Genomic DNA, 81,998 nt, shown 5'->3' with positions numbered 1-81,998 from the left:
CCCGCAGCACTCGGCTAGAGCCGAGCGACTGCGGGGTTGGGTATCAACAATTGAATGTTAGACGAATGATGCCAGCGAAAAAGCTGGCATCGGTTGGGCTGAAGTCTATGGATTTGTCTTTTGTATTTTCTTACAGTCACTCGGCAAAGCGAGCGACTGCGAGAAAACCATTCGTGAACGGAGCTTCTGTCAGTGCATTTTTGTCTGAACTATTTGCAGAAAAGCAGAATAAGGAAAGCTAATACTCTATATAATAAAATAATTTAAAAATTATCATTGACTGCTTCGGTCGGTTGCTAAATAATCCGTATCATTCGGGAATGAAACGCATGGTACGTACCCCTATTCTCATGGCAGGTGCCTTTTTTGCACTGGTGTCTTTATCTTCCCTCACGGACCCTAAACCTCTGTATAAGAATGCTTCGTTGCCTACGCATCGGCGGGTACAGGACTTGCTCAAGCGGATGACCACCGAAGAAAAAGTGGGTCAGTTGGCTACGCCGCTGGGCTGGTTTATGTATGACAAGAATGGCTCGCAGGTAACGGTAAGTGAAAAATTCAAAAAAGCGGTAAAAGAACAGCAGATCGGCATGCTCTGGGCCACCCTGCGGGCTGATCCCTGGACGCAAAAGACGTTAAAAACGGGCTTGAGTCCCGAGCAGGCGGCTCAGGCTACCAACGCTTTACAGAAATACGTCATTGAAAATACCCGTTTAGGGATTCCTTTATTATTATCCGAAGAGTGTCCGCACGGGCATATGGCCATTGGCACGACGGTTTTTCCCACGGCTCTGGCTCAGGGAAGTACCTGGGACCCGGCTTTGATTCACGAAATGGCCAAAGCCATTGCTCAGGAGGCTCGGATGCAGGGAGCTCACATTGGATACGGCCCGGTGCTGGATTTAGCTCGTGAACCTCGGTGGTCTCGGGTAGAAGAAACCTATGGCGAAGATCCCGTCCTGAATGGTCAAATGGGTATAGCGATGGTGACTGGTTTTCAGGGGAAAAACCTGAAAAGCGGATCAAATATTATTTCGACGCTGAAGCATTTTACGGCTTATGGAGTTCCTGATGGAGGGCACAATGGTGGTAGTGTTTCGCCAGGAAATCGTGAGTTACATCAGGCCTATTTGCCTCCTTTCCGCGATGCGGTTCAGGCTGGAGCTTTGTCGGTAATGACCGCCTATAACTCCATTGACGGTATTCCCTGTACGGCTAATCCGGTGTTGTTAAAGTCCATTTTACGGAAAGACTGGGGCTTCAAGGGCTTTACCGTTTCAGATTTGAACAGCATTCAGGGATTAACTTTCAATCATAAAGTCGCGGCCAATAACACAGACGCAGCTGCGTTAGCGATTAACGCCGGACTGGATGCGGATTTGAGCGGAACAGGTTTCGATAAATCACTAGTACAAGCCATCAAACAAGGTAAGGTGTCGGGAGCCGTGCTGGATTCTGCCGTTAGCCATGTGTTGCGTTTGAAGTTCGAAATGGGACTTTTTGAAAACCCTTATGTTGATCCTCAGAAAGTTACTAACGTAGCTCGCAGTGTGGAACACCTTCAGTTAGCTCGCCAGGTATCCAGAGAGGCGATTGTCCTTTTGAAGAATACCAACGAATTATTACCTCTCAAAAAAGACCTGAAAAGCATCGCCGTGATTGGACCTAACGCGGACAACGTTTATAACCAGCTTGGCGATTACACGGCACCGCAGGCGGACGGAGCCGTGATTACGGTGCTCAAAGGAATTCAGAACAAGCTGGGTAACGCTACGCAGATCAACTACGCCAAAGGATGTAGTATTCGGGATACGTCGACGGCTCAGATTGCAGCGGCGATTGAGGCAGCCCGGAAGTCCGATGTTGCCGTGGTAGTCATCGGTGGTTCGAGTGCCCGTGATTTCAAAACGGAATACCAGGATACCGGAGCCGCTCACGTAAAGGCATCTGAAACATCGATTAGCGACATGGAAAGTGGGGAAGGATATGACCGCGTGAGTCTGGATTTGATGGGACGTCAGTTACAGTTGCTGGAAGCGATACTCAAAACGGGTAAGCCCGTTGTTGTGGTAATGATCAAAGGCCGTCCGCTGAACATGAATTGGATTTCGGCGAATGCTCCAGCCGTTATTGATGCCTGGTATCCCGGACAAGAAGGTGGGAATGCGATTGCCGATGTATTATTCGGTGATTATAATCCCGCGGGTCGTCTGCCGATATCGATTCCTAAATCCATCGGTCAGATTCCTGTCTATTACAATTACAAAAGTCCTGTTAAGCACGATTACGTAGAAATGGACGCCAAGCCTTTGTATCCGTTTGGATACGGTTTAAGTTATTCAACGTTTGAATACAGCGATTTACACACCCAGGTAACACCTACCAAAAACGACGTAACGGTAAAAGTAACCGTTCAGGTAAAAAACACCAGCAAGCGGGACGGAGACGAGGTAGTTCAGGTATACCTAACTGACAAAGTTTCTTCGGTGGTTGGCCCCGTGAAGCAACTGAAAAAGTTTCAGCGGGTTAATGTGAAAGCGGGAGAGACCAAAACACTGACGTTCGAGTTAAAGGCTAAAGATCTGATGTTGTATAATGCGGAAAACCAATGGGTAGCCGAGAAAGGTGACTTCAACGTACAAGTCGGAGCTTCTTCGGATGATATTCGGGTGAATAAAGATTTCCAGTTAGCATCAGATATTCGGAAATAGTTTTCCGTTTTCAATTAACCACAGAGTTTCACAGAGATTGGCACTGAGTAACTCGGTGTAAAACTCCGTGAAACTCTGTGGTTACCATACTGAAAACTCTAAAGCAATTTGTCTTTGAATTTCTGATAGAGAAATGAAGTTACCAGTAAAAGCACACCGACGCTTAGGAAGATGATGATTTTCCCGCCCGTAGCGACACGGCTTAAGTCGAAAATCAGCAGTTTGATTAATACGACCCCAAATAAAGCGATGCCCGCCAGACGGTATCGCTTTATTTTTTTGCTAAAACCCAGAACAATCAAGGTCAGTGAATAAACGCCCCAAAGTACGCTGAAGCCTGCCTGTGTCGCCATGAGCCGTTGCTCAGCGGCTTCGGCGGGACTATTCAGGATAAAAAGCGTAACCAATTCTTGACTTAATACCCAGAGAATAACACCGTGAATGGCGTACAAAAATAGATTTCGGGTTTGTTTCCAGTTACTAGAATCATCAGGAATCATCCGGTATAGACCATAGGTGATGCCTGCAATGCCAAGATAAAGCAGGTAACGGGCGTTAATCCAGGCCGTTGGGGTTTTAATGGTAAGCAGGGTAACGGCCTGAACGGGATTCTGGAAAAAGATATAAATAAAAATCAGCATACTGAGTACCAGACTCGCTACCTGCCAAAAATACAATCGTCGCGGAGCAATGATTACTAGGGTAGCTCCGATGTATAGGCTGGTATAAATGCTGAAAACGAGATTTTGAATGGCTTGCGGGAATCTCAGATTGCCCTGAGCTGCGAAGTAACGATCCCATTCCATTGAAATCACGTAATAACCCATTACAAACAGTAACAAGCCAAGTAATTTCCTTGAAAAACCGACTTGTTGAGCCTTGATCGACTGGATTAACATAAAGATAACCGCCGCAAGGAATAAGGCATTCGTAAGAAAAGTAAGATTCCAGTAAGGCAGATAATCTAATGAAGGGTTGGGAATAGAGTATCCGTGAATGAGTAGGGCACAGGCTGTCAGATTAATCAAAGCCGTCCCGAAGTGGGTCAGAATTTTCGACGAACGTTGAATGCCCAGCGTGTATAAGGTAGCGGCTCCACCTGCCCAAACCAACGTAATCCAATCGCCTTCCAATTGGATAGGAACCATTAGAATAAGGAATACAAGGGCCATAGACAGCGAAGCATCCGCTAACGAGGTCAGATTTCTCTGCCGTAAAAACCAGGCGATTCCCCCGTGAAATAGGCTGTTGGCAAACGTATAGGCAGTAATAGAAAGGGTTGAATAATGCTGCTCTTTCAGAATGAAATACGTGGGAATGTAAAAAAATAGAGCGTTTAATACAATCTGTAAAATCGTGCGATGATGAGCGTAGGCTTTCTGGAATAAAGGGTAAACCAGTTGATTGGCATACATCTGCAGAAAGAAAATGGTGCCGAATACCAGACTAATCCAGACGTAGCCTGGACGGTCGAAGCCATTGATGATGAAGGCTATAAATATCAGCCAGGTAACGAAAAAAGCGGAGGTGTTCATTAACTGCCAGTCGCGTTGGTAGGCCAGACTCAGCACGCCAGCGTTCAGAATAGTCATGTATACAAAAAGTCCCCAGGGGGCCCCATTGCCACCCACCAGAAAAGGAACCGCATAAGCCCCGACCAGACCGAATAAGCCAATCCATTGCACTTCATAACGCGTAGCCTGCCAGACCGTAAAGAGCGTAACGAGTACCATCAGTGCAAAAGATAGCGGCGAAGGTAAGAACTGATAAAAGTAATAAGCCGCGTACGTAGTGAGATATACGGTAGCCACGCCTCCGCTGAGTAGTACGGCACTGTAGGTCAGGTATTTAGGCTTTAGCCATAGGGCCAGCATAACAAGAGCAGAGCCGATGCTCCAACCCAGAGCCAGTCGCCCCCAGGGGCCAATAAGGTCATTGTCGAAAGCGTATTTAACGAAAATCGCAATCCCGATCACTAGGGCGGCAATCCCAACTTTGCTTAATAAATTCCCTCCGATGTATTCTTCCGTTGGCGTTTTGGCGTAGGTAGGAGCAGGTTTTGTTATTACGGGTGGAGAAACCGCAGAAACTGGAGCTGAGGGAGGAGCAATGGGGGTTTGTGTAACGGTTTTAACAGGAGTAGTGTCGGGGCGTAGTGAACTTAACTCCCGTTGAATCTGAATAAGATTTTTCTGAGCACTGGAAAGCTGCTCCGCCAGTCGCTGGACTTCGGCTTCTAATGCATCGATCCGATTACGTTCATTCATAGGTAATAGATAGAGTAGGTTGGAAGGTAATGAGTTTTCAGTGGTCTGTTTTCTGTTTTTGATTAACCACAGAGTAAATCAGCGTAAAACTTTGTGAGCCTTGGTGTCTTCGAGCCTTTGTGACAAAAAATTGAAAACAGACCTCTGAAAATTAAACTTATTGAATTACAAAGTTAATTCGGTCGATTCCGGTGTTTTTGTTTACCTGATCGTAGGCGTAAATCTGTATTTCGTACATGCCTTTATCTTTAACGGAAAGCATTCCTTCAAAAATATTATCCTGCGAAGCAAAGCTCAACGGAATTTCTCCAAACTTCATGCCATCTTTTTTGATGAGGGCTTTTACTTCGATGTTATCGGACTTCCAGAACCCGTTTTTATTAATCACACAACCGCACATCATAACCAGATTGATCCGAATTTTTACCTGATTATCCTTTAGTGTGGTTGGGTAATCACCTGATGAGATTGAGGTTCTAAAATGTCTACCATTAATCCGGGAATTTGGAGAATAATCCCGTCGCCATCGATGGGTTTTCCCGGGATGAGCCAGAGTTGGGTAGAAGCTTTTACGGCTGAACTTTTACGATTAACGGGAGCGATGGCTTCGACGGTAACGAAGGTAGGAGCATCCAGTTTTAAGTCTGCTTCAAATCGTGCTGTCTGTTCGTCAGTAAGGCGATTGTGGCGTTTGTAGGGCTGGTTCATAAGTAAATCCGTGTTGCCAGAATTTCCGCTGGTCAGACCTTTCGCCAGAATTTCACCCGTCAACTCATTTCGAATAATGACATAAGCCCCACCAATGCCGGTGCCAATAAATTTGGCATCTTTGGCTTGGGCTCGAACGATAACTTTGGTGGTTTGTGCAAAAGTAAAAGTGGACGTTAGGAGTACTAAAGTAGTGGTTAGGATTTTCAGCATATCAGATTTGACCAAGAGAAGAAAGAATAGGAATCTAAGATAGACAAAAAACCTAGAGACGCGATTCATCGCGTCTGGGTAAGAGGCGGTTTTTGCTATCCTGACGTCCATCTTCTGGGTAAGAGGCAGTTTTGGGTTACCCCTACGTTACTTCCATTTCCCGGCCAGACGCGATGAAGTCGCGTCTCTACAGGGTAGAAAACCAAAAGCCCGGATTGTTTATACAATCCGGGCTTTTTAAAGAGATATAATTCAAGGAATTACAGACCAAATTTGGCTTTTACCTGATCCACGTAATCCAGTTTTTCCCAGGTAAATAATTCTACTTCCTGCTCAATTACTTTTCCGTCGGGAGATTTGAATGTTTTCGTTACCACTTTCGATTCGCGACCCATGTGGCCATAGGCAGCCGTTTCGGAATAAATTGGGTTACGAAGTTTCAGACGCTGCTCAATGAAGTAAGGACGCATGTCGAAGATCTCGCCTACTTTCAAGGCAATTTCTCCGTCCGTTAATCCCACCTTCGAAGTTCCATACGTGTTGATATACAGACCGCAAGGCTCTGCTACACCAATGGCGTAAGAAACCTGAACCAATACTTCATCAGCCAGGCCAGCAGCAACCAGGTTTTTCGCAATGTGCCGCGTAGCGTAAGCTGCCGAACGGTCTACTTTCGAAGGATCTTTACCCGAGAACGCACCACCGCCGTGGGCACCTTTTCCGCCGTATGTATCAACAATGATCTTACGACCCGTCAGACCCGTATCGCCATGAGGACCACCAATCACGAATTTACCCGTAGGGTTGATGTGATAGGTAATTTCTCCTTCGAATAACTGGCTTAACTCAGGTTTCAAAGCAGCTTTCACGCGGGGAATAACGATGTTAATGATGTCTTCGCGGATTTTAGTGAGCATCGTTTCGTCATCACCGAAATCATCATGTTGCGTCGAAACAACGATGGTATCAATTCGCTGAGGCGTGTTGTCATCACTATATTCAATCGTTACCTGAGACTTCGCATCGGGGCGTAAGTAAGGCATCAGCGACAGCTCATTATTACGAATGTCGCTCATTTCCTTCAGGATTTTGTGAGCTAAATCCAGAGCTAAAGGCATGTAGTTGTCCGTTTCGCGAGTAGCGTAACCGAACATCATACCTTGGTCACCAGCACCCTGTTCTTCAGGATTTGAGCGATCCACGCCCTGGTTAATATCCGCTGACTGGTCGTGAATAGCAGAAAGAACACCGCAGGAATTGGCTTCAAACATGTATTCAGACTTCGTATATCCAATTTTACGGATTACTTCACGAGCAATGGTCTGAACGTCGAGATAGGTAGTTGATTTAACTTCACCAGCCAAAACGACCTGCCCGGTAGTTACCAGGGTTTCGCAGGCAACTTTAGATTGAGGGTCGAAGGCCAAGAAATGATCAATGAGGGCATCTGAAATTTGATCGGCTACTTTATCAGGATGTCCTTCAGATACAGACTCAGAAGTGAATAGATAAGGCATGTGCTGTTAATTAATTGATTGGGAGTACGAATCGATAAATATGTAATGTTTCGTAAACCTTGGCCAAAGGAAGGAATTGAACGTTTTGAATTTTTCTAAAAAGCTGATTTTCAAGAAAAAAGCCCGTATCGTTAAACCACCGTAGCGTTCTAAACTCGGTTGGTGCCCTAACTGGAGCCTCTGGATACTTTTGCAAAATTGTACATTCCGTGGAAATTCACCAAACAAGATGGCTTAACCTTGTCGGAATTCCTGAATATTTCGTTTAAAAATGTCAATGGCGGCTTTTGTAAAGGGAAGGATGGGTACGGAAACAATGACTTTTAAGTCTTCTGCCAGACTGCTTTCTTCATCCAGAAACCGGAAAATGCGGGGAGCCGGATTTTTTTGGAACAACCCCGTAAATATAGCAGCCGTAGATACCCGCTTTTTTAAAAAGACATTTAGAAAAACCTGATCGTAAAAGTAATTCAGAGCAGGGATTGCTTTGTGGGTTACGGGCGAAACGTCGAAAGATCGTTCCAGGTTATGAACCAATTGTTGTAAACGCTTTTGCGTGCGGGTAAAGGTATAACCCGTGCTGGCCCGCGTATAACCGCCTGCAGTACCCACGCGAATCACGCATGGAGCGGCCTGTTCCTGAGCAGGCTCGTCGCTCATGGGAATAACCCCGAATTCTTCTTCCAGAATTTCATAGTGCTGAATGGAAGTGAATTCCTGAATGTAACTTTTTAAACCTTCATCGTACTCTTTTTTTGAAAGCAGGGCCGGGGTAAAGAGCGTGAATTCAATGAGAGCTTCCGTTTCAGAAAAAGGCATGACGTAGACGAATCGACATTCGTTCTGCTGGTCGATTCGGAAATCCATCATAATCGGTACCTGGGGGTCAAAGGCAGGTTGATTAGTGCGAATGACCCAGCCTTTGAAGTGCTGTAACAGGTTTTGGTAGACAAAGCCACTCGCTGGCAAGGGTTTCATGGCTTGCAAAACGTGCGTACTATCGAAACACCAGCTTGCCCGGTATTCGCCTGCTTCGGTTTGAACAATGGCTTCCTGGTTATCAGACAGAATAGACTGAATGGGGCTGTATAAGAATTCAATGGCAGGGTTTGTCGCCAGTTCGTGATGAATAAACTGGTAGAAATCAATTCCGCGAAGTAACTTATACTGATGCTTGCCTAAGGTCAACTTTCGGGAAAATCCATTAGATCCATGAAACCAGATGGAATTCCATTTTCGGTAGAGGATGGACTCGAATGCACTTTCTCCTTCCTGCCAAAAGGCCCAGGTCCGGTCATTCCGGGTTTTCTTTTCACGATCAATGATCAAAATTTTCTTATCGCGTAAAGCACTACGATTGAGGTAATAGGCCAGACTTAGTCCAGCCATACCTCCTCCTGTTATGATGATGTCGTACTTCAAGCAATCGGGAATCTCGTGAATGAAAATAGAACCTGGAAAATTCGATTTTGTTTGAATGTAGAGAGGCGACTTCATCGCGTCTGGGTAGAGGCAATTTTTGTTACTCCCGCTATGTCTGGTGTCTTCTCCCGCCATTAATAAGCATAATGGTTGGTGAGGACACCAACCATGGCGGAGCTCTGCCTGATTTCCATCTCCCGACTAGACGCGATGAAGTCGGCTCTCTACAAAAAAGGCCTCGCTACTCCTAAGTAACGAGGCCTTTGACTCAAATCAATATAAATTATACGTTTACGTGACGTTCGGCGTGGTAGCTGGAGCGTACCAGTGGGCCCGATTCAACGTATTTGATACCTCGTTTTTCGCCCTCTTCCTTATACATGGCGAAGGTGTCGGGGTGAATCCATTCAATAACTTCGTGGTGCATTTTTGTAGGCTGAAGGTATTGGCCCAGCGTCAGAACGTCCAGTCCATGAGCGACCAGATCATCCATAGCTTTGAATACTTCGTCCTGCGTTTCGCCCAAACCTAGCATAATGCCCGTTTTGGTACGTTTGCCAAAGTCTTTCGTCCGTTTGATTTGCTCCAGACTCCGCGAATATTTCGCCTGAGGACGTACGGGGCGATACAGACGTTCTACCGTCTCCATATTATGGGAGACCACTTCCTGTCCGGCAGCAATCATACGCTCCAGAGCAGCCCAGTTTCCTTTCGTATCAGGAATCAGCGTTTCAATCGTTGTGCTGGGGCTTAATTCTTTCGTCAGGCGAACCGTCTGATACCAGATTTCAGCTCCCCGGTCTTTCAATTCATCCCGGTTCACAGAAGTCAGAACGGCATGCTTCACACCCATGATCTTAATGGCTTCGGCTACGCGACGGGGTTCGTCCGCATCATATTCGTTGGGACGTCCGGTTGCTACTGCACAGAAGGTACAGGAACGCGTACAGACATTACCCAAAATCATAAATGTAGCCGTACCCGCTCCCCAACACTCACCCATATTCGGACAGTTTCCTGACTGACAAATGGTGTGGAGTTTATATTCATCTACAACTTGCCGCACGTTGCGGTATTCCGGACCGGTGGGGAGTTTCACTCGCAACCAGTCGGGTTTGCGGGTAGAGGAACCTGGCTTGTTCTCGCCTTTGGTGCCTGTACCGGGTTTTGTTATTACGGGTAGCTCAATCATCCCAATATCAATTGCTGATTTGATAAACAGTGGGGTCTATCAAAAGATGTACAAAGGTAATGAGCTAACCTGTAATGACGATAAAAAGTTGCGTTTGATAAAAGAATGAAGCTTTTCACTTTAATTGTGAGGGCGATAACCCCGTGAAGAAAGATGAGTTAGAAAGAATAACTTACCTTTAATGGCATTTTTTAGGAAAAGTGAGAGAAAAGCTTTTCGGAAAATACATCTCATTCATTCAATTAAGATAACAGTTACAGGTATGGCAACGGCTACCATTACGTATTTAGGACAACTTCGCACGCAGGCTACACACGTAAGATCTGGCTCAGAAATTATTACGGATGCTCCAGTGGATAATCACGGAAAAGGAGAGGCATTTTCTCCCACTGATTTAGTTGCTTCGGCTTTAGGTTCCTGCATGTTAACCATCATGGGAATCGTTGCCCAGCGGGACCAGGTGGATATTACTGGGACGCAGGTAGAAGTTACGAAGAGTATGGCTGAAAACCCCCGTCGAATCAGTGAGATCGCTGTTAAACTGATTGTTAAGACGAGTCAGCCCCTAACTGAAACTCGTAAAAAGAAGCTGGAAAACGCCGCCTTAACCTGCCCCGTAGCGGAAAGCCTTCATCCCGACCTAGTGAAGGCCGTTACGTTTGAATTTGTTGTGTAGGGTTTGGCGTTTTGAGTTTAAATGTTGTGCCGCTGCCGTCGTGGCGGCTCCACAGGGGCAGTAGTGCTTGGGGATTCTGTCTGTCATCATATCCTATAAGAAAAAAGCCGGAATAATCTGTTTCATTCCGGCTTTTTTCATGCCGCTGCCATCGAAAAAGCTGGCAGCAATCGGTTTAATTCTTTATGGAATGCGTTTAGACCTAAAGTCACTGCTGCCAGCTTTTCCGCTGGCAGCGGCCACGATGCTAGAAGATGCTGTTTAGTATCTACAACTTAAGGAAAAAGCCGAAATGATCACTTCATTCCGGCTTTTTCTTTAAGTAATACTGAAGGTTTTAATAACAAAATCCCAACACTTATTTACGACTTAACACTGATTCTCCCCACCAGGCTTGCTGGATTTTTTTATTTACTTCTACATTAGGGAAAATACCACGGAATAACTCCGCTCCAGGACCATAAGCAAAGACAGGAACAGGATTGGCAGTGTGATTCGACCAGATGAATTTACCTTCTACCTTACCATTTCTCCAGTCACCGCCCGTCAGGCATAAGCCGCCCGTTTCGTGGTCAGCAGTGACAATAACCAGCGTTTCGCCATCTTTCTCGGCAAAGTCGAGGGCAGCTCCTACGGCTTTGTCAAAATCAAGCGTTTCGGTGAGGAGGTAATCCAGATCATTGGCGTGGCCAGCCCAGTCAATTTGGGAACCTTCGGCCATCAGGAAGAAGCCATTGTTATTCTTCGAAAGGATTGATAACGCTTTCTCTACTTCCTGACGAAGCATTTCACCGCGACCTTCTCTAACTTTTTTAGGGTTTTCGCGAGCTGTGAACGCTACCAGTTTTTTACCTTCCAGTTTCGTGAAATCACCAGAAGTATCCGCTACCGAATACCCTTTGTCTTTGAAAGCCGCTAGTAAGTTTTTCTGGTCTTTACGTTCAGTAAAATACCGCATCCCTCCACCAATGACTACATCAAGATCGGACGTAACCATATCCTCGGCGATGGCTTCATGTTTGGACCTTGAAGATTGATGAGCGTAAAAATCTGCTGGTGTAGCATCCGTAATATCGCACGTAGTGACAATACCGGTTGACAGTTTTTTCTTCTTCGCCAGTTCGGCTAACGTTACCTGAGGACGGTTCGAAGAATCCACCGCAATAGCTCCGTTTTTCGTTTTGACACCCGTAGCCAGGGCCGATCCTCCCGCACCCGAATCCGTGATGAAATCCTTAACCGGGTGTGTCGTCGACATTCCCATGTAAGGAAGACGATTCATATGAAGAGAGCCTTTATTGGCAATTTGAGCAGCATAAACGTGATTAGCTCCCATACCGTCGCCAATCAGTAAGATTACATTTTTAGGTCGTTTGGGCGTAGTTTGAGCAAAGCTCGACACACAGGCGGCCATCAGTCCTAAACAGAGAAGTGCGTAACGATTCATAGATACTAAAGAATAATGTTTCGAATTGCAAAATTCCACTATTTCCTGAACCTCACGGCGGCTCATCATGTCAATAAATTGTTAATAATAGCGACCTAAATATCATAAATTGATAAATAGAAGAATATTACCTGAATGCTTTTCAAACCAATAGCTGAGGAGTAATGCTTATTTTATGTAAATTGATTTTTGATCATAAATAAGAATTCGTTTGTGATTTACTGATTAATAACCTGCCCGCTTTTAGAAAACTAAATATTAAGTTAAAAACATGGAAAAATAAAAACCATTAATTTTATTTGTTGGAGTCAATCTTCGAATGTCCTTCATTTCACCACCTTAATCCTATGCTCACACCACCTATCCAACTACTGTTGTAGGCTTAAGTCCTACTACTTAACATTGTTTCAAGTACAGATGCTAGTCCTCCTAAAAAATTGACCTTCTCTCATTGAAGATAAATTTATTCTTTTACCTATCCTGATAAATATCCTTTATGAATCGGTTGTCCGCCTGGTTTGCTATACTCTTATGTATAGTCAGTCTCTCCACGTCTGCCCAACGCTTTAAAATTAGTAAAGTAACAGTTGATGATCTGGCCGCCAAGTATTATCCTCTGGATTCCGCCGCTGAAGCGGTAGTGCTAGGAGAGTATGGGTCCGTAGAAATTACGGATAATGATATTAAAGGTTATTATGCGGTACATCGACGAATTCGACGCATTAAAATCCTGAAAAAATCAGCTTATGATCGAGCTACGATATCGGTTCATCAATACCGTAGGGGGGCAGATAGTGAGGAAGTAATTCGCAATATTAAAGGAAAAACGTATTGGCTGGAAAACGGGGAAATTAAATCCGAAGACCTGAGTAGATCGGCCATCTTTACTTCCAAAACTAACAAAAACTTTTACGAGACGAAGTTCACGCTTCCCCATGTGCAGGAAGGTTGTATTATTGAGTATGAATACGATTTGATGTCAGACTTTATTTTACAGCTTCCGTCCTGGGATTTTCAAACGGATATTCCTATCAAGTATAGTGAGTATTATGCACCTTTCCTCCCAAATTAGGCTATCGGGCGGTTTTTCAAAACCCGGTTGATCTGGTGATTAAAGAATATTCTGAAAATCCCAATACGGGAACATTTATGCGGTATGCGGTGAAAGATCAACCGGCTTTACGGCCTGAACCCTACATCACCACGATAGATGATTATACCACACGTTTGCGTTTTGAGCTGGTTGAAGCAATGGTTAATGGCCGGATACAGCGGTTTAGCCAAAGCTGGCTGGATGTAGATAAAAAGATGGCTACCGACGATGAAGTGGGTAGTTACATTCGGAAAACTACATTCCTGAAAGCAGCGGCTAAGGAAATCAAAAGTAAGTACTCGGATACGTTGTCAATCATCAAGGAAGCTCACCGGTATATCCGCACAAACATGACCTGGAACGGGCACGTAAGTTACTGGTCGGCCAGCAGTCCCAAAACCATCTTCGAGCAAAAGACGGGTAATTCGGCGGAGATCAATCTAATCCTGATCGGTTTGATTCGGGAATTAGGTTTTGAGGCCAGCCCCGTGATTCTCAGTACCCGCTCGAACGGAGCTGTATTCATGGAAATTCCTATGATTTCCTACTTCAACGATCTCGTTGGGATAACGAACATTGGTGGAAAAGAAGTGCTTTTAGACGCAACGGATACGTTTCTTCCCCTGGGCGTTTTACCAGATCGTTGTCTAACCAGAATTGGACGTATTGTAGATATTAAACATGCCAATTGGGTTTACCTCAAACCCACCTTAACTCGACAGGTAAAAACGCTTCAATATACACTCGATGAATCTGGTTCAGCCAAAGGATCTATTTCCTATAGCTGGCAGGGTGAGCTTGCTTGCCGTTACCGGAATGCTATTCAAAAATCGGGGATTAAGAAGATTGGGAAGGAACTAATCAAGCAACCTTCTGCTGAAGTAGGCGAAAGCAAAGTTGAAAACGCTACGGAAATCGACAAACCCCTGATTGTAACTACAGAGGTTTCTTACGAAGAAACCTTTAATAAAGCGGGCGATCGTATTTACTTAAGCCCTGCCTTGGGGGAAGCTCTTTCCGTCAACCCCTTTAAATACGAAAAACGAATGTATCCTGTCGATTTTGGTAACCCTAGTGAAGAAGTTTTCATGGCCAATATTAAAATTCCGCAGGGATATGTAGTGGAAAGTTCGCCTGCAACTCAGATCATAGCATTGCCAGAAGATGGAGGCCGGTTTACCTATCAGGTCCAGGTGCATGGGGAGGATATTATTAATGTTGTTACTCGTTTGCAGCTTAAAAAACCTATTTATTCTTCTGAAGAATATCCTTATTTAAAGAAGTTAATGGATATGGCCATTGCAAAAAATGGAGAACAAATTATTCTTAAAAAGAAATAATTGAATAGGGTTAAAAATCTGGTTATGAAAAGGATATTATTTTTATTACTTCTGTTTCCGCTGAGCCTTTTCGCTCAGACGTATTCAGTAGAATCCATTCCGGCTGATTTACGAAATGAAGCCTCTGCCGTGATTCGTTTGCAGGAAGAAAGTTTCGAGGTTTTAGCGGTAGGAGAAGCCGTTAAACGCATACATACGGTTGTTACCATTCTGAATGAAAAAGGAGATAAATATGCTACTGAAGAAGTGTATTATGATAAGCTGAGCCGTGTTAAAAACTTTGAAGGTAAGTTATATGATGCGAATGGAAAGGAAATAAAACGACTAAGAAAATCGGATATTCTTGATGTTTCATCTCATTCAGATTATTCACTGTTTGACGACAATAAAGTAAAGCAGGCTGACTTTAAGTACGCTAACTATCCGTTTACCGTAGAGTTTGATTACGAATTAGTTTCTTATAATACTTTATTTTACCCTTACTGGATTCCGCAGCGAGACGAAGAGCTTGCCATTGAAAATTCAGCTTTCACGGTAATCGTTCCTGCTACGCTGGGATTACGTTTCCGGGAAATGAATGGGGTAGGAGCGGTTCAGAAATCAGAGAAAGACGGAGTTCAGACGTATCAATGGCAGGTTAAAAATTTGAAAATCAGAGAAGAAGAGCCATACGTTGATTTTTATGCTTCCTGCGGGCCTGCCGTATTGACAGCTCCCAATCAGTTTGACATGAAAGGTAACAAAGGCTCGGCGGCAAGCTGGAAAGAGCTAGGGCAGTTTTTCTATGATCTGAATTTGAATCGTGATGAGTTACCCGAAACCGCTAAGGCTAACGTTTTGAAGGTAGTTGGAACGGAAACCGATCCACTGCGTAAAGTAGAAAAACTATATCAGTATTTGCAGCAATCTACCCGGTACGTAAGTATTCAATTGGGCGTTGGAGGCTGGCAGAGTATTCCGGCAGCAACAGTGGTTGAGAAAGGCTATGGAGATTGCAAGGCTCTTTCCAACTACATGAAGGCAATGCTGAAAGTGGCTGGAGTGACTTCTTACACCGCTTTGGTCTCGGCGAGTTCTATTGATGTTTTGACGGATTTTCCGTCGGCCCGCTTTAATCACGAAATTCTGTGTGTACCACTGGCGAAGGATACTCTTTGGCTGGAATGTACGAGTCAACACGCCGATCCAGGTTATATGGGCAGCTTTACGGGTAACCGACATGCCTTGCTGAATACGCCGCAGGGTGGGGTACTAGTGAAAACGCCTTCCTACCAGCACGCCGAAAATGGGCAGTATCGTACCATTGAAGTATTCCTGGATAAAGAGGGAAATGCGGCAACAAAGATGCTTACCCACTATTCAGGAATTCAGCACGATGATTATCGCTCTGCCACCGAATTGATGGCTGGGGAAACGCTGAAACGCTGGAAAATTCAACGGATGCGTCTGGCCAGTTTTGATCTGAATGACTTTGCCTTTGAAGTGGGCAAGCCCGTAAAGAGAATTCCTTCGATTACTGAAAAATTGAGTCTGACGGTTCGGAAAAGTGCGACGATGAGTGGTAATCGTATGTTCCTGTCAGTTAATCAGTACACGCCCTGGACGCTGATTCCCAAAACCCTTTCCAATCGTCAGCATGAAGTGGTATGGACGGTGGGTTTTACGGATGCCGATACGGTTACCTATCATATTCCCGAATCTTATACGCTGGAAGCCTTGCCCGAACCTGTTAAATTGGAAACGGAATTTGGTACTTATACCGCTCAGACGGTTAAAAAGGGCGAGACTATCGTCTATACCCGGCGGCTGGAAATGCCCCAGTTTCGTAAACCCGCTTCTGCTTACCCTAAATTCGTAGATTTTTGCAAGAAAATAGCTCGGGCAGATCGTTCACAAGCGGTCTTTGTGAAGCAATAATCACTCATCAATTAGAACAAAAAAGCCGAAGCTGTAGTATTAGCTTCGGCTTTTTCATTCGATGTTGCAGGTGCCTTCAGCTAAGCAATGAGCAGGAAGTGTATCCTTCCCCGGGTTTGTAAAGAATTTAGAAAGGGTTAAAATAACCAGATGAAAAATCGCACGCAGCGTGAAATTGGACGTATAGGCATGAACTTTTTTGCACAAGAGGATCAGTAGAGAATATACCTCAATGGGTAGTAAGTACAGGTGAGGTTAAGTAATTAATAAAAATACTGTAACTATTCCAACAAAATATTTAATCATTCAATGAAATATTTGGTAAGTTCGTAAAGAAACGCATTCTTTGCATAGTACAAAATATCACGGCAAAGTACAAATACGAGCTGTTCCCCGCTTGACCCTTATGTATATCAACGCGATAAGTAGCTATCTGCCGGAGCAAGTTGTTACCAATGAACATTTTGCCCGACTGAATGGATTGTCTGACCAGTGGATCGTGGAGCGGACGGGCATCCGAGAACGTCGGAAAGCTGCCCCTCACGAAAACACTAACACGATGGCCGTTGAGGCCGTTCGTCAGGGCCTAGCCCTTTTACCTTACCCAGTACAAGAAATTGATTTGATTGTAGGGGCTACATACACCCCTTATGATACGATTGTCTCACTGGCTCACGCTGTACAGCACGACCTGCAGATTCCAGATATTCCGGTTCTGTCGGTTTCTACGGCCTGTTCGTCTTTATTGAATGCGATTGAAGTAGTGCAAGGCTACTTCTGCATGAAAAAAGCGACCAAAGCTTTAGTGGTCGTGTCGGATAATAACACTGCTTACAGTAACGAATCTGATAAAGTAGCTGGTCACCTCTGGGGTGACGGAGCCGCGGCTCTGTTCATGTCCAGTGAACGGGTTTCTGATTCTGATCTGAAAGTGGTCGATATTCTGACGGGCGGTGCGGCTACGGTTGGCAAGGCTCTGGAAGGTGTAGTATTGCGACCCAATGATGAAGGTTTCGTAATGCCTAATGGCCGCGATGTCTTTATTCATGCTGTTCAGTACATGCCCAAAGCCAGTCGTCAGATTTTGGGCCGCAATGGCCTGACGATGGAAGACGTGGACTGGGTATTGCCTCATCAGGCCAATTTCCGAATCAGTAAGAAAGTAATGGAGGAATTAGGACTTCCCATGGAAAAACTTCTATCTAACATTCAGTACTTGGGTAATACCGGTTGTGCGGGCTGTGCATTGGTCTCAGCGAAAACCGTTACCGATTCCAGAAAGGAGACAACATCGTAGTGACTACCTTCGGAGGTGGTTATTCGTACGGTGCCATGTTGGTGGCAGTTGAATAGCTCTACGTTATTTCCTAGCAAAAAAAGGCTAGTCCAATCTGTGGACTAGCCTTTTTGTTGTATTGGCAAGCAATGATTGCTTAAAATTTCATAGTCAGAACCCGATCCCGAGAATTGTCATACGCATCCACCGATACTGAAAGACTGCCAGGGGCTTTGGTTAAAAAGTTATAGGTATCAATCTGATCCCAGAATTCACTTTTTTCCTGACCAAAATCAATGGTCTTGCTGGCTCCTTCGTAACTGATAACCAGGTAATAATGCTTGGAACGGGGGGTAATATCCGCGAATTTCTTATACACTTTTTCGTGTTTCCATTCCATGGCCTGAATGGCCTTGGGTTCGTCCACCGTATTTTTATCCTTCTTGTTGAAAGCCGAGAAAGTGTCATACATGGCGTAAGCCGCAAAAATCAGCACAATTAGCGGCATGAACTTCATCCAGATGTCTCCGTTATCTTTTCTGCCTTCATTATCGCCTTTGCCACCGAACATTTTTCCACCCCCAAAACCTGGAATGGACATTTTCTTACGCTCACGGTGGACAGGGCGGTAATACGGATTATCTTGCTGGTTTTGGCTCATAGTGAAAATGAAGTAGGGGTTATGGTGTCTATTACAGAACGTTAGTAAGCAAACTAACGTTTCAAAGTAGTCGTAATTTCAAAGCTTACTTTCCATATGATACAGCACTAGGGTTTTGTATCAGGCGGCAAATTACAACGAATTTTTTAGTTTGAAAGTTTCATGCCTCAGGGCTTCGGTTCAGAAAAGCTGTCAATTTGTCGCTTTGATATAACGTTTTGACCACTTTCGACTCTAAACTGTATTTAGGAATCGTTTTTTTGTTTTTGGGTAAAAAGAATGAAGTAAATTTGCATTCTACCTATTGTTGTACCCCGGTTGGGGTTTCATGTAAATCCGCTTAACCTGGCCGGATTATGAAAGAGCAGCTCGGTAAAACGGCTGACTAACCACGAATAACGGTGCATTAGCACATAGCTATGTTTAAACTCATCACCAAAATTTTCGGCACTAAGTCCGATCGGGATCTAAAGGAATTATATCCCTACGTAGGAAAAATTAATGCCGAATTTGCCAAATTAAGAGAGTTAACCGATGAGCAGCTTCGTCAGGAAACGGCTGCTCTGAAGTCTATTATCAAGCAACAACTGGCTCCTATCACCGACCAGGTTGATAGCATCCGTCAGCGAATTGAATCCAATCCAGATCTGGACGTTAATGAGAAAGACTCGCTCTTCAAGCAAATTGATGCTCTGGAAGTTCAGTCTGATCAGAAACTTGAAGAAGTATTATTAGAAATTCTGCCCCGTGCTTTCGCTATTGTGAAAGAGACGGGTCGTCGTTATACTGAAAACGGTGAACTGGTGGTAACAGCTACCGTTCATGACCGTTTTGTTGCTTCCCGCAAATCAAATGTAGTGATTGAAGGGGAGAAAGCTACCTGGAAAAATACCTGGAACGTCATGGGCCAGCCCATTACCTGGAACATGATTCACTATGACGTACAGTTGATTGGTGGGGTAGTGTTACACCAGGGTAAGATTGCAGAAATGGCTACCGGGGAAGGTAAAACGCTGGTTTCTACCTTGCCTTCTTTCCTGAATGCCCTGGCCGGTAAAGGGGTTCACATCGTAACCGTCAACGATTATCTGGCGAAACGTGACTCCGAGTGGAATGCTCCTCTGTTTGAATTCCACGGCATGACGGTCGATTGTATTGATCGTCACGAGCCTAACACACATAGCCGCCGCAATGCTTACCTGGCGGATATTACTTACGGTACCAATAACGAGTTTGGTTTCGATTACCTGCGTGACAACATGGCTCGTAGCCCGGAAGAACTCGTGCAGCGAAAACACCATTATGCCATGGTCGATGAGGTCGATTCCGTCCTGATTGACGATGCCCGTACGCCTCTGATTATCAGTGGGCCGATGGTGAAAGATAATGATGTTCAGGAATTTGAAGTATTAAATCCCCGTATTTCCCGACTGGTAGAAGAGCAGCAGAAACTGGTTCAGGGTTTCCTGACCGAAGCTCGCCGACTAATTGCCGCTGGTAATACCAAAGAAGGGGGGCTGGCTCTGTTCCGGGCTCACCGTGGGTTACCTAAATACAAGCCTCTGATTAAATATCTGAGTGAGCAGGGGAACCAGGCAGTGATGCGGGCGACCGAAAACGAATACTTGCAGGAACAGGGCAAACGCATGCCCGAAGCCGATGCTCCCTTGTATTTCGTGATCGAAGAGAAAAACAATTCGGTTGAACTGACGGAAAAGGGGATCGACGTAATGACGGCAAATAATGAAGATCCTAACTTCTTCATTCTGCCTGACTTGTCAGTTGCCCTGAATAAAATTGAAAAATCGGATCTTTCTGAAGTAGAAAAAATTCATAAGAAAGACGAGATTATCCGTGATTACTCAATCAAAACCCAGCGTATTCACACCGTCAACCAATTATTGAAAGCTCACACGCTGTTCGAATTGGACGTGGAATACGTAATCATGGACGGAAAAATTAAAATCGTTGATGAGCAAACGGGCCGGATTATGGAAGGCCGTCGTTACTCGGACGGTTTGCACCAGGCAATCGAAGCAAAAGAGCGGGTTAAGGTGGAAGATGCCACCCAGACTTACGCTACGGTAACGCTTCAGAACTACTTCCGTATGTACCACAAACTGTCAGGGATGACAGGTACGGCTGAAACGGAAGCAGGCGAGTTCTGGCAGATTTACAAACTCGATGTCGTTTCGATCCTACCAATCTTAAGATTTCGCGGAAGGATCAGGAAGACAAGGTATACAAAACGGTTCGTGAAAAATACAATGCAGTAGTACAGGAGATCGACGAGCTTGTGAAGGCGGGTCGTCCGGTGCTGGTAGGTACTACTTCCGTTGAAAACTCGGAAATCCTGAGCCGTCTGTTACGGATGCGTGGAATCAAACACCAAGTACTGAACGCGAAGCAACACCAACGCGAGGCTGAGATTGTAGCCACAGCGGGTCATTCGCAAAACGTAACGATTGCGACGAACATGGCCGGTCGGGGTACGGATATTAAGCTGACTCCCGAGTCGAAAGCCGCGGGTGGTCTGGCCATTATCGGTACTGAGCGTCACGAATCTCGCCGGGTGGATCGTCAGTTACGCGGTCGTGCCGGTCGTCAGGGTGACCCCGGATCGTCTCAATTCTTCGTATCGCTGGAAGATAACCTGATGCGTCTGTTCGGTTCTGAACGGATTGCGAAGGTAATGGACCGAATGGGTATGGAAGAAGGAGAGGTAATTCAGCACTCCATGATTACTTCGTCCATCGAACGGGCTCAGAAGAAAGTAGAAGAAAATAACTTCGGTATTCGGAAGCGTCTGCTGGAATATGATGATGTCATGAATTACCAGCGGGAAGCCATTTACAAGCGTCGTAAAAATGCTCTGTTTGGTGACCGACTGGCTCTGGATATTGCCAACATTACCTATGACGTTTGCGAAGAACTGGTTTCCAATAACCCTAGTTTCGAAGAATTTGAACTTCGCGTAATCGAAACACTGGCGATTCAGGTTCCTTTCACCAAGGATGAATTTGTTCGTCTGAAGCCTGAGCAACGCACGCAGCAGTTATATGCCGCGGCAGAAGGACATTACCAATCGAAAGGAGCGGACATCGCTCGTCGGATGCAGCCTTTCTTCCAGGACTTATTCGAAGCCAATCAGGGCAATGTGAATGAAAATTCAGTAATTGGATTGCCTTACACCGATGGCGAGCATGTGATGGGCTTCCAGGTGAACTTTCTGAAAGCACTGAACAGCGAAGGACGTGAGGTAACTCGTGAGATTGAGAAGAACATTGCTCTGACGGTAATCGATCAGGAGTGGAAAGAGCACCTTCGTGACATGGATGATCTGAAGCAATCCGTTCAGAATGCGGTGTTCGAACAAAAAGACCCGCTGCTGATTTACAAATTCGAGTCGATTGACCTGTTCAAGCAGTTCATTAATAAAGTAAACTTTGACATTGTTCAGATGTTGATGCGTTACGATGTTCCTGAACTTCACGTAGAACAGCCACAGGTTCCGCAACCTCCCCGTCGTCCTGAACCACAGCCTCAACTGCAATTAAGTAAGGATGATGTCAGCGGGCTTACGGGTGGCGATGGTCCTTCGGTAGAAGAACTGGAGGAAATTGAGGTGGTAGAACGTCCGCGTCAACAGCCCATTCGCGTGAACAAAATTGAACCTAACCAACGGGTATCAGTTCAGTACAGCGATGGTCGCATCGAGCGTGATGTGAAGTATAAGAAAGTAGAGGAAGATGTTAAACGTGGTATTTGTGTCGTAATCGACTAATGCTGTGTTGAGTTTAGGGTGTTGTGCGTAGAGTTCTCGCACTAACCTATCTTTTGCGAAAGGTCAGCCTGCTAAGCAGGCTGACCTTTTTGTTTATGGTAGAGACGCGATTGATCGCGTCTGGGTAGAGTCGATTTTATTACTAGTGATTTCCGGCCTTAGTTGGTGTGTTCACCAGCCATTATAAAAGCCTAGTGGTTGGTGTCCTCACCAACCACGGGGGGATGTGTCTATACATAAAGAAATAACCCTGATAATCCGAGTCAATTGTTACTATCCTAATGAGGTAGAGACGCGATTGACCGCGTCTGGGTAAGAGGCTGTTTTAGTAGTAGTGATTCGCCGTCGGTTGGTGTCTTTACCAGCCATTACTAAAAGCCTAGTGGTTGGCGGAGACACCAACCAGGGCAGATGTTACCATTTAAATGATTTCCATTTCCCGGCCAGACGCAATCAATCGCGTCTCTACAGAAATTTAAAATAGGATACAGTAAACCTACTGACATAGGGCTGTCACTGGGCGGTTTTAGTTTTGAATCGAACCATAAAACAACACAGACGATGGAACTAATTCCCCTGTTTTTGAAAGAAATGGAGCAGGAAGCTCTCACCACCCGCAAATTTATGGCCCTGATTCCCGACGATAAGCTGGATTGGGCTCCGCATCAGAAAAGCATGAAAATGAGTAACCTCGCCACCCACATTGCAGAGCTACCCACCTGGGTAACCATGGCGTTAACTACCGACGAGCTGGACTTTGCCAAAATTCCTTATGAAGAGAAGAAAATTCAGAATAATGCTGATTTGATGGCTTTTTTCGAGGAAAGCCTGGCGAATGGACGGACGCAGTTAATCCCGGAAAATGAATCCCTCCTGAATAAACCCTGGACTTTACGAAACGGTGAAATTGTTTACAACGTTGATCCTAAACACGAAGTAATCCGAATGGCTTTTTCTCAAATTACTCACCACCGGGCTCAATTGGGCGTTTACCTGCGGTTACTTAACATTCCCATTCCCGGAAGTTATGGTCCAAGTGCGGACGAAACCCAGCATTAAGACTAGATAGAGTAGGCAGTCTTCTAAATAAATCTTAAAAGCCAATCCCTCGGGTTGGCTTTTTCTGTTGAATTTTAAATATTTGATTATGAGTTACAAACCTTGCCTATTTTAACTCCCTTACCTCTATGACTAGTACGCCTACACCTCCTTTATCCTTGTCTAACCATTGGTCTTTTCTACGCCGCCTGGGCATATGGTTTGTAGCCATTTATTCCGTTTGTTACGCTATGCCATTAGTTGCGATGCTGGGGCTAACACCTCTGGTTGAAACAGTAGGGAACTCCGTGTTGAGGATGAAAGATGTCAGGCAGATCACCAACACAGGCAGCGGCGATACTTCTTTTGACTATGCCTATTTAGTTGTCCTCACAACTTTTGCGTTAACGCTTGCCCTGGTACTGGCAATGATTCTTCGAAACCGATTTAATTACCCCTTACTTTACGTACTAACCCAAACCTTCGTGCGGTATTATCTGGCTTATTTCATGCTGATTTACGGCTTTGTTAAAGTCTTTGAAGCCCAGTTCAGATATCCCGATTTCTATACTCTGGAACAAACGTACGGGGACTCCTCGCCCATGGGGATCGTCTGGCGGCTGATGGGGCTTTCCCGACCTTATTCCATTTTTGGTGGTTTAGGGGAAGTGATAGGAGGCTTATTACTGTTTTTCAGACGAACTAAAGCTCTGGGAGCTTTGGTTGTCATTGCCGTAATGACTAATGTGGTCATGCTGAATTTCAGCTTTGATATTCCCGTAAAGCTGTTTTCCAGTTATCTGCTTTTACTGGCTTTTTTTATACTAGCTCCTGATCTATCCGCCCTTTACCATTTCTTCATCCTTCATAAACCCTCCTCATTGAATCGCGAATCGGTAGTGTTATCTAAGAAATGGCATCGCATTACGCACGTAGTCGGGAAAACGTTGGTGATTTTCTTCCTGCTTTTTGTAACGATTAATGGTCATTCGTGGATGCGAAAACCGGATCATCCGTTGCGAGGTATCTATGAGGTGAAATCTTTTGTTCTGGGAAAGGATACTTTACCGCCGTTAACGACAGATACCGTTCGCTGGAATAAGTTGTTGCTGGAAAACAATTTTGCTGAAATTCGGCTGATGAACCGGAATTCTGAATCTTTTATGTTGAAGATTGATGAAAAAGAAAAAACCATTGCTTTAAAAAGTGACCGGGATTCAACCTCAACCCACCTTTTTCATTACCAGCTTCAAAAGGATAGTTTGAGCATAAGTGGAGCATGGCGAGGAAAAGACTTGAAAGCAGGATTGAAACGTAAAAAAATCAGCGATTATAACCTGACGGGTCGGGGATTTCACTGGATCAATGAGTATCCTTACAATCGGTAATGGTACAGTTTCCGCCCTGGTTGGTGTCTTCACCAACCATTATGCTTTTACGAATGGCTCGTGAAGAACACCAACCAGGGCGGATGATTTCCGGATTGAACGAGGAAAAAACATCAACTAGTTAACATTTTAGGGGTTTCGCTGCTAGTCATTATTTATCGAATTGACATTTCGAAAGAATATAGTTTTATGGGAGACAAAAGAGATATTTCTTCGCATGTCCCTATGCTTCTCTAATGTCATCCTTGCACACGGTAATAAGTTTAACCGAGTAAAGCCTTTGGTAATTATCTGTATCGGTGATCAATCCAAATTTTAATGAATCTACCAAATGGAGCGACTCCAAATCGCCATTGGTTGCCTGGGCAAAAGATAATGGTACAGTTTATTTACGGCTTATCATTAAACATTGGTACAACCAACCATGCCGCATCGTAAACCATACCTTCCCTCCAAAATCTGTCCTGTTTGCCAGTTGCCCTTTAGCTGGCGAAAAAAATGGGAGAAAAACTGGGAAGAGGTGGTGTATTGCAGTGATCAATGCCGGATGAATAAATCAAAAGCCAAACCCAAGTCAGAAACATTATGAAACCTTTTGCCCTGTTCCTATTGCTCATCAGTTTGCTAGCCTGTCAAAACAAAGACAAAGATTCAGTAGTTGGAAAATGGACATTCAGCGGAGAAAATCAGTCGGATACTGGTTTTACCCTGGACAAAGAGGGGATTGCATCGGCTTTTCCTGCGGGTGATATAGACTATCAAACCTGGGAAATGCAGGGGGATAACTTGCTTCTGCACGGCAGAAAGCAACAAAATGGTTCGACTAGTCCCTATGATCATACGCTTAAAGTTATCTCAATTAAGGATAATACCTTGATCGTAGAAACGGAAGACGGTCAAACCCTGACGTATACCAAGACGCTGGATTCGGCTCAGGAAAACGAAGAGGAATGTTATGCTTACATGACCGCTAAAGACACGGTTTATCTACACATTTCCAGAAAGAACCGAAACATTACTGGAGACTTAACCTACAAGCTTTACGAAAAAGATAGTAATCATGGCTCACTGGATGGTCGTGTAAAGGGAGATACCCTCCTGGCCGAGTATAGCTTTAATGCGGAAGGCCGGTCGTCGGTTCGGGAGGTGATTTTTCTGAAAAAAGGCGATACGTATGTCGAGGGTTTTGGTCCGGTGAATGATAAAGAAGGAAAGACCGTTTTTCAGGATCATAAGAATATTACCTTCATCAACGGAATTACGTTGAGTAAGACCAATTGCACGAAATAAGAACCACAGTTTAATAGTATTTTATCATTTATTGATGCAATTTGGAGGCAGTCGGAAACGGCTGCCTTTTTTGTGTTCAGGAAAAGATTTCAGGCTTTATTTTTAGTGGTTCATTTCAACTCTTACCCTATGCAAAACCGTTTATCCGCCCGCTGGATTCCCAGTTTTCTTGCGACTATTATTACCACTTCCTTCGTATACGCCCAGCAAACCGTCATTCCCATCGAAACCGAGCAGAACGCTCTGGTATTACAAACCGATGGTAGCAAACGGCTGGGGATTAGTTACTTCGGTACGCGGCTGCAACAAGCGAATGAATATGCTCTGGTAACGAAAGAAAGCCGCCAGAATGACGAAAACTCGGGGATTTCTAATTCGGCTTATACCCCCAGTGGAACCTGGAATCTTTTCGAACCCGCCATTCGAGTTACGCATGCCGACGGGAATACTTCGCTGGAGTTACAATACCAGAGCCATCAAATGCAGAAAGTGGATGATAACGTTACGCTAACTACCGTAGTACTGAAAGATCCCGCCTATGCCGTTGAGGTAAGCCTGTATTATAAAACCTACCGGAAAGAGAACGTAGTGGAGCAATGGAGCACGATTCGTAACAACGAGAAAGGGACGATTACGCTCAATAAATACGCGTCGGCAAACCTGTATTTTGTGGGACAGTCTTTCCATCTCACGCATTACCACGGGAGCTGGGCTCACGAAATGAATCCCGAAACCACCGAATTGAAGGCCGGAATTCTCTCGCTGGATTCCAAATTAGGCACGCGAGCAAACCTGTTTCAACCGCCGAGCTTCATGCTTTCGTTTGATCAAAAGGCTACGGAAGAAACCGGGAAAGTATTACTCGGAACGTTGGGCTGGTCGGGTAACTTCAAGATTGATTTTGAGACCGATACGTATAATAATCTTCGTGTAATCGCGGGGATTAATCCTCACGCCTCGGAATATCCGTTGACCAGTGGACAGGAGTTGAAAACGCCTTCGTTCATCTATACGTTCTCGGATCATGGCAAAGGAGAGGCCAGTCGTAACATGCACCGCTGGGCTCGTAAGTATCGAATTCTGGACGGCGAAGGTTCGCGTCTGACACTTCTGAACAACTGGGAAGCGACGTATTTCGATTTTGATGAGCAGAAGTTAACCGGACTTTTCGCAGATGGTAAAAAATTAGGCGTGGATCTGTTTCTGTTGGATGATGGCTGGTTCGCTAATAAGTATCCCCGGAATGGTGATAACGCGGGTTTGGGTGACTGGAAAGAGAACGTCAAAAAGTTACCTCATGGCCTTGGTTATCTAGTAAAAGAGGCTCAGAAAGCCGGGGTAAAATTCGGTATTTGGGTTGAACCGGAGATGGTGAATCCCAAGAGTGAACTCTACGAAAAGCACCCGGATTGGGTAATCAAACAGCCCGAGCGTCCTGAACATTATTTCCGTAATCAGTTAGTACTGGATTTATCTAATCCTAAAGTTCAGGATTTTGTATATGGTATATTGGACGAGTTATTCACGAAAAATCCTGACCTGGCCTTCATTAAATGGGACTGTAATGCGGTGATTTATAATGCTCACTCGGAGTATCTGAAAAACAGCAAACAGGCCGACTCGAAGCTTTACGTGGATTACGTGAAAGGCTTGTATAAAGTATTGGAACGGGTTCGGGCGAAATACCCCAAAGTACCCATGATGTTATGCTCAGGGGGCGGTGGCCGCGTGGATTATGAGGCCCTGAAATATTTCACCGAATTTTGGCCGAGTGATAATACTGATCCGCTGGAGCGGGTGTTTATGCAGTGGGAGTATTCGTACTTTTTCCCAACCATTGCTCATTGTAATCACGTAACGGATTGGGGCAAGCAACCACTGAAGTATCGAACGGATGTGGCAATGATGGGTAAGTTGGGTTACGATATTGTGGTAGGTAAGCTGGACGAAAAAGACTTTGAATTTAGCAAGCAATCGGTAGAGACCTATAAAAAAATCAGCGATCTGGTTTGGCACGGAGACTTGTATCGACTGGCTAATCCTCGCGAAAATGAGTATGCTTCCTTGCAATTCGTGAATGAAAATAAATCGCGGTCGGTTTGGTTTACCTACATGGTAAGCAGTCGGTATGGCGTAGGTACGGGCCGACCTATCGTATTGAAAGGCCTGGACCCCAGGAAAAAATACGCTTTGAAAGAACTGAACTTATACCCCGGCACAAAGTCCAGCATTACGCCTGACGCCGTTTATACTGGAGATTTCCTGATGAGCGTGGGTTTCAATCCCGCCGCTAACCTGAAACGTACCAGTGTTATGATTGAATTAACGGAAGTCAAATAAAAGAACGAATTATCGCCCTTGTGAAAAGAAACTATTCAGCCGAGTAGTTTCTTTTTTTTTGTTGATTATCAGTGGATTAAAGGAAAGTGTAAAAACAATTCCTAAAAAATCTCAACAATCGAAAACTAATTTTCAAAAAATAGGCTTTGTATTATATGTACCGACATTTAATGTGAAAGTCAATATTTATCCTTCATAAAAAAGAACATCATGAGTTCCCTTATTGAAAACCTGGAATGGCGTTACGCTACAAAAAAATGAATGGTGTAGCGGTTCCACAGGAAAAAGTAGACATTATTCTGGAAGCGGCTCGTTTAGCTCCAACTTCGTCTGGATTGCAACCTTTTGAAATTCTGGTGGTAACAAATCCTGAACTGAAACAACAAATTCGGGCGATTGCTAACGATCAGAGCCAAGTTACAGATGCGTCACACGTACTGATTTTCGCTGCCTGGGATGATCTGGATGCGAAACGGATCAATGACATGTTTCTCTACACCACTCGCGAACGCGGTTTACCCGATGACCGAATGGATAGCTATAAAAATTACCTGTTATCGGTGTACGGATCGAAAACGGCTGAAGAAAACTTCCAGGCTACGGCTCGTCAGGCGTATATCGGTTTCGGAATAGCCATTGCGGCTGCCGCTGAGCAACGCGTAGATGCTACGCCCATGGAAGGCTTTAACGCTCCTGCTCTGGATGAGTTATTGAATCTGAAAGAAAAAGGCCTTCGCAGTGTAACGCTATTACCGCTGGGTTATCGTGATGAAGCCAATGACTGGCTGCACGGCATGAAGAAAGTTCGTAAGCCGAAAGAACAATTCATTACTGAATTAAATTAAGACGCTTTTTCCCCCTTTGAAAGCCATGAATAATGAGGACGGTTCAGCTTCGCTGAATCGTCTTTTTTGTTTGAGGGAGTTTGATTGAGGTTTGAATGTTCGATGGGTTTGGGTTCTGTGTTTTGAGGGTTGGCCTTTTTTGAATGTTTAAATAAAGTTTACTAATCATAAAACGCAGAAAGGCTGGCGTTGAGCCAACCTTTCAAACGTATATCAAACTTAGCGTTGATCAATCACTTTCAGACAAACGTCAAACCTGATTAAACCTTCTCCAACTAATTAAAGAAATCCTTCATTTTTTCGAAGAAGCTCTTGTCATTTTTCGTAGGGCGAGGCTGGAAGTTAGGCGAATTGCGGAGTCTTTCCAGAATTCCTTTTTCTTCCGACGATAACACGCGTGGTGTCCAGACGTTCACGTAGATCAATTGATCGCCTTTGCCGTAGCTATTCAAATGCGGAATGCCTTTGCCTTTCATACGAAGAATCTTACCACTCTGAGTTCCGGCTTCAAGAGTAATTTTCGCCCGGCCTTCAATGGTAGGAACTTCAACGGAAGTACCCAAAGCTGCATCAACGAAGTTTACGTACAACTCGTGAACCACGTTGTTACCATCGCGTTTCAGGTCTTCGTTTTCTTCTTCTTCTACGACGATAAGTAAGTCGCCCGCCACGCCACCGCGAGGAGGAACGTTACCTTTACCGCTCATGGAAAGCTGCATGCCTTCGGCAACCCCAGCCGGAATTTTAATGGAGATTACCTCTTCTGCCAGCGTGCGGCCTTCACCCATGCAAACGTCACATTTTGAATCAATGATCTTGCCTTCGCCGTTACAGGTAGGGCAGGTGCTGGCTGTAACCATCTGGCCCAGCATGGTTTGCTGCACGCGACGAACCTGACCCTGACCATTACAGGTAGGACAAGTTCGCAGGGAAGTTCCGTTTTTAGAACCGTTACCACCGCAGGCATTACAGGAAACGTGACGCTTTACCTTGATTTTTTTCTCAACGCCATTAGCCACTTCCTGTAAATCCAGTTTTAGCTTAATGCGTAGGTCAGAACCTTTACGCACGCGTTGCCGCTGACCACCGCCGCCGCCAAAACCACCACCAAAGAAGCTACCAAACGGACTACCTTCTCCGAAAATATCGCCGAATTGGGAGAAAATATCTTCTGCATTTTGTGGACCAGAGTAACCACCTCCCATACCCGCATGACCGTATTGGTCATAACGAGCTTTTTTATTAGGGTCGGAGAGAACTTCGTAAGCCTCAGCCGCCTCCTTAAATTTATCTTCTGCTTCGGGGTTATCGGGGTTCTTATCCGGGTGATATTTAATTGCCAGCTTCCGGTAAGCCTTCTTGATCTCGTCTTCCGACGAAGATTTGGTTACCCCTAATATTTCATAATAATCACGCTTTTGTGCCATCGTTTTTAAAAATTGAGGAGAGAAAGACCACTGGAGAGAACGAAAATTTTTGTCTCTCTAGAATTCAATTACGCTCCAACCACAACTTTGGCAAAGCGGATTACTTTATCACCCAGGTAATAACCTTTTTCAACTTCCTCCACAACCTTTCCTTTAAGGTCTTCGGAAGGAGCAGGGAATTGGGTAATACTTTCGTGTAAATCAGGATCAAAAGGTTGGCCTTTGGACTCCATAGGTTTCAGTCCCTTGGCTGCCACTGCTTTTACCAGTTTGTTGAAAATCAGGTCAATGCCTTCAGTTTCAACTTTACCATCTGGTCCATAGTTTGCCTGAGCACGCTCAATATCGTCCAATACGGGCAAAATGGCTTTGATAACTCCTTCCGAAGCAGTTTTCACTAATTCTTCTTTCTCGCGTAGGGTGCGTTTACGGAAGTTATCAAATTCGGCGGCGAGGCGAACGTATTTATCTTTCAGGTCTGCAATTTCAGCCTGAGCTTTGTCAGCTTTATTATCAACAGGTTGCTCCGAAGTTTCAGCGGTGGGAGTACCTTCGGAGTTATCCGTTGCGGGTTCAGCCTGAGGAGCCTTTTCGTTTTCTTCGGGTTGCGTAAATTCCGGATTCGTCATGTCTTTTCGTACCTTGTTACTGTTAGCCTAACTACAAAATTACTTTGCCATTTGGGTTTTCGCTGACAGAATGACATTTTAAATGAAGTTTTTTGAGGAACCCATAGCGTCAAACCGTCCTGAAACCCACGACATCGGGTAGTGATGCTGGCTAATTATGCCGTAACTTTGCAATGGAATCTTCAGTACCTATACAGCTGGGAGCCCGTAGAGTTGACCAAATAGCCATGACTGTATCAGAAATTATTCAGCAACGCAATGCGTTAACAATCAAAGAAATTGCCCGGGATTTAGGGTTCGATTTCTGTGGCATTTCGCGAGCTGATTTTCTGGAAGAAGAAGCCCCCCGGTTGGAGAAATGGCTAACCCTCGGCAAACACGGTCAGATGCAGTACATGGAAAACCATTTTGACAAACGCCTTGATCCCAGACTGCTGGTAGAAGGGGCTAAATCGGTGGTTTCTTTGTTATACAATTATTACCCTTCTGAAACCTTGCCTGCCGAAGACGATGACCTGAAACTTTCCAAGTATGCCTACGGAGTAGATTATCACTTTGTAGTGAAAGATCGGTTGAAAGAGTTTCTGCAACGAATTCAGGACCAAATCGGTCAGGTGGACGGACGCTGTTTCGTTGACTCGGCTCCGGTAATGGAAAAGGCCTGGGCAAAAAAAGCGGGGCTGGGGTGGGTTGGTAAAAATAGTAACCTCATCACTCGAAAAAGCGGCAGTTTTTTCTTCATCGCCGAATTAATTATCGATCTGGACTTGCAGCCCGACGGCCCAATGGCCGATTACTGCGGTACGTGTACCCGTTGCATTGATGCTTGCCCGACCGACGCGATCTCTGAACCGTATTCGGTGGATGGCAGTCGTTGCATTAGTTACCTCACGATTGAATTAAAAGATGCCATTCCAAATGAATTTCGGGGAAAAATGGAAAACTGGTTTTTTGGTTGTGACATCTGCCAGGACGTTTGCCCCTGGAATCGTTTTTCCCAACCGCACCGCGAATCGGCCTTTGATCTTCCCCAGGAATTGAAATCCTGGCAAAGCCGTGATTGGCAAGAACTTACCGAAGAAACCTTCAGAAAAGTCTTCAAAAAATCGCCTCTCAAACGAACCAAATATGAAGGTCTTCAACGAAATGTGCTATTCCTGACTACCGAAGAAAAATAAAATTGGGGAAATTATTCAACAAATTATCATAACATAAGGGCTGGAATGAGCTTTTTTAAGTCGCAGTATACAAATATTTATACTTGCTTCAATCATGAAAAAGTACAGTTTATTATTCCTCCTCTTTGCAAGCATTATTGGAACGAAGGCTCAAGCTCAGGACAACCTTTCCTGGGGCCCCATGGGTGGTTTATCAATAGCTACCTTTCGCGGGGGTGGAGCGGGCAACACAACCTGGAAAACGGGTGGAACCGCCGGTTTATTCATCAACTATAGTGTAAACGAACACTTTGGTGTGGGTGGTCAGGTGCTCTACACCCAGCTCGGAGCTAAGAACCGACTGGCAGATCAGCAGATCAGATTAAACTACCTGCAAATCCCAATTCTGGCGACCTTTTACCTGAACGACCGTGGACATGCCCTGCGTCCTAAGCTCTTCGCTGGACCTTACGTTGGTTTTCTCCTGGCAGCTCGTAATCAAAACGGGGACAACATCAACGTCAATCGTCAGAATTGGACGGCGGCTGATGCCGGTGTGCACTTGGGCGGGGGATTCAACTACCGCATTCAAAACAAAGTCTGGCTGAATTTCGACGTTCGTTACGGCTTAGGACTGGTTGACGTAGCCAAGCCGATTCAAGGAAGCGGCGATGTGTACCACAGCAACTGGGGCGTTAACCTTGGGTTAAGCTTCCCGTTGGGTAACTATAACTCCCGCACTGGTAGAATTCGCTAATAGCAGAGCTAAAGATTTTTAACTTACCTTCAAACTAATGAAATATGCCGCTGGCCGTAGAGGTCAGCGGTTTTTTTGTGCGGGTACTGGCCGGGTTTTATTAAGGTTTGGAGGAATCCACTAGAACGAAACTGCTAAACCATGGTTATTATTGAAAACGCTACCCTTGCCATTATCTTTTGCCTCATTACCATGCTTTGCTGGGGCTCCTGGACAAGCGGTCAGAAACTCGTTACGCAATCCGCTCCACTGTCCATCTTTTACCGTGATTACGTTTATGGGATTGTCATTACTGCTCTTGTATTGGCTTTCACGCTAGGCAGTTTGGGTTCTAACGAGCGAGCCTTTCTAGACGATATTCAGCAGGCAACCTTGCGAAATATGGCTCTGGCCGTAGTAGGAGGTATGATCTTCAATATTGGGAATATGTTACTTACCGTGGGAATTAATATTTCAGGTATTGCCGTAGCCATGCCCGTCGGTACAGGTTTGTCGTTGGCTTTAGGACTGATTGTTAACTACATAGCTAAACCTGAAGGAAACGTAGGGTTACTTGCCATTGGGGGCGGCCTGGTGCTGGCTTCAATCGCGGCCTGTGCGTTTGCCTATAAAGCCAAAAATGAAGAAGAGGAAGACGAAGGTTCCAGTACCAAGGGCATTTGGGTAGCTCTGGCGGGCGGGGTCTTCTCGGGTTTCTTTTTTCTACTGGTTACCCAATCCATTGTGGAGGATATTGCTTTACCTGAAGCTGAAAAGCTTACGCCCTACACAGGCTTTGTGTTGTTTGCGTTAGGAATTTTGATCAGTAACCCGCTGATAGAATGGACCGTGAAACGATTGAAGTTACTCGAAGGAGAAGACGAGGTGCGGTATGGAGACGTTTCTGCCAAAGAACATGGACTGAGTCTGGGCAGTGGATTCATCTGGGGAATCGGAATGATTACACTCCTGTTGGGTTCGCAGGATGCGGGCGGAGCTGTTTCTTACGGGTTAAGCCAGGGAGCAACGGTTGTGTCGGTTCTTTGGGGACTTTTGGTCTGGAAGGAATTTGAAGGAGCACCCGCCAAAGCCAAACGTTATTTATGGATCATGGGCGGAACTTACGTGGTCGGGTTAATACTCATCGTCATGGCTCGGGCCAGTGCCGGATAAACCAAGAGCCGGAATAAATCCGGCTCTGGTTCTTAATTAAGTTCGTGTGATTACTTAATAATGAATAGCTTGGTGTTAAGTTATTGACTGTGAGTTTATTAACTGATGACCGCAGCGGCGGTCGCTAAGTCCTGCCCATTACTTAGTAACTCATCTCCACAATCTTCTTCACGTCCGAAGGTTTCAGGTCTTTATATTCCCCTATGCCCAGCCAGTTTCGTTGCGTAAATCGTTGCTCAATTTGCTCAGCCGTGTTTTCGAACTGATCGGTATAGGCAGACAATTTGGTTTGAATATGCAGCGAATGGAAAAACTCTTCCGTTTTTACAATGGCCTGTTCCGCTTTCTCTTCCGTTGTTCCTTCCGTAATATGCCAAACCCGTTCGCCGTATTGAGCGAGTTTCTCTTTCTTCCGCTCGAAATTGTAACGGTAATGGCTGGGGGCAATAACCGCCAGTGTACGGGCATGGTCGATGCCATACAGGGCCGTTAACTCGTGACCCATGGCATGAACGGCCCAGTCGGTGGGAACCCCTTTCTGAATCAGTCCATTGAGAGCCATGGTGCAACTCCACATAAAGTCAGCGGCCGCTGAATAGTCCGCTGGGTTTGCCATGACCAGCGGGGCCACTTCAATTAGCGTTTGCATAATGCTTTCCGCAAAACGATCCTGTAAACGGGCATGAATCGGGTACGTCATGTATTGCTCCAGCACGTGCGTAAAGGCATCGGTAATTCCGTTCGCAAGCTGCCGCGGAGGAATGGATTGAATAACCTGAGGATCAAGAATGGAGAAAACCGGGAACATGCCGGGTCCGCCGAAGGATAATTTTTCCTGCGTTTCTGCCCGACTGATGACCGAACCCGAATTCATTTCAGAACCCGTAGCGGGCAGGGTTAAGACACTGGCAAACGGTAAGCCTTTCTCAAAACGAATGCCTTTGGAAAGAATATCCCAGGGTTCGTCGCCTTCGTATAAAGCCGCCGCCGAAAGAAACTTGGCCCCGTCAATAACTGAGCCGCCACCCACGGCGAGGATGAAAGTAATGGACTGATCCTTAATAATTTGGAGGGCCTTTAAAAGGACGGCGTATTCGGGGTTAGCGGGAACGCCGCCGAATTCAACTACCTCAAAACCTTGGAGTGCTGCAATGACTTGTTCGTAAACGCCGTTTGTTTTGATACTTCCACCACCGTACAGCAACAGAACTTTAGCATGGGCTGGTAGCTCGGTGGATAATTTTTCAATTTGTCCCTTTCCGAAAATAATTTTAGTCGGATTCTTAAATTCAAAATTTAGCATAATCTCTGAAGGAATTGTTGGGAATTTGGGGGAGTTTAGAGTTTTGTGTTTAGGGTTTGGAGTTTTGGGTTGTGAGTTAACTGTAATTGTTGCATGACAACCCCAGCGGGGTTAAATTTCTAATAGCCCCGGGTGATAACCCAGGGAGGTTCTCTTGGCACCCCCACATTTCATACGGGGCTATTCATGGTTTAACCCGCTGGGGTTATTTTTCATAATTACCCGGATCTATTAAACCGGGGAGGGATTGCACCCCCCGCATTTCATACGGGGCTATTCATGATTTAACCCCGATAGGGTTATTTTTTTCATAATTACCCGGATCTATTAACCCGGGTAGGTTGTCTCCTTGGCACCCCCGCATTTCATACGGGGCTATTCGTGATTTAACCCCGCTGGGGTTGTTTTTTTCGTAATTACTGAGGCCATTAACTCGGGAGGGCTTCATTCCCTTACAACCCCGCATTAGATGGGAGTCAATTCATCGATTAACTCAAACCCCCAAACTCAAAACCCTAAACACTAAACAAAAAAACATAAACCCCGAACTCCTAAACTCAACCCATAAACAGAAAGTGCCCCCGAAGAGGCACTTTACTGACAAGGTATTCAGAATCAGAGATTAAATTTTCCCTTTCAAGGCTTCCAGCCGGGCGTACATTTCCAGCATGGCGGCCTGATCGATTAGCGACTTCCAGGGGCGGGGGCCAACCAGATGTTGCTGGTCTTTCTCTTCTTTCCAGATTCGCTCAGCTTCTTTCGCAAATAAACGCAGGTACTGCGGGTCCTTATCCACTTCGAAAAGCTCTACGTACCCCCGTAGTAAAACCACGTTGAACCAGTAGTTCCCCGGAAATTTATGGTTTCGATAAAAATGATTCTTTGCCGCTTCGGCCACTCGCTTCGCCTCCTTGAGATACGTTTGATCATTCGTTAATTCATACAAAAGCACGTTAGACTGAAGCATAGTTCCGGTATTATAGGTATAAATGGCCGAGTCGATTTTCAGGCTGGGTAACTTCACTGCATCATAATAAACGCCCGATGGAGCCTGCAACTGTTGGTTCGTCCAGCGGTACAGCTCAAGGGCCGTTTGTAGATCTTTCGGGTCTTTCCTAAGTTTATAGAACTGCAAGGCAATGAGAATACCCGGGCCATTTGAACAGGTATTCTTGGTGGTTTTATCATCTTCTTTCCAGTAGATACCGCCGCCGCCCCGCTGATCGTAACCTGTCAGCATAAATTTATAAATCAGCTCTGCCGTTTTGAGGTAAGATGGCTGTTTGGTTCGTTTGTAAGCATCCAGGCAAGCAATCGCAATCCACTGATTATCATCATAGAAACGCGTGTCTGTCATTTCTTTTGTGACATAAGCCTGGTAACCCGGAGCCGGAGGGTTGGCGTTGTAATACTGCTGAATAGTGTGCAAAACGGGTTGAAGGTAAGATGCTCTGGGTTCCAGCACTTCCATTTCATTCGCCGCCTGAACCAGAGCACAAAGCGGCCACAGGTAGGAGTGAGGCTTTTCATTGTGAGCCGCATCGTTCGTCTCTTTATAGAGCCCGGTTGAAGGCTCGTAAAAAACGCTTTGAATATTCTGGTGAATTTGATGCAATCGCTCGGTTTGAGTCCAGCCGGATAAACTAAACGATAGGAATGTTGCCAGCAGGAAGGCAGATTTTTTCATAAAACGTAAGTATAGAGGAATTGTCAATGGTTCATCTATACATAGTGATACGTCACGGTTGGGAACTCTGACAAGGAAGAAATTATTCCAAGGTCAGCTTGCTCGACTCCTGTTCCACAAACGCCTGAAAACGTTCCTGCAACTCCGTATAAAGGTTAATCCAGCGTTTGCCTTCCGGGGTAATGAGGGCCCCGCCGCCGCGTTCGCCCCCCGTCTGCGTGCTAACTACGGGAGAAGCGGCCTGATTATTCAGCGATTGGATCAAATCCCAGGCTCGTTTGTAAGACATGCCCATGCCCTTGGCCGCCGCAGAAATTGAGCCGGTCTGTTCAATTCGCTGAAGCAATTCCAGTCTGCCAATGCCCATGAAGCGTTCTTCTCCTTCAATCCAGATTCGCCCGTTTACTTTAAATGCCATAACATTGCTTATTAGAATTCGCAACGGCAAAAATAAGGATGAAATGAAAGGGATCGCAATTCGTAACTCTCCCCGGCTGAAACGAAGCCAGCTTAATACTGGATTATGAATTGATAACAAATAATCATTCGTTCAGGTTAAAATTTTGTTTAATCTGACAATAAAGTTGAAGGGCAGTTAAATTCACGACTAATTTTAAACAAGAAATCACAATCAAGGTTTCAACCTTGTGGGTAAGTGTTCTAGTGTTTTGAAAAAAGTTTCTTTGGATATGATTCTTATAGTAGATGACAGACCTGAGAATATTCTTCCTTTGAAGAAAATTCTTGAGCAGCATCAATTTTCTGTCGATACCGCAGAATCTGGAGAAGAGGCTCTGAAGAAAGTTCTTGCTAATAACTATGCCGTCATTATTCTGGACGTGCAGATGCCCGGAATGGACGGTTTCGAAGTAGCAAACTTCATCGGTGGGTATAGTAAAGCAAAAGATACCTCCATCATATTTCTTTCAGCGGTCAATAAAGAAAAAGAATTTATTACCAAAGGGTATACTTCGGGTGGAATTGACTATTTAACCAAACCGGTTGATCCAGACATTTTATTGTTGAAAGTCAAAATACTCAATCGTTTATACGAGCAGCAGCAGGAATTAAGGGCCACGCAGGAAAGCCTACTGAAAGAAATTGAGGTTAGAAAGCAAGCCGAAGAGCAATTGGCCAAAGGCATGCAGGAGTTACGGTCTATCGTAGAATCGCTGCCGCAAATGGCTTTTACCATTGCTTCAGCAGGGAAGATTGAGTATGTTAATGAACACTGGTATAAATACTCAAGACAACTGGATCAATTCCCTGAAATGCACCCGGATGATAACATTCATCTGGAGTGGGAGACGTATCTGAAACAGGGAGTTGAATACATCAAAGAAACACGATTAAAAGAATTAACTACGGGAGAATACCGCTATCATTTGCTTCGCATTACCCCTATCAAATTTGAAGAAGTAACGGTTCGCTGGGTGGGTACTTTTACGGATATTCATCAGCAAAAAATCAATGCTGAAATTCTTGAACAAAAAGTAGAATTACGTACCAAAGAGTTACTGGATAAAAACGTAGAGTTAGAGCGAACCAATCATGAATTGCAACAATTTGCCTGGGTAGTATCGCATGATCTAAAAGAACCTTTACGGAAGATTCAAATCTTCAATGGCGTAATTAAAGAAAAGTATTTAAAAGACAATAACGAAGCCATCTCTTACCTGGATCGTTCCATTCAGTCTTCAGCCCGGATGTCGAGGCTTATCAGTGATGTGCTAGAGTATTCCAGATTATCCAATAGCTCTTCTTTCCAGGAAACGAATTTAAATGAAATTTTACACGAGTTATTAATCGATTTTGACGATTTAATATCCCGTAAAGAAGCCATTGTATCCGTAGGTAATTTACCAGTTATTTCAGCGATGCCGAGCCGGATTAGGCAGGTGTTCCAAAACCTGATTAGTAACGCTTTAAAATTCTCAAAGCCTACGGTAGCTCCTGTTATTCACATTACTGGTGAATTAGTCGCAGATAAGTCCATTGACAGCCCGGCAAAAGAAAATGGGGCATTCTGTCGGATCATAGTAGAAGATAATGGAATTGGTTTTGATGAGAAATTCCTGAACCGAATCTTCATTATTTTTCAGCGATTAAACGATCAGAGTAGTTATGAAGGGACGGGAATTGGATTAGCCATTGCCAAGAAAAACATTGATACGCACAACGGAATCATATCAGCCAAAAGCCAGATGGGAGAAGGGACAAGCTTTATTATTGTTTTACCCGTGAATCAAACTAACCACGTATTGAAGTAAGCATTTCTATTCGCCATGCCTAGAGCTCATTATTCAGTAATTAAACAATTGCAGGTTGTTTTCTCAATCTCTGTCATATTATTAGTCTTTAGCTTAGTAGCGTCTTTTTACAGCACCCAGCGACTGATTACCAATTCCGAATTGGTTAATCATACCAATGAAGTATTGCTGGAATCTGAAAACATTATGTCGCATTTAAAGGACGCAGAAACCGGACAGCGAGGATACCTGATTACGCTGGACCCGGACTTTCTTCAACCTTACACGGGTGCGTATGATAAAGCTAACCGCAGTTATAATACCCTTAAAAATCTGACTATTGACAATAAGGTTCAACAGAAAAATCTGGACGAAGCCAAGCGTCTATACGATGCAAAGTTTAACCAGATGCAACTGATTATTGATCTGGTTAGGAGAAAAGGAATGGCTGTTAGTCGGGATACGGCTCGTCAGAACGATGAAATGATAAAAGGCAAGAAGATTATGGATAATCTTCGCAGCGTCATCGAACAGATTAAAAAAGAAGAAAATAATATCCTGCAAAGCCGTCTTGAAAAACAAAGTTTTTACATAACGTATACGCCAATCGTTCTGGCTATTGCGGCGATTGTTTCTATTCTTATTACCGGCTTTTCATACACGAGAATTAAAAATGAATTAGATACTAAATTAAAAGAGCAAATTAAAAGAGAAGAGGCCTTCGAAGAGGCCAATCGCCGGATTTCGGTTATGGAAGGCATTACCGGAAGAATTGCACAGGGCGATTACACTTCTCGGAGCCAGGATACCCGGGATGATGAATTAGGGCGAATTGGCAGAGCTCTTAATGCAATGGCCGAATCGCTGGAAACGAGCTTTAATGACTTAGAACGTAGAAACTGGCTTCAAACGGGTTCCGCTGAAATTAATAATGCCATTAATGGCGAACGTAATGCCCGAAAACTAGCCAGTAATTTAATTAATACACTTACTCATTTTATCGGTGTTCCGGTGGGTACCGTGTATTTTATGGAATCAGATTTGAGTTATAAATTAATCTCAAGTTACGCTTCCAGTACTGCTCCCGAAGTCGTTTATATTGAAAAAGGACTGGTGGGCCAGGCGATTAAGGAGAAACAGATAATGCTCGTTAATGATCTGCCTGACAATTACTTAGTGGTGGAGTCAAGCTTAGGTCAAACGCCCATTTCTTCTCTGGTAATCATGCCGCTGGTATACGCCAATATGTGTATTGGAGTTATTGAACTGGGCTTTTTACGGTCACCAAACGAGCTAGAACTGGAGTTGCTAAAAAGTAATGCAGACGATATAGCCGTCGCGTGAACGCCGCTTTAGATTATATTAAACTTCAGAATTTCCTGGAAGAAACACAGGCTCAGGCCGAAGAGTTACAGGCTCAGCACAACGAGTTAGAGAACCTGAATGCTGAACTTGAAGCTCAGTCTCAGAAGTTACAGGCTTCAGAAGAAGAGCTGAGAGTACAACAGGAAGAATTGTTACAGTCTAATACAGAACTGGAAGAAAGAAGTTTATTACTGGAAGAAAAAAATGAAGAAATTCAGAGAAAAGCCGAAGAGCTTGAAATATCAACGCGATATAAATCTGAATTTTTAGCGAATATGTCCCATGAATTGCGGACACCCTTGAACTCAATTTTATTATTGAGCCGTCTGTTAGCTGAGAATAATGAAAATCATCTTTCGAAAGATGAAGTTGAATATGCTCAGGTAATTAATAACTCTGGAAATGGACTATTAGGCTTAATTGATGAAATCCTTGATCTTTCAAAAATCGAAGCAGGTCAGATGAAGCTCGAATTTATGAATGTATCAACGAATGAAATTACCGATGAATTAAAAGCCCTCTTTACTCCTTTAGCGAAAGATAAAAAACTAGATTTCAAGGTAAAGGTTGCTGATACTATTCCTGCTTACCTGGAAACAGACCGTTTACGTCTGGGACAGATTTTGAAGAATTTATTATCCAATGCCATTAAGTTTACTTCCGAAGGCGAAGTTTCTTTAACGTTAGAAAAGGATACTAAATACGATAATTCAGTTCGATTCATCGTCAAAGATACCGGTATTGGTATTCCGAAAGAAAAGCAGCATTTGATTTTTGAAGCCTTCCAGCAAGCGGATGGTTCGACGAAGCGTAAGTACGGCGGAACGGGTCTGGGATTATCGATTAGCCGGGAGTTAGTAAAATTATTAGGTGGCGAGTTAGTAGTAACCAGTGAGGTAAATAAAGGTAGTGAATTCACGTTGCACTTACCTATTTCGAAGCTCAATCGAATTGAGATTGAAGAGATAGAGGTTACTCCAGTAATCATTAAAAAGGAAGAAGAAAAGCCGCAGCCTGCGAAAGAAAAGACTACTGAATTTTTGAGTACCACAATCCCGGCTAATATTCCTGATGATCGGCAGTCCATAGAAAAAGATGATAAGGTCATTTTAATTATTGAGGATGATACTGCCTTTGCCAAATCATTACTCGATTATTCCCGGAAAAAGGGCTATAAAGGCATTGTTTCCGTTCGGGGAGATGAAGGATTAAAACTCGCTGGGCTTTATAAGCCTGCTGGTATTTTACTGGATATTCAGTTACCAATCATGAGCGGGTGGGAAGTAATGGATGCCCTGAAAGCCGATCCCCAAACGCGGCCTATACCGGTACATATTATGTCTTCCCATAAAATGAAGACGGAAAGTTTACTGAAAGGTGCCGTTGATTTTGTTAACAAACCAATGGCATTTGAACAAATGAAAGACGTTTTTGAGAAAATTGAATACGTTTTGAATCGCAATGCCAAGAAAGTTCTGATTATTGAAGATAATCCGAAACACGCCAAAGCATTAGCGTATTTTCTGGAAACATTCAATATCAATTCCGAGCTGAAAAGTGATGTCGATCAGGGCATTCAGGCTCTTCGCCGGAAAGATATTGATTGCGTGATTCTGGATATGGGTATCCCCGATTCCAAAGCTTATGACATGCTTGAACAGGCCCGGAAAGACCCTGATTTTGAGAACCTTCCCATTATCATTTTTACCGGGAAAAGTCTATCCCTTTCCGAAGAATTAAAGATTAAAAAATATGCAGATTCGATCATCGTTAAAACAGCTCATTCGTATCAACGTATGCTGGACGAAGTCTCGTTGTTTCTGCATTTAGTGGAGGACAATAAACAATCGGAAAAGAAAGAGGGTCGATATAAAAAACTGGGCGAATTAAGCCAGATATTGAAGGGTAAAAATGTGCTGGTAGCCGACGATGATATTCGGAATATTTTCTCCTTATCGAAGGCGTTGGAGAATTACCAGATGAATGTCATCACGGCTTTGGATGGCAAGGAGGCTCTTCAGAAACTTGAAGAAAATGCCCACATTGACATCGTTTTACTGGACATGATGATGCCGCAGATGGATGGCTACGAAACGGCTCGTAAAATCCGCGAAAATTACCTCTGGAAAGACATGCCCGTCATTGCTGTGACGGCGAAAGCCATGACGGGTGATCGTGAGAAATGCATCCAGGCTGGAGCCTCCGACTACATTACCAAACCCGTTGACATCGATCAGCTTTTATCGTTGCTACGCGTTTGGTTGTACGAACGCTCTTAAAGACTATCGTATAACACCTCTAGGAATAAATCAGGGAATGGAGAAGAAGCGAGTGCTCATTATTGATGACGATGCGAAGAATATTTTTGCTCTAAAGGCTACCCTACGCTCAAAAGCGTACGATTGTCTGTCGAGCAGCAGTGCTCAGGAAGCTCTGAATTTGTTGCAAACGGATGAGGTTGTAGACATAATTTTGATGGATATGATGATGCCTGAAATGGATGGTTACGAGGCTATTCCATTGATTCAGGCCATTGAGAAACGCAGGCATACGCCGATTTTGGCAGTGACGGCCCAGGCGATGGTAGGAGACCGGGAAAAGTGTTTGAGGGCGGGGGCTACCGAATATATTTCGAAGCCTATCAATGTGGAGCGTTTACTGGAGTTAATGTCTCGTGAATACTAGTAAGGTCATGATTGAAGAGGAAGAGATTGCCATTTTGTTAAATGACCTGTACGAAATTTATGGGTATGACTTTAATAATTACTCCAAAGCTTCTCTGAAAAGACGCATTCAGCGAATTTGCACCATTGATAAGTTTCCGAGTTTTGCGGAGCTTCGGTATCGGGTAAAGTCCGATCCTGCGTATCTGAAACGTTTTGTGGAGGAAATAACCGTTAACGTAACGGAGATGTTCAGAGACCCGACGTTTTATCATTTTCTGCGGACGGATGTATTACCTACGCTAGGGGCAAAACCTTTTATCCGAATCTGGCATGCCGGGTGCTCTACGGGCGAAGAGGTTTATTCAATGGCCATTTTATTGCAGGAGGCTAATCTTTTGCATAAGTCCCTGCTGTACGCAACGGACCTGAATCCAACCGTTTTGGAGAAGGCCCGTGCGGGAATTTTTCCGATGAGTCACATGAAGCTGTACTCAGAAAATTACATTGGATCAGGCGGGAAAAACGATTTTTCTTCGTATTACATTGCCAATTATGGGCAGGTAAAATTCAAGGAAAGCCTGGGAGAGAAGATGATATTTTCCACGCATAATCTGGTTTCAGATCGTTCATTCAATGAATTTGATCTGATTCTCTGCCGGAATGTGCTGATTTACTTTGATAAAGATTTACAGGAAAAAGTATTAAAGTTGTTTGACGAAAGTTTGGGCACCCTGGGTTACCTAGCCCTGGGATCTAAAGAAACCTTGAAGTTTTCCAGCATTCAGACGCATTACAAACAATTGACAAGAGACAAAGTATGGCGAAAGATCAATTAATGGATGCCTCTAAAGTGGTCGTTATTGGCGGCTCAGCGGGGAGTATTGATGCATTAATGAAATTATTTCCGCTGTTACAGAAGCTATCGGCTTTACTTTAATCATCGTTCTGCACCGGAAAAACTCGGTTGATTCTTCGCTGGCGGATCTTTTCTCGATGAAGACCTCTATTCCCGTAAGTGAGGTTGAAGATAAAGATCCGATTCAGTCGGGTAAAATATACGTGGCTCCTGCGGACTATCATTTACTGGTAGAAGAAGAGAACATCTTTGCCCTCGATGCTTCCGAAAAGATTAATTATAGCCGGCCTTCACTGGATGTTACTTACGAGTCAGTAGCCGAAGTTTTCGGTCCTTCGGCTATTGGAATTCTGTTATCAGGAGCGAATGCAGACGGAACGGATGGATTAAGAATCATAAAAAAAGCGGGTGGCCTGACCATTGTGCAGGACCCCGCTACGGCTCAGACGCCCTTCATGCCCCATCACGCCCTTCAACATGCACAAATTGATTTTGTCTTTTCGGTAGAAGAAATAGCTAGGTTTCTAAATCACCTCTCCTGATTGGTTTACGAGGGCAATTCCTGGAAAATGATTCATTAGTTTCAGAGAAGTTTTTGCAAATTCGCAGCTTTCTGTTGAACAAAACGCTCCCTATTTTCAATGAAACTATTTAGAAACCTTTCCTTTCTTGCTTTCTCGTTACTAGCTTTTTCCAGTTTTGCCGCCAAGGTGGATACGGTTGATACGTACAGTACTTCCATGAAAAAAACGATTAAGGCCGTAGTAATTACGCCCGACTCGTATGCTTCTGGTAAAGTCTTTCCCGTTTTATACCTGCTGCATGGGTACAGCGGAAACTACAGTGACTGGGCAAAGAAACATTTAACCATTAATGAATTAGCCGATCAGTATCAGATGATGATTGTTTGTGCGGACGGTAACTTTTCCAGTTGGTATTTTGACAGTCCTATTGACCCGTCTTACAAGTACGAAACCTACGTAGCCAGTGAGTTACCTGCCTGGATTGACAGTCGTTACAAAACCGTAAAAAGCCGCGAAGGTCGGGGTATTGCTGGCTTGAGTATGGGAGGGCACGGAGCTTTGTATCTGGCCTTTAAACATCAGGACGTTTTTGGAGCCGCGGGTAGTATGAGCGGGGGCGTAGACTTTCGTCCTTTTCCTAACAACTGGGACATCGCCAAGCGATTGGGAACTTATGCACAAACACCGGAAAACTGGGAAAAATACACGGTCATTAACTTGTTGCATTTATTAACGCCTAATTCGTTAGCCCTGCTGATTGACTGCGGAACGGAAGATTTTTTCTATGGGGTGAATGAAAATTTACACGCGAAGTTAATCGAACGGAATATCCCTCACGACTACATCAGTCGGCCAGGTGCTCATAACTGGGGTTACTGGAATAAAGCATTAACCTATCAGGCTTTATTTATGAAGCAGTTTTTTGATCGAAAAAAGTAAGAAGTAATGCCTAAAAAAGAACCACGCTTTCTAAAAGCATGGTTCTTTTTTGATAAGGAAACTTGGTGCAAGATTCCCTCTCGTACCAGTAGAATAATTCTCCTGGTTGAAAGTTAATGGAAAGCTCAGTAAGTTCCTTCGCTTCGTTCTGGATGACAGATCGGAGTATCAATGAGTTTACTCTAACGAAAAGAGAGGCCGCATCACGGTCTCTCTTTTGTATTTAAAATGACTTTTAGGCAGTCTCTTAGTTATCGAATACTTTCTTGATTCGCTTAATGTTTTTCAGACGAGCTTTTGCTTCGCGTTTCATCTGCTTTTTTAACGTTTCGGCCTCCAGTGATGGATCCTTATAACTCACTCGTTTGATGAGTAAGTAACTTACGTAATTGTAAAGGCCAAATAACGCAACCAGAATGAATAAGCCTTCGTTAGTTGATACCGAGTTTCTGATTAGTAGAAAGAAGCAGGTTAAGATTAAGGTCAATCCGCATAATACACAGGTCGCCTGAAAATGCGAAAGCCCCTGAGCAATCAGGATGTGGTGCGTATGGTTTTTATCGGGGAAGAAGGGTGAACGACCATTCATAATCCGAACAATGAAAACCCGTAGTGTATCGAAAATAGGAACAATCAGAACGACAATCGCAAGAATCGGTGCATCGAGAATGGCGTTAGCTCCGGTGTTCAGGTGAATAAACTTAACTGCAAAAAGCGTCAATACGAAGCCCAGAATAAGGGATCCGGTGTCTCCCATGAATATCTTACTCGTTCGGGAAAAGTTAAATCGGATAAACCCGAGTAAAGAGCCCGAGAGAGAAGCGGCCAGAATGGCAAGGGCATTTTGGCCATTGAGTAGAAACCAGGAACCAAAAATCATACAGGCAATTAGGCCAATGCCGCCAGCTAACCCGTCAATACCATCAATGAGGTTGATGGCATTCGTCAGAGCAATAAACACGAAAACGGTAAGTAAAATACTGATTAGGTAGGGAATCTGGTGGATCCCTAAAATTCCGAATAAATCATTGATTCTCAAATCAGCACCTATGATGACAAGCGAGGAGGCAAAAATCTGGGCAAGCATTTTCTTCATGGGTGCAATGACCAGAATATCGTCCTTTACACCCGTAAAAAAGAGAATAACAATGCCCGCAATAGCAAGGTGATGCAGATGGGTTTCGCCTTCGGGTAACCAGAGAAAATAGCCAATCATGGTTCCGGCAAAGATGGCGATTCCTCCCAGTGTTGGGGTGCGGTTGGAGTGGGCACTACGAGCTTCAGGCTCGGCCATTAAATTTCGAAGCCGGGAAATATTGATAATGACAGGGATTGCCTCAACCGTTAGCCAGCACGCCGCGATAAGAGAGATGATAACCTGAACAAAAGACTCGTTTAGGAATTGACGTAAGGCTGTGATCATAAAAATTGATTATCTGGTTCAATCAAGTTGCGTAGGTGGGGAGCTACACTAACTTTTCATCAAGACTTCACCAACCATTAATATATCAGAATTTTACTGATTTCCAAAACTACTAATCAAACTTTACTTTCCCCGGATTTATCCGTAAAGTCTTTATAAGTGGACAAATAAAGTGATGATTATCATTCCGTAGTAGAACGGATAGTTTGTCACTAAAAATGTACCGTTCTAGTAATTAGATAACCTATGAGTATTACTCAATAATACGGTTGCGATTTTTGCGGCGGGATTTCCCCGATAAATCCCATAGGCCTCTAAATTACCCGTAGCCACAGATCCGACCACCAACATGGCGTGTGAATAGCAGGTAACTCCCGGGCACACAATGGATTTCGCTCCAATCCACACGCCTTCTTCAAGGGTGATAGTTGCCGTCATCAAATCAAATCTTGTGGATTTGTAATTATGATTTCCACACAGTAACATGGCTCCCTGGGAAAGACAGGCATTAGATCCAATGCGTACCTGAACGAGGTTGTCAATCCAGACTTCTTCGCCAATCCAGACGTTATTGCCTATTTCCAGTAACCAGGGAAATTTGATATTGACGTTAGGTTTGATCATTACGCCGGTGCCGATTTTTGCCCCAAACTTGCGAAGGATCCAGAGTTTCAAACCAACCGGAATAGGTAATTTGGTATAGAAAAATAAAATATTAACAACAAACCAGATTCGGTTTCTCCAGCTTTTGGATGAGAATTGAGGCTGGTGCTGGTACTTGGATAGATCAACGCTTTTCGAGGACATCTTTTCCATATTCGGTTAAAAAGAATCGAGCAATGGCTTCCTTTGAAATACCCGCCCGATGATAGACTTCAAATATTTTGGCATCTACCAGGAAACGATACCAGAAACCCTGAAGGAAATGCCAGATAAGCCCGCGTTTCCCATCCAGGAAACCCATTTTTATGAAGTAACGGAATAGAAAATACAGAAATGGCCGCGTGAATAAAGGTAAGCTGGCGTATTTGATTTTGAGGTACCGTTTGCGTTGTTCCTGCGTTCCAAAAAAACGGGGGGTAACGATCTCAACATCCCCAAAATCATACTTAACGTTCAGTAGATCAATAGCCTCCCGAATGGCATAAAGATTATGCTTCTGCGTCCACCAGGTTAAATTATTCAGGTTATGGTCCACTAGATCGTGATTCATTCGGAGCATTTCTCCTTCGGAAATCTTGATGTGTTCATCCATCCATAGCTCTTCACAATGGCCTTTTCCGCTTCGCCAGATTCGCAAGAGCCAGGTTGGGTAATAACCGCCATAACGAATCCACTGATCCATGAACATGACCCGGCGTTTGATATAAAAACCAGAAACTTCGGAAGCAACGTTAGGTAAGGTCTGAGCGATTTCGCGGGCTAATTCGGGTAATATGTATTCGTCCGAATCCATTCGCATTAGCCATTTCGTTTGAAAGGGACAGTTTTGAATGCCAAAATTGAACTGCGTTGCGTAGTTAACCCAGGGATTTTGAGCCACCCTGGCTCCCAAAGCCTGGGCCAGTTCCACGGTTCGATCAGTCGAACCAGAATCGACGATAAAAATTTTGTCAGTAACGGGAAGTAAACTTTTCAGGCAACGTTCAATGTGTTTTTCTTCATTAAACGTCAGTAATATTACCGCTAAGTCGGGATAGGAAGGGGTCATTTTTCCAGATAAATAAGGGCAATATTAACGAATTAAAGCTTCAAAGGATCGGTATAACTTGGTTGCTACTTTATTAATGTCAGCGACATCACGGGCAAAATTTTGTCCTTTACGAGCTAACTCTTTACGGTAAGCGGAGTCACTGATTAATTTTCTGAGTCCTCTTTCAACGTCTTTTACCTCGTGCGTAACTAGCTCAGCCGCGTGGTTTTGCTTGAGTAAATGCCCAAAGCCAATGCGATCTGTAGTAAGAACGGCGGTGCCGCAAACCATGGCTTCTAGTGCTGCCAGCGAAAAGCTTTCCGAATAAGTTGGCAAGGCAAATACATCCGCATCGACAATTACTTTCAGTTTTTCCTCGCCCGTCAGCATGCCCGTCAGCGTGATTTGCTCCGATAGATTATTTTTCTGAATAAAATCCGTTACGAAGGAAAGATAGCCATCGTCCGGTCCGGTAATAAAGAGACGAGCTTTGGGGTAATCTTTCAGAATATTCTGAAAAGCCGGAAGTAATAAATCGAGACCTTTTTTAACATTGATCCGACTCAAAAACAAAATAACGGGGGTATCGGCATCCAGCGAATATTGACTACGGAACTGCCCCTTGGCCGGAAGCTGATCGTAATCAGACAACAGCATGCCGTTATTAATCGTAACTACATTAGGATGCGGATGGCCCAGGTAACGGACCAAATCCTCTTCTTCGTCAGGGTTATGAACCTGTATCAGGTCGCATTGCTCCACGTACCTACGCTGAAAAAGGGCAGAAATAAGCTGCTTCTTCCAGCCGGATTTTTTCATTGCCCAACGGTCTAGGGTACCGTGCACAGTAAAAACTTTTTTAGCTTTTGAGCGAACCCAGAAAGGAACCCAACCCGCAAAATGAAAGGGGCCATGGATATGAACAATGTCATATTCATGTGCGTGTTCACGGTAATATTTCCATAGCTCCGGTGAAAATTCCGGAATAAATCGAGCTAACCAATGGCGTTTGGTAGTAATGACTGTAGCTCCTTCGGGGATCATGTAAAGCCGCTCTCCTTCAGAAAGGGGCGTCAGAATGGTCACTTCAGCACCCAGTTTGATCTGAACGTTGGTGTGATCATAAATAACCTTGGAGGGGCCGCCAATTTCCCAGGAATAACCGCAGAGATTTAATATTTTCATGAACGAAGGGAGGCTTCAGTAGGGGACCCTATCCGACGAAAACCCTGCCAGATTTCCTGAGCAACGGTAGTCGTATGAAAAGGAGCAATCAGTTTCAGCGAGTGCTGTCCCATCTGAGTTCGTTCAGCCTCCGATAAGTTGACAAATTTTTGTAAAGCGACCCCTAGTTCCAGTGTAACTTCTGGTCTAAAGGTGTAGCCATTTTTTTCTTCTTCTACTAAGTCGTTGACACAACCACACTGATTAGAAACCACAACGGGCAAACCACAAACCATAGCCTCATTCACCACCAGACCCCAGGGTTCAAAATGGCTGGGAAGCACAAGGGCGTCCGCCAAAGCCAGATACGCAGGAACTTCATTCCAGGGCTGACCACCGAGCCAGAAGACATCTTTTAAGGCCGAACTGTTTAGCTGAGCTCGCAGCGGACCATCACCGATAATGATTAAACCCCAGTCGTGAGCTTTTGGGTCATTTTCTTTCAACCAGGAAAAGGCTGATAAGAGGGCTGGCAGATTCTTCTCTTCGGCCAGTCTGCCCACAAAAATAAAGTTATGAGCAGGTAAAGCATATTTTTCCTTTAGACTCTGACGGCTGTGGATGCTACGATCATAAACCTGACGAACAACCGTATTGTTCAGAACTGCGGCGTGTTGGGTAATGATTTGAGAAGAACGAGCCCCATTTTAAGCATATACTCAGCAGAGGAAGACCCAAAGTTGATAAAGCCTGCAAACTGCCTGATTAGCGTTCGTTTGAATTTTTCTTTCCAGCCATTTCTACTCCCATCTTTTTCACTGGATTCATTACTCAAAACCAGTTTAATTCCTCGTAATCGGCAGTACCCAATTAATAACCAATAAGCAGGATCGTAATAACCAGAGAGATTAACTACGTCAGGTTTGAACTGATTGATCTGGCTTATTAATTCCGTTATTTTTTTGCTAAATGATAGTGAGTTTAACGATCCCGGATGTAATAAATGATAGGGGTATTGATGTTCAATCAAACCACTTTTTCCCAACTGATTGTACTTGTCTTCAGATTCGGCTAACTGAACAACCAGCAAAGTACAATCTACCGGGCACTGTTGAGCTAGTTCTGAAAAAAGTGCAGCCTTATAATGAGACCATAAAATGTTGTGAACAATTAATACTCTCATACCTCTAAGCAACTGGAGCAAATATGCGACCTGTTTTTTGAGCCGCTTCTTTTAATTTTATTCGTATTACTTCTTTATCATAGTCCATAAAACGGGCCATCATGAGAAATGGGAATAAAAAAGTAGTATCTGAAGGTTGTCCACCTGAAAAAACAGAAACGGCAATAGGAATGAAAATAAAGCCCAGAAAGGCAGAGAAAGGACTAACAATGTCTTTAATACAACGGTAACATTCTCTTATGATTTCAAAAACAGATCTTCCAAAAAAGTAAAAGCCAGCAATACCGTAATTATACATGGCTTCCAGAATAGGGAAATCCATATAAGTAGCCTTATACCCATTTCCTAGAATCAAGGAAATAGGGTTATACAGTAATGAATTCTTAAATACATTAAACGACATCACCCGTTGAATTGCTGAATAATCGGCAACCTCCTCGGCATCTTCTCCCTGTACAGCCGTTTCAAATACATCGAGAAACTTATTCCAGAAGCTCTCAGAAACAGTTAATAATAAATTAATAAAATCAGATCTTCTGGTAAGTTTGTAAACTACAAAAGAGACGACAGCTATTGTTATCACTAAGTTAACGGGCTTGGTTAAGGTCTTACCAATATTTTTAAGCGTACTAAGCCTAAAATGAAAAAACATTAAAACACCAATAGATAAAAATACGGAAAGTAAAGTGGCCCGGCTCTGGGTTAAAATAACAGTTACAATAGAGGCAAGAAGATTAACAAAAGCAATGGCTTTAAAAATGAAATTTTCTTTTGTCATGAACAAAAGAATAACAGATCCAATGACACCAGCGAAACCATTTCTGGAGAATACGTGTGGGTTACCACCATACTCATCGTCAAAATAAATGGAAGCCCGAGCCCCTAATACGTAATGTGGATTAGTATAGAGCGAATAAAACAAACCTAGATTACCAGCTAAAATAAAGACGATAAAGACAGGTAACGCATAATCCTTTACTTCATCGGGAATACTCAACAGCATGAACAGGAAAGCCCCAGTCATCGCATAGTTAATTAACTCCCTCGAGCCCCCTGGACCTGGATTGATTATAAAAAAATAAAACAAACACACACCGATCCAAGCCAAAACGGGCATGGCGATTTTATTATTCAGTGAGTAATATTTCTGAAAAATAGTACTCGGAATCATTAAGAATAAGCCTAAAACCAGACAGGCCGCTGTAAATACGGATGACTGCGGAGCCAATTTTAAACCATCCCGAAGGAAGAAAATAACGGGGTGTCCCATGGCAAAAATAGCAACGCCAAGGGCCATTCGTTTGTAGTGAAAACCTTCAAATAGGCTTTTAAACATATTGTTATACTTTAGCCGTACGATTAAAGCGAATCCGGTATAAGAAGTAAGCTAGGTCACCTCTTAGAAGAAATAACGCTAACTTTCTGAATTTTATGATTCTATAAAGAATACTTTCAGGAAAGCTGGCGGGTACTTGTTTGGAATAATGGTTTTTAATCTGTTGGTGTTCAGTCAGTCCTACCGTGAAAATGGTCGAGCTTTTGGCTAACTCATGCTGACGGAAACAGCCCCAGAAATCATCCAGTAATACAAACTTGATCCCCGGAATGCTACCCCAGCGAGTACAGATTTCGTAGTCAAAAGCGAACTTGTAGTTCTCGTCGAAATAGCCGTGTTTGAGTAATAAATCACGTTTGAAAATCATGCACTGATTAAAAACCTGCATGCCTTCATACACTTGGGCCTGATTCCAGAAGGGAATTTGTTTTTTATGTTCGAAAACTAAATCGTCGCCGTCAATCATTAATAAATGACCGAAAAAAACATCGGCATCCGCATTTTGTTTGATACCCTTGGCAACATTCAGGAACGCATTAGGAGCAAAGACATCATCCGAATTCTGAAAGGTAATCCATTCACCGGTAGCTTTCTTAAAGCCAGCGTTAATCGCAGCAGTTTGGCCTCCATCTTTTTCACTAACCCAGTAATCAATATATTTTTCGTATTTCTTAATTACCTCAACACTATGATCGGTTGATCCCCCATCCATGATAATAACTCAAGGTTAGGATAGTTTTGGTTGAGAATACTTAAAATGGTTTTTTCTAAAAAATCAGCCTGGTTATAGGAAGGGGTAATGACACTTATTTTAGGATAGCGTGTATCTTTATTTAATAATACTTTTTCATCAAACGAAGGCGTGCTGATGAATTTTTTTATATCGTCTTCTTTAAAAAAATCCATTGATTAAGGAATGACTAGTGAAGTTTATAACCAGATTGTTGAAAAAAAGGTCGCCAAAAATTGAGATTATATTTTTCCCAGGCATGGCACCCAAAGGGTAATTTTTTTTGATTCAATTCGTAACAATATTCAGGAAATTGCTCGAAAGAAAAAGCTAATGCTTCTTTAGGTTCGGGAAGTTTCATGAATGGTCTGAAGACAAAAAGGCGAGTGGAATGTAAAGAAAACAACATGTCTTCATTACCCGGCCATTGTCCGTACAATTGCTTGTAAAGGTGAATTAATTTAAGCGATGCCTGTACATTTCTTAATGATAATCCTCCGTTTAATAATGGTTTTTTTAGATCTGTGATCGATTGTTTCGAGGCATTTGGACTGAGGTAGGGAGCCCCGATGTAATCATATCCTTTCTTACACCAAACTTCTAACTCATCATGAAATACAAAGGCATCTAATTGGTAAATTAAGATGTATTGGTATTGCTGAAATGAAAGATAGAAATCAGGCTGAGTTAACAGTAAATTATACGCGTCAATTCCTTTAAAATAGTCGTCATGGAAAGACTGAATTTTAAAGCTTGTATGAAACGTTTGTAAATACGAAACATCCAGTGATTGGGGCTTTACGATAATGATGGGGTAATGTCCTAGTTTCTGAACACATTGTTGTAAAGAAATCTTTTCAAATTCGTTCATTTCTGAACGGTAGATCGGAATTACCACGGCCACCAATGCAGAGGAAGGCATACGTTACTTCTGTTTTATTACTCAAAAAGATCACCTAATAAAGGTAACCACCAATCTTTACTACTAAAGACATAACGTCCACGAATCCATTCATTTAAAACGAGTGGAAAACGTTTCAGACGTGAATCCGGTAATGTGGCTCGAACGTTGAAATGCTTCTGTCGCTGGGTTAGTTGAGTCAGTTTTTCCGCTGGAATATCCTGACGTGCTTTTAATAATTGCTGTAATAACTCCAGATTAGTAGCTTTTTCCTGTAAGGGGGCCAGTTTGAGCTTACGATCGCGGTTAAAACGATCACTCATCGTTACTTTTTCCTTTTTCTCCCCAAAGCCAACCTGCTGGGTTGAATGTTTTCGATAGAAAAGTAACTCCTCTGGGATAAAGCCAATTTTTCCCTGTAAAGAGAGCACAATGGCAATCCATGCGTCATGAATAAGCTCTTTATAAGCCACAGGGAAAGGCGAAACGGAGCTTAAAATGCGACGGCGAATGGCCAGCGTTGCCCCGGTAACGACATAACCTCCGAAAAGAATCTCGTAAGCCTTATTGTTTTTCCAGCGTTCCTGAGCCACGGTGTCGAATTCAATTTCCTGCCAGATCGTCTTTCCAATGGGTTGAGAATCGTCATTAATAACCTGAGCATCAGAAAAAACAGCTTCCATTTCGGGATGCTGTTGCAGGTAATGAACCTGTTTTTCTACCTTTTGCGGATGCCAGCGATCATCCTGATCGCAGCAAAAAATGACGTCACCTGAACATAGATTCAGACACTTTTCAAAATTTTTGGTAGAACCTAAATTACTAGGATTGACGTGAATATGAACTGGAAAAGGAACCTGAGTAGCAAAATTCTCCAGAATCTGAATAGTATCGTCTTTGGATCGATCATCACAAATAATCAATTCATCGACTGGATGTGACTGACTTCGTATACTTTCCAATTGCTCCCTCAGGAATCGGGAACCGTTGTATGTACACATCGCCACAGAAATTTTCATAGGGAATAATCTACTAAATAAACCGATTTGGTTTGGTTTAGGTTGAACAAATTTGGTTGCAAAGGTAGCCTATCTGAGAGAACTACGAAAGCCGTGCCGTAGGAACTTACTTGGGTTGTGAATCCTTGAATAGAAAATCGGGTTGATACGTGTTGATTTTCTTAATGAGTTTTCGAAAGGATTCAGCCCAATGTTGTCGAATTAAACTAACGGGTTCCGCAGGGTCAGCTAAACCGTACGCCGGTTTGATTTGGCTAGCCTGAGAGTATAACCGATGGGCGGTAAGGTTTGTTGAATATTTTCTGGAAGCTTGTTGAAAATAGGAGGGGATCGACCGATTGCTTACGTAAGATGGATAACTGCCGTCGGCTTTCATCGAATGAAAATGAAAGCTGGCAGGATTTTCACCCGAACGTTCAAAGGCATTCCCCACATGTATGCCGTACGCTGAATTTCGAAGTGGAAAAACCCCTTCGAACAAAGCTGGAGCCATGTCCAGCCACAGCTGATCAGAGCCCTGCCCTTCGCATAAATTATAACCTCCCCGGGTTTCCAAGTTATGACACCACCATTCCAGAAACTGGTTAGTGATTGTGCCGGGACGAATGCCCCAAATGCCCGAGAAGTAAGTGCCGTAGTTTAGATAGTGTTTGCTATCAGGGAATTGGCGGTCGGGATGGGGCCGTAACCATTGCGAAAATAAGACCGCAGGCTGTTTCGTCAAAGCCGTACTTAACTCCGTTAAGGGCCTGAAAATCTGTGTTTCTGGTTCCAGAAAAACCAGCGTATCTTCTTTCAATAACCATTTAGCCAGAAAAACCCGGGCGATGTGTAGTAATTCGGTCTGGGTGTATTTATGGGCTAAATTTTTAAGAATACTGAGCTGATCGTATGAAACCACGCTGACGTTTTCAGGAAGAGTAACGTCAATGGGTTGATCAATCCAGCCTACATATAAAAACGAACCTGGATGGTGCTGAGCCACCTGATCCGCCAGAATCGCTATGTTCGGTAAATGCTTCGTCCAGCAAGCAGTAAAAAAATGCATAGTTTACACAATTCGTTTGGCCATAAACTCCGTCATCCGTCGCCCCATGAGGTATTCCTGAAGGGGTTGCCAAACTTCTTCAAAGGTTAGTTCAGAAGCTGGGCCTTTCCGTTTCCAGATGATTCGGGCGTTGCTTCCATCCCCATAACCTCCTGTATATAAGTTAAAATCTTCGAAATGTACGAGCTTGCCAATCAAGAGAAAGCCATACGTTCCTACGGCGTTAGCCAAATGGGCCGGGCCGCTATCAACGCCCACAAAGAAACTGGCCCGGCGAATAACTTCGGCGGTTTCCAGAATGCTTAACTGACCGCATAAATCACGGAAAGAAGGTGAGTTACTTTGAATCTGGCCTTTCAGCCCTACTTCAATGACAGGCCCAAACTCGCTCAGAACCTGAGATGTTAACTGATTCCAGTGCTGGGGTTGCCAATCTTTGACGGGTTGATTAGAAAAGGTATGAAAAACAGCAAATTTCTCGGGTAAATTCAAAGCATCGATTTTAGATCTCACCTCATCAGGAATATACAGCGAGGGGGCTTTGGAGCGATCGGGTAAGGGTAAGCCCGCGGCGGCGGCGAAAATTTCTCCCAAACGACCAAAATTCAGGTAATTATGAATGGTTAAATCCCGCTGATCGGCAATGGGATTGACTAAACGCTTTTGTAAGGGGAAATAAACGCGGTTAGAGAGGTGAAGATTATAAAGCGTATCAAAAGGTTTTTTCTCCGTTAATAAAATGGAAAACAAGACATTAGGCTCTTCGATGAGATGGTTAATCCGGGGATTATAAGCTACCAGGTCACGAAAGGCTTTTTTGACAATCCAAAAGATTTGAGCATCGGGATGGCGTTCGCGGATGGTTTGCGAAATAGGTTCGCAGGCAACGATATCTCCTAAATGTTCGGTCATTAAGATACCAACGGTGGGTTTTCCCGTTCGGAATTTAATCCATTTAATACGTAGAACAGTCTTCCAGAATGCGAGATAAGTCAGGAAGATTTCTGAGTATTTTCGGTATCGATGTTGCCAGAGGGCAATGAACTTTTCCATAAAGCTAAATTCCTAACGGTTTATGGTTCAGGCGTATGGATTCAGCCAGTGAGCAATTTTTTCAAAAGGCATTCGAAACGCCTGCCGCACACGTTTCAGACGAATGACTTTGGTAGGACGAACGTAAATACAGGCAAAGGTTCGGTAATAATCATTGAAATTGGCCTTCAACCGTTCAGCATAATAATCAAACAAGGGCTTTACATCCGGGCGTTGCGTAAAATCAAATCGATTCTGATACTTTGAAATGGAATGCGGCTGAGTGGGTGAGTACCCCGAGAAATGGAAAAATTGCAGCGGCCATTCATTATTAATCAGCCACTGATTGTCCTGATACGTAAAATGGCGTTCGTGCAAATTCCAGTACGCTACATTATGACCGGGATGTCGGTTGATGTGTACTTCGTCGTAGTAATGTGGAACGTAATTGATCCATTTCTGATCCGTAAAAAGGCCATTACAAATGTCATTGTACGCCTGATACGCCAGTTTTTCAGCCCACCAGTTAATAAACTGCTGCGTTTGATCTGTTTTCCGTAACGCGATAAATCCCAGATTGAAAGTGCCCGAATTCAGCATGTCACATTCATTAGGCATGTAGGTGTCGGTGTAAGGGCTTAAGGTATGTGGGGTAATAACAATCTGGTTTTCTCGTAATTTGTCCAGTAAATAATTTAGTTCAGTAAAAACGATAATATCTGGGTCAAAATATATAAAATTTTGATAATCAGAATATTGTTTGTAAAAATGCTGAAAAAATAATGGCTTAACGGCTGTATTTAATTCAGTAATATCATAATTATCCTGCATCCACTGCATGTTCGGAATAGGAATCCGGTGCAGTTCCAGTAACTCAAACGGAGGTGTTTTATCCGTATCAAAAGCCACCCCATCCAGGCGATCAACCAGTCCGATTACATAATGAATGTCCGGGTTAGTAGCCGCCAGCGATTCTCCCAGAGTACGAGCCTGAGCGAGGTAATTGATTGAGCAAATGGTGAAAGCGAGGGTTTTCAAAGGTTAACGAATTTAGTACGAAAATCAGGAGCAGCTTTTTTCAATGAGCTCCAGAAAGGCCTGCATGGCCCGCTCATCCTGATGACGAGCAAATACCTTTTCCCGGGCGGTATGACCCATTTTTTGCCGTAATTCCGGGTTCCGGAGTAACTGAGAAATATAATGACTCATGGCTGATGAATCGAGGTAGTTGGCTACAAAGCCGGCATCTTGTTCCACAAAATCGGGGGCTCCGCCGGATTGAGCAAAACAGACAATGGGACGGGCTAGCAAAGCTGCTTCCAGAACTACCAGTGGATAAGGCTCTTCGCGGGAGGTTAAAACGAAGACATCAAAGGCCGAAATAAAATCAAAAGGGCGATCTGAATGAGGAATCAGGTGCACTCGGTCACTCAAGCCCAATCTTCGCAGATCTTCCGTAATCATGTGATATTCTACCTGATGTTCATGGCCCCCCACCCAGACAAAATGCGTTTCCGGTTCGGACTGACGGGCTAGCTGTACAAAAATGTCAATGCCTTTTCGCCAGTCGAATGTTCCGACAGCTCCGACTACTAATGCTCCTTCGGGTAATTCCAGCAATTTTCTGATCTGAGAAACGGCTTCTTCTGAAGGCTTCAATTGCCAGGCCCCGTCGGGTAATAGGGAGGGGAGAACGGAAATCTTAGCAGGATCTATTCCGAAACGTTCAATATAAATCAACCGCTGAGCTTCTGAACAGGCCCAGTACGCATCTGTGTAACGCAGAGTCTGATTGAAACTTGAAGGATCGGTATACATCGCGATGCCCATGGGCATTTCGTGAGCATACGTAACCATCGGGCATTTTACCAGCGGTCGCAGTTGATGTAACAACTCGCCGTTGGTAATGGTATTAGATACGATCAGATCGTATCGTTCATTTTTAATCTCTTTTAGAATTTGCTCCTGAAATGTTTTACGGTTTAAAAGCCGGGCTACTTTCTGGCGATTACCTAATTCCCGATGATACCAATGATAAACCGGAGCTACTTTCTCGAAATCCCGCAATAACGAACCACCGTGACGAAGTAATATCTTAAACTGATACTCAGGTACGTTTTTGAGTTGCTTCAGAAATCGGAGTAGTAAAATCTGTGCACCTGCACGGTTAGCATCGTGGCTGATGAACAGAATTTTTTTCATAATACGGAATCGTTACGTTAAAAATTAAATCAGTAAGGCGGCAAAAATACGACTGTTTGATAAAAGACAGTCTTTTCCTGACCTTAAAGCTGAGCCATGAGGGTTTCCCAACGGGAAACAATGGCGGAAACATCAAATTGCCGGGCTCTGTTCTGGCTAGCTACTTCACTCAAAGCCAACTGATTGTTCATGACTTTTTTCATGGAAGTAACCACATCCCGCACGTTCCAGGAGTCGGGTACTTCGCCCATGCCTTCCTGTACAAATTCAATCACGCCACCAGAAGGGAAAGCCACAATGGGTTTAGCCAAAGTAGCTGCCTCAATCATGACTAAGGGAAAGGGATCTTCACGGGAAGTCAGAAGGAAACCATTGGCCAGGGAAAGATACGCGTAGTAATCCTCCCGCTGGATGCCCATTACATCAACCCGAATGCCCGTATTATGTTTTAGTTTTTGACGGGTATATTCGACCAGCCCATCGTCCAGTAACTGGCCCAGCCAGATGATTCGGGCACGGGTTCCCTGAAGCTCGGTAGCAAAGTCGGGTAATAAATCGAAACCCTTCCGGTAGGTAGCCTGGCCTGACATTACCCAGACGAATTCGTCAGGTTTAATCTTTAAATCAGCCTTTAACTCTTCCACACGAGTAGGGTTAATCTGAATTCTGGACTGGTCAATGAGGGAGTGACATAACTCAATCCGTTGACCGCCAGCTTCCCGAATTCGTTGGCAAACCACTTCCGAACAACCAATAATCAGATCACTTTGGGTAATAATATTTCGGAATACATCGGCTTTCAGGGCCAGATATTCCATGGGAAGTTCATGAAAATGCGTAACTATTTTTACGCCCAATTCCTGAGCCAGGGGTAACAAAAAAGAAGGCACCAGCGTATTGAAATACCATACATCGGCCTGATACGCTTTCTGTACTTTTTTGAGATAACTAGTGATCGGATTTTCACCGAATTTATTCTGGAGCTTCTGAATAATGGAAAAATGACTCGGAGCGGTAAACGTAGGTACGTCTTTGGGAATATCATTCAGTAACTCTCCGGGCTGAAGGGTACAGAGAGCCATTTGAAAACACTTCCGATCAAAACGATTGAGTAAATACCCAATCATCATTTCAGAGCCTGTCCGTCCAGCGTAAGGAGTGATAATCAGTATCTTAGGGGTAGGCATACGTATCAGACGATATTTCTTCGGGTTTGATTTTGTAAAACCCGGGGCGGTTCCAGACCGTGGGCCAAAAATACCGTAATAACATTTGAAAGCGGCGGGAAAACCGCTTTTGATTTTCCATTTCACTAAAAATCGGACGGCGATTGCGGAAGTTAACGAAGGCTTTCCACCCAGTAAAAATGGGAATCAGTAAAGCATAATTTAGCATCACAACTAAATAAGCTCCAACGCCATACTGCTTGCGTAGCCAGAGCAGATTAGAAACCTGCATCTGTACATTGAAGCGATTCACATATGAGACATCCGTTCGGCGGAAAGGGGAGTCGCTGGTTAAGTGTAGGAATCCTAAGTCTTTAAAATAGAGTAACTTGCCTGCCTTACCTAGTCGATAAGACCATTCGACGTCTTCTCCATACATAAAGAAACTTTCGTCCAGCGGTCCGACCTTTACGACGGCCTCGCGACGAACCACCATGAATGCTCCCACCAGCCAGTCATGCTGACGAGGATCTTGATACTTAGTTTCTGGAATCAGGCGTTCCACCCATGTTTGCAGACGGATGGGTACGATATAAAATATGCGACGAAATTCGGCGAAACTTTGAAAATACGGCTGCGGTGTACCATTTGCATATAATTGCATGGGGGCGGTCGCTACCACGTCGGGTTCTGCATCCATGCGTTCCACGCAAAGGTCAATCGCGGGCATGTTCTGTAAGGTATCGGCGTTGAGTAATAAGTAATACCGACCTGTAGCTGCCTGAATGGCCCGATTATTAGCTCGGGCAAAACCGGCATTATACCCCATGTTAATCCACTGAACATCGGGGTGTTTCTGAAGAACTTCCGTCTGGCTGGAATCCTGCGAGTCATTATCAACGACAATGATTTCGTAGGTTACCTTTCGGGTCCAGTCTTTAACCGACTGAATGGCATCGTTGGTAAGCCCGGCACATTTATAATTAATGATCAGAATCGAAACATCGTACATACTTTTCTGAGTTTTCAGTGGCCTGTTTTAGGTTTCAAGGTCGGGGCATTAACGCTGAATAACTACCGACTTCAAACGTTCCACTACTCCAGAATATAGGCCTTTAACAGTTCCTGAATCTGTTCTTTACTATTAAACATCATGACATCAATGATACTCAGCCAAGGGGTAAACTCGCCGCCCAGTTGAGGGTATTCCACTCGTTCCGAACGGATGAAGTTTAGTTGAATCCCGTGTTCAGCAAACAGGTCTTTGTTATACAGTTCTCTACCGCCAATGGGATTGATATAATGATCAGCTTTTTCCTGTAAGCAAATATCCAGAATACGTTCCTGAGCCTTTAGATGCTGATTATTGTAAATGGTAGAACTTTTAACGAGGGGCGTAGCAATGGAAAGATACTCGCCGATCATGGTAAGGCTATTGTAAATGTAAGTGCTGATATTCGACTCAGATTGTTGAAAAACGGCTTCCACTATTGGGAAAACAGCAGCGAAATGAGGGGCCTTTTTATAATTCTGCTGAATCGTTTTAAGCAATTTATCCCGCCATTTCTGATCGGTATCAATTGAAATTTCGTGGATTAATTTATTCTGACTGGCTTCTTTCAGAGGTACAGTAAATAACTGGGCTTTTCCGTTATTCAGAATGGAGTTACGGTTAATCCATCCCCGATTAATAAAAGCTACGTCATCATAAATCACGAACTTATCTACGGCATTAAGCAGCTGGAAATATCCAATGTATGGAAATAAATAAGGCTGCATGATGGCTAAGGTCATAACTCTAAAATTAAGTTGAAGTCAAAATTAAAAGCTGTTTAGAGTTTCATGCATCGGAAACGCAATCTTCTAAACAGCTTTGCTGGAATGATACTGAAAATGGTTATTTCAATTTACGTAACCAGTAATCTTCAGCCGGCACCAACATTTTCGCTCGGGTGGCAGCTGTAGTATCCGTACCCAGACGAATGTCACCGGGTTGTGGTTTAATAACACTGGCCGCAAAGAAAAGGTAATCAGCTTCTTTAGGGATAGGCTGTAAACCTTGCTCAAACGGATTGATTGGAATGAGTTTACGGGTCAGGTTTTTACCAAAAAGCGGATACTCATAATCATCATTAATATCAGCTAAAGCGATTGTTGCGTTCTCCGGCACCAGCTTTTCAAAATTTTCATAAGCAGTCTGTAAATCTTCCCGGGCATAAGACATTCGCTCGATTCGCCCTGCTTGGAAGGCCGAGGGCTTTCCATGATGAGCTACGGGCAAGCAACGCTCGTTCCAGAGCACTGCCAGAATGGCGGAAGGGCAGGCCAGCAACACAAGTACCAACGTATACGCTTTAAGTAACCCACTGTTGGTAGCCAGAAGGCTTTGACGTTTCGTAAAAAGTAAGGTCAAAAATGGAACGGCATAAATGGCCGTACTGATAAAATAGCGTCCTTTAAAGGGATCATAAGGGGCCGAATAGGAGAGGGCTGCCGCGTGTAAAAGCGTAGCGATTGCCAGAAACCAATGTGGTTTAGAACGAATGACTCCAAAAAGCACCAGAAACACCAGCGGCCAAATCAACAGAAAACCCAAGGCTCCCCAGTAAGGTAGACCATTTGTGAAAATATAAGGACGATTATATTCAAAAGGACGGATTGTAAAGTCCGTCTCTTCCACCAGTCGGGCGTGAGCTTTTTCTTCCAGCCAGATGAACGGGGCTTTAAACCAACGATTGGGTCCTTTTTCAATAGCTGGAATGTTAGTTAGACCGTCCAGATTCATGAAATCAAAACTGTAGCGTAACAAATTTCGAGTGCCTTGCTCATAAAGGTTGGCACTGAAAATTCCACCTGCTCGTTCCACTGACTGATGACGAGTAGCCGTTGGGGGACCAATCGGGTGGTTGTATCTCTTCAGATTAGATAAATAACCAGTCGGTAAGGTGAATAGAAGTATGCCCACTAGAGCCGAAGTAACCAAATGCTTGAGCTTGAAAAGGGAAGCTTTTACATTAGGAACGCCAGCAACGAATACATATACCGCAACCATAAATAGTGAAGGGAATTGCAGTACTAGCGTAATTTTATGTCCCAGAGCTATGCCAAACGTGAGTCCTGCCAGGTATAGATACCGACGGCGTTTGGTTTCGTGATAGGAAAACAAAAAATACACCAGACAGCTAACATACCCCATCAGAACGATGTCCGTATCGGTAGTAGTGGACTGGAGGAGTACGTTAGGTAACAGACCCATAACCAGACCGCAGAACAAGCCCGCAGTAAGATTCCGGCTAATCGACTTGGCAATGCCGTAGGCACCTAATACCGCAACCCAGTAACTTAGGTAATTAATGAGTTTAAAGGCATTCTCAACTTTTCCAGTGATTAGGTAGCTGTAAATCTGGATGTTGCAAACACTTCGGGGGTATGTATCAATGTTCCAGTTAGTGCCATAAAAAGGAGCCATTGTGCCACGTTGCATAAAATACATCACCCGAACGAGGTGCCCTGTCATACTGTCCCATTCATTTGGAACGGTGAATAAGACGAGGGCTAAACTAATAATGGATACGAAAAGCAGGGAAAAGCTTAATAAACCGAATATGATTTTCAGGTATAAGCTTAGGTCTTTATACCAAATCCATAAATTTTGTAAAGAACTACCGATCAGACTGATAACAGAAAAATCTTCGTATTCTTTGATGAATATTCTGGTAAAGAGCAGGTAGAAAATAAAGGGGGGGACAAATACCAGGCCTGCCCAAAACCGAACGTCGTCAGTTTTGTGTAAAAAGGATAATAAAAAGCCGGAGACGATAATGCTACCAGCAAAAACGGTGAAAGCCGTAATCAGGACGTCTACTAAGGACTTTCGGGATACCTGTGCTGCGACGCGAAAGCAGAAGCCCACAAACATCAGGAAGAGTATGCGGTAAAACCAATCCCACATGACGGTTACTTATAAGTTTTCGTTGACGATAGAAATTATTCGCTGAACATCTGTATCCGCTAAATCAGGATACAAAGGCAAGCAAAGAGCACGCAGAGCCATTGCTTCCGAAACCGGGCAGGATTGCTGAGCATGCAGGAACGTCAATGTATTCAGTGAAGGATAAAAATAACGACGGGTGAAAATCTGCTGAGCTTCCAGGGCTTGCCGGGTGCGTAACAAATCAGCTTCTGTTTTGAAGAAGATGGGGTAATACGCATGATTCCATTCGACATTTTTCGGAATAACGGGTTTGCGAAGTTTGCTCCAGTTTAACTGCTGATCGTAAGACTCAGTAACCCGGCGGCGACCGGCAATGATTTCCTGAACATGCGGCAAGTTACAAAGACCCATGGCGGCGTGAAATTCTGAATTCTTGGCATTGATGCCAATATCAAAATACTCATCACCTATGTGTCCGAAGCTTCGGTATAGTTTTAGCTGCTCCGATAGTTCCTGATGAGGTGTAGTAATCATGCCGCCTTCGACGGTATGGAAACTTTCGTTGCGTGGAAACTACAAGTGGAAATATCGCCGAAACTTAGCAACGATTTTCCGTCAACTTTTACGCCAAACGTATGAGCGGCATCGTAAATTACATAAAGGTTATGTTTCTTAGCGAGGGCCTCGATACGTTCTAGTTGACAAGGAATTCCGTACACGTGCGTGGCCAGAATAGCCTGCGTTTTTGGGGTAATCAGGGCTTCGATGCAATCGGGGTCGATGCAAAGATCTTCCTCACGGATATCCGCGAAAATAGGGGTGGCGTTTTCCCAGGCAATAACATGGGACGTTGCACAGTATGAAAAAGGAGTCGTGATGACTTCTCCCGTAATTTTTAAAGCTTTCAGAGCCATCTGTAGTACGATGGTTCCGTTCGAAGCAAAGTGCAGGTGTTCAACATCCAGATAATCGCGGAGTTTCTGCTCTAATTCTAAAACTAAAGGACCCTGATTGGTAAGATGCGAACGTTCCCAGATACCAGTCAGATAAGCCGTATACTCTTCTTTAGGAGGAAGGTAAGATTTTGTTACAAATATTTTTTCACTCATACATTAACCTCCTCAGACTGCTCGATACTAAAAGGGAAATAAGGACGAACGGAGCCCGGCCATTTGCCGTACCATTCCACACCGCCACGATAATCATCAATTTCAAACATTACCGATTCCTGAAGGTGGTAAAGAACCGTCGAGGCATCTTTCACGATCATCATGGTTATGGTATACGTTCCGTCATTCAGGAAGTTTCCGGGAAGATTAACTTCTCCCGTAATCAAGCCGGGATTGGCTTCTATTTGGGGAGAAGCCAAATTAAAGATCGTTTCACCCGTCATGGAGTTAAAGTGCATGCTTAGATTAAGCTTTGCATTTTTAACAAAATTCCAGAACTCAAACCGAAGCTTAATGGGCGTACGAACGTCGATCCGGGTCTGGCCTACCTCGAACTGAGGAATGAGCTCGATTTTACGAATCCGAACCTGATCGTTACCCGGAGCCTGTTCAGGCGTAAGCCATTCCCGAATGAGACTAGTCTGATTAATTTTGGACATATAATCCGTAATAATCTGACCGGTTTCACCTACGGCTACCATCTGACCCCGATTCATGAAAACCGCTCGGTTACACAGACTCTGCACGGCTGTCAGGTTATGGCTTACGAAAAGAATAGTTCGACCACTGTCGGAAACATCCTTCATTTTACCCAGACATTTCCGTTGGAATTCGGCGTCACCTACTGCTAATACTTCGTCAATGATCAAAATTTCTGGTTCGAGGTGAGCTGCAATAGCAAAACCCAGGCGAACAAACATACCCGAGGAATAGCGTTTCACAGGGGTATCCAAGAACTTCTCAATACCTGCGAAAGCAACGATCTCATCAAAATGCTGCTTGATTTCGGCTTGCTTCATGCCGAGAATGGCACCGTTTAGAAAGATATTTTCACGGCCAGTCAACTCCTGATGGAAGCCAGTGCCTACTTCAAGCAAACTGGCAATTCGACCCCGAACGGTTACCCGGCCCGTAGTGGGTTCGGTAATACGGCTTAGTACTTTAAGCATCGTAGATTTACCCGCCCCGTTATGGCCAACAATACCAATTCGATCTCCCTGAGCTACGTCGAAACTGACGTCTTTCAAAGCCCAGAACTCTTCTTTTTCGGAAACGGTATTTTCACTCGACTTAGAGCCAAAGATCGATTTAACTCCATTGACTAACGATTCTTTGAGGCCCGATGGACCGCCATTCTTTCGCTGATGATCAATGTAGTATCGCTTACTGATATTTTCAATCTGGATGGCATTCATAACATTAAAGGTTAAAGAACTTATTCAAATCCATCCAACCTAATTTTAGTATGGGTAGAAAAGCTTGCAGATTAGATATAATCAACAAAACTATTTTCTCGTTTACGGAAAAAAGCAACGGATGAGAAAACGACAATCAGGATAATGATGACACTGGGAATAAAACTTTCCCAGCGGAAGGGAGCATGGCCCCCCATCAAAGTCCAGCGGAAACCATCGATAATGCCTACAATCGGGTTGAGGTTATAGATGGGATACCAGGATTCGTTTTCAATGTTTACTGGAGAGTAGGCAACGGGACACGCATAAAACCCAAACTGAATAATGAATGGAGTAAGCTGTGCAAAATCCCGGTATCTTACGTTCATTACTGACAATAATAAACCAAATCCAAAAGCGGCCAGATAAGCCATCGCTAGAAAGATTGGTATAAAAAGTAATTGCCAGGATGGTAAAAAGCCCTGTTTGAAAAAGTAATACAGGTACATGGGAATTATTAAAACAAAACCCACTAAAAAGTCAACAAAACCTACCATTACTGAACTAGTTGGCAGGATCAGTCTCGGAAAGTATACCTTCGAAACCAGGTTAGAATTTCCAACAATACTGTGACTTACCTGAGAAAGAGAATTGGCGAAAAATTGCCAGATTAGTACCCCTGCAAAGGTGGCCAGTTTCGGAGGAACGCCTTCTTCAAAGGGAAGACCTGCTACTTTACCAAAGGCAAAAAATAAAATGGCTGAGGTCAGAACCGGGCGGACTACACTCCAAACAACGCCGAGAGCGGTCTGTTTGTATCGAACCGTAATATCACGTTTCGCCAGAATCCAGAATAATTCCGTTGACTTCCAAAACTCAGCCCAGTAATTCTTCTGCGACCTACCGTGTTCAATAATCGTTTCCTGGGTCATTACTCTTGTAATTTTTTCATCATATTTTGATAGGTCGTAATCAGGAACATCATCACAAAGGATAATACAATTCCTAAAGCAATCCCAATTTTTATGGCTTTCCCTCTTGGATAAGGCGTTACGGGTAGGGGATACGTAGGCTCATCAATGATGGTTACCAGAGGACTCTCACGAATCAGGGACGTACGCAAGGCATCAATGTTACGTAACGCGTCCATGTATAGTCCTTGCAAATAGGTCGTATTTTGAGACATCCGCTGCTCATTAACCCGACCCGACGGCATAACCATGTACTGACTGTAATCCTGGGCTCTTGCTAATTTTCTTTCCTCTCCCGACAGAATACTTAGCACAGAATCCCGGCGACTTGTGTGCAACTGGAGTAATTCCAATGTTTTCTGACTACGGGTCTCAGTATAGAAATGGGTCATCGTTTTGAGCCAGGTTTCAACCATGATTTTCGATAGTGTATCCGAGTCAGTTTTCACCGTCAATTCCATGAAACTTGACTTGCGATCGAGGTTACCAATTCCAGATCCTGAGAAGCATACTCACGAAACATGTCCAGATAAGACATTTGCGTAGTCGTGTAATATTTCAAGGACGTATCTGGAAAGGTGAATTCATTCCGTAAATATTCAGCGTTCTTGGTTCTACGTAAAGCACCCGAACGGTTCTTATAAAAGTTTACGAGCAAATCTCTTTTACCAGCGATGGTGACCGGAGTAGTCATTACCCGGTTACCGATTTTTTTCGAACGGAATAACTCGGTGAAGTTGGCACCCGCGAAAATATTACCATTCGAGCCACCACTACTCATCCCCAAAGCACTGGCAAAACTTGAAAGTTCTGATCCTCCCGAGCCGGTTTCAAGGTTAAAGACGATAGAAGCCTCATACTGATCGGGAACTTCGTTAACCTGATCATAAATCCAGCCGCCTACGCCTCCAAGAATGATACACAACCCTAATAACCACCAATACTTTAAAATTGTTAGGAAAATCGCTTTTGCATTCCGAACCAGTTTTCGGGGGTCAAATGGAGGAGCGGGCTCTATAACGGCCACTTCTCCATTTGGAGTTAATACTGGTTTTGTTGAATCTGTGATCATTATTATCTCTGAATGAAGGTCTTATCTTAATTGAATGTTCTCAGTAAGGCTACAATACCTACGATGCCGCTAAGTGCACCACCAATTTGTGCAATTGCACCAATCACCTGTTGGGAAGTAATATCAGCCTGCGTTCTTTGTGGGACAATAACACGAGCTCCAGGTTTTACTTCAGGATAAGAATTAAAGAATAGGAAATGTTTCGTTTTTTTAGCAAAGCCGTTCGCATAGATCACATACGTACGTTTCTTCACGCTTTTCGAAGTAAATCCACCCGCTCTTGAGATATACTCGCCAACGCCTACCCCACGAGTGAAACGGCTGGTAGTAGGAAGCTGAACTTCACCTTCGATTTTGACGGTTGGGTTATACTTCGGAATGTTAAGAACATCCCCATCTTGAAGAATTAAATCCATATCCGAATGAGGTTTTTCCAGGATTTTCTTCAAATCAATACCAATAGCTTCCTCTTTGTTTTCAGCTACGTAATCAGCATTTACAGCCGTCCGCTTGTTATCATTACCAATTTGACCAATCGTTTTTTGCTGTTGCTCAATTTCAATTTTGGTCAGCTTGGTTTTACGAATCAGCGAAGCTCCTTCTACGTAAGCATAAGCAGTTAATCCTCCTGAGCGTTTGATCAGATCCGAAATACGTTCGTCACGATCAATAAGGCCATAATCGCCAGGCGTCAGGACTTGTCCTTCTACGCGAGCTTCCTGATTATTCTCGAAGTTAGGAGAGGAACGAACGTATACTACGTCAAAAGGCTTTAACTGAAACTTCGAAGCTTGTTCAGTCAGACGTAAATCCTTGCTGATAGCCAGAGTAAAGCTTTCTGAGAGAGCAGAGGTAATCAGCTTTGGATCGTCAGAGTCCAGACGTTTAGGGCGAATAACTTCAATATGGTTGGGAGAAGCCGCCGCCCGAAGGTTACCGGCCTGAATAATTAAATCTTCTACGGTCATTCCTTCATACCAGGGGAAATAGCCACGAGTTGAATCTCCTTTAGCCAGGTTCACTTCGCCCAGAATCCGTACCTGCATTCCTTCCCGAAGCTGCGTTACACTTTCTACTTCCAAACGATCCAGTGCTTTCAGAGTGACGTTAGTGTCTTTGCCCGCCAAGATCCGGGAAAGGTTTACCGTAATCAGTTCTTCCGTTAAATCATCTTTCTGACGGTACAAACCTGCCCGGCCTAAAAACGCATCCCGTTTGGTCCCTTCTGCCCGGTTGACCAGATCTTTCACCGTTGGGTTACGATCGAGCGGATAAGAGCCGGGCAAATAAACGGCACCTGAAATGGTAACCATATTCTCTTCACGTTCAGGCACTTTGCCAATGCCAACACGGTCACCATTCTTAATTTCAAAGTTGAATACTTCATCTTCTTTGACGTCAAGGAATTTACGGCCATTGCTGGTAATACGTTGGATAACGATGGTATTCTTATAGGCATCCTCAATAAATCCACCCGCATACTCAATCAGGTTACCTAATTTTTCGCCGGGAAGTAATTCAAAGTACCCCGTCTTCTTCGTTCCAGAAGTTAACTCAATCCGGGTTTTGTAGGGAGGAATCTGGATAACGTCATCATCTTTCAGGCTGATGTCGCTCATGCGTAAGCCTTTGGTCAGGTACTTGTAAAGGTCAATCGTGCGAATGATCGTATCCTGTCCAAATTTGTTACGGCGAATCAGATTGATGTTACGGAAAGAGCCAGATGCTGTGGGACCGCCTGAAAAATACAGGGCGTTCATTACCGTAGCCAGTGATGGTAAATTGTACGTGCCCGGATTAACAACCTCACCAATGAAGTTAACGCGGATGCTACGGATATTACCAATACGAACATTCATTTCCATTCCCCGTCCGATAGGTAGATTCTGGAAAGTTTAGCCCGCAAACGAGATGTCGCTGCTTCAATGGATAAACCACTCACGAATACAGGACCTACCTGTTCGAGTTGCAGTACACCTTCAGGAGTAACGGTCTTCTTAAAATCAAAGTCTTTGTATTGGTCACCATAAATATTAATGACCACTTCATCTCCAGGACCTAAGATGTAACCTTTGGGCGTAGGGATGTTGGTAATAGGAGCAATATCAAGGCTCTTGTTAGAGAAAATATCGGCACCAAAAATCTTGATTTTCTGTTCTGCTGTGCCGGGTTCCTGTGTATTAGCCCGCAGCATGCGTACGGAATCTTCACGAGCTTTGGTGCGTTGATCCAGTGTGTATTGTCTGGGCTGAATGTTATCGCTCTGCATGGAAGGAGTTGCCGATGGAACCGATGGATTCATCGGAACCGTTGAGGTCGGAAAACCCTGCGGAATCGTGTTTGTCGGAAAGGGTACCTGGGCCTGTACAAACGTACTCGAAAGCGTTAGTACAACTAGAAAAGCGGTTTTAACGGTGGAGAAGGGTAGGGAAGACTTTAAGATTTTCAAAACACAAGGCCGAAAGAAAGGCAACATTTCGATTCTTTTTTGGTGATAATTGATTTTTTCCCGGATGGGTCGGTATATGAAACTCACTGACGAACTAAATAGTTTTAATTATGATAACGAAAGAAATCTACTTTAATGCACAAAGTAAAACACTAAATTCGTATTTTCTGATACCACAGGTATAATTAACATTTCCCTAAAATAGCTTTTCCGCTATGATAGAAATTGAACAAATCTTATTTTTGAAGAACGAAAGGTTGGACGAATAATTGACTAATGGCAGAACAAAAATTAACGGATTACACCGAAGATAGTATCCGCTCGCTCGACTGGAAGGAGCACATTCGTCTCAGACCCGGTATGTATATTGGTAAGCTTGGAGATGGATCTTCAGCTGATGACGGGATTTATGTGCTTGTAAAAGAAGTAATTGACAACTGTATCGATGAACACGTAATGGGCTTTGGCAAAACCGTTGAAGTTAAGATTACAGAACATCGGGTTGAAGTACGTGATTATGGTCGTGGAATCCCCCTGGGGAAAGTGATTGATGTAGTTTCAAAGATTAATACGGGGGGGAAATACGATTCTGGAGCTTTCCAGAAATCGGTAGGGTTGAACGGCGTTGGTACCAAAGCGGTCAACGCACTTTCCAGTTATTTTAAAGTTCAGGCGATTCGGGATGGCCAGGCCAAGTGGGCCGAATTTTCAAAAGGAGAGCTGACGAAACAGTCGAAAGGCACGATTGAGACCAAGGAACGCAACGGAACGCACGTGATTTTTGAACCGGATAATTCGGTTTTCAAGAATTACCATTTCATTCCTCAGTACCTTGAAAATCAGATCTGGAATTATGCCTATCTGAATGCAGGCCTGACCATTGTTTTTAATGGACAAAAATACGTAGCTCAACGGGGCTTGCTGGACTTGATGGAGCGTAAAACCGATCAGGAAAGTATTCGGTATCCGATTATTCACCTGAAAGGCCCGGATATTGAAATTGCCATGACTCATGGGAATCAATACGGGGAAGAATATTACTCGTTCGTCAATGGTCAGAACACAACGATGGGCGGAACGCACCTGGCGGCTTTCAAAGAAGCGGTAGTAAAAACGGCCCGTGAATTCTTCAAGAAAGATTACGCTCCCGAAGACATCCGGGCGAGTATCTCGGCTGCCGTGTCCGTTCGGGTACAGGAGCCCGTTTTCGAATCGCAGACGAAAACGAAGCTAGGGTCAACCAATATGTCGCCTGACCCTAGTTCGCCGACCGTTCGTGGGCACGTGGTTGATTTCCTGAAAACGGAGCTTGATAACTTCCTTCACAAAAATCCAGCCGTGGCAGAAGCCATGAAAAAGCGGATTGAGCAGTCGGAGCGGGAGCGAAAGGAAATTGCTGGGATTAAAAAATTAGCTAACGACCGGGCTCGTAAAGCGAGCGTGCATAACAAAAAGTTACGTGATTGCCGTATTCACCTGCCGGATGCCAAAGCGGAAGATCGGCTGGAAACGACCCTGTTTATAACCGAGGGGGATTCGGCTTCGGGATCCATTACCAAATCCAGAAACGTACAAACGCAGGCCGTGTTCAGTCTTCGGGGAAAGCCGTTGAACTGCTTTGGGTTAACGAAAAAGATCGTGTATGAGAACGAAGAATTTAATCTTCTTCAGCACGCTCTGGACATTGAAGCTGGACTGGAAACGTTGCGGTTTAACCGGATTGTTATTGCGACCGATGCTGACGTCGATGGTATGCACATTCGTTTACTGCTGATGACGTTCTTCCTGCAATTCTTCCCGGATATTGTTCGGAATGGGCACTTGTATATTCTCGAAACGCCTTTGTTCCGCGTTCGGAATCCGAAGAAGCATGAGGATACTACCTATTGTTATTCCGAAGAAGAAAAACAAAAAGCGGTAGCGAAGCTGAGTTCAGGAGGTAAGAAAGTGGAAGTAACCCGGTTTAAAGGGTTGGGAGAGATTTCTCCCGACGAGTTCGGTAAGTTTATTGGTGAAGATATGCGTCTGGAACCGGTGATCTTACAGAAAGAATCGACCATTCCGAAACTGCTGAGTTATTACATGGGCAAAAACACGCCCGATCGTCAGCGATTTATTATTGATAACTTAGTTATTGAAAAAGACGAGATAGAAGAAACGCTGGAAGTCGCTTAGCCAAGCATAAGCCTTTAGTAAAAAACGCCTGATTCAGATTTTATGAATCAGGCGTTTTTTCTATAACTTCAAACATTCTTCCAAGTAACAGGTTTTACGGAAGATCGTTGATAACGTTTAGCGATCAGAAACCACGAAATAGCAAGAAGATAGTTACGAGCATAGAACTGGTTTATTAGAAAAATTCAATTTAAGCGGATTTTTATTTTATTCTGCTTAAAAGTTCATTCTAAAAAGTGATAATTATTTATGGATAGGGTGACTTTTCGGTACCCCTCTGAAAAGTGTTCCACTCTATCTTTGCGAAAACCAAATCCAATCTGTTATGGACAATGTAGTAACCAGCCCCCAATTAATGGATCTCGAAACTTTCAAGTCAGAGATGGATACGAAGTGGGTAATTTTTCATGAAGTACTGGAAGATAGCTTCCGTGAAGAGCTGATCAAAGCTCAGGATATAGCCACTGAAGAGTGTCGTCAGATTCAGATTAAAAATGGGGTAGTGAATCGTACGGCAGGAACTTCACACCACCTGGTGGTTTTTGAAGGCCCTTTCATGAAGTTTGTGGAAGAAATGCCTTTGCATGAATACCTGACTGCCTATTTTGATAACGGTCCATATATTCTTAATTCCTTCGGGGGAGTAATGAACTTCAAGGCAGAAACGTCTTCATACGTAGGTAACGTGCACCGGGATATTCGTACCTGGAGTGGAGACCTACCCCTGATGATGAATATGCTGGTGATGCTGGATGATTTTACGCCCGAAAACGGTGCGACGTGGTTCATGGGCGGTTCTCATAAATACGCTGAGAAACCAACGGATGAAGAGTTCTTCGCTGTTGCCGAGCAGGCCGTTGCGAAAAAAGGGAGTATCGTTCTATTTAACTCTAACGTATGGCACGCTGCTGGTACGAACCAGACAGACCAGATTCGTCGTGGGTTAACACCGATGTTTACGAAGCCTTTCTTCAAGCCTCAGTTCGATTATTCTCGTTACTTTGGTTATGATCGGGTAGCAAATTTCCCTCCTTTAGCCAAACAGCTTTTAGGATATAATTCCCGCGTACCAGCTAACCTGGACGAATGGTATCAGGTACCAGAAAAACGTTTGTATATTCCAGGTCAGGGTTAATATCGTTAACTTGCAGACGGGAACCAGTGCTAACTCCGTAAAAACCTCTTGTCAAGCGATAGATAAGAGCTTATTGATGAATAATTTATTCTGAAATTATATACTCTCCCCTTCCCGGTTTGAAAGCCGGGAGGGGTTTATCATTTAAACAAATTCAACCAAGATTATGGATCAGACGCTTCAGGCTGAATATGACAACCTTAATAAAATCACTGCCGATTACGACGATTATGAGTTTGACCGTCGGATGCGTCATTATATGATGCGGACGCTTGAGCCGTTCATGCGTGAAGGAAAAGCACTGGAAATGGGTTGCATGTATGGGGAGTTTACGACCATTCTTTCCAAGCGTTTCGAAGACCTGACGGTTGTTGACGCAGCAGAAGAATTCCTGAATATTACTCGGGGTCGGGTAGGCGATAAAGTGAAATTTATTAACGGGCTGTTCGAAACGTTTGAATCTGATGAAAAGTACGACGCCATCTTTATCATGCACGTACTGGAACACCTCATTAACCCCGTTGAAATCATGTCAAGGGTTAAAAACTTCCTGACACCAACGGGACGGTTATACCTGATTGTACCTAATGCTAATGCTGGTTCACGTCAGATTGCCGTTAAAATGGGCTTCCTGACACACAATGCAGCTCTGACTCCTGCTGACATCAAACACGGTCACCGCATTACATACTCGTTGGATACGCTGGAAAAAGATGTGCTGGAAGCGGGATTAAGCGTAGTACACCGTGGGGGTATTTTCTTCAAAGGCCTGGCTAACTTCCAGTTAGACAAAGCTCTGGAAGCGGGTATCATCGACGATAAGTACATGGAAGGATGCTATCAGTTAGGTCAGGTATATCCCGATTTGTGCAGTAGTGTATACGTTGTTGCAGAAAACAAAGCATGATTCAAGTAAGAGAAATCATAACTGAAGACGTTCCCGTTATTAATCAATGGCGGAACGACCCGGAAGTGATGCAGTACTTAACAAACCAGTTTCGGTACATTGGCCTCGAAGCCGACCGGAACTGGTTTGCTTATTACCAGCAACACCGAAACGAAGCCGTGCGGCTAGCCATTCTGGATGAAGGCACATTAGTGGGCACGGTTCAGCTTACCCAGATTGATCGGATGAATCAGCAGGCGGAATACAGCATTATGATTGGTGAAAAGAATCACCAGTCGAAAGGGCTGGGCCGTCAGGCTACGCAGGCTATTCTGAAACACGGCTTTCTTGACTTAAACCTTCACCGCATTTACCTGACTGTGCTAACCGATAACGAACGGGCCATTCGCCTGTACGAATCCATCGGTTTTCAACGGGAGGGCATTTATCGCAAGTCTCTTTTCAAAAACGGACAGTTTGTCGATGTTATGGGAATGAGTCTTCTTCGCGATGAGTATCAGATCGCCTGATGCTATTCTTTAAAAATTATGAAGCCAAAGCTTAGCGTTTATTGCATTACTTATAACCACGGGCCTTTCATCGCCGAGGCTCTGGAGAGTTTTCTTGCCCAGCAAACCAATTTTGAATTTGAAATTGTGGTGGGCGATGATGCTTCCAAAGACAATACTCAGGAAGTATTGAGAGAATACCAGCAACGGTATCCCGATAAGATTCGACTGTTGTTGAATCAAGTCAATCGGGGAGCTATTTACAACTTCATTGACACCTACGATGCCTGTCAGGGCGAGTATCTGGCTCTGTGCGAAGGAGATGATTTTTGGATTGATCCATTGAAACTGCAAAAGCAGGTTGATTTTATGGATCAGCATCCTGATTTCTCCATGTGCTTTCATAATGCAGAAGCTCGTTACCAGGATAACAGTGCTCCTTCATATCTGATTAACGACCATACCCAAAAGAAAGTCGTTACGGTCGATGATCTGATTGGTAATAAAGAAACCTGGTTTATGGCCACGGCAAGTATTGTACTGCGTAAGTCTTTCTTGCCCAAGTTACCAGCCTGGATGCCCCAGTCGAAAAGCGGTGATATTCCTTTGAATATTCTGATGACTCAGCGTGGTCCTGCGGGATATATGGACGAGGTAATGTCGGTGTATCGCAAGCATGCCGGAGGTCAGAGCAACACCGATCACCGCTGGCAAGCCCATTTTCTGCTGAATCGCATTAATATGTATGAGCATCTGGATCGGGAAACGGGGTATCAGTTTACGGATCGTTTCAAACGGACGATGGCCGAATTTTACTGGCTATTACCCGACACTGTTGAATTTGAGCAAAAATTCTGGGATCGGTTGAAGTACACCATGCGCGCCATGAAGTATGACCCCGAGAACTACAAAAGACCCTGGGGAACTTTGTTAAAAGAAAAGATACTCACGCAAAAACAACTTAATTTTACACGAAAATTAAGAGGCCTGAAGTAAGAACAGCAGCCTATCGACATAAACTCCTCCCTGTTGTGACTTTAGATGAATTAAGAAATCAGATAGATTCTATTGATAATCAGTTGCTTGCTTTGATGAACTCGCGGATGAATGTAGTTCAGCAGGTAGGTGAACTGAAACGCTCTTCGCAAGCACTGATCTATCGCCCTGAACGTGAGAAATCAATTGTAGATCGTTTAAGCCACCAATCCGAAGGCTTATTACAGAAGGATGCTATTGAAGCGATTTTCCAGGAAATTTTTGCCGTTGCCCGTAACATCGAGTTGCCCGAGCGTGTAGCCTATCTGGGACCGGAAGGTAGCTTTACGCACCAAGCCGCTGAGTCGCGTTTTGGAGCCATGAGTGAGTATGATGCCTTGCCAACTATCCGTTCAGTGTTCGAGTCGGTTGAAACGGGAAGGGCGAAATTTGGAGTCGTTCCCATCGAGAATAATCAGGAGGGTTTAGTATTTGAAACGGTTGATAACCTCAACGAGAAGAATATTCGAATTGCAGCGGAAATCGTAACGCCCATTCATTTTGCTTTTGTAACGAAGGCAGAAAAGCTGAGCGAAATTCAACGCATTTACTCCAAGGACATCGGTTTCCGTCAATGTAAGCGTTTCCTGGATGATTACTTTGGAAATTATTCAGTAGAAATTATTCCGGTAGAATCAACATCCAAAGCAGCAAAACTGGCTTCTGAGGATCCTAACGCTGCTGCCATTTGCTCGGCCATTGCGGGTAAAATTTTTGGGGTTCCTGTTTTGTTTAATAACATTCAGGATTCCATCGTTAACCGAACTCGTTTCCTGATTTTGGCGAAAGAGTTTGAAACCGTGCCTTCCGGTAATGACAAAACGACGGTAATTGTCCAGTTCCCAGATTCGGATAAGCCCGGTACACTTTCGCGTTGCCTGCGTGAGTTTGAGTTATACGACATTAACCTGACTAAATTAGCCAGTCACCCCAGCCGTCAGGGCGATCGTTTCGGATTCTGGTTTTTAATGGAATTTGAAGGACACGTGAAAGACGATAAAGTGCAGAAAATTTTTCGCCAGTTAAAGTCTGAAGTGAAGTGGCTTGGAAGCTACGTAAAGCTGGTAGACTAAACGGAAAAATAGCTAAATGAAAAAGGCCTTCAGCATTACTGAAGGCCTTTTTCTATGGATTACGTTTGAAAATTCTAACCTGATCTATGGTTGAAATTAAGTGGTATTTTGATCCTACATAGGCTTTCACTTCGGCATAATATTCATGGGCCTTACCTAGTCCTTTAGCCATGGGATAGGTGGATTCCATCGTATCAATAAAAATCTCCGGCTTATTTTCCTCCATATCGCCAATAAAGTTAGCTATACGGTGAGCGTAAAGATCCGACTTCATAAATAAATGGTGACTGTGAGGCATCCGATACCCACAGGCTCGATTAGACTGCACGTACCAGCGGTCTACCCAACCCCAAATTACGATGTTATCTTTATCGGTGGAATGTTGCCTGATTTTATCGACAATTTGCGTTTCATAAGCAACTTTATCAGAGCTACTTTCAGGCGGTATAGTAAAGACGTTGTAGATAGCCTGAATCAATGAAACTAGTACTAAAAGAAGGATGGACGCATAACTAATTTTTCGATTGGAATAAGGAATAAATGCAGCAATACAGTATAAAACAGGAATAAATAGATAGAGGATATAATGAGAAAATAGGTTACCTGATTGACCAATGGCATACAGACTGGTAGCCACCATAAGTACCGAAAAATAACCATTAATTTTTTCAAAAGAACTGGTTATTCTGCTCCGGAATAAAGTATATGAAACTCCTAGAATAGTCAAAGGTATCAAGGCAAAGAAATAAATTCTAGAGGATTTTACATTCAGAATGAATTTACCAATTCGAATTGGATTAAACCTTTCGATGGTTGGTAGGGATTGAAATTGAGTCGAGTAAGAATACAATAGATAATTCCAGAAATAATTTATCCAGAAGTCTGAGAGTTTATGATAATAAATAAAGACCAGATTGATTAATAATGTAGGAAGAATTCCTCCTAAAATCAGTAAAGCTAAGAATGTATAGTTTTTTAAACGAAGGGTTAATAGCATCGCGAAAGCAGCAATGACCAAACCCATTGGAGCGTTTTGAAACTTCGCATAGATCAAGCTTCCCAGAATAATTCCTAAAGTAAAGATCTGAAAACCAGAGGTCTGTCCCGTTTTTTCAAACTTAACATATAGGTAGGTCGCCAGTGTTATGAAAAAAATGCTGATATGTTCTGAGTTATAGGCCGTATGCTGGAGAGACCAGGTAGTACTAATAAAAAGACAAAGCGTCCAGGTAATCAGTAGAGCCCGTTTAGCATCAATAAAGAGAGCAATGGATTTATAGAAATAGAAAATGATTCCTAACCAGCAGAGAATAGTAACCACATTGGTCAGAGCGTAACTTAAGTTAATACCTAACCAACTGGGAATTAGGATCGGTAGAACAGTAAGCGGACGTGAGTCCGTATAATTCAGAATCTTCCAAAGTTTATCTGGATAATAATTGATGGAAATAGCACTCGAAAGCCAGGTACTTGTATCCACATCTCCCTCAATATTCTGAATATTTAAAAGCCGTAATGTTAAAGTAATGGCAAGAAAAATGTAGATAAATCCTTTTGTTTTAAGGAAGCTTCCGACCTATACTTAACCCAGACATAAGGGGTAAAAGCTACAAGAAGTAGTATAATAATAATTTTTCCGTAAAAAGTATAAATGATTGGCATGGAAGGTGGTGTAATAAAAAGTCCAGCCAAATATAAGAGAATATCTAGAATGCTAAATTGACTCTTCGTGAGTTAAAAACTCTATTATTTTATACGTTTATGTTACTATAGTTACGAACAAAGGATGAGCATTACCCATCCTTTGTTGATTTATAAGAACTTTAATGAATCAATTTTATCCTGTCCAATCTGGGCTATTAAGGGTTCAAGGCCGTTGTATTTAATTTGCCCGCGAAGCCAGATGACAAATTCCAGCGTGAGTTTTTCTCCGTAAATTTCCTTATCGAAATCGAAAATATTGACTTCAATGGTACGGATCGTACCGTCAACAGTAGGGTTGGTTCCGATACTCAACATTCCCCCATACCAGTTGCTCTTCCACTTCACCCGAACGGCATACACTCCATCGGCAGGAACAAGCTTATAGGATTCGGGTAATTCCAGATTGGCAGTAGGGTAACCCAACTGCGACCCAGTTGCCGACCTTTAACGACCGTTCCACTCAGCGTATATGATCGACCTAGAAAGGCCGCCGCTGTCGTCACATCTCCGGTCAGTAAGGATTGCCGGATTCGGGTTGAACTTACGGCCAGATGTTCAACATCCTGCCGGGGGATTTCTTCCACTTCAAAACCATATTCGTGCGAATGGGCCTGAAGGTAATCGAACCCACCTTCCCGGTTTCGTCCAAAACGATGATCGTAACCAATTACCAGACGCTTGGTACCAATGGTATCAATCAGGATCTTTCGGATAAACTCGTCAGAGGTTAATAAAGAAAAATCACGATTGAAAGGAATAACCAGCAAGTGATCAATACCAGAAGCCTGGAGATACTCTATTTTTTCATCGAGCGTATTGAGTAATTTTAGGTCCGCACTATCCGCGGAAACCACAATCCGCGGATGAGGCCAGAAGGTAATCACCACCGACTCACCATTGGACTGCCTGGCTGATTCGATTAATCGATTTAAGATTTTCTGATGGCCTAAGTGTACACCGTCGAAAGTTCCACTGGTGACAACTGCGTTGGGAAGTCTCCTGAATTCCTCTATACCATGGTATACTTGCATAAATTTAAAGGGGTCTGATTCGGGGTTCGTAAAGCACACTGCCGGGGCGGTGTGTTTCTACGAAATCTTCCAGAGAAATCGCGTCATCAATGTGGAATTCACCAATACGCGTCCGACGAAGGCTTTTCATATAAGCTCCTGACTGGCAGAGCAACCCGAAATCGCGAACTAAACTACGGATATAAGTGCCTTTGGAACAGACAATCCGGAAATCCAGTTCAGGAAAACGGCTTTGATCGAGTTCAAAAGCGGTAATAGTAATTTGTTTAGGCTTAATTTCTGCTTCCTGACCACTGCGGGCCAGTTCATAAGCCCGAACGCCTTCTACTTTCACGGCTGAAAAAATAGGAGGGGTTTGTAAAATCGTTCCGGTTAACTCTGCCAAAGCCTTTTCAATCACTTCGGGAGTAATATGATCTACCGGATATTCGCCATCAAAAGGCGTTTCCAGATCGACGGAAGGAGTGGTTTTTCCTAACACCAGCGTTCCGGTGTATTCCTTTTCTGCCGCCTGATACGTTTCAATTTGCTTGGTCATTTTACCCGTACAGCAAATCAGCAGCCCCGTTGCCAGAGGGTCCAGGGTACCTGCATGACCAATCTTTTTATATTTCGCCGCCCACTTCAGCTTTTTAACTACCGCAAAAGAAGTCCAGCCCAGGGGCTTATCTATCATAATGACTTCTCCGGGATCTGCTGCCTGGACTTGCTGTTCCTCACGCTCCATACTCAAGGGTTAAACTACTTCCATATTAACGCCACTCATCAAGAGGGCGATGATGATAATGCCCATCACAATTCGGTACCAGCCGAACACTTTAAAGCCGTATTTCGTCAGGAAACTAATAAAGAAACGAATGGCAATCATGGCTACAATAAAGGCTACGACGTTGCCAATGACAAACAGTTGAATCTGATCGCCCGTTAGCGTGTTTCCGTCCATGAAA

67 protein-coding genes, 5 pseudogenes and 1 riboswitch (1 of these 73 only partly in view) are annotated in these 81,998 nt (G+C 43.9%); of the genes and pseudogenes, 30 read left to right on the top strand and 42 right to left on the bottom strand.

What is annotated here, in order from left to right:
- Positions 1-242: hypothetical protein (locus tag BWI96_RS22105; protein ID WP_232793540.1), on the top strand; the 242-nt coding region annotated here is incomplete at its 5' end.
- 87 nt (positions 243-329) lie between these two features.
- Complete coding sequence (locus BWI96_RS02085) at positions 330-2,711, top strand: glycoside hydrolase family 3 N-terminal domain-containing protein (protein ID WP_106635027.1); 2,382 nt, start codon at positions 330-332, stop codon at positions 2,709-2,711.
- Positions 2,712-2,809: 98 nt separating this feature from the next.
- Here BWI96_RS02085 and BWI96_RS02080 read toward each other — a convergent pair whose 3' ends face one another.
- The 6 genes from BWI96_RS02080 to lipA all read right to left on the bottom strand — a co-directional run bounded on the left by BWI96_RS02080 (position 2,810) and on the right by lipA (position 10,030).
- Positions 2,810-4,978 (bottom strand): DUF2339 domain-containing protein, encoded by a 2,169-nt coding sequence (locus tag BWI96_RS02080; protein WP_106635026.1) that lies wholly within the window; start codon positions 4,976-4,978, stop codon positions 2,810-2,812.
- Positions 4,979-5,135: 157 nt separating this feature from the next.
- On the bottom strand, positions 5,136-5,366 hold the full coding sequence (locus BWI96_RS21800; protein ID WP_198555116.1) for a hypothetical protein: 231 nt from the start codon (positions 5,364-5,366) through the stop codon (positions 5,136-5,138).
- 50 nt (positions 5,367-5,416) lie between these two features.
- Entirely contained in the window at positions 5,417-5,899 is a 483-nt protein-coding gene (locus BWI96_RS21795) for a hypothetical protein (protein ID WP_198555115.1), read from the bottom strand.
- A gap of 260 nt (positions 5,900-6,159) precedes the next feature.
- Entirely contained in the window at positions 6,160-7,416 is a 1,257-nt protein-coding gene (metK, locus tag BWI96_RS02070; RefSeq protein ID WP_106635025.1) for a methionine adenosyltransferase, read from the bottom strand.
- Positions 7,417-7,505: 89 nt separating this feature from the next.
- A riboswitch (SAM-I-IV-variant riboswitch) is annotated at positions 7,506-7,609 on the bottom strand.
- Between the two features lie 41 nt (positions 7,610-7,650).
- Positions 7,651-8,913 (bottom strand): lycopene cyclase family protein, encoded by a 1,263-nt coding sequence (locus BWI96_RS02065; RefSeq protein ID WP_106635024.1) that lies wholly within the window; start codon positions 8,911-8,913, stop codon positions 7,651-7,653.
- Positions 8,914-9,121: 208 nt separating this feature from the next.
- Entirely contained in the window at positions 9,122-10,030 is a 909-nt protein-coding gene (gene lipA, locus BWI96_RS02060) for a lipoyl synthase (protein WP_106635023.1), read from the bottom strand.
- 262 nt (positions 10,031-10,292) lie between these two features.
- On the opposite strand from lipA, the gene BWI96_RS02055 reads away from it, so the two are divergent.
- Positions 10,293-10,706: an OsmC family protein gene (locus tag BWI96_RS02055; protein WP_106635022.1), complete on the top strand. Its 414-nt coding sequence runs from the start codon at positions 10,293-10,295 to the stop codon at positions 10,704-10,706.
- Between the two features lie 358 nt (positions 10,707-11,064).
- Here the strand turns inward: BWI96_RS02055 and BWI96_RS02050 are convergent, their stop codons facing one another.
- On the bottom strand, positions 11,065-12,153 hold the full coding sequence (locus BWI96_RS02050; RefSeq protein WP_157830181.1) for an alkaline phosphatase: 1,089 nt from the start codon (positions 12,151-12,153) through the stop codon (positions 11,065-11,067).
- A gap of 496 nt (positions 12,154-12,649) precedes the next feature.
- Between BWI96_RS02050 and BWI96_RS02045 the strand changes: the two genes are divergently transcribed.
- The 4 genes and pseudogenes from BWI96_RS02045 (at position 12,650) to BWI96_RS02030 (ending at position 17,856) form a co-directional block, all read left to right on the top strand.
- Positions 12,650-13,225 (top strand): DUF3857 domain-containing protein, encoded by a 576-nt coding sequence (locus BWI96_RS02045; RefSeq protein WP_106635020.1) that lies wholly within the window; start codon positions 12,650-12,652, stop codon positions 13,223-13,225.
- Between the two features lie 35 nt (positions 13,226-13,260).
- Complete coding sequence (locus tag BWI96_RS02040) at positions 13,261-14,586, top strand: transglutaminase domain-containing protein (protein ID WP_106635019.1); 1,326 nt, start codon at positions 13,261-13,263, stop codon at positions 14,584-14,586.
- Between the two features lie 24 nt (positions 14,587-14,610).
- Entirely contained in the window at positions 14,611-16,503 is a 1,893-nt protein-coding gene (locus BWI96_RS02035) for a DUF3857 domain-containing protein (protein ID WP_106635018.1), read from the top strand.
- Between the two features lie 406 nt (positions 16,504-16,909).
- Positions 16,910-17,856: pseudogene (locus BWI96_RS02030) on the top strand (3-oxoacyl-ACP synthase III family protein).
- Positions 17,857-17,936: 80 nt separating this feature from the next.
- Here the strand turns inward: BWI96_RS02030 and BWI96_RS02025 are convergent.
- Positions 17,937-18,440: a hypothetical protein gene (locus tag BWI96_RS02025; protein WP_106635017.1), complete on the bottom strand. Its 504-nt coding sequence runs from the start codon at positions 18,438-18,440 to the stop codon at positions 17,937-17,939.
- Positions 18,441-18,859: 419 nt separating this feature from the next.
- Here BWI96_RS02025 and secA point away from each other — a divergent pair.
- From secA to BWI96_RS01990, 7 genes and pseudogenes are all read left to right on the top strand, one after another.
- Positions 18,860-22,224, top strand: a pseudogene (gene secA / locus BWI96_RS23045) (preprotein translocase subunit SecA).
- A 561-nt stretch (positions 22,225-22,785) separates the two neighbouring features.
- A complete protein-coding gene (locus BWI96_RS02015) occupies positions 22,786-23,283 on the top strand; it encodes a DinB family protein (protein ID WP_106635016.1) in 498 nt (165 codons plus the stop codon).
- 128 nt (positions 23,284-23,411) lie between these two features.
- Positions 23,412-24,650, top strand: coding sequence for a hypothetical protein (locus BWI96_RS02010; protein ID WP_157830178.1), 1,239 nt, complete (start codon positions 23,412-23,414; stop codon positions 24,648-24,650).
- Between the two features lie 424 nt (positions 24,651-25,074).
- The gene (locus BWI96_RS02005; protein WP_106635014.1) at positions 25,075-25,239 is read left to right on the top strand and encodes a DUF2256 domain-containing protein; all 165 of its coding nucleotides are present in this window, start codon (positions 25,075-25,077) and stop codon (positions 25,237-25,239) included.
- Positions 25,236-25,940 (top strand): lipocalin family protein, encoded by a 705-nt coding sequence (locus tag BWI96_RS02000; RefSeq protein ID WP_106635013.1) that lies wholly within the window; start codon positions 25,236-25,238, stop codon positions 25,938-25,940. The genes BWI96_RS02005 and BWI96_RS02000 overlap by 4 nt, the downstream gene beginning before the upstream one ends.
- A gap of 129 nt (positions 25,941-26,069) precedes the next feature.
- Complete coding sequence (locus tag BWI96_RS01995) at positions 26,070-28,280, top strand: alpha-galactosidase (RefSeq protein ID WP_106635051.1); 2,211 nt, start codon at positions 26,070-26,072, stop codon at positions 28,278-28,280.
- A gap of 236 nt (positions 28,281-28,516) precedes the next feature.
- Entirely contained in the window at positions 28,517-29,125 is a 609-nt protein-coding gene (locus BWI96_RS01990) for a nitroreductase family protein (protein ID WP_369804045.1), read from the top strand.
- 275 nt (positions 29,126-29,400) lie between these two features.
- Here BWI96_RS01990 and dnaJ read toward each other — a convergent pair whose 3' ends face one another.
- Complete coding sequence (gene dnaJ, locus BWI96_RS01985) at positions 29,401-30,552, bottom strand: molecular chaperone DnaJ (RefSeq protein ID WP_106635012.1); 1,152 nt, start codon at positions 30,550-30,552, stop codon at positions 29,401-29,403.
- A gap of 68 nt (positions 30,553-30,620) precedes the next feature.
- Positions 30,621-31,181, bottom strand: a complete 561-nt coding sequence (locus BWI96_RS01980) for a nucleotide exchange factor GrpE (protein ID WP_106635011.1) — start codon at positions 31,179-31,181, stop codon at positions 30,621-30,623.
- A gap of 227 nt (positions 31,182-31,408) precedes the next feature.
- Here BWI96_RS01980 and queG point away from each other — a divergent pair, with 227 nt between their 5' ends.
- The 3 genes from queG (at position 31,409) to BWI96_RS01965 (ending at position 34,247) form a co-directional block, all read left to right on the top strand.
- On the top strand, positions 31,409-32,359 hold the full coding sequence (gene queG, locus BWI96_RS01975; RefSeq protein WP_106635010.1) for a tRNA epoxyqueuosine(34) reductase QueG: 951 nt from the start codon (positions 31,409-31,411) through the stop codon (positions 32,357-32,359).
- 94 nt (positions 32,360-32,453) lie between these two features.
- Positions 32,454-33,095, top strand: coding sequence for a porin family protein (locus tag BWI96_RS01970; protein WP_106635009.1), 642 nt, complete (start codon positions 32,454-32,456; stop codon positions 33,093-33,095).
- 141 nt (positions 33,096-33,236) lie between these two features.
- Positions 33,237-34,247 (top strand): GRP family sugar transporter, encoded by a 1,011-nt coding sequence (locus BWI96_RS01965; RefSeq protein ID WP_106635008.1) that lies wholly within the window; start codon positions 33,237-33,239, stop codon positions 34,245-34,247.
- Positions 34,248-34,389: 142 nt separating this feature from the next.
- On the opposite strand, the gene BWI96_RS01960 is transcribed toward BWI96_RS01965, so the two are convergent.
- The 3 genes from BWI96_RS01960 to BWI96_RS01950 all read right to left on the bottom strand — a co-directional run bounded on the left by BWI96_RS01960 (position 34,390) and on the right by BWI96_RS01950 (position 37,655).
- Positions 34,390-35,550, bottom strand: coding sequence for an iron-containing alcohol dehydrogenase (locus BWI96_RS01960; RefSeq protein ID WP_106635007.1), 1,161 nt, complete (start codon positions 35,548-35,550; stop codon positions 34,390-34,392).
- Between the two features lie 622 nt (positions 35,551-36,172).
- The gene (locus BWI96_RS01955) at positions 36,173-37,237 is read right to left on the bottom strand and encodes a glycoside hydrolase family 76 protein (RefSeq protein WP_106635006.1); all 1,065 of its coding nucleotides are present in this window, start codon (positions 37,235-37,237) and stop codon (positions 36,173-36,175) included.
- 82 nt (positions 37,238-37,319) lie between these two features.
- Complete coding sequence (locus BWI96_RS01950; RefSeq protein WP_106635005.1) at positions 37,320-37,655, bottom strand: winged helix-turn-helix domain-containing protein; 336 nt, start codon at positions 37,653-37,655, stop codon at positions 37,320-37,322.
- Positions 37,656-37,926: 271 nt separating this feature from the next.
- Between BWI96_RS01950 and BWI96_RS01945 the strand changes: the two genes are divergently transcribed.
- The 7 genes from BWI96_RS01945 to BWI96_RS01920 all read left to right on the top strand — a co-directional run bounded on the left by BWI96_RS01945 (position 37,927) and on the right by BWI96_RS01920 (position 45,836).
- Entirely contained in the window at positions 37,927-39,507 is a 1,581-nt protein-coding gene (locus tag BWI96_RS01945; protein WP_106635004.1) for a response regulator, read from the top strand.
- A gap of 15 nt (positions 39,508-39,522) precedes the next feature.
- Complete coding sequence (locus BWI96_RS23110) at positions 39,523-40,830, top strand: CHASE3 domain-containing protein (RefSeq protein WP_369804043.1); 1,308 nt, start codon at positions 39,523-39,525, stop codon at positions 40,828-40,830.
- Positions 40,827-43,130, top strand: coding sequence for a response regulator (locus tag BWI96_RS23105; RefSeq protein ID WP_369804042.1), 2,304 nt, complete (start codon positions 40,827-40,829; stop codon positions 43,128-43,130). Before BWI96_RS23110 ends, BWI96_RS23105 begins: the two co-directional genes overlap by 4 nt.
- A 37-nt stretch (positions 43,131-43,167) precedes the next feature.
- Positions 43,168-43,536 carry a response regulator gene (locus tag BWI96_RS01935; RefSeq protein WP_106635003.1) on the top strand — a complete coding sequence of 123 codons (369 nt, stop codon included), beginning with the start codon at positions 43,168-43,170 and terminating at the stop codon, positions 43,534-43,536.
- A gap of 7 nt (positions 43,537-43,543) precedes the next feature.
- A complete protein-coding gene (locus BWI96_RS01930) occupies positions 43,544-44,353 on the top strand; it encodes a protein-glutamate O-methyltransferase CheR (protein WP_106635002.1) in 810 nt (269 codons plus the stop codon).
- Between the two features lie 52 nt (positions 44,354-44,405).
- Positions 44,406-44,915, top strand: coding sequence for a chemotaxis protein CheB (locus tag BWI96_RS01925; protein WP_369804051.1), 510 nt, complete (start codon positions 44,406-44,408; stop codon positions 44,913-44,915).
- Between the two features lie 99 nt (positions 44,916-45,014).
- Positions 45,015-45,836, top strand: a complete 822-nt coding sequence (locus BWI96_RS01920) for an alpha/beta hydrolase family protein (RefSeq protein WP_106635001.1) — start codon at positions 45,015-45,017, stop codon at positions 45,834-45,836.
- Between the two features lie 247 nt (positions 45,837-46,083).
- Here BWI96_RS01920 and BWI96_RS01915 read toward each other — a convergent pair whose 3' ends face one another.
- The 25 genes and pseudogenes from BWI96_RS01915 to BWI96_RS01795 all read right to left on the bottom strand — a co-directional run bounded on the left by BWI96_RS01915 (position 46,084) and on the right by BWI96_RS01795 (position 71,503).
- Entirely contained in the window at positions 46,084-47,259 is a 1,176-nt protein-coding gene (locus BWI96_RS01915; RefSeq protein ID WP_106635000.1) for an MraY family glycosyltransferase, read from the bottom strand.
- Positions 47,260-47,487: 228 nt separating this feature from the next.
- Positions 47,488-48,075, bottom strand: coding sequence for a WcaF family extracellular polysaccharide biosynthesis acetyltransferase (locus BWI96_RS01910; protein ID WP_106634999.1), 588 nt, complete (start codon positions 48,073-48,075; stop codon positions 47,488-47,490).
- Positions 48,047-48,970 carry a glycosyltransferase family 2 protein gene (locus tag BWI96_RS01905; RefSeq protein ID WP_106634998.1) on the bottom strand — a complete coding sequence of 308 codons (924 nt, stop codon included), beginning with the start codon at positions 48,968-48,970 and terminating at the stop codon, positions 48,047-48,049. The genes BWI96_RS01910 and BWI96_RS01905 overlap by 29 nt, the downstream gene beginning before the upstream one ends.
- A gap of 24 nt (positions 48,971-48,994) precedes the next feature.
- Positions 48,995-50,137 (bottom strand): glycosyltransferase, encoded by a 1,143-nt coding sequence (locus tag BWI96_RS01900; RefSeq protein ID WP_106634997.1) that lies wholly within the window; start codon positions 50,135-50,137, stop codon positions 48,995-48,997.
- Complete coding sequence (locus tag BWI96_RS01895) at positions 50,134-50,685, bottom strand: glycosyltransferase family 4 protein (RefSeq protein ID WP_255400542.1); 552 nt, start codon at positions 50,683-50,685, stop codon at positions 50,134-50,136. Before BWI96_RS01895 ends, BWI96_RS01900 begins: the two co-directional genes overlap by 4 nt.
- 89 nt (positions 50,686-50,774) lie before the next feature.
- Positions 50,775-51,299 carry a hypothetical protein gene (locus BWI96_RS01890; protein WP_157830176.1) on the bottom strand — a complete coding sequence of 175 codons (525 nt, stop codon included), beginning with the start codon at positions 51,297-51,299 and terminating at the stop codon, positions 50,775-50,777.
- A 4-nt stretch (positions 51,300-51,303) separates the two neighbouring features.
- Positions 51,304-52,596: a hypothetical protein gene (locus BWI96_RS01885; protein WP_198555114.1), complete on the bottom strand. Its 1,293-nt coding sequence runs from the start codon at positions 52,594-52,596 to the stop codon at positions 51,304-51,306.
- 43 nt (positions 52,597-52,639) lie between these two features.
- Positions 52,640-53,541, bottom strand: a pseudogene (locus BWI96_RS01880) (glycosyltransferase family 2 protein).
- Positions 53,542-53,555: 14 nt separating this feature from the next.
- Complete coding sequence (locus tag BWI96_RS01875) at positions 53,556-54,236, bottom strand: DUF5672 family protein (RefSeq protein ID WP_232793539.1); 681 nt, start codon at positions 54,234-54,236, stop codon at positions 53,556-53,558.
- Positions 54,237-54,304: 68 nt separating this feature from the next.
- Positions 54,305-55,285, bottom strand: a complete 981-nt coding sequence (locus BWI96_RS01870; RefSeq protein ID WP_106634992.1) for a glycosyltransferase family 2 protein — start codon at positions 55,283-55,285, stop codon at positions 54,305-54,307.
- Between the two features lie 106 nt (positions 55,286-55,391).
- On the bottom strand, positions 55,392-56,333 hold the full coding sequence (locus tag BWI96_RS01865) for a hypothetical protein (RefSeq protein ID WP_106634991.1): 942 nt from the start codon (positions 56,331-56,333) through the stop codon (positions 55,392-55,394).
- 3 nt (positions 56,334-56,336) lie between these two features.
- A complete protein-coding gene (locus BWI96_RS01860) occupies positions 56,337-57,386 on the bottom strand; it encodes a glycosyltransferase family 9 protein (RefSeq protein ID WP_106634990.1) in 1,050 nt (349 codons plus the stop codon).
- 27 nt (positions 57,387-57,413) lie between these two features.
- Entirely contained in the window at positions 57,414-58,403 is a 990-nt protein-coding gene (locus BWI96_RS01855) for a putative nucleotide-diphospho-sugar transferase (RefSeq protein ID WP_106634989.1), read from the bottom strand.
- A 24-nt stretch (positions 58,404-58,427) separates the two neighbouring features.
- Positions 58,428-59,567, bottom strand: a complete 1,140-nt coding sequence (locus tag BWI96_RS01850) for a glycosyltransferase family 4 protein (RefSeq protein WP_106634988.1) — start codon at positions 59,565-59,567, stop codon at positions 58,428-58,430.
- Between the two features lie 83 nt (positions 59,568-59,650).
- On the bottom strand, positions 59,651-60,754 hold the full coding sequence (locus BWI96_RS01845; protein ID WP_106634987.1) for a glycosyltransferase: 1,104 nt from the start codon (positions 60,752-60,754) through the stop codon (positions 59,651-59,653).
- Positions 60,741-61,745, bottom strand: a complete 1,005-nt coding sequence (locus BWI96_RS01840) for a glycosyltransferase family 2 protein (RefSeq protein WP_106634986.1) — start codon at positions 61,743-61,745, stop codon at positions 60,741-60,743. The genes BWI96_RS01845 and BWI96_RS01840 overlap by 14 nt, the downstream gene beginning before the upstream one ends.
- Positions 61,746-61,828: 83 nt before the next feature.
- Positions 61,829-62,527, bottom strand: a complete 699-nt coding sequence (locus tag BWI96_RS01835; RefSeq protein ID WP_106634985.1) for a WbqC family protein — start codon at positions 62,525-62,527, stop codon at positions 61,829-61,831.
- Between the two features lie 103 nt (positions 62,528-62,630).
- Positions 62,631-64,685 (bottom strand): glycosyltransferase family 39 protein, encoded by a 2,055-nt coding sequence (locus tag BWI96_RS01830; RefSeq protein WP_106634984.1) that lies wholly within the window; start codon positions 64,683-64,685, stop codon positions 62,631-62,633.
- 9 nt (positions 64,686-64,694) lie between these two features.
- Positions 64,695-65,776 (bottom strand): annotated as a pseudogene (locus BWI96_RS01825) (DegT/DnrJ/EryC1/StrS family aminotransferase).
- Positions 65,773-67,032 (bottom strand): ABC transporter ATP-binding protein, encoded by a 1,260-nt coding sequence (locus BWI96_RS01820; protein WP_106634983.1) that lies wholly within the window; start codon positions 67,030-67,032, stop codon positions 65,773-65,775. The pseudogene BWI96_RS01825 and the gene BWI96_RS01820 overlap by 4 nt, the downstream one beginning before the upstream one ends.
- Positions 67,033-67,103: 71 nt before the next feature.
- Positions 67,104-67,943, bottom strand: coding sequence for an ABC transporter permease (locus BWI96_RS01815; protein WP_106634982.1), 840 nt, complete (start codon positions 67,941-67,943; stop codon positions 67,104-67,106).
- On the bottom strand, positions 67,943-68,398 hold the full coding sequence (locus BWI96_RS01810) for a hypothetical protein (RefSeq protein ID WP_232793538.1): 456 nt from the start codon (positions 68,396-68,398) through the stop codon (positions 67,943-67,945). The genes BWI96_RS01815 and BWI96_RS01810 overlap by 1 nt, the downstream gene beginning before the upstream one ends.
- Positions 68,399-68,433: 35 nt before the next feature.
- The gene (locus BWI96_RS01805) at positions 68,434-69,054 is read right to left on the bottom strand and encodes a hypothetical protein (protein WP_106634980.1); all 621 of its coding nucleotides are present in this window, start codon (positions 69,052-69,054) and stop codon (positions 68,434-68,436) included.
- A gap of 26 nt (positions 69,055-69,080) precedes the next feature.
- On the bottom strand, positions 69,081-70,913 hold the full coding sequence (locus BWI96_RS01800; RefSeq protein ID WP_198555111.1) for an SLBB domain-containing protein: 1,833 nt from the start codon (positions 70,911-70,913) through the stop codon (positions 69,081-69,083).
- Positions 70,910-71,503 (bottom strand): polysaccharide biosynthesis/export family protein, encoded by a 594-nt coding sequence (locus BWI96_RS01795; RefSeq protein ID WP_157830175.1) that lies wholly within the window; start codon positions 71,501-71,503, stop codon positions 70,910-70,912. Before BWI96_RS01795 ends, BWI96_RS01800 begins: the two co-directional genes overlap by 4 nt.
- A 276-nt stretch (positions 71,504-71,779) precedes the next feature.
- On the opposite strand from BWI96_RS01795, the gene BWI96_RS01790 reads away from it, so the two are divergent.
- From BWI96_RS01790 to pheA, 6 genes are all read left to right on the top strand, one after another.
- Entirely contained in the window at positions 71,780-73,678 is a 1,899-nt protein-coding gene (locus BWI96_RS01790) for a DNA topoisomerase IV subunit B (RefSeq protein WP_106634977.1), read from the top strand.
- 325 nt (positions 73,679-74,003) lie between these two features.
- Complete coding sequence (locus BWI96_RS01785; RefSeq protein ID WP_106634976.1) at positions 74,004-74,813, top strand: phytanoyl-CoA dioxygenase family protein; 810 nt, start codon at positions 74,004-74,006, stop codon at positions 74,811-74,813.
- A 166-nt stretch (positions 74,814-74,979) separates the two neighbouring features.
- The gene (locus BWI96_RS01780) at positions 74,980-75,720 is read left to right on the top strand and encodes a class I SAM-dependent methyltransferase (RefSeq protein WP_106634975.1); all 741 of its coding nucleotides are present in this window, start codon (positions 74,980-74,982) and stop codon (positions 75,718-75,720) included.
- Positions 75,717-76,229, top strand: coding sequence for a GNAT family N-acetyltransferase (locus BWI96_RS01775; RefSeq protein ID WP_106634974.1), 513 nt, complete (start codon positions 75,717-75,719; stop codon positions 76,227-76,229). The genes BWI96_RS01780 and BWI96_RS01775 overlap by 4 nt, the downstream gene beginning before the upstream one ends.
- Positions 76,230-76,247: 18 nt before the next feature.
- On the top strand, positions 76,248-77,204 hold the full coding sequence (locus tag BWI96_RS01770; RefSeq protein ID WP_106634973.1) for a glycosyltransferase: 957 nt from the start codon (positions 76,248-76,250) through the stop codon (positions 77,202-77,204).
- A gap of 35 nt (positions 77,205-77,239) precedes the next feature.
- Positions 77,240-78,316, top strand: a complete 1,077-nt coding sequence (pheA, locus tag BWI96_RS01765) for a chorismate mutase (protein ID WP_106634972.1) — start codon at positions 77,240-77,242, stop codon at positions 78,314-78,316.
- Between the two features lie 52 nt (positions 78,317-78,368).
- On the opposite strand, the gene BWI96_RS01760 is transcribed toward pheA, so the two are convergent.
- From BWI96_RS01760 to BWI96_RS01745, 4 genes and pseudogenes are all read right to left on the bottom strand, one after another.
- Positions 78,369-79,796 (bottom strand): hypothetical protein, encoded by a 1,428-nt coding sequence (locus BWI96_RS01760; protein WP_106634971.1) that lies wholly within the window; start codon positions 79,794-79,796, stop codon positions 78,369-78,371.
- A 332-nt stretch (positions 79,797-80,128) separates the two neighbouring features.
- Positions 80,129-81,051, bottom strand: a pseudogene (locus BWI96_RS01755) (bifunctional riboflavin kinase/FAD synthetase).
- Positions 81,052-81,055: 4 nt separating this feature from the next.
- Positions 81,056-81,778 carry a tRNA pseudouridine(55) synthase TruB gene (gene truB, locus BWI96_RS01750; RefSeq protein WP_106634970.1) on the bottom strand — a complete coding sequence of 241 codons (723 nt, stop codon included), beginning with the start codon at positions 81,776-81,778 and terminating at the stop codon, positions 81,056-81,058.
- 9 nt (positions 81,779-81,787) lie between these two features.
- Positions 81,788-81,998, bottom strand: partial view of an undecaprenyl-diphosphate phosphatase gene (locus BWI96_RS01745; RefSeq protein WP_106634969.1) — the final stretch only. 584 nt of this gene lie beyond the right edge of the window; 211 of the gene's 795 nt are visible here — the last part of the coding sequence; the start codon falls outside the window, past its right edge; its stop codon occupies positions 81,788-81,790.

The sequence above is a fragment of the Siphonobacter sp. SORGH_AS_0500 genome, assembly GCF_002838835.1.
Classification (GTDB): Bacteria; Bacteroidota; Bacteroidia; order Cytophagales; family Spirosomataceae; genus Siphonobacter.
Note: the sequence above shows the minus strand (reverse complement) of the source record. Positions and strands in the feature narration are given on the sequence as shown.

Bases quoted from the DNA above. Each gene is read 5' to 3' on its own strand.
- BWI96_RS02085 (WP_106635027.1), top strand. From the start codon at position 330: ATGGTACGTACCCCTATTCTCATGGCAGGTGCCTTTTTTGCACTGGTG.
- BWI96_RS02080 (WP_106635026.1), bottom strand. From the start codon at position 4,978: ATGAATGAACGTAATCGGATCGATGCATTAGAAGCCGAAGTCCAGCGA.
- BWI96_RS21795 (WP_198555115.1), bottom strand. From the start codon at position 5,899: ATGCTGAAAATCCTAACCACTACTTTAGTACTCCTAACGTCCACTTTT.
- metK (WP_106635025.1), bottom strand. From the start codon at position 7,416: ATGCCTTATCTATTCACTTCTGAGTCTGTATCTGAAGGACATCCTGAT.
- BWI96_RS02065 (WP_106635024.1), bottom strand. From the start codon at position 8,913: ATGAAGTCGCCTCTCTACATTCAAACAAAATCGAATTTTCCAGGTTCT.
- lipA (WP_106635023.1), bottom strand. From the start codon at position 10,030: ATGATTGAGCTACCCGTAATAACAAAACCCGGTACAGGCACCAAAGGC.
- BWI96_RS02055 (WP_106635022.1), top strand. From the start codon at position 10,293: ATGGCAACGGCTACCATTACGTATTTAGGACAACTTCGCACGCAGGCT.
- BWI96_RS02050 (WP_157830181.1), bottom strand. From the start codon at position 12,153: ATGAATCGTTACGCACTTCTCTGTTTAGGACTGATGGCCGCCTGTGTG.
- BWI96_RS02045 (WP_106635020.1), top strand. From the start codon at position 12,650: ATGAATCGGTTGTCCGCCTGGTTTGCTATACTCTTATGTATAGTCAGT.
- BWI96_RS02035 (WP_106635018.1), top strand. From the start codon at position 14,611: ATGAAAAGGATATTATTTTTATTACTTCTGTTTCCGCTGAGCCTTTTC.
- BWI96_RS02025 (WP_106635017.1), bottom strand. From the start codon at position 18,440: ATGAGCCAAAACCAGCAAGATAATCCGTATTACCGCCCTGTCCACCGT.
- BWI96_RS02015 (WP_106635016.1), top strand. From the start codon at position 22,786: ATGGAACTAATTCCCCTGTTTTTGAAAGAAATGGAGCAGGAAGCTCTC.
- BWI96_RS02010 (WP_157830178.1), top strand. From the start codon at position 23,412: ATGACTAGTACGCCTACACCTCCTTTATCCTTGTCTAACCATTGGTCT.
- BWI96_RS02005 (WP_106635014.1), top strand. From the start codon at position 25,075: ATGCCGCATCGTAAACCATACCTTCCCTCCAAAATCTGTCCTGTTTGC.
- BWI96_RS02000 (WP_106635013.1), top strand. From the start codon at position 25,236: ATGAAACCTTTTGCCCTGTTCCTATTGCTCATCAGTTTGCTAGCCTGT.
- BWI96_RS01995 (WP_106635051.1), top strand. From the start codon at position 26,070: ATGCAAAACCGTTTATCCGCCCGCTGGATTCCCAGTTTTCTTGCGACT.
- BWI96_RS01990 (WP_369804045.1), top strand. From the start codon at position 28,517: ATGGCGTTACGCTACAAAAAAATGAATGGTGTAGCGGTTCCACAGGAA.
- dnaJ (WP_106635012.1), bottom strand. From the start codon at position 30,552: ATGGCACAAAAGCGTGATTATTATGAAATATTAGGGGTAACCAAATCT.
- BWI96_RS01980 (WP_106635011.1), bottom strand. From the start codon at position 31,181: ATGACGAATCCGGAATTTACGCAACCCGAAGAAAACGAAAAGGCTCCT.
- queG (WP_106635010.1), top strand. From the start codon at position 31,409: ATGACTGTATCAGAAATTATTCAGCAACGCAATGCGTTAACAATCAAA.
- BWI96_RS01970 (WP_106635009.1), top strand. From the start codon at position 32,454: ATGAAAAAGTACAGTTTATTATTCCTCCTCTTTGCAAGCATTATTGGA.
- BWI96_RS01965 (WP_106635008.1), top strand. From the start codon at position 33,237: ATGGTTATTATTGAAAACGCTACCCTTGCCATTATCTTTTGCCTCATT.
- BWI96_RS01960 (WP_106635007.1), bottom strand. From the start codon at position 35,550: ATGCTAAATTTTGAATTTAAGAATCCGACTAAAATTATTTTCGGAAAG.
- BWI96_RS01955 (WP_106635006.1), bottom strand. From the start codon at position 37,237: ATGAAAAAATCTGCCTTCCTGCTGGCAACATTCCTATCGTTTAGTTTA.
- BWI96_RS01950 (WP_106635005.1), bottom strand. From the start codon at position 37,655: ATGGCATTTAAAGTAAACGGGCGAATCTGGATTGAAGGAGAAGAACGC.
- BWI96_RS01945 (WP_106635004.1), top strand. From the start codon at position 37,927: ATGATTCTTATAGTAGATGACAGACCTGAGAATATTCTTCCTTTGAAG.
- BWI96_RS23110 (WP_369804043.1), top strand. From the start codon at position 39,523: ATGCCTAGAGCTCATTATTCAGTAATTAAACAATTGCAGGTTGTTTTC.
- BWI96_RS01935 (WP_106635003.1), top strand. From the start codon at position 43,168: ATGGAGAAGAAGCGAGTGCTCATTATTGATGACGATGCGAAGAATATT.
- BWI96_RS01930 (WP_106635002.1), top strand. From the start codon at position 43,544: ATGATTGAAGAGGAAGAGATTGCCATTTTGTTAAATGACCTGTACGAA.
- BWI96_RS01920 (WP_106635001.1), top strand. From the start codon at position 45,015: ATGAAACTATTTAGAAACCTTTCCTTTCTTGCTTTCTCGTTACTAGCT.
- BWI96_RS01915 (WP_106635000.1), bottom strand. From the start codon at position 47,259: ATGATCACAGCCTTACGTCAATTCCTAAACGAGTCTTTTGTTCAGGTT.
- BWI96_RS01910 (WP_106634999.1), bottom strand. From the start codon at position 48,075: ATGGAAAAGATGTCCTCGAAAAGCGTTGATCTATCCAAGTACCAGCAC.
- BWI96_RS01905 (WP_106634998.1), bottom strand. From the start codon at position 48,970: ATGACCCCTTCCTATCCCGACTTAGCGGTAATATTACTGACGTTTAAT.
- BWI96_RS01900 (WP_106634997.1), bottom strand. From the start codon at position 50,137: ATGAAAATATTAAATCTCTGCGGTTATTCCTGGGAAATTGGCGGCCCC.
- BWI96_RS01890 (WP_157830176.1), bottom strand. From the start codon at position 51,299: ATGAGAGTATTAATTGTTCACAACATTTTATGGTCTCATTATAAGGCT.
- BWI96_RS01885 (WP_198555114.1), bottom strand. From the start codon at position 52,596: ATGGCCCTTGGCGTTGCTATTTTTGCCATGGGACACCCCGTTATTTTC.
- BWI96_RS01875 (WP_232793539.1), bottom strand. From the start codon at position 54,236: ATGAACGAATTTGAAAAGATTTCTTTACAACAATGTGTTCAGAAACTA.
- BWI96_RS01870 (WP_106634992.1), bottom strand. From the start codon at position 55,285: ATGAAAATTTCTGTGGCGATGTGTACATACAACGGTTCCCGATTCCTG.
- BWI96_RS01865 (WP_106634991.1), bottom strand. From the start codon at position 56,333: ATGCATTTTTTTACTGCTTGCTGGACGAAGCATTTACCGAACATAGCG.
- BWI96_RS01860 (WP_106634990.1), bottom strand. From the start codon at position 57,386: ATGGAAAAGTTCATTGCCCTCTGGCAACATCGATACCGAAAATACTCA.
- BWI96_RS01850 (WP_106634988.1), bottom strand. From the start codon at position 59,567: ATGAAAAAAATTCTGTTCATCAGCCACGATGCTAACCGTGCAGGTGCA.
- BWI96_RS01845 (WP_106634987.1), bottom strand. From the start codon at position 60,754: ATGCCTACCCCTAAGATACTGATTATCACTCCTTACGCTGGACGGACA.
- BWI96_RS01840 (WP_106634986.1), bottom strand. From the start codon at position 61,745: ATGTACGATGTTTCGATTCTGATCATTAATTATAAATGTGCCGGGCTT.
- BWI96_RS01835 (WP_106634985.1), bottom strand. From the start codon at position 62,527: ATGACCTTAGCCATCATGCAGCCTTATTTATTTCCATACATTGGATAT.
- BWI96_RS01830 (WP_106634984.1), bottom strand. From the start codon at position 64,685: ATGTGGGATTGGTTTTACCGCATACTCTTCCTGATGTTTGTGGGCTTC.
- BWI96_RS01820 (WP_106634983.1), bottom strand. From the start codon at position 67,032: ATGAATGCCATCCAGATTGAAAATATCAGTAAGCGATACTACATTGAT.
- BWI96_RS01815 (WP_106634982.1), bottom strand. From the start codon at position 67,943: ATGACCCAGGAAACGATTATTGAACACGGTAGGTCGCAGAAGAATTAC.
- BWI96_RS01810 (WP_232793538.1), bottom strand. From the start codon at position 68,398: ATGGTTGAAACCTGGCTCAAAACGATGACCCATTTCTATACTGAGACC.
- BWI96_RS01805 (WP_106634980.1), bottom strand. From the start codon at position 69,054: ATGATCACAGATTCAACAAAACCAGTATTAACTCCAAATGGAGAAGTG.
- BWI96_RS01800 (WP_198555111.1), bottom strand. From the start codon at position 70,913: ATGAATGTTCGTATTGGTAATATCCGTAGCATCCGCGTTAACTTCATT.
- BWI96_RS01790 (WP_106634977.1), top strand. From the start codon at position 71,780: ATGGCAGAACAAAAATTAACGGATTACACCGAAGATAGTATCCGCTCG.
- BWI96_RS01785 (WP_106634976.1), top strand. From the start codon at position 74,004: ATGGACAATGTAGTAACCAGCCCCCAATTAATGGATCTCGAAACTTTC.
- BWI96_RS01780 (WP_106634975.1), top strand. From the start codon at position 74,980: ATGGATCAGACGCTTCAGGCTGAATATGACAACCTTAATAAAATCACT.
- BWI96_RS01775 (WP_106634974.1), top strand. From the start codon at position 75,717: ATGATTCAAGTAAGAGAAATCATAACTGAAGACGTTCCCGTTATTAAT.
- BWI96_RS01770 (WP_106634973.1), top strand. From the start codon at position 76,248: ATGAAGCCAAAGCTTAGCGTTTATTGCATTACTTATAACCACGGGCCT.
- truB (WP_106634970.1), bottom strand. From the start codon at position 81,778: ATGGAGCGTGAGGAACAGCAAGTCCAGGCAGCAGATCCCGGAGAAGTC.